Below are 111,357 nucleotides of genomic sequence, written 5' to 3'. Positions count from 1 at the left end.
CGACCATCAGGCGACGTGGCTGGAGAACAACCAGCTTTCTGACTTCCTGACCGCGCCGGTGCAGGCGTCTCAGGCGGCGTTCGACGATAGCTTTAACGCCTGGCAGCAGGATATTAACCAGTTTGTGGCGCGTGCCGGTGCGGACAGCCGTACCAGCTACCGCATGTCAGGGGCGATTTTCCTGACCATGGTGATCCTGGCCGCCCTGCTGACCGGCGGCTCGCTGTGGTGGTCGCGCAAAATGATCGTCCAGCCGCTGGCCATCGTCAGAAGCCACTTCGACAGTATGGCGAAGGGCGATCTGGCGCGTCCGGTGGCCGTGTATGGCAGGAATGAAATATCAGCGATTTTCGCCAGCCTGAAGGCGATGCAGGGGTCGCTGCGGGAAACGGTAAGCAACGTTCGCCAGGGCAGTTACGCCATGCATACCGGGATCTCCGAGATTGCGGCAGGCAATAACGATCTCTCATCCCGCACCGAACAGCAGGCGGCATCGCTGGCGCAGACGGCGGCCAGCATGGAGCAGCTGACCGCGACGGTAAGCCAGAACGCCGATAACGCGCGTCAGGCGTCCGACTTGTCAAAACAGGCGGCGATGACGGCGAAACGTGGGGGCGATCAGGCCTCTCACGTCGCCAGCACGATGCAGGAGATTGCCGCCAGCTCGCAGAAAATTGGCGACATTATCAGCGTCATCGACGGTATCGCGTTCCAGACCAATATTCTGGCGCTGAACGCGGCCGTTGAAGCGGCGCGTGCCGGGGAGCAGGGGCGCGGGTTCGCGGTGGTTGCCGGTGAAGTCCGAAACCTCGCCAGCCGCAGCGCCAATGCGGCGAAAGAGATCAAAGGGCTGATAGAAGAGTCGGTCTCCCGCGTTCAGCAGGGCTCCGCGCTGGTGGATACCGCCGCGCAGACCATGCACGAGATTGTCACCTCCGTGACGCGGGTTAACGACATTATGGGCGAGATTGCCTCGGCGTCTGATGAACAACGCCGTGGTATTGAGCAGGTGGCGCAGGCCGTTACACAGATGGATCAGGTTACGCAGCAGAACGCCTCACTGGTGGAAGAGGCGGCGGCGGCTACCGATCAGCTGGCAAACCAGGCGGATCACCTTACCGGGTTGGTCGCCGTATTTAATGTGAAAGAGCACGTTGAAGCAGTAACAGAAGTCGGACGGTCACAGGCCGTGCCCGTTGTATCCTGAATGTGATTAAGAAGGCGCTATGACATCACCCATGCCCTCAGGGCAAACGTCATTATTGTTGCAGATGACACAGCGCCTCGCGCTGTCCGACGCGCATTTTCGTCGGATATGTCAGTTAATCTACCAGCGTGCGGGGATCGTGCTTGCGGACCATAAGCGAGACATGGTCTACAACCGGCTGGTGCGGCGCTTGCGTACGCTGGGGCTGGATGATTTTGGCCGCTATCTGAGCATGCTCGAAGCGAACCAGAACAGCGCCGAATGGCAGGCATTTATCAACTCATTAACCACCAACCTGACCGCGTTTTTCCGCGAGGCGCATCACTTCCCGGTGCTGGCGGAACACGCCCGTCGCCGTAGCGGAGAGTATCGCGTCTGGAGCGCGGCGGCCTCTACCGGGGAAGAACCGTACTCGCTGGCCATCACCCTGGCGGACACCCTGGGCATGGCGCCGGGCCGCTGGAAAGTGTACGCCAGCGACATCGATACCGAAGTGCTGGAAAAAGCCCGTAACGGCGTTTATCGCCAGGATGAGCTTAAAACGCTGTCTCCTCAGCAGCTACAGCGTTACTTCATGCGCGGTACCGGCCCGCATGAAGGACTGGTGCGCGTACGCCAGGAGCTGGCGAACTGCGTGGAATTTGCTCCCGTTAATTTACTGGATAAGCAGTACAACGTGCCGGGGCCATTCGACGCCATTTTTTGCCGTAACGTGATGATCTATTTTGATAAAACGACGCAACAGGACATCCTGCGTCGCTTTGTTCCGTTGCTCAAGCCTGACGGTTTACTGTTTGCCGGGCACTCGGAAAACTTCAGCAACCTCGTGCGTGAGTTTAGCCTGCGTGGGCAAACGGTATATGCGCTGAGTAAGGAAAAAGCATGAGTAAAATCAGGGTATTGTCTGTCGATGATTCGGCGCTGATGCGTCAGATCATGACCGAAATCATCAATAGCCACAGCGATATGGAGATGGTGGCGACAGCACCCGATCCGCTGGTCGCGCGGGATTTAATCAAAAAATATAACCCCGACGTGCTGACGCTGGATGTTGAAATGCCGCGCATGGATGGCATCGATTTCCTTGAAAAATTAATGCGCCTGCGCCCGATGCCGGTGGTGATGGTGTCATCTCTGACCGGTAAAGGTTCAGAAATCACCCTGCGCGCGCTGGAGCTGGGGGCGGTGGATTTTGTCACCAAGCCGCAGCTCGGCATTCGCGAGGGGATGCTGGCGTACAGCGAGATGATCGCCGAGAAAATCCGTACCGCGTCGCGCGCAAAACTCGCGGCCCACAAGCCGATGGCAGCTCCGGCAACCCTGAAGGCAGGGCCGTTACTCAGCTCGGAAAAGTTGCTGGTCATTGGGGCGTCAACCGGAGGAACAGAGGCAATTCGCCATGTACTCCAGCCATTGCCGCTCTCAAGCCCGGGTATTCTGATCACGCAACATATGCCGCCAGGGTTTACCCGTTCGTTCGCGGAGCGCCTGAATAAGCTGTGCCAGATCAGCGTGAAAGAGGCGGAAGACGGCGAGCGCGTGCTGCCGGGTCACGCCTATATCGCCCCGGGTGACAAGCACATGGAGCTGGCGCGCAGCGGGGCGAACTATCAAATCAAAATTCATGACGGGCCGCCGGTTAACCGGCACCGTCCGTCGGTGGATGTGCTGTTTCATTCGGTGGCGAAACATGCGGGGCGCAACGCCGTTGGGGTGATCCTGACGGGGATGGGCAACGACGGCGCCGCCGGAATGCTTGCGATGCACCAGGCTGGTGCCTGGACGATTGCGCAGAATGAAGCAAGTTGTGTGGTGTTCGGCATGCCGCGCGAGGCCATCAATATGGGTGGCGTAAGCGAAGTGGTCGATCTTAGCCAGGTAAGCCAGCAGATGCTGGCGAAAATCAGTGCCGGACAGGCAATACGTATTTGACTCAGGAGTATTATTTTATGGCGGATAAAGAGCTTAAGTTTTTGGTTGTGGATGACTTTTCCACCATGCGTCGCATTGTGCGCAACCTGCTGAAAGAGCTGGGCTTCAACAATGTTGAAGAAGCAGAAGACGGGGTGGATGCGCTGAACAAACTCCAGGCTGGCGGGTTTGGTTTTGTGATTTCCGACTGGAACATGCCGAACATGGACGGTCTCGAACTGCTGAAAACCATCCGCGCGGATGCAGGCATGGCCTCTCTGCCGGTGCTGATGGTGACCGCAGAAGCGAAGAAAGAGAACATTATTGCCGCTGCACAGGCGGGCGCAAGCGGCTACGTGGTGAAGCCATTCACCGCGGCGACTCTGGAAGAGAAGCTCGGGAAGATCTTCGAGAAACTCGGCATGTGAGGTGATGGATATGTTGCAACCTGCTATGAAACCCGTTGAAGAACATTCGCCGAGCGACATTATTGCCCGCATTGGTAGCCTGACCCGCATGCTGCGCGACAGCCTGCGTGAGCTGGGGCTGGACCAGGCTATCGCCGAAGCGGCGGAAGCCATCCCTGACGCGCGCGACCGTCTGGACTACGTCGTACAGATGACCGCGCAGGCGGCCGAGCGTGCGCTGAACAGCGTTGAAGCCTCGCAGCCGCACCAGGATGCGATGGAGAAGGGGGCGAAAGCGCTGAGCAAACGCTGGGATGAGTGGTTTGAGAACCCTATTGAGCTGGCGGATGCCCGCGAACTGGTAACGGATACCCGTCAGTACCTGGGTGACGTGCCGGGGCACACCAGCTTCACCAATGCCCAACTGCTGGACATCATGATGGCACAGGATTTCCAGGACCTCACCGGCCAGGTGATCAAGCGCATGATGGATGTGATTCAGGAGATTGAACGTCAGCTGCTGATGGTGCTGCTGGAGAACATACCGGAACCGGCTGCCCGTCCGAAACGCGAGAACGAAAGCCTGCTCAATGGTCCACAGCTTGACACCAGCAAAGCGGGCGTGGTGGCAAGCCAGGATCAGGTGGACGATCTGCTGGACAGTCTTGGTTTCTGATTGCCCGTTTTGCCTCAGGTCGTTAACGCGGCCTGAGGCAGCTCAGAATAAAAACAGCGAAAAGAGCCCGAATAAACGGGCTTTTCCCGCCATTGGATTTTCTCTGCGCTGGCATGATACCCGTGAATTAATGGGCTGCGAGCAGGCACAGTGGCAGAAGAGAACGACGACAAAACAGAAGCCCCCACACCCCACCGACTTGAAAAAGCCCGTGAGGATGGGCAGATCCCCCGATCCCGAGAGCTGACATCCCTGCTGATCCTGGTGGTGGGCGTCTGCATAATCTGGTGGGGCGGGGAGATGCTCGCCCGCAGACTGGCGGGAATGCTCTCGGCTGGCTTACGTTTTGATCACAGCATGGTCAATGACCCCAATCTGATCCTCATTCAGATCATCAACCTTGTGAAAAGCGCGATGCTCGCCTTGCTGCCGCTGATCGCGGGCGTGGTCATCGTGGCCCTGGTTTCGCCGGTCATGCTCGGTGGCCTGGTGTTTAGCGGTAAATCGCTGCAACCGAAATTTTCCAAGCTCAATCCGTTCCCCGGCATTGCGAAAATGTTTTCCGCGCAAACCGGGGCAGAGCTTCTTAAAGCGATCCTGAAATCGCTTCTTATGGGCAGTACCGCCGGGTTTTTTCTGTGGCACCACTGGCCGGAGATGATGCGCCTCATCAGCGAGTCCCCGATGACGGCGATGAAGAATGCCCTGAACCTGGTCGGGTTATGCTCGCTGCTGGTGGTACTCAGCATTATTCCGATGGTGGCGTTCGACGTTATCTTCCAGATCTATTCCCATATCAAAAAGCTGCGAATGTCGCGTCAGGACATCCGCGATGAATATAAACAGATGGAAGGCGACCCGCACGTTAAGGGCCGTATCCGCCAGATGCAGCGCGCCGCCGCGCGTCGGCGCATGATGGAAGATGTGCCGAAAGCCGACGTCATCGTCACCAACCCGACTCACTACTCCGTGGCGCTTCAGTACGACGAAAACAAAATGAGCGCGCCGAAAGTGGTGGCGAAAGGGGCCGGGCTGATTGCGCTGCGCATTCGTGAAATTGCCACGGAAAACCGTGTGCCGATCCTGGAAGCACCGCCGCTGGCTCGCGCGCTGTATCGCCACGCGGAAATTGGACAACAGATCCCGGGCCAGCTCTACGCCGCTGTCGCAGAGGTGCTGGCCTGGGTGTGGCAACTGAAACGCTGGCGTTTAGCGGGCGGTCAACGACCTGTAAAACCTGAGAACCTGCCGGTGCCTGAAGCACTGGATTTTTTGAACGAGAAGGACACTGATGGCTAATCTGGTGGCAATGTTGCGCCTGCCCGGCAACCTGAAATCGACGCAATGGCAGATCCTTGCCGGACCGATTCTGATCCTGTTAATTCTGTCGATGATGGTGCTGCCGTTACCGGCATTTATCCTCGACCTGCTTTTCACCTTCAACATTGCGTTGTCCATCATGGTGTTGCTGGTGGCGATGTTCACCCAGCGCACGCTGGAGTTCGCCGCGTTTCCAACGATCCTGCTGTTCACCACGCTGCTGCGCCTGGCGCTGAACGTTGCCTCCACGCGTATCATCCTGATGGAAGGGCATACCGGCGCGGCGGCGGCGGGCAAGGTGGTCGAAGCCTTCGGTCACTTCCTGGTGGGCGGCAACTTCGCCATCGGTATCGTGGTGTTCGTCATTCTGGTGATTATCAACTTCATGGTTATCACTAAAGGGGCGGGGCGTATCGCTGAAGTGGGCGCGCGCTTCGTGCTCGACGGGATGCCGGGCAAGCAGATGGCCATCGACGCCGACCTGAATGCCGGGCTGATCGCGGAAGATGAAGCGAAAAAACGCCGTGCCGAAGTGACCCAGGAGGCAGATTTCTACGGCTCCATGGACGGTGCGAGTAAGTTTGTGCGCGGTGACGCCATCGCGGGCATTCTGATCATGGTGATTAACGTCGTCGGCGGCCTGCTCGTCGGCGTGCTGCAACACGGCATGGACATGGGCCACGCGGCGGAAAGCTATACGCTGCTGACCATTGGTGACGGTCTGGTGGCGCAGATTCCGGCGCTGGTGATCTCCACCGCGGCGGGCGTGATTGTGACTCGCGTCAGTACCGATCAGGACGTGGGCGAGCAGATGGTGGGGCAGATCTTCAGCAACCCGCGCGTTATGCTGCTCTCTGCGGCGGTGCTGGGCCTGCTCGGTATGGTGCCGGGCATGCCAAACCTGGTATTCCTGCTGTTCACCGCTGCGCTGCTGGGGCTTGCCTGGTGGATGCGTGGCCGGGAAACGCAGCCTAAGGCAGAGCCTGCGCCGGTCAAAATGCCTGAGAACACCCAGGCGGTGGAAGCCACCTGGAACGACGTACAGCTCGAAGATTCGCTGGGGATGGAAGTGGGGTACCGCCTGATCCCGATGGTGGATTTCCAGCAGGATGGTGAGCTGCTTGGCCGTATCCGCAGCATTCGTAAAAAATTCGCCCAGGATATGGGCTTCCTGCCGCCGGTGGTCCACATCCGGGACAATATGGATCTCCCGCCCGCGCGCTACCGCATCCTGATGAAAGGGGTGGAAATCGGCAGCGGTGATGCGTACCCCGGCCGCTGGCTGGCGATTAACCCGGGCACCGCCGCAGGCACGTTGCCGGGTGAGCAGACGACCGACCCGGCCTTTGGTCTGGCGGCAATCTGGATTGAGAGCGCCCTGAAAGAGCAGGCGCAGATTCAGGGTTACACGGTCGTTGAGGCCAGTACCGTGGTGGCAACGCACCTCAACCACCTGATTGGCCAGTTCTCCGCGGAACTGTTTGGACGTCAGGAGGCGCAGCAGCTGCTCGACCGCGTAACGCAGGAGATGCCGAAGCTGACCGAAGATTTGGTGCCGGGCGTACTGACCTTAACCACCCTGCACAAAGTGCTGCAAAATCTGCTCGATGAGAAGGTGCCCATTCGCGATATGCGTACCATCCTTGAGACGCTGGCCGAACATGCGCCGCTGCAAAGCGATCCGCACGAACTGACGGCGGTGGTGCGCGTGGCGCTCGGACGCGCCATTACCCAGCAATGGTTCCCGGGAACTGGCGAAGTGCAGGTCATTGGCCTGGACACGCCGCTGGAACGTCTGCTGCTTCAGGCGTTGCAGGGCGGTGGCGGGCTGGAGCCGGGTCTGGCGGACAGATTACTGGCGCAAACCCAGGAGGCGCTGGCGCGTCAGGAGATGCTGGGCGCGCCGCCGGTGCTGCTGGTGAATCACGCGCTGCGTCCGTTGCTGTCGCGCTTCCTGCGCCGGAGCCTGAACCAGCTGGTGGTGCTGTCGAATATGGAGTTGTCCGATAACCGCAATATTCGCATGACGGCGACCATAGGAGGGAAATAATGCGTAAGTGGCTGTGGATCTTACTTTTCCCGCTGGCGGCGCAGGCCGCAGGCGAGGGGGCATGGCAGGCCAGCAGTATCGGCTTGACGCTCAACCATCGGGGGGAGTCGATCTCCTCCCGTCCGCTGTCCGCCTCTGAGCCCGTGTCCGGGCAGATGACGCTGGTGGCCTGGAATTACACCCTGACGGGACCCACACCGGCCGGGTTGCGGGTGCGGCTGTGCTCGCTGAACCGCTGCGCGGAAATCGAGGGTCAACGTGGCACTACCCAGGCCTTCAACGGGGTGTCTGCTCAGGAGCCTTTACGCTTTATCTGGGAAGTGCCAGGCGGTGGACGTCTCATCCCGGCGCTGAAGGTTCAGCGCAACGAGGTGCTCGTCAACTACCGCTAACTGCCCGCCTTTTCGCCAGTCTCCAGGCATTTCTGAAGGCTGGCTCGCAAAAATGACCTTCCCTTTTGATACAAAAGAAACGCTGTTTTATAAATCAGTGACACGCGTATTGACACTCTTTGCGTTTTTGCCATTCACCACTTTGTGATGGCAGAAACAGAAAGGTATCAACAGGTCGATACTTTTACTGTAGCCGTGTAAAAACTCCCGGACGAGGTTGCTTACAGGGAGTCTCCCAAAACTGATTAGGGTTGACGGCAATGAAAACACGTAAAATTGGACTCGCAAATTATTTTGCTTACGGGTCAGGGGACTTCCTCGGGGCGGGGACTACCGCCCTGACGGCCGCCTGGCTTTTGTATTTTTATACCACCTTCTGTGGACTCACACCGATTGAAGCAACCTTTATCTTCGCTGCCGCAAGGGTGCTGGATGCGGTTGTCAGCCCGTTAATGGGCTTTTTAACCGATAACTTTGGCACCACCTGGCTGGGCAAGCGTTTTGGCCGTCGTAAGTTCTTCATCCTGCTCGGTATTCCCTGCGTTTTCAGCTACTCGCTGATGTGGGTAGGGGACATGAGTTTCTGGTACTACCTGCTGACCTATCTGATCTTTGATATCGTCTACACCATGATCCTGGTGCCGTACGAAACGCTGGTGCCGGAGATGACGGACGATTTCAAACAGAAAACCAAATTCTCCGGGGCGCGAATCTCTATGGCGCAGATGTCCGCCATTCTGGCCTCCTTCCTGCCGGGGATCCTGCTCACGCATTTCGGCAAAGACAACGCGATCTCCTTCTTCTATGCAAGCCTGGTCTTCTCCGTACTCTGCGCGCTGATGCTTACTTTCGTCTGGTTCTTCACCTGGGAGCGTCCGCGGGAAGAGTGGTCTGAAGCGGCTCTGCGTGCCGAGGAAGAGAAGAAAAAGCTGACCCTGGGCCAGAGCCTGAACCGTCTTTTTGTCGAATTAAGTTCGACGCTGCGCATCAAGATTTTCCGCCAGCATCTGGGGATGTACCTTGGCGGCTACATCGCACAGGATGTCTTTAATGCGGTGTTCACCTATTACGTGGTATTTGTGCTGATGCAGGAGGCGTCAATGGCGTCCAACCTGCTGGGCACGATGGCCATCTTCCAGTTCCTCGCCGTGATCGGCATGATCCCGCTGTGCATTCGCTTCGGACCTGCGCCGTCTTACCGCATGGTGGTCGTGCTGTTTGGTCTGGCCTCGCTCTCTTACGCGGTGCTTTATTACGCGGGCCTGAGCGACGTTTACGCTCTGCTGCTGCTGATCTCTGCGGTTGCCGGTCTTGGCCGCGGGGGGATCAACTACGTACCGTGGAATACCTACACCTACATTGCTGACGTGGACGAAGTGATCACCGGTCAGCGTCGCGAAGGGATCTTCGCGGGCATCATGACGCTGACCCGTAAAGCGTCTCAGGCCGGTGCGGTGATGCTGGTGGGGATCGTGATGCAGATGTCGGGCTTTGTCAGCGGGCAAAAAGTGCAGCCTGCGGAAGTGAGCCACACCATTCTGATGATCCTGAGCGTTGGCACTATTCTGGTGCTGTTCTGCGGCTTCCTTGTCTCCCTGCGCTTCAAACTCAATTTGCAGACCCACAGCACCCTGCGTGAAGATACCGTGAAAATGCGCGAGTCCGGCCATGCGATGCCAGAGGCGGTGACCCCGCAGGCCCGCGCTACCGTGGAGATGCTGGCCGGAATGCCGTATGAATCCCTGTGGGGCAACAACAACATCGGTTATCTGAATCGCAATAAGCCGGCGGCCCCTTCGCTGAAGGATCGCGCGGTACTGAATTCGACATACAACAGAGGTTAAGATGATGAAAGTTTGGCCTGTCAAACATAGCCCGTTACTGCGTCAGCCTGAGCGCTTTATCGCCAGGGATGAGCTGAAATCGCTGATTCAAAAGGTGACGCATAACCTGGTCAATATCCACGACAAAACGGGTGAGTTTTTGCTGCGGCTGGACGACGGGCGCGTGATCGACACCAAAGGCTGGGCCGGATGGGAATGGACCCACGGCGTCGGTTTATACGGTATCTGGCAGTATTACTGCCAGACCGGTGACGAAGGCATGCGCGAGATTATCGACAGCTGGTTTGCTGACCGTTTCGCTGAAGGCGCAACCACCAAAAACGTGAATACCATGTCGCCGTTCCTGACGCTGGCGTATCGCTACGAAGAGACCAAAAACCCGGCCTGGCTGCCGTGGCTGGAAAGCTGGGCGGAATGGGCGATGAATGAGATGCCGCGCACCGAACATGGCGGCATGCAGCACATCACCCTGGCGGAAGAGAACCATCAGCAGATGTGGGATGACACGCTGATGATGACGGTGCTGCCGCTGGCGAAAATCGGCAAGCTGCTGAACAAGCCGGAGTACGTCGAGGAGGCGAACTATCAGTTCCTGCTCCACGTACAGAATCTGATGGATCGGGAGACCGGGCTGTGGTTCCACGGCTGGAATTACGACGGCAATCACAACTTTGCCCGGGCCCGCTGGGCGCGCGGCAACAGCTGGCTGACCATCGTGATCCCGGATTTCCTCGAGCTGGTGGATCTGCCGGAAAACAACGCCGTTCGTCGCTATCTGGTGCAGGTACTGAACGCGCAGATCGCCGCACTGGCAAAATGTCAGGACGAGAGTGGATTGTGGCATACGCTACTGGACGATCCTGATTCTTATCTGGAGGCGTCGGCCACGGCAGGGTTTGCTTACGGCATTCTGAAAGCCGTGCGCAAGCGTTATGTCGGCGCAGAGTACGCAGAGGTGGCGGAGAAAGCGATTCGCGGCATCGTGCAAAACATCTCGCCGGAAGGGGAGCTGCTGCAAACGTCCTTCGGGACGGGGATGGGAAGCGATCTGGTGTTTTACCGCCAGATACCGCTGACCTCGATGCCGTATGGCCAGGCAATGGCGATTCTGTGTCTGACGGAATATTTGCGGAAATATTTCTGATAATAAAAAACCCGGCGCTCGCCGGGTTTCTTTTTTACATACGTTCTACGGTTTCGATACCCAGGGTATCCAGACCGAGCTTCAGTGTCTTCGCCGTCAGCTGCGCCAGCTTCAGGCGGCTGTGACGCACCGCTTCGCTCTCAGCAGAGAGGATAGGGCAGTGTTCGTAGAAGCCAGAGAACAGACCGGCCAGATCGTACAGGTATGCACACATAACGTGCGGCGTACCGTCACGCGCGACCACGGAGAGCGTCTCTTCGAACTGAAGCAGGCGGGCAGCCAGCTGTGCTTCACGATCTTCGGTAAGGGTCACCGTGGCATTCGCCAGCACGCTTTCGTCGATATTGGCTTTACGGAAGACGGAGAGTACGCGGGTATAAGCGTACTGCATATATGGCGCCGTGTTGCCTTCAAACGCCAGCATGTTGTCCCAGTCGAAGATATAGTCGGTGGTACGGTTCTTGGAGAGATCCGCGTATTTCACCGCGCCGATCCCAACCGCGTTAGCCAGTTTCTCCAGCTCGTCAGCAGGCATATCCGGGTTCTTCTCGGCCACCAGGCGACGCGCGCGTTCCAGCGCTTCATCCAGCAGATCGGAAAGCTTCACGGTGCCGCCCGCACGGGTTTTGAACGGCTTACCGTCTTTACCCAGCATCATGCCGAACATGTGATGTTCCAGCGGCACGGAATCCGGCACATAACCCGCTTTACGCACGATAGTCCACGCCTGCATCAGGTGCTGGTGCTGACGGGAGTCGATGTAATACAGCACGCGGTCCGCATGCAGGGTTTCGTAACGGTATTTCGCACAGGCGATGTCGGTGGTGGTGTAGAGATAGCCGCCATCCTTTTTCTGGACGATCACACCCATCGGTTCGCCTTCCTTGTTTTTATACTCATCAAGGAACACCACCGTTGCGCCTTCGCTTTCCACCGCCAGATTTTTAGCTTTCAGGTCCGCCACAATGCCTGGCAGCATCGGGTTATACAGGCTTTCACCCATCACGTCGTCACGGGTCAGGGTCACGTTCAGACGGTTATAGGTGAGCTGATTCTGGGACATGGTAATGTCCACCAGCTTGCGCCACATCTCGAGGAAGTACGGGTCGCCGCCTTGAAGTTTTACCACGTAGCTGCGCGCGCGCTCGGCGAAGGCTTCATCTTCGTCATAGTGCTTTTTGGCTTCACGGTAGAAACCTTCCAGGTCTGCCAGCGCCATTTCGCCTGCGTTTTCCTGCTGCTGCTTTTCCAGATACGCGATCAGCATGCCGAACTGCGTGCCCCAGTCGCCTACGTGGTTAGCGCGGATCACCTTGTGACCAAGGAACTCCAGGGTACGCACCGCCGCGTCACCGATGATGGTGGAGCGCAGGTGACCGACGTGCATCTCTTTCGCCACGTTTGGCGCGGAGTAGTCAACCACCACGGTCTGCGCTTCTGGCTGAGCCACGCCCAGACGGTCAGACTTCAGCGCCGCGTCAACGTGGCTTGCGAGGAATGCAGGCTCAAGGAAAATGTTGATAAAGCCTGGACCGGCGATTTCGGTTTTGCTGGCGATGCCGGTGAGATCCAGATGCGTCAGTACCTGCTCAGCGAGCTGTCGCGGCGGCATGCCCAGTTTTTTAGCCACTGCCATCACGCCATTAGCCTGATAGTCGCCAAACTGTACTTTCGCTGACTGACGAACCTGTGGTTCGCAATCCGCAGGCGCACCTGCGGCAATCAGTGCCTGACTGACTTTTTCTGAGAGAAGAGCCTGAATATTCACCTGGATACCTTACGTTTTTGATGCGGGTAAAAAACACCCACGCCAGTTTAAGAATTTAGGGCGGGAGTATACTGCAAATGCCTTCGGGCGTCAGCCCTGCGGGGGGCGAAGATCGCTCAGAATCCAGGCGAAGACGGTATGCATAATCATGCAGTCGAAAAAACCGTGATTCTGCGGTTGGTCGACAGAGGGCAACAGAGTAAATTAGCGGCTTTGCGACACGAAACGAGACTGACCTATGGCGAACTGGCATACCATTGACGAACTGCATGATATTTCCGCAGATTTACCGCGCTTCACTCAGGCGTTCACAGAACTTGCCACCCGTCTCGGGCTGGATATCGCGCCGCTTGAGGCCGATCACATCTCTTTGCGCTGCCACCAGAATGCCACCGCCGAACGCTGGCGGCGTGGCTTTGAGCAGTGCGGAGAACTGCTGTCGGAGAATATCATTAACGGTCGCCCGATCTGCCTGTTCAAACTTCACGCGCCGGTAACGGTGGCGCACTGGCAATTCACCGTTGTGGAACTGCCCTGGCCAGGAGAGAAGCGTTATCCGCACGAAGGCTGGGAGCATATCGAAATTGTTCTGCCTGGGGAGCCCGAGACGCTGAACGCCCGTGCGCTGGCGCTGCTTTCCGACGAGGGGTTAAGCCAGCCGGGTATTTTCGTCAAAACCAGCTCGCCAAAAGGGGAGCGCGAACGCTTACCGAACCCTACGCTTGCCGTAACGGACGGCAACGTGACGGTGAAATTCCATCCCTGGACTATCGAGCAGATCGTCGCCAGCGAAGCGTAAGCATTGTGAGCGTCGATCCAGACATCAATCGGGCAACGTGCCACGATGGTACGTTGAGTGAAATTTAAGGAGGATGACATGGCGCTGCTGGAAATTTGTTGTTACAGCGTGGAGTGTGGCGTCACTGCGCAACGGCACGGGGCCGATCGCATCGAGCTTTGCGCGGCACCGAAAGAAGGGGGATTAACCTCGTCCTTTGGCGTGCTGAAATCAGCCCGCCAGGCCATCACCATTCCGGTGCACCCGATTATTCGCCCGCGCGGCGGTGATTTTTGTTATACGGCGGGTGAGTTCAGTGCCATGCTTGAGGATATCGCCCTCGTCCGTGATTCCGGTTTTCCGGGGCTTGTGATCGGTGTGCTGGACGAAGACGGCAACATCGATCTTCCGCGTATGCGTCAGGTCATGCGCGCCGCCCGGGGGATGGCGGTCACTTTTCATCGTGCGTTCGATATGTGTAAGGATCCGATACAAGCCTTTGATACGCTGGCAGAACTGGGCGTGGCGCGCGTTCTGACGTCGGGCCAGCAGTCCTCGGCTGAAAAAGGACTGAAATTAATTACGGAACTAAAAGCACATTCCGGTGTTCCAATAATCATGGCGGGCGCAGGAGTACGCGCCAGCAATCTGGAACTGTTTTTAAACGCAGGGGTGGAAGAGCTGCACAGCTCGGCGGGTAAATGGATACCTTCACCCATGCGTTATCGCAATACAGGGTTGTCAATGTCGACGGATGCTGAAGCGGATGAGTACTCGCGCTACGGTGTGGATGGAGAGTCGGTTGCGGTAATGAAATCGTTGATTGAACGTCATCACGTGTAGCAACGTACCGATTTTTACCGCGCATCATGTCGCCCAATATGATGCTTGCTTGTACCAGGCCCCTGCAACTTCAACAGGGGCCTTTTTTTCTCCTTCATATTTCAAGCCGCAGCCGCGTTGGCCGCCTCGCTCACCCCGGTCACTTACTGATGTAAGCTCCCGGGGATTCGCTGCGTTGCCGCCTTGCTGCAACTTGAACTATTTTGGAGAAAACGTGCGACGCGTAGGCCGGGTAAGGCGCAGCCGCCACCCGGCTAAAGGCTACGGCTTGGTCGCAATCAATACCGCACGCATCGGGGCCGGATAGCCTTCGACGGTTTTACTGTGATCGTCCGGGTCGAGGAATTGCTCCAGCGATTCGGTGATCATCCAGTCGGTGCGGCGCTGTTCCTCAACCGACGTCACGCACACATCGGCGATGCGTACATCGACAAACCCACATTTCTCCAGCCAGTTCTTCAGCGCCAGCGCGGAAGGGATGAAGTAAACGTTGCGCATCTGCGCATAGCGATCGCCCGGCACCAGAACGGCATGTTCATCGCCTTCGATGACCAGCGTTTCCAGCACCAGTTCGCCGCCGCTGACCAGCTGATCTTTCAACTGCCAGAGATGCTCCAGCGGGGAACGACGGTGGTACAGCACGCCCATCGAGAAAACGGTATCAAACGCTTTCAGGGCAGGGAGTTGCTCGATACCCAGCGGCAGCAGGTGCGCACGCTGGTCGTTACCCAGCAGCTTACGCACCGCTTCAAACTGGCACAGGAACAGCTGCATCGGATCGATACCGACGGCCAGATGCGCGCCTGCGCCGATCATGCGCCACATGTGATAGCCGCTACCGCAGCCCACGTCCAGAATGGTGCGCCCGGTCAGGTCGGATAAATGCGGCAGAACGCGATCCCACTTCCAGTCAGAGCGCCACTCGGTGTTGATATTTACACCGTACAGCGAGAACGGCCCTTTGCGCCACGGCATCAGGTTACGCATCAGCGTTTCGATGCGGTTGATCTGCCCGGCCGGGAGCGGCTCTTCGCTCTCCGCCGTCACGCTGTGCAGCAAATCCAGACGATGAGGCGTCAGTTCAGGCAGAAACTCCACGGCGTTGGACCACTGCTTCAACAGACCATGCTGCTGATCGCGCTGCCAGGCGGCAATTTGCGCAGGCAGGGTTTCCAGCCAGTGGGAAAGGTGGTTTTTGGCAATCAGCTGATAGAAATTACCGAACTCGATCATGCTGCGTCTCCGGCTTTAAGCGCCACCAGAGAACCAAAGTTAAAGCACTGGAACCACAGTTCGCTGTGTTCAAATCCGGCTTTGCGCAGGCGCGCTTTGTGGGTTTCTACAGAATCCGTCAGCATGACGTTTTCAAGCATGCTGCGCTTCTGGCTGATCTCCAGCTCGCTGTAGCCATTTGCACGCTTGAAATCATGGTGCATGTTGAACAGCAGTTCGCCCACGCTGGCGTCTTCAAAGCTGAATTTCTCAGACAACACCAGCGCGCCGCCCGGGTTCAGGCCCTGATAAATCTTATCCAGCAACCGCTGACGATCGTCCGGTACCAGGAACTGAAGGGTAAAGTTCAGTACCACCATCGAGGCGTTCTGGATGTCGATATCGCGGATATCGCCTTCTACCACCTCCACAGGCGTAGGGGCTTTATACGCATCAATGTGGCGACGGCAGCGTTCAACCATAGCCGGTGAGTTATCGACAGCCACAATCTTGCAGCCTTCGTGATGAACGTTACGACGAATAGACAGCGTTGCCGCTCCCAGCGAACAACCCAGGTCATAGACCTGCGTGCCGGGTTGAACAAAACGCTCCGCCAGCATGCCGATCATGGAGATAATATTGGAATAACCGGGAACAGAGCGCTGGATCATATCCGGGAAGACTTCGGCTACCCGTTCATCAAAGGTCCAGTCGCCCAGGCTGGCGATAGGCGCGGAAAAAAGCGTGTCGCGATCTGACATAACGTAAAAATCCGGGAAAAATAAAGGGGCATATTGTGCGCTAATGGAAGGAGAAAACCAACTCCCACGGCATATACCAAAGGTTAGCCAGCACCATCAGCAAAAGCGAGCACCAGGTCGCGCTCATGCCGGAACGACGCCAGCGGATCAGGCGGTGGTGAAAACCATAATAATGCATCAAACGCCCTGCAATCAGCAGCAGCCCACAGACGTGCACCATCCAGGTTTCAGCGCCATCCATCTCCATTAACAGCAGTAAAATTAACGCGACGGGAATGTACTCGACCGCGTTGCCGTGGATGCGGATTGCGCTTTGTAGCTCAGAAAAGCCCCCGTCACCGTACGAGACGCGGTACTGCATTCTCAGGCGCACAACATCAAATGAAAACTTAATCAGCAGTAATGCACCTAACACCGCATACAGCGCGCTGACCATACTAACTCCCTGTTTTTGGCAGATGGCACGTCTCTATGATAGGGGGTGATTTCAGAAAAGAGAAGATTGTTGTGGGATGGACGGCGCGGGGCCAACCGACGGAACCGCCTGCTGCAAGGCCTGCCAGAGAGCATCGACCAGTTCAGGCGCCTGTGCGATATCCGGCGTATGTAAAAAAAGGTACGGCGTGGTGGTGTGCTCCCATTTCGCCAGCGTTTGCAGCCAGACGGCGAACATCTCCTCATTTTGCTGCATGTTATCGCTGCCGATAAACCGGACCATCGGGTTCTGTGCCGTTACGATCGCGTGGACGGGCACTTTCGGTTTTTTGCGCTGGGCATCAACAACGGCTTCGCTGTGCGGGATTGCGCTATGTACGGGGCGGCTGTCGAGGATCACGCGGTTGACCGATCGTTCATGCAGGCCGCGATTGAGCGCTTTCTCCGCGTCGCCCTTGGCAAAGAATTCCGGATGCCTTACTTCTACGCCGTAGGTGAAGCCATGCGGCAGGGCGTCGAGAAACTGCCAGAGGGCAGGCAGGTCGCGCGGGCCAAACGTGGCGGGAAGCTGGAGCCAGTACTGGCCAATACGGTTGGCCAGAGGCGACATCCGGGTGAAAAACTCGTGGGTTAAATCATCGCAGTTGCGCAGCGCGGCGTTGTGGGAGATGGTCGCCGGGAATTTAAAGCAAAAGCGGAAGTCGTCGCTGGTTTGCTCGCGCCAGCGTTCGACGATCTCCGCGCGGGGCAGAGCGTACAGCGTGGTATTGCCCTCCACGCAGTTAACATGTCGGGCGTTATTAACTAACTTACTGATTTCAATAATGCTCTGGTGCCGCTAGGTATGCTTTGGGGCATCTGTGGGGCAAAATCCGCGAGCCTCTGATTCAGCATTGCGATCTGCTCACTACTGCTGTCTGCCATCCACGCACCGTATACGTTGAAGACCATCTGGGCGCTCGCATGGCCCATCTGACTGGCAATGAAGCTGGGGTTAGCGCCAGCTGACAGTGACCAGCATGCATACGTGTGACGCGACTGATATGCTTTCCTGTGCCTTATCCCTGCTCGCTTCATCGCTGCGTCCCATAAATCACCTATCGAGTCGACTTTGTAGATGATCCCCACCTGCTGACATCTTCTGACCAGTTGAGGGTTGAAAACAAATGTACACTCGTGGCTCTCAGTTCTGCCGTATTCGCGCAGCTGAACATCGATTTGATGCTTTTTTCCAAACCTGGTCATTTCCGCCTGATTCCTCAGGACGCTGATCGCAGGCTGAATGAGGTGTATCACTCTGTTGGTACTGGCCTCAGTTTTCGGTAGAGTGAATTCACCCAGTTTTGTATAATTGCGCCTGATTGTTATTGTTCCAGCTTCAAGATCGATATCCTCCCAGGCCAGGGAGGTCAGCTCCCCATGACGGACCCCTGTGTATACTGCTAGTGACCACAGGTTTTTCGTCTGCTGATGCCGGCATGCATCAATCAGGCGAATAAATTCGTCACGAGTTAGCGGATCGGGCTCTGCCCTGGCTTTTTTGAGAGGCTTGATCCCGTCGAATGGGTTCGCCTCTAAGTAACCGTGATCTGCGGCAAACTGAAACATTCCGGCAATAGTTGTCATGTAATAATTTACGGTGACAACACTTCTTCCCTTTGCCGGGACCTTCCCCTTCATTGGCATCTGGTGACCGGTCAGTAAATCTTTCCTGATATACAGTAATTCCTCTTTCGTCACCGCCGACACCAGCCGATTACCCCCGATCCTTGGCACCATATTCCTTGTGACCGACTCATAACGGTTGAGTGCGTTCGCGCAGATTTCCATTCTCTTCAGATCCAGCCACTTTTCGGCAAGCTCTGACACTGTAATTTCTTTCTTCCCCACCCCAAAAGTCTTGAGGTTAGGGGAGTCCGGAAACTGTGCCGCGTACTCAAATGTGCCTGTTCTGATGGCAAAACATACCGATGTCCGCAGTTCCCCGGCGATCTTCCTGTTCTTAGCGGTGTCAGGGACACCGAGGCTCTCCCTGACACGCTTACCTTTGAAATTAAACCAGATGCGCAATGTGCCACCGTGGTTTTCGACGCCTGTTGGATATGTAACTCTATCCATTGATTCCTCCAGACGCCCAAGAGCGATATGAGATTACCTTTTTCATGGCCTCAGATCACCCAGGCTGTTTGTTTTTCATTGAGGCCACCCACGCATCGACCGCTTTACGGTTGTACATGCACTCGCTGGAAGGTTTCGGATTTCCGTCCGGTGAAACGTGCACATATTCCCGCCCAACCATCCAGCATTCTTTTCTGGCCCGGAGGATGGTTCCGGGCTTGAGCCCGGTAACCGCAATCAGAACCTTTTCGCTAACCCAGTCATTCGGTACCAGAAGAACAACGTCGCTCATAATCACCTCACACTACATCCAGGCCACAGCAGTGGCACCACACTTCAAACATCCGCTTAACCACTTCCCGGCAATAAAGCCCCTGAATATCCCGTGTCAGGTCGTAGCGGTTTCCGTATCGCTTACGAACCCATATTTCAAAAGCTGTATTCATCGTGCCGCCTCCCTGATTGCAGTTCTGTAAGCGCGTAATGCATCACGGCTTTTACCAGAAATAACCGTTTTCAGGATGAAAGTTCCGTGCCGTGAACTCACTACGGCTGGCACCAGAAACAGAGTGTTTTCAACTACCCTGTTATGCTTCCGGTACTCGAATACGGTGCTGGAGATAACGATATTTGCTACAGCGCCATAGTCTTGGTATTGGATTTTCATTCAGCGTACCCCGGCAGGCTTTGTTGCTTTGAGTTCGTCACGTTCTTTGACGTAGCGCTCGTGCATCGCGTCCCATTTTGCACACCATTTCTCCATTTCTCGCTTGCGCGCCAGGATACGACGCAGACGGCGAACACAACGCTGGTGGGCGGCCAGATACTCCGCTTTTGTTTCCCCATCTCGCCATACCTCCATATCATCGCGATCAATACGCACCCTCGGGTGACGCTGCGGAAAACCAGAACGCTCAAAAGCCTCGGTGGTCATGAAGAAAGCCAGATAGCGGATCGCCGTATCTCGCGTGAAGCATTTTTTGATACGTCTGTGGCGTACCGCCACGTACAGTGGGCCAACTGGCGTACCATGTTTCTGTAATGCCAGGTCAATCATGCTTACGGTGCGTTTATCGTTCATTTCCGGTCCTTAACTTCGTTGTATCGTTCGTGACTCATAACTTCCCAGTTCTGTCCTCCATCACGTGAAAGCAGCCTCCACCGAAGGTTCACTTTAAGGCTGAGGTAACCAGTCCGACGCATTCGCCGCGGTGAAATCCGCTGCTGCCGGAATTGCAGGAGAATCTTCACTGCCTGAAAGTGAACCCACTCAGGAATTCGTATCGCTGTCAGTGCCACCAGCTACCTCCTCAAATCTCAGCTCCATTTCGCGCGCCATTTCGATAAACGTGGCCAGTGAGCAAATGTGCTCGTCGTCGAGCAGCCGGCGGTCGCATATCACCCTCCCGTTCTCGATGTGCAGAACTACCCGCCCGGTAAAATCAGGGAGGACATTCAGATCCACGTTCAACACGGGGCGGGGAATCTGCATGCCCTGAAAGAGCATTGTTTGCTGGTTATTCATGGCTGGCCTCCGGGGTAACTGGTTTCTGCTTTTTGACGAACTCAACCAGCTCAGAAATGAGCTCGTCGATTAATTCCTTTCCGCTATCTGTGAGGAATTCACCGCTGCCATTAACATCAACAGAGCTGCTGTAAATTCCCTTAATAGCTTTTACGCCTTCGACATTCCCATACTCACTAATCGCAAGCCTTTCGAATTTTCGCAATAATCCATCGAGAAGAATCTCTGTTAACTCGACCGTATTAATACCGCCTTTATTGAGCTTAATAACAAGGCAGTTACTGCCTGTTTTACGTTGGTGGCGTAATAACGCTGCCTTTAAAATTCGGCGTCGGTAGGTTTCAATTACGTTGTTTTTCACGACGTTCAAACTCCGAATCCATCCACATTGAAACCTGAGCCGACAAGTCAAGGCAGAGGCCAGACAGAGAAATTATTTGCTCGATATCCATATCAATAATATTGGAGTTAATTAATTCCATTAATTGATACAGGTTATCTGCTGTGTTTTTTGCGGTTTCTAGAGAGCTGTCTTTACTGAGCATATTCAGACCCCGTAAGCTTTGCGCATGAAAAGGTTAGAGATATGGCGGTATTCCTCACCATAGGTCGCGAAGAAAAGCCGTGCTGTTAAATACGCAGATTTATCTTTGATGAATGTCATTTTTAACCTAATCCTGTTTTCAGGTTGCAGGAAGCCACACCAGTGAAGGTGTTATTTGTTTTATTGTTTAGCGTTACTTATTGAATTCGATCTTGTCCGCTTTAGAGCTAATAATGCTCTGCATTTCATCCAGTTTTTGGGAGACGAGACTTAAAACCCCAATTGAGTTTGATTCTGTTGGTATATCATCCATTGAATTATAAACGGCAAGCTTACAATCGCCGATATCACAAGCCCAAGAGTTAAGTTGATTAGCTAGCGCTGTTAGCGACTCTAATTTTTGTCCCCGTTGACATTCAGCTCCAGCATGGATGCTAAGTTGCTCCACATACTCGTAAGCAGTTTGGCTGGTCTTTAGCATAGAACGAATCAGGCAGGCAATTGTGTTATCGGCTTCCGGTGAAAATTCATTTATGCGGTAAATAACCTCCAGTAACGAAGCATTCTCAGTGATTTCCGCAGCAATATCATTTAGCATTTCGATTGGATTTTTCATTATCGTTTATCCCATTCATTTTTATGGGCCTCGTTTGCATAGTTGCAGACAAACGCGAGAAGAATGTCGCTAATTTCTCTATACTCGTCATCATCAACCGCCGATAACAAACTAGCTGCTTCAACAATCAAGGACATATTCTTGAAGGCATCACAAGGATGGATGGACAACCCCTTAAATGTTTTTATCTTCTGAGACATTTTCTATCACCTCTGAGTTGATTTGATAGAATGATGATAGAGCCTGCTATTGGCCTTTGCAATAGGTATTGCTATTTAAATTGCTATTGATTTTTATGTCATTGATATCAAAAATAAAAAAAATATATTGCTGATGTGTTTGTAACAGCACGGTAGAAATAATTGTCCTTTAGACAGTGATCTACCAATACATGAGATATCGGGAGTTGGAGCATCGAAGCTTGAGAATAAAATGGACTGTGAAAGGGCGAGATACTCGCAGAGAGAAAGAGGGTAGGAGTTCCGATCAGGTAGTCGCCCGCCTGGTTGACTGGTGGTTACTATTGTGGGGGCACATAGAAAACCCGGCGCACTGGCCGGGTTAAGAATCTACTCAGCTTGTTATGCGTAAGTTTTTATTTTCATTTGCATTATTCACCCATGCTTCCTGTAGGTCTGCGGCATGCTGCCGATCACCTTTCCGAAGATGAAAATTTTGTTCATCTCTTCCTTCTCGATTGGGTCCCATGGTAGATAGGTATGGTTGTCAGAGATAACTAAGAGTTTGTCTTTCATCTTTTGTAAGCGCTTAACATGCGATGTGTCATCGTAGATGAACGCGTATATACCGTCGCCGTCGAAATGCTGAACGCTGATATCGACGAAGAGTAAGTCCCCTGGCTCTATGGTGCCAGACATGCTATCACCTCGAACGTTGATGATGCGTATCTGCTCCTGTTTCCGGCCATTAAACATTTGACGGGCATCTTCAACTGAGTATTCCACGGAGCGCAGCACCTCCACGAATTCGCTGTTAATTATGCCCGGGCCAGCACTTACGGTAAGGTCGAGTACGTCAACTCTGAAGATGGCTGGATCTTTTTTGTTATTCATCGGTGGGGGTGGTTGTTGGTCGTCACCCCTCATTGGTCCAGTACCGTTTGATAGCCACTCCGAACGAACACCCAGGGCATTAGCTATTTCAACGATTTTAGTTGTGCCTCTAGCATTTCCAGATGTTATTCGCCATATGGTTGGTTGTGCCATATTCGCCGCTTTGGCTAACTGACCCTGGCTCATGCCCATCTCATGCATTGCGTAGTTAAGTCTGTCAGCTAGCGTCTTAAGTGTTCTCTCTTGCATATTTATAGCCTCCGCTATCACATTCTAGTCAAGCATGATAAACAAGTCTATTGCTCATTCCAATAGCAAATGCTATCATAATTTCGATAGCAACTGAACGGGATTAGCAAAAAAATGAAATCAGCAATTGAAAGAGCTATTGATGCTGCTGGAGGAGTAAATGCTCTAGCTCGCGCTATAGGTGTAAAACAACCCTCTGTCTCTCGCTGGAGAAAGGTTGGTGTTGTTGGGGTGGAACATGTGCCTGATGTTGCGGCCTTTACTGGGATTCCCGCCCATGAACTGAGACCTGACAAACCAAAATTATTCCCGCACCCGGGCAATGAGGTGTGATATGTCGCACTCGATCACTACCGAAAACCAAGTTAAGCCATTGGATATCGATTATCGCGATCCGCGCGGTGTGATTGTGCATGTCACCGGCTGGAATCGGGATAAACAGCAGGTGTACTTCACCAGGCAGAATTATCCGCATGAATGCATGCAGCCTGTCTGGAAGTTTCAAAATTATTTCAGGAGGGTTGTGGAGTGAGCAATTTCTTACAGCTCGTTGATCGTCCAATAGCCTTTCAACGGTCCTTCGTTCGCCTTGGCGTGGGTATTACAGGTGCATTGCTATTGTCACAGATTGTCTATTGGCAGAACCGCATGGAAGGGAATTGGTTCTACAAAACCCAGACAGATCTCGAAGAAGAGACTGGATTAACGCGTTACGAACAAGAGGGAGCGCGTAAAAAGCTGGTTTCCTGTGGCGTACTGGAAGAAGCAAAACGTGGCATCCCAGCAAAATTATATTTCAGAGTAAACCAGGAGCGCTTGGAAGAACTTCTACTTGGCGAAAACCAGCATGCAGGTATGGGGAAAACCAACAAACAAGGATGCGGAATTTCCGCAAACAGTGATGCGGAAAACCAGCATGCAGGTATGGGGAAAACCAACGAGCAGTCATGTGGAAATTCCGCATCCATTCATACAGTAGATTACCAGGAGACTACACAGAAGATTAATACAGAGAATAAATATCTTGGTGCATCGGCTGAAGCCGACACACCGAAAGTGAAATCTTCAACTGATTATTCTCCTGCATTTGAAGAAGCCTGGCAGGCATACCCAAAACGTAGCGGTGGAAATAACAAGCTAAGCGCATTCAAAGCCTGGAACGCACGTATTAAACAGGGCGTAAAACCAGAGACGATGCTGGAAGGGGTTAAGCGCTACGCAGCTTTCATGGCCTCTGAGGGAAAGATCGGTACTTCGTTCGTCAAGCAGGCGGCGACGTTCTTCGGGCCGGATAAACATTTCGATGAACCGTGGCTGGTAGAGACCCAGGAAAACAAAGTCCCTACCCGACAAGACCAGTCTCGCTACGAGTGGTACGCAAAGTCTGATGACGGCTCTGCCGAGGTGTTTATCAATCAGTCAGCGATCGATCGCATGAACCGTGGCGGGTATCGCCCATGAAAATACTCCTCAAGCGTGTGCTGGTGGCCGGATATAACCACGGCGTTCTGTGCGAGGGATTTGTGAGATGGTTTTTTGTTAAATTCGATTTACGGAGTTTGTGAGTTATGAGCCCAGCTGAACTATCAGAAAAACTATGGGATAACGCTGAACGCGTCGCTAAGTTTCTCCTTCCGAAAGGACATCTGGAGGGGAAGGAGTGGTGTGCTGGCAATACGAACGGTGACTCAGGCAAAAGCCTCAAGGTCAATATCGGCGGTAAAAAATCATGGGCTGACTTTGCCAGCGGTGACAGCGGTGACCTGCTGGATCTCTGGGTGTTGGTTCGTAACTGCCAGCTGCATGATGCAATGCGAGAGGCGAAAGAGTTTCTTGGCCTGAAAGATGACGACCACCACTTCGAAGCGAAGAAAAAACTGTTCTCTCGTCCGACGAAAAAGGGCGTTAAATCGGCCAGCAAATGCTATGACTACCTTGCTTCACGTGGAATTACCCGTGAAACAGCCGATCGCTTTAAGGTAACAGACGCGGTGGTCTGGTATCACGACGAAAGCCGCGAGGTACCAGCAGTGGCATTCCCGTACATCCGGAATGGTGAACTGCTACAGGTAAAACGTATTGGAACCGAAAGGCCAAACGGCAAAAAACTGATTATGGCTGAAGCTGATTGCGAACCATGTCTGTTTGGCTGGCAGGCTCTGGATAAAAACACCCGCCTGGTAGTTCTGTGCGAAGGTGAGATTGATTGCATGACCTTTACGCAGCTTGGCTATGATGCCCTGTCTGTTCCCTTTGGCGGTGGCAAAGGGGCCAAACAGCAGTGGATTGAATATGAATACCATAACCTCGATCGCTTCCAGGAAATTTGGCTGTGCCTGGACAACGACAATGTAGGCCGTGAAGCTGCAAAAGAAATCGCCAGACGTCTTGGGGAACATCGTTGCCGCATGGTTGAACTTCCCCACAAAGATATCAACGATTGCCTGATGAACGGCATGGACAGCGACTCCATTCTGGAATACATGGAGCGCGCCAAATTCTTCGATCCCGATGAGCTTTGCTCAGCAGGGGACTTGCTTCAGGAAACTATCGAGGCATTCGAACATCGGGATACCGGTCTGTTTACAAGCCCATGGGCTTCGCTGAACAACAACTTTAAGTTCCGTGCCGGTGAACTGACCCTCGTTAATGGCGTTAATGGGCATGGAAAAACAGAGCTCGTTGGACATATCGCGATTGATGCGATGAGTCAGGGCGTCAGGACGTGTATTGCTTCTCTGGAGCTTAAACCAGGCAAAATGCTTGCCCGACTCACGCGGCAAACCATCTGCACTTCCTCACCGAAACGTGAAGAAATCATTATGACCAACGAATGGTTTTCTGACCGCCTTTGGGTATTCAAACTTACCGGAACTGCCAAAGCAGACCGGCTTCTTGAGATTTTTGCCTATGCCCGGCGTCGCTATGGCATTGAGCTGTTCATCATAGATAACCTGGCTAAATGTGGCTTAGACGAAGAAGACTACACAGGTCAGAAGGACTTCATCGATACGCTGTGCGACTTCAAGAACGAGCATAACTGTCACGTCCTGCTGGTTACCCACGCCAGAAAAACAAACGACTCCGCTCCAACAGGAAAGATGGACGTAAAAGGCACTGGCGCCTTAACCGACATGCCCGACAACGTTATGGCCGTCTGGCGCAACATTCCCCGTGAGCTGGCGCAGAGAAAAGCGGATCGTATGGGTTATGAGAGCCTCGACAAAGACGAACAGGCCGCGATCAATCTCCCCGCTTCAATGATTCGTTTGTTGAAGCAACGAGAAGGGGAAGGGTGGATCGGTGACATCGGAGCTAATTTCGACTCTCGCTCTCACCAGTTCCTGGAAGGCGAGAAAAAACCATTTAACTACCTGGTCGGTAAGCCGCAAAGCGAGCTTGATCTCGAGTGGGAAGCCAGCAACGTAACGAGGGTTTGAGATATGGAACTTGAAGCATCACTAAAACACTTTAGCCCTCAGGGAATGCAGATCAGCGACGACGTGAAGGGAACTTCTCCGGACCGCCTTACAGGAACAGACGTAATGGCGGCGATTGGTACCACCAGCAGCCGTGCGCGCTTCGGCCTGGCGGCGTTCTTCGGTAAAGCGGGAATCAGCAAAACGGATGAACAGCTCGCAGTTCAGGCGCTGGCGCAGGTTGCTATCAAAAACGCTCCTAAAAATGTCCGCAAAGCCGCTGGCGACAAGCTCGGAGCATGCATGTTGACGCTGGCGCAGTTTGCCTTTGCTGATTACTCCCGTTCGGCGGCTACCAGCGTGACATGTCACAGTTGCAGCGGTACCGGTTTTATCTCCGGGAATGAGGATGTGGTTAAACATCCTGGTATCTTCGACGATGACGGTGCCGAAGTGGTGGCCCCGAAGATTAAAAATGAGCTGGTGAAAAGGGTTTGCGAAACCTGCGGAGGGAAAAAGGTAATCCTTGCGCGGTGCAGATGCGGCGGTAAAGGTGAAGTGCTGGATCGCAAAGCGACCAAAGAACGTGGCGCACCGGTTTTCAAAACGTGTGAACGTTGCTCTGGTAATGGCTTCTCTGCTATCTCCTCGGCGACGGTACACCGTGCCATTCTGAAGCGTCTCCCGGACCTCCATCAGTCCTCATGGTCACGCAACTGGAAACCCTTTTATGAAATGCTGGTGGACACCCTGCGCCAGTGGGAGCGTCACGCGGCAGTAGAATTTGAGAAGGCAACAACTTATTAATAGGATCGGAGCAAATGGCGACACTTTTTTGCACGTTAGTGTTGACTTTGCATAAAAATGTCCTGTATGCTTCTGATTATGGAGTATAGCGCCTGTAGATAATTAACCTCTAAAAGCCCGCCACGTTGCGGGTTTTTTTGTACCCGTATTTCCTGCGCACCGCCCGCGCATTCATCACGTCGAACCAATCCATTTGAAATGAGCCTTTGAGGAAGTCGGTTAGCGCTGGCGAGCCTCGACGGGCTGGTTTCCTGTGCGGCAAAGGTTCATTTCAAAGTAAGGCATACGCATATCATGAGCATCACCCAAGAACGGCTGAAAGAGGTTCTGAAGTACGACCCTTTGACTGGTTTATTTGTTTGGATCAAGCGAACAAACTCACGGTCTACGCCTGGCAAAATAGCCGGGAACGCAGATACGTACGGCTATATCCAGATAATGATCGATAAGAAATTAATTTTCGCTCATCGGTTGGCTTTTTTGTATATGGACGGTGCGCTGCCGCCGGCTGATAAGTGTGTCGATCATATCAATGGCAATCCCAAAGATAACCGATGGGACAACTTACGTATCGTTACCCAGTTTGTTAATCAACAGAACAGACACAAAGTTCGAAAAGGGGCGAAGTCCAAGCTGATTGGAGCAAACTGGTGCAAAGCTCGCGGCGTATGGCGTTCCGCTATTCGCATCAACGGGCAACGTAAAGAGCTCGGTAGTTTCCAAACTGCGGAGTTGGCTCACGAGGCTTACATGAAAGCTAAAGCTGAAATGTGTCGTTAACGCCTACACGACACCAAACCCGCCTCAGTGCGGGTTTTTTTATGTCCGAAATTCTTCGCGCCACGCTCGGCGCAATTCAACCACAGAGCCTTTCAGGGGTGAGCCATAGGGAACGGTCGGTGTGACTGTCTCTGTGGGCTGATCATTCCTGAGCGCTGGCTCACCCGCTAAAAGGAAAGTCACTATGTTCGGTATCTTTAAAAAGAAAGCACGTAAAGCTGTTGTCGAAGTTAAGAAAATGGAAAACCGCGACGCGGTTGAAGCTACGGTGTGGGGTGCTTACTCCATTGCGTATGCCGACGGCACATGCGACGCGAAAGAAATCGCCACTCTGGAAAAAACTATTTCAGCATTGCCTGCTTTCGCACCGTTCGCTGGTGAGATCGCACAGATGAGTAGCAATATCCGTGCTCGCTATGAAGCTTCGCCGCGCTCTGCTAATGCACAGGCGCTGCGCGAACTGGCTGACGTTGCCGGCACAAACGATGCTGTTGATGTTCTTTGCCTGTGCCTTGATGTCGCTGACAACGACGGCATCGGGGAAGAAGAAGAGAAGCAGCTCAAGAAAATTGCTCAGGCGCTGCAACTTCCACTGGATCAGTACCTGTGATCGGAAAACTGCGCTGGGTAGCCGCCGGGGTATTGATGTTCCTGGTGGTTGCCATCGACTTCACCAGCAAAATGATGTCCATTCTTGCTGATGGCGTGCTGGTAGCCGGGGTAATTGCTTTACTCTGGCCCCTGTTTAAATCCAGTAAATAACACTTTGCAAAAGGTCATTTCTGATGGCCTTTGACAGAGTGAATTTTTTCTTCGGTGCTATAGTAAACTGGCATTCGATAATGCTCTCGATACTGATAACACTTGGTGGGGATGGGGATACACCAACTTCGCAGAGACAACTGCATGACCCATGACCAGCAACCCAATGCTGGTCTTTTTTCCGCCATTAGCTCAACTGGAAAGAGCACGGAGCTTCTACCTCTGTGGTTCGGGGTTCGAATCCTCGATGGCGGACCAGTGTCCAATTCGTTAAGCGAGGAAGTTTCTCAACTCTGATTTATGCGCTATTTTTTTATTGTGGTGAATCCCCCTATGCGGAGGGGCGTTCCAGCAGTTACCTGAAAAGGAAACCTCTCAGACGCGGGAATGTTTGCTGGAGTAATTCTCACCGGGAGGCACCCGGCACCACGATAACAATAAAATCGAATTGATAATTCCTTGAGAGCCTGCTTTAAACAGCAGGTTTTTTTTGCTCGTTTCCCGAAGTTACGGCTACGCTAAAGAAGAAGGGGATATATCCGCTGGCAGATGGTTCTCCTGAACCATCAGTGAATCGGCCTCGATACCCGGACGTCACTACCTGTCTTTCGGATGATCTCCTTTCTACCTTCTTGTGATAATCATCACTTTAGCCTGCTCTCGCGAGCGGGCTTTTTTTATTCCCCTCAAATTTCCTGAGAGGGATCACAGCAATAAGAGGGGGCTTAATGTCCGATCCATTAACCGGCACCGGCGCTGTTCTCGGCGGCGGCCTGCTGGGTTCAGTCCTGTACGGCGTCTTTACTCATACAGATTTTGGTGTGGTGTTCGGGGCGTTTGGTGGTGCGGTGTTCTACGTCGCGACAGCCACAAACCTGTCCCGCGCCCGACTGGCAGCATATTTCCTGACGTCGTTTATCGTTGGGGTGCTTGGGGCGGGACTTATTGGCTCACTGCTAAATGCAGCTTCGCACTATGAAAAACCGCTGGATGCACTGGGTGCAGTGATTCTGTCTGCCCTGTGTATAAAAATCCTCACTTATCTTAACAACCAGGACCTGAACAACGTGTTCAAGTTTTTCTCGCGGCTACGTGGGGGAGGGGGAAATGGTAATTGACCCGTCAGCAGTCTTTAATGCGTTTATTTGTGCGGCCATCGTCATCGTGCTGATGTTTTACCAGCGACATGGCGCCCGGCATCGCCCCTTTATTTCTGTCCTGGCGTATATAACCGTGCTGGTTTACGCCGCGATCCCCTTGCAGTTCATCTTCGGCCTTTATCGTGATTCCAGCTGGCTGGTGGTGGTCGCAAACATTCTTATCTTCGCCGCCATCCTGAAGGTTCGTGGAAATATGGCGCGGCTGGTTGATCGTCTGAGGCACTAATGAACCAAACACAATTTCAGAGGGCGGCTGGTATCAGCGCCGGGTTAGCTGCGCGCTGGTTTCCACATATCGACGCCGCTATGAAGGAATACGGCATCACCGCACCGCTCGATCAGGCCATGTTTATTGCCCAGATGGGGCATGAAAGCACCAGATTTGCCCGACTAGTGGAGAACCTGAATTACGCGGTTGAAAACCTGGTACCGACGTTCGGTAGCCACCGCATCACGCAACAGCAGGCAGCAGCTCTTGGCAGAACAGCAACGCAACCGGCAAACCAGAAAGCGATCGCCAATCTGGTATACGGCGGTGAGTGGGGAAAAGAACACCTGGGCAATCAGGTTGCCGGTGATGGCTGGAAATATCGCGGTCGTGGGCTGAAACAGATTACCGGCCTGAGCAACTATCGCAGTTGTGGCCAGGCGTTGAAACTGGACCTTGTTACCCACCCGGAGCTGCTTGAACAGGATGAATACGCCGCGCGCTCAGCTGCATGGTTCTTTGCCTCCCGCGGTTGCCTGCTTCATTCCGGCGACGTGGAGCGCGTGACACTATTAATCAATGGCGGCCGTAACGGGCTGGATAAACGCCGCGCGCTGTTTAACCTGGCGAAATCAGTTCTGTTGTGAGGTGAATGTGGGGATCGAAACGATAATCGGGCTGGCCGCACTGGTTATTTCCGCTATTGCCGGCGCTTTTGGCCTGGGCCATATTCGCGGCACCAGCAAAGCGGAAGCGAAAGCCGACCAGCAGCGCACTGAAGATAACGCAGCGGCGAGCGTTGCGGTGGCAGAACGTAAAGCTGAAGTGACTAAAGAGGCCAGTAATGTCCAGCAGACTGTTAATCACATGCCTGATGACGATGTTGATCGCGAGCTGCGCGAAAACTTCACCCGCCCCGGTGGTGGTTGATACGGGCTGTCTTTGGACTCGGATTATCTATCTGACAAACCACGACATCGATGTTCTGGACCGCCAGACTAAGAAAGATATCCTGGCGCATAACAAAGCGTGGCAAAAGAACTGTCCGAAAACACAACAAGCGAGTTCTAAATTATATCATCCTCATTAATGGATATGACGAACATTCTCTGAGTAAAAGGATAGTAATCACAGCAGATGCATAGTTATGATCCACTGTGACGCTGCAAATTAAATTGATATGTTATCTAGTTCATCATAGGCTTCAATAATAAGAGACCTGATTTTGCTAAGGCACAATTCAATGAAAGGAATTACTTCATAATCATTTCCATGAAATCTTATTTTTTTCTCTTCGGTAATTACTATGTTTAATGGGATTCCATTGCCACTTCTTTGCAAATTTCCATTTTTAAAAGTGAAATCTTCTAGTTTCTTCCCATTAACGTAATTGTTTTGTAGAAGGATGTTTGCAGTACTTCCTGCTTTAATTAAACCAAAACCATCCACGCTGATACTGATATCTTTAACGGAATTATCTTCTCTTAAAGGAATTGGTTGTCTGTGTTTAACTTCATTTGTAAGGTTACACATCATTTCCAGCCATTTCTCACCAGTGTGGTAGTCCTGTATGGAAGTAAATACTTTGTATAGCGGAGATGAATTTGGCGGGTTTACTTTTAAAATTTTGATAAAAAAATTATCAACAAAGGTTTTTTTTACGTAAGGGAAGTATATATTTGGGCGTTTGTCCGCAGGACTAGTTTCATTATATTTATCGTAGGTGTCATTCGCGAGATACTCTAAGGAACTTCGCAAGTTTTCCAGGATGGCTTTGACTTTTACAGACTTGATGTTCTGTGTTTGTTTCATGATATCAAGATTTTCTTCAACTTCTTGCAATAGGTCCAACGAACCTTCTCTAGACATACTGGCTTTTCCTCTTATCGTTTTTCAACATGTTATATCTAACAATGTTTTTGTTACATACCCCATTGTTCAAAATGTGAGACTAGTAATGCAAGTTACTATTGATGGTGTCCCGTATGCACCCGCCTGCGCAATTGTATCGCGGATCGGCATTGCGATTACAACCCACAACCGGGCGGACGTTTTAAAGCGTGCTATTGAGCAGCACCAGAAGCATCTGCCAGCTGGTGCGCTGGTGGTGGTGGTCGATGATGGTTCAAAACCTGCGGCGGTAGTTCCCCACGGCGTGCAGCTGCTTCGCCATGAAACATCACTCGGCATTGTTGCTTCGAAGAACGCCAGTTTAACCGCGCTGATGGACGCCGGGTGTGAGCATATCTTTTTATGGGATGATGATGCTTATCCGATCGCCGATAACTGGCACCTGCCATACATCGAATCACCCGAACCGCACCTTGCTTACCAGTTTCTCGATCTGGCAGGGACGAATAAGCTGAAGGATATGGCGGTCCTGTACCGGGATGATAAGCACATCGCTTACACCGGGCAGCGTGGCGTGATGCTGTATTACCACCGCAGCGCTATCGAGAAGGTTGGTGGTTTCGATCCGGTATACGGTCGCGGCATGTACGAACACAGTGACCTCGCGCTACGTATCCATAACGCTGGCCTGACGACGTGGGCTTACGGTGATGTGGTCGGTTCAGAAAAGCTAATCCATTCTCTCGATGAGCATGAAGCCGTAGAGCGTTCGGTACCGCGCCCCGACCGACAGGCGCTGGTGGAACGTAACGTGAAGATCCACAACGAACGGCGTGATTCCGGGTTTACTGGTTACGTTGAATACCGTCAGCAGCGCGATGTAGTTATCACAACGCTGCTTACCAGTCAGCCTGACCCGCAGCGCGGCACAAAAATGGCGGCCTCGCCTGACATGCTGGCTAACTGGGCCTCATCACTTCGGAATTGTGGCCGCATAGCGCTGGTAGATGAATTACTGACGGCCCCGGCAGGTGTTGAGCTTTATCGCGTTCCTGACGTGAAGATGAATGTCTACTTTCGTCGCTGGTTGCACATCTGGCAGCACTTGCGAGATCACCCTGAATACCGGTTCGTCTGGTGTACCGATGGTACCGATGTCGAAATGCTTCGCGCGCCGTGGGAAGAAATGGAGGCAGGGAAGGTGTACGTCGGTTCTGAACCAAAGACCTACGTCGATTCCTGGGCAAAGCAGAATCATCCGGAGCGCGTCTATCATGAGTTCATTGAAGAGCACCGCAACGATGTGATGCTTAACGCTGGGCTGCTGGGTGGTACCCGCGCCGATGTAATGGCGTTTGCTCACGGCATCATCCGTCTTTACTACCGGATCGAGAGCTATCGTTTCTGGAAGAAAGAACAGGCTGGCGCCGCGGTGGGGGACATGCTGGCGTTCGGTATTGTCGCTCATTCATTCGCAGGAAAGGTGATTACCGGACCTCAGGTGCACACCGTTTTTAAAACTGATGGGATCGGAAAAGATAATGCCTGGTGGAAACATAAATAGAGAGGGTTGACTGTGAAAGTTGAAATAAAAAATGGCGGTGAGGTTATTTGGGCTAGAGATTCAAATTCGTTAGAGGGAATTGCTTCTCTGGGGCACTTAAAGGACGGCACACAGCAAAAAATAATTACCGCCCTTGAGGAGGCTCTTAGTCAGGCTAAGGGCGAATTGCTATGCTCTGATGACGCTGATTCCGTGGCGAACATTAGCACTTCCGCCGCCTAAATCCAGTACAACATTCCATTCCCCGCTATGCGGCGCAGTAATCCTAGCAGGGAGCATTTTATAAAAACCGCCATGGTACTCAAAGCGATTGCCACTTCTGTAATTATTGAAATTACTATCAGTGAGAATCATGATGTTGCATTGATGTGAGCAATCTACAACAACGGTATCACCTTGATTCAGATGCATTCTTTTGTGCAAAAAAGACATTTCATTTCCTTATCAGAGGTAATCAGCCATTCCTCCGTGCCAGAGTGCGTCAGTGTCCCACCACTGACGGGCTGAATGCTTACATTAACCCGGGTTAAAGCGAAGTTATACCCTGATATACAGACAGTAGCCGCCATTGTGCGGCTTTTTTATTGGAGATTCGCTGGTGGCTGAAGAAGTTAAGTTTGTTGTGGTTGGTCACCACACCCGGACGGGACAAGCACAACGTCTTGCTGCGCTGCTGGATGCTCATCTGCTGATTGATGACGGTAACCACGGCGCGAACTGGAATCATCGCCGCGTGCTTGAGTGGGCAGCAGAACAAACCTGCCGGGTAGTTGTTGTTGAAGATGACGCGCTGCCGGTACATGGATTCACCGAAAAGGTAACTGACTGGCTGGCTCGTTTTCCTGACGACATGCTGAGCTTTTATCTCGGTACCGGGCGGCCTCCACAGTATCAAATGCAGATTGCTGAGCGGCTAACCGTGGCTGATAAGACACGCGCTGATTACATCACGCTGTCGAGACTCATTCATGGCGTTTGCTATAGCGTCCCGCCTGAGCATGTGCATCGCGTGCTATCCCGTTGGGATAACAGCAAACCCGCCGATTACGCTGTGGGTGATGCATGGGGTGGCTCAGTGATCTATCCGTGTTATTCGCTGGTGGATCATGCGGATGGTGTGCCTGTTGAGCGTCACCCTGATTCAGCGCAACGAACAGAACGCCGTCGAGCGTGGCGAATCGCCTGAAAAACCGGCCAATTGGCCGGTTTAATTAGTTTTATCTTTTGCTGTCTGGAGTCCGTTTAACTGGTATCCATGTTGCACCAGGTTTAGAAGTTGGTGGTGCAGTATGGTTATCAGGAATGGTTGTGTAGTTATCGGTTTGGCCGCCACGCGGACCGCGTTCACGATATACGCCGCCATCACGTCCACTAGACTGGCCAGGTTTCAAACCCATAAATACCTCCACGATATAAGCCACAAAAGTGTGGCAAATACACTTTGCAGCAAGATTCACCGTTTTCAACGTGGCGATGACTCAATTTTTTAGGAGTGTTAATGCCATCACAAATACCAAGGGCATGCCGCAAGCGTGGCTGCCCCGGCACAACCACAGATCGCTCAGGCTATTGTCCCAGGCACCTTAACGAAGGCTGGCAGCAGCATCAGCGGGGACAGAGCCGACATCAGCGCGGCTATGGCAGTAAGTGGGACAGGCTGCGCCCAATCGTTCTCGACAGAGATAAACACCTCTGTCAGGAATGCCTGCGAAATGGAAGGTATACACCTGCTGAGGCGGTGGACCACATTACCGCCAAAGCAAATGGGGGGACCGATGACCTGTCCAACCTCGAAAGCCTCTGCAAGCCTTGCCACAGGGCGAAGACAGCGGTCGAAAGATTCAAATGACATCAATTCTCATTTGAATCGACCGAGGGGGAGGGCGGGTTGAAAGTTCAGGAACGACGCGCCAAAGGACCGCCGCCTAACCTCTTTTCACATCGCCGCAGGTTAGAAAACTTTTTTTAGGGGTCCCCCATTCGATGATTAATAGGAGTTTTCGATTATGTCTGGACCACCGAAAACCCCGACCCATCTACGTTTGGTGAGGGGTAACCCATCTAAACGCCCGATCAATGAGAACGAACCAAAACCCCCTTCAGGGGTACCCCCAACGCCGAAGCATTTCGACAAGCAGGGGAAATACTGGTTTAAACGGATGGCCGACGAGCTTGATGCTATCGGTGTGATGTCTCAGCTGGACGCCAGAGCCCTTGAGCTGCTGGTTGAGGCCTATACCGAATACCGGCATCACTGCGACACGCTTGAAGTTGAGGGCTACACCTACCGGACCGAAACGCAGAGCGGGGATGTGCTGATCAAGGCTCACCCCGCCGCCATGATGAAAGCTGATGCCTGGAAACGTCTGCGTGCCATGCTTGGTGAGTTCGGCATGACGCCAGCCAGCCGATCGAAAGTGAATGCAAAAGGTCCTGAAGCGGTTGATCCGCTGGCCGAGTTTATGAAAGCGAGGGATTAATGGCTAAGGTTGCAGAAGGCATCCGCTACGCCGAGAGGGTAGTGGCGGGGGAAATTATTGCCTGTGAGTATGTGCGCCTTGCCTGTCAGCGTTTTCTTGACGATCTGGCACACGGCGAAGAGCGCGGTATTTTCTTCAGTGAACCGCGCGCGCAGCACATTCTGAATTTCTATAATTTTGTACCTCACGTAAAAGGCGCACTGGCAGGGCAGCCTATTGAGCTGATGGACTGGCACGTTTTCATCCTGATTAATATTTTTGGTTTCGTGATCCCGCTGGTTAACGAGGAAACGGGAGAAACCGTTTTGCGTAACGACGGCAGCGGTCGTCCAGTAATGGTTCGGCGCTTCCGTACAGCAGATGTTGAGGTGGCCCGTAAAAATGCCAAATCAACGCTTTGCTCCGGCGTGGGGCTTTATATGGCTGGTGCCGACGGCGAGGGCGGTGCGGAGGTTTATTCCGCTGCAACCACCCGTGACCAGGCACGAATTGTTTTTGAAGATGCGAAGAATATGGTCAAGAAGGCGAAAGCCACTCTTGGGCGGATCTTCGAATTCAACAAGCTCGCTATCTACCAGGAGCAAACGGCCTCCAAATTCGAGCCTTTATCATCAGATGCGAACAACCTCGACGGCCTGAACATCCACTGTGCCATCGTCGACGAGCTGCATGCTCACAAAACCCGTGACGTCTGGGACGTTCTGGAGACGGCAACCGGCGCACGTCTACAATCGCTGCTTTTCGGTATCACCACCGCCGGTTTCAACAAAGAAGGCATCTGCTACGAATTGCGTGATTACGCCATCAAGGTGCTGCGTGGGCTGGTAAAAGACGATACGTTTTTTGCCATCATCTACACCTTAGATGAAGGTGACGATCCCTTTGATGAAAAAGTCTGGCAGAAGGCGAATCCGGGGCTGGGTATCTGTAAGCGCTGGGATGACCTGCGCCGCCTGGCTAAAAAGGCGAAAGAGCAGGTTTCGGCCAGAATTAACTTTTTTACCAAGCACATGAATATCTGGGTTACCGCTGAGTCAGCCTGGATGGACATGATGAAATGGGAGAAATGCGAGTTTATCGCCCCGCAGCACGAACTTAAAACCTATCCCTCCTGGGTGGGCGTTGACCTGTCAAACAAAATTGATATCTGTGCGGCCGCTAAAGTCTGGCGCGCGCCAGATGGCCACGTTCATGCGGATTTCAAATTCTGGCTACCGGAAGGACGCCTTGAGAAATGTTCACGCCAGATGGCAGAGCTCTATCGTAAGTGGGCCGGGATGGACAAGCTGATCCTTACCGACGGGGATGTAATCGACCATGCTCAGATTAAGGAAGAGCTACAGCTGTGGGTAGCTGGCGAGAGCCTGAAAGAAATTGGCTTCGACCCGTGGAGTGCGACGCAGTTCAGCCTTGCGCTGGCAGAAGAAGGGTTGCCGCTGGTGGAAGTGCCGCAGACGGTTCGCAATTTCTCAGAGGCGATGAAAGAGGTCGAAGCGCTGGTATACGGTGGCCGCTTCCATCACAGCGATCACCCGGTGATGAACTGGATGATGTCCAACGTAACCGTCAAACCGGACCGGAACGAGAACATATTCCCGAATAAGTCCACACCAGAGGCCAAAATTGACGGCCCTGCGGCCTTGTTCACAGCAATGAGCCGCGTTCTGGTTAACGGTGGAAACGACCAGCAGGATCTCTCCGGATTCTTCAATAATCCCATCATGGTAGGTTTCTGATGAAAAAAAACAAACGGCCAGGCAGGGTTAAAAGTGCTCTGCTTAACTGGCTTGGTGTGCCTATCAGCCTGACTACCGGCACATTCTGGGAGGAATGGTTTGGTACCAGCAGCAGCGGAAAGGTGGTAACGGCCGATAAAGCCATCCAGCTATCGGCTGTGTGGGCATGTGTAAGACTGTTAAGCGAGTCTATTTCAACCCTTCCGCTGAAAATATACGTTCGACAGCCTGACGGTTCGCGTAAAGCGGCAACCGATCATACGGCCTATTCGATACTGTGCCGCCGACCCAATTCAGAAATGACACCATCACGCTTTATGTTGATGGTGGTCGCCAGTATTTGCCTGCGCGGGAACGCCTTCATTGAGAAGAAATTCATCGCAAACCGCCTGGTTTCGCTGGTGCCTTTGCTGCCGCAGAACATGGTGGTTAAACGTCTCACGACCGGGGCGCTGGAATACAAATACACTGAAAACGGTAACGAGCGCGTCATTCCCGTCAAAAACATCATGCACATTCGCGGGTTCGGTCTTGACGGTGTTTGCGGCATGATGCCGATGAAAACAGGCCGGGATGTGATCGGTTCTGCAATGGCGGTTGAAGAGTCCGCGGCGAAGATATTCGAACAGGGCCTGCAAAGTTCAGGGTTTCTCTCTTCTGATAAAGCTCTGGATGATACTCAACGTGAAAAACTTCGCGGTTACATGGCGGCGTTTACAGGCTCAAAAAACGCCGGGAAAATCATGGTGCTTGAGGGAGGCTTGACGTACCAGGGCGTAACCATGAACCCGGAAGATGCTCAGATGCTCGAAAGCCGCGCCTTTAGCATTGAGGAGATCTGCCGCTGGTTTCGCGTTCCGCCTTTCATGGTCGGTCACACCACGAAGCAAAGTAGCTGGGCATCCAGTCTGGAGGGCATGAACCTCCAGTTCCTGACGCACACCCTGCGCCCCCTGCTGGTGAACATAGAGCAGGAAATAGGAAGGTGCCTGCTGGACAGCGATGATGAGGTGTTCGCGGAGTTCTCTGTAGAAGGACTGCTGCGGGCCGACAGCGCGGGCCGTGCTGCGTACTATACCAGCGCGCTCCAGAATGGGTGGATGTCCCGCAATGACGTGCGCCGTCTTGAGAATATGCCACCGATTGAAGGGGGTGACATTTACACCGTTCAGCTCAACCTGACGCAACTGAAAAATCTCGAAAGCAGCAATCCTGCTGTGCAGGCTCTGGCCCTGAGAGAACTGCATAACCACATATTCCCTGACATTTCCTTTGAACAATCTCCGCTGAAACAGGCCGCTTAGGAGCACTTTCCTGATGAGCAAAAAACAACTTCCGGCAGCACCGGCGGGTCGCCCCTGCGCGCGGGTCACCTGTGAAACTTTACCCTCCGCCCTGGATCGCTGGGATGGCGGGATCAAAGCTGCGGCCACCGACGACAACAGTATTTCTGTTTTTGATGTGATCGGACAGGACTACTGGGGTGAAGGCGTAACAGCCAAACGTATCGCCGGTGCGCTACGGGCGATGAATGGCGCCGACGTCACGGTCAATATCAACTCCCCTGGTGGTGACATGTTCGAAGGCCTGGCAATCTACAACCTTCTGCGTGAATACGAAGGCCGTGTGACGGTGAAGGTGCTCGGAATTGCCGCCAGTGCCGCCTCAGTCATTGCGATGGCCGGGGATGATATTCAGATCGGTCGTGGTGCATTTCTGATGATCCACAACTGCTGGGTCTATGCGATGGGTAACCGCCATGACTTTGCGGAACTGGCACAGTCTCTGGAGCCATTCGATAACGCTATGGCAGACATCTACGCGGCGCGTTCCGGCCTTGATATGGCAGCTGTTCAGAAACTGATGGATGCCGAGAGTTATATCGGTGGCAGTGACGCTGTGGCGAAGGGACTGGCAGACAGCCTGCTTTCTGCTGATGCGGTCAGTGATGGCGATGAATCACCCGCGGCCGCGCTTCGCAAACTTGATGCGCTGCTGGCTAAAACCAACACCCCGCGCTCTGAGCGCAGAAAACTCATTAAAGCCTTATCCGGTGGCATGCCTGGCGCTGTCACCACCAACGACGGTACGCCGGGCGCTGCCGAAGATATCAAACCTGAAACCCTCAATTCACTTGAAAGCGCTCTTGCGGCGTTAGTCAAATAAGGACCCTTTATGTCTGAAGTAAACGAAATTCTGAAAAAAGTCACTGCCAGCATTGAAGAGGCAACCGGCAAATTCAACGCGAAAGCAGAAGACGCACTCAAAGAGGCGCAGAAGTCAGGCAGGCTGTCAGAAGAAACAAAAGCTGCCGTTGATAAAATGGCTTCTGAGTTCAACGCGCTGCGTGAAGCTGAAAAAACCCTGAAGGCCGCAATGGGCGAACTGGAGCAACATGTTGCCCAGATGCCGCTGGCAAACGCAAAACAGGTTATCGAGTCCGTTGGCCACCAGGTGATCTCCGCTGAAGCCCTGAAAACCTTTGCTTCCAGCGTGGAAGGCGGTAAGCGCATCAGCATCCCGGTCAAGGCCGCCCTGACTTCGGTGGATGTGCCTGATGGTGTCGTGGAGCCACAGCGCCTGCCGGGTATTGATACGGCACCGAAGCAGCGCCTGTTCATCCGCGATCTGATTGCTCCAGGCCGTACGTCCTCCTCAGCTATTTTCTGGGTGCAGCAGACAGGCTTTACCAATAACGCGAAAGTGGTTCCTGAAAATACGCAGAAACCATACAGCGAAATTGAGTTCACGCCGAAAATCACTGGCGTCAGCACCATCGCCCACCTGTTCAAAGCCTCAAAGCAGATCCTGGATGACTTCGCACAGTTGCAGTCCACCGTTGATGCCGAAATGCGCTACGGACTGAAGTATGCAGAAGAGCAGGAAATTCTCTTCGGTGATGGTACCGGCGTTCATTTGCACGGCATCGTTCCTCAGGCGTCAGCTTTCAATCCGGCGTTCACTGTCGAACAGCAGAGCGGGATTGACGATCTGCGTCTGGCAATGTTGCAGGCACAGCTGGCACGCTTCCCGGCGTCTGGTCATGTTCTTCACTTCATTGACTGGGCGCGGATCGAGCTGACCAAAGACAGCCTGGGTCGTTACATTCTGGCGAACCCTGCGGCGCTGACTGGTCCGACTCTGTGGGGCCTGCCGGTTGTTGCAACGGAAGCGGCAGCCTTCCAGGGTAAATTCCTGACCGGTGCATTTAACGCTGGCGCGCAAATCTTCGATCGCGAAGATGCGAACGTAGTTATCTCCACGGAGAACGCCGACGACTTCGAGAAGAACATGATCACCATCCGTTGCGAAGAACGTCTTGCGCTGGCTGTGAAACGCCCTGAGGCGTTCGTGTACGGTTCATTCAGCACCGGCGCGGGTAGCTGATAACTATTGCGGCCTTCGGGCCGCTCTTTTTTCGGGGCAAACAAATGCTTGATCAGAATGTGGTGAAACAGCATTGCCGCATTGATACCGACTTTACGGGTGATGATGCTCTGCTGGAGATTTACACAGGTGCGGCGGCCCGGTACGTCCAGACATGGACACGCCGAACGCTCTATGAAAAGGAAAGCAGCCCTGGCTACGCTGACGACCCGGACCCGATACTGCTCAATGATGATGTTAAGGCAGCCATGCTACTGCTTATCGGTCACTGGTATGCAAACAGGGAATCGGTAGTTATAGGTGAAACCGTGTCTCAGGTTCCATTAGCTGTGGAGGCTCTTCTTCAGCCTTACAGGATATATGGCCTATGAGTTCATTGCGTGCTGGCGAGCTTGATAAACGCATCGTATTACAAAAACTCGAAATTCAGCGAGGTCCACTGGGAGAGCCGCTTCCAAGTGGCCCCGTCGTGGTCGCTACTGTTTGGGCCAGGGCTGAGAATGTTTCTAACAGAAAAATTCGCACACTGGATCAACAACAGGTTGTTGAAACCTGGTTATTCACTATCAGGGTGCGTTCAGACGTCCAGACTGACTGGAAAATAGCGTGGAATGATGATGTCTATACAGTTCGCGCCGTTGATCGTAGCAAGTCTGATCGATGTGTAATAACGGCTGAACGGGATATACGACATGATAGAACAGGCAATTAAAATCTCGCTTGAGCGTCTTTCCGGGATGACTGTTTATCCTCTTCTTCTACCAGACAGCGAGCAAAACGGTATTACATTCCAGCGGATATCAGACCCGGAAGTTGAAACGGGAATGGTACGAACAGGGCTTATTGCTGGTCGTTTTCAAATCTCAATATACAAAGTGGATGATTATACCGGGCTGGTGAAACTGGATAAGGCTATCTGGTCTCAATGGAAAAGTATTGTCCACGGAGAGCTTGAAGGTTATCCCGTTCAGTACATCCAGCGTGGGAATATACTTCAGGACAAAACAACCCTTACCAGCAATCAGGTTCAGTACAGGCTTACCCGAGATTTCGTGCTTTATTTTTATGAGGAATCATCATGATTCGCATGGAAGTTAAAGGGCTTCAGGAATTCGAACGCCAATTACTTTCCCTTGGTGAAAAGGTTGGTACGCAGGTTTTACGGGAGGCCGGGAAAGCTGCACTTGAGCCCGTTCTGGAGGATATGAAAGCGCATGCTGGTTACGACGAATCAGCGAAAGATGAGCACATGCGCGATTCAATTAAAATCCGCTCATCCTCTTCGAAAGCAAAGGGCAATGCAGTTGTTTATCTTCGCGTTGGCCCGAGTAAAAAACACTTCATCAAAGCGTTGGCTCAGGAGATGGGAACCGTAAAGCAAGTCGCAAGTCCCTTCATTCGTCCGGCGCTCGATTATCAGAAAGCGAAAGTTCTGCGCATCCTTGCGATAGAAATACGCGACCGAATTGAAAACCACCGGTAGCGCTCGCTGCCACCTTCAAAGAGAGAGAAATTATGGCTGATAAAACTTCGCCAGAGTACGCGATGCTGCCTGCTGGCACCGTCGTTATGTGGGGTGCTGCGGGCAGCGACGTAGCAACAATGAAACCACTCATTAACTGTAAAGCGCTGGGCGCTACAGGACAGACGGGCAGCTTTGTAGACTGCACTACGCTGATCGATACCAGTAAACAGTTTATCTCTGACCTGCCTGAAGGCCCTGAAAAATCGCTGGGCTTTATTGACGATCCAGCCAACCAGGACTTTGCTGATTTCCTCAACGCAGCAGAGAACCGGGAAACCGTACAGTTTTACGTTGAGCTGCCAAATGGTCGAACGGCGAACATGATTCTGGCCCTTTCTGGCTGGCAGATGAATGAAATTACCGCCCCGGCAAGTGAAGTCATTCAAATCACTGTTCAGGGAAAACAGAACAATATTACTTGGGGTACGGCTGCCGGCAGCTGATCAGGGCATTACTAACTGGCCACCTCCTGGTGGCCTTTTATTATCTAATTCTCAGGAAAAACTATGTCTACCATCGATGTTTCTGCACTTAAATCCGCACTTCTGAAGCCTAAAAGCGCCGTTGTTACCGCCGAAATTTTTGGAACCACCGTTTATCTACGCCGTATGACGGCGGGAGAACTCATCGATCATGAAGAAGCGCTGCGAGACAGTCAGATTGCAGAAGATGCACGTAAAGCTTCAGAGATCAGTGTGCAGTTGATCGTCGATTGTCTTGTCCATCCCGATGGCAGCCTAATCGCAGCTAAAGACAAGCCTACCGCAGCCGAGCTACTCCAGACTCATGACAACGTGGCGCTCCTTGATGCAATCGCCACTGTAAAAAAACATGCGCTGGGTAAGCTTGAAGACGCGGAAAAAAACTAACGAGCTCGCCCTGGCTTGAGCTGATTTTCTGGCTGGCTGACCGCTGGGGCGAGCCTGACCCTTCAAAGATAGCTTCACTTCCGGCAGAAACTCTTTTTCACTGGCGCGCGTACTTTCTGCGTACTGGTGCCATAAGCCGACCCGGTGAAGAGATTTCTCCGACTCCTGAAACCCCGCCTCCTGCTGTAGTCAGTAATGTTGACGATCAGTGTGCGGCAGTAATGAGAGCGTTAATGTAATGGCTGACGTTGCTTCCCTCGCCGTCGGGCTGCATCTCAACGCAGCCAATTTTAAATCTCAGCTGATGGGTGCATACGGTGATGCTGAGAACTCATCAAAGCGTTTCAACCGTAACGCACAGGAAGATGCTAAAAGGACAGATGAAGCCTATTCCCGGATGGGGAAAACCATCGCGGGTGTTGCTGGTCGCCTGGCGGGATTTGCCGGTGCCGGTTTATCACTTGGCGCCATCATTACTACCACGCGTGAATACGGACAGGCTTTATCCGACCTTTCGGCTATCACCGGCGCTACAGGCGCCCAGTTAAAATCGCTTGATGAAGCCGCCCAGGAGATGGGGCGTAGCACTGAATACAGTGCGAGCCAGGCGGTGGAAGCCCTGAAGTTGATGGCGTCCGCTAAACCTGAACTTCTTCAGACCGCAGACGGACTTACTGAGGCGACAAAGAGCGCACTAACGCTTGCTCAGGCCGCAGGCTCAACTTTGCCAGATGCAACCCGCACTCTGGCTCTTTCCCTTAACCAGTTCGGGGCCGGGGCTCAGGAAGCGGATCGTTATATTAACGTGCTGGCTGCCGGTGCCAAGTTCGGGGCATCGGAAATCGCAGATACAGCTGCGGCTATTAAAAATGGTGGGGTGGCCGCTGCACAGGCAGGAGTTGGATTTGAAACGCTTAACGCAGCGATTCAGGTTCTGGCTGAGCGTGAAATCAAAGGCGGTGAAGCAGGAACCGCGCTGAGAAACGTTATTCTTGCCCTTGAGAAAGGTACAGACAAAACGCTCAAACCATCGGTTGTGGGGCTCAGTGGTGCTCTGGATAATCTCTCAAAGAAAAACCTTTCTACGGCTCAGGCTGTAAAACTGTTCGGTGTTGAGAATATCAACGCGGCATCAGTGCTGGTGGACAACCGCAGCAAACTTAACGCATTAACCCTTGCCCTAACTGGAACACAGACTGCGCATGAGCAGGCCGCTATTCGTGTTAATAACCTGAATGGCGACATCATGGGGCTGACCAGTGCTTTTGAAGGCATGATCATTAAAATTGGTCAAAGTAGTACCGGACCGCTTCGTTCAGGCATTCAGTCAGTAACTGACGGTATCAACCTGCTTACCGATAATTTCAACGCGGTTGCAAGTGTGGCCTTATACACACTGATCCCGGTTCTTTCGACCAAACTGACAGCTGGTCTTCGCGAAAACATAAGCGCATGGCAGCAGAATCAGGCAGCCGTTAAAGCAGCAGCAGCGGCTCAGGCTGATGGTGCACGTAAAACGCTGGAAGCTACTTCTGCCACGCTAAAGCGAAATGATGCGGAATTTGGTTATTACCGTCAGCTGGAAAAAACGGCCAGGCAGCATGGTTTGAACGTAAATTACCAGGGAGAGTTTAACCGACTTATCCGTGAAGAAACCGAGCAAACTAATCTGGCCACTCGTGCAAAAATGCAGTTGGCAGCAGCTAATCGTCAGGTATCTCTGACCGCTCGTGCTGCCTCGGTAGCTGTGGGGCTCGCTCGCGGGGCCCTGGCGCTTGTCGGTGGACCTTTTGGGGCTGCGATGCTGGCAGGCTCCGCACTTCTGTATTTTCATCAGCAGGCGAAGGATGCCCGACAGTCAGCAATTAACCTCAAGGATGCTGTCATTGAAACCACTGCTGCGCTGATGCAGATGTCTGATAAACAGCTCGCCGTTAAGCAGATTGACCTGCAAGACCAGTATGAAAATCAGGTAACTCAGCGTAACCAGCTCATCAAGGAAATTCAGGACGCAGACAGCAGACTAGATAGCCTCGGTGGATTTGACCCATTCCGACAGAAAAAAGGGGTAGAGGACAGTAAGAAACGGGCAGAAGCTGACCTTGAAGCCGTTAATAAAGGGTTAGAGACAACACAGTCTAACCTTGAGAATGTCAGCAAGGCGCGATTTTTGGTCCAGACAGGGATCGCCGATCAAGCAAAATCGCTCGCGAATGACATCAAAAATATCACAGCTCAGACAGCTAAAGCCGGAGAGGGTGTTACCACACCATGGACCGGTGAAGATACTCAAAAGGCTAGGAAGGAAACGGTCAATCAGTATCTTCAGTTGCGCAGGGAGATCGAAGAAGCTCATGCAACCAGTCTTGGAAAAATTGATCTTCAGGAGAAAGCCAGTCAGGAAAAGCTGATCGCTGCGGCGCGTAAAAATGGAGCAAGCCAGCAGGATCTACAGCGTGCGCTGTTAATGAATGCTGAAAATTATCAGAAGCAACGTAACGAACTTGCTGAGCAGTATTCCCCGGCACGATCGGCCATCAATAAAGAGAAGGAAGCGAGCCAGGAGCTCAAGTCTCTCCTTGATGCACGTTTGCTTACTGAAAAAGAGTACATGGCTGCGCGTGTCACACTGTCACAGGAGACATCCCGACAAATCCTACAGGCCCAGGCTAATGCTCTATCAGCACCACGGCTTGAGCTTGCCGGGGACGTTGATCCGCTTGCCCAGCAAAGGAACCAACTTGCACAGCAGCAAAGTCTGGTAGAGACCTATTATCGCAATGGTGCGCTGAGTAAGCAGCAATACGAAATGCTGATGCAGAAGAGCAGTAAAGATTCTGCTGATGCACAGTATCAGACCGCGCTGGAATTATATCGCTCACAGAGTGAATTCAATAATCTGGCGATCGGACTGGTTGAGGCTACCCGGGAGCGAACCACTAATGTCCTGACGGGGCTGCTGACTAAAACGCAGACCTTTAAAGAGGGCGTGATCAACCTCTTCTCCACGCTTACTCAGTCGATAATTCAAAACCTCGTCGATATGGCAGCACAGGCGCTCGTAACAAATACAATCCTGAGTTCAATTATGGGGGTTGGTTCGAGTGTACTTGGCGGTGTTGGGGGAAGTACGGCAGGCAGCTCAGGGACAGCGATTGCCGATTATGGGAGCAATTTCCAGTTCAATGCCAAAGGCGGCGTTTATTCCTCCTCAGACTTAAGTGCCTATAGCGGCCAGGTAGTCGATAATCCTACTTTTTTCGCATTCGCGAAAGGTGCCGGAGTAATGGGTGAGGCAGGACCAGAAGCGATCATGCCATTGACTCGGGCAGCTGATGGTTCACTTGGGGTTCGCGCAGTGTCAGGCGGTGCCTCTGAAGGTGCTGCTCCTCAGGTATTCATCACTATCAATGGCGATGGCAGTACTGCATCACAATCATCTGGCGGTCTGGAAAAATTCGGTAAAAGCGTAGGCAATTTTGTCAGAGATGAATACCGAAAGCTGATACAGGCTGATCTTCGTCCCGGAGGGGCAATCTGGAACAGTACAAACGGGAGGCGGTAATGGCGCTGGAAACTTTTAACTGGAGCCCTAGGGTGAATCCTTCTCAGGACGTCACCATGCGTACGCGTGAGGCGCAGTTCGGAGATGGTTACACCCAGACATCCGGTGACGGACTTAACCCTCGCTCACAAAGCTGGGATCTGACCTTTGTAGGCCTGGAACCCTATATCAAGTCGATCAAAGACTTTCTTGATCGTCATGAGGGAACAAAAGCATTTGCATGGAAGCCGCCGCTAGAGGACTTGGGTCTCTATCGATGCAAACAGTACAAGCCCTCCCCAATGGGGGGAGGCAACTGGTCTTTGACTGCAACATTCATCCAGGCATTTAAACCATGAGCTTAAACGCAGATTATCAGAAGCTGGAATCAGGGAACGACGTTCGCCTGATTGAGTTGGACGGTTCTTCTTTTGGACTGACGGAAGTTCTCCGCTTTCACAATTACAACATTCCCCACACCGAAGAGGAAATAGTCGCCGCCGGCGGGGAAGAGGCCAAGCTCCCGGCGAAACCAATCTGGTGGCAGGGTAATGAATATTCCGCCTGGCCGTATCAGCTGGAAGGGCTGGAGAAATCGACCAGTGGCAGCAATGCGACGCCATCACTGACGGTCGCGAACATCGAAAGCTCTATTTCTGCCCTGTGTCTTGCGTATGACGATTTGCTACAGGCTAAGGTCACCATTCACGACACAAAGGCAAAATATCTCGATGCGAAAAACTTCGCAGGCGGTAACCCTACAGCAGATCCGACTCAGGAGAAACTTCAGGTCTGGTATATCGACGGGAAAACGACCGAGCTTGCTGGCGAAACCATTGAGTTTGTACTGTCCAGTCCCATGGATCTTCAGGGACAAATGATCCCCACGCGGCAGCTTCATTCCCTGTGCACATGGTGCATTCGTAATAAGTACCGCACCGGCGACGGTTGCGACTATGCCGGTACGCGCTATTTCGACAAAAACAACAACCCGGTAAGCGATCCGTCACTGGATGAATGCAACGGCACGCTGACGGCCTGCAAACTTCGATTCGGTGAAAGCAACGAACTCTCGTTTGGTGGGTTCCCCGGTACGTCGCTGATCAGGAGCTGATATGCGTCAGAAAACAATTGATGCGATTATGGCGCATGCCGCCGCTGAATATCCTCGTGAGTGCTGTGGTGTGGTGGCGCAGAAAAGCCGCGTTGAACGTTATTTTCCTTGCCGGAATCTTGCCGCGACGCCGGAGGACAATTTTGTCCTTTGCCCGGAAGATTACGCAGCTGCTGAGGACTGGGGTACGGTGATCGCCATCGTTCACAGTCACCCTGACGCCACTACGCAACCGAGCGAACTGGATAAAGCGCAATGCGACGCAACGCTTTTACCCTGGCATATCGTGAGCTGGCCGGAGGGGGATTTACGCACCATCCAGCCGCGCGGAGAGCTGCCGTTGCTGGAGCGTCCTTTTGTGCTTGGTCACTTCGACTGCTGGGGGCTGGTAATGAGCTATTTCCGGCAAACGCATGGTATCGAACTCCACGATTACCGGGTTGATTATCCCTGGTGGGAAAAAGACTATCCGGACAACTTCTATCAGGATTGCTGGTACGAGTGCGGATTCCGTGAATTCGACGGGCCGCCGAAACCTGGCGATATGGTGATCATGCAGGTCCAGGCTGATAAGTGGAACCACGCGGGAATTCTGCTGGAGGGCAATATGCTGCTGCACCACCTGTACGGTCATCTGAGTCAGCGCGTGCCGTATGGTGGATACTGGCAGGAACGAACGATGAAGATTCTACGGTACAAATCTCTGTGCTAACCTTTGCTCAAAACAAAGGAGCAAAACCATGAAATTTGTATTGAGTGTATTGTTATTGACAGCATTTAATTCATACGCAGGAACTGTAGACGATTATCTGGAGCGTCATTCTGAAATAAAATCAAATTCTGTTGCTGAAACTTATGTAAGCCATTACGCCTTTATGATTGCGATGATGGAAGCACAACAAAAGCATAATAGATCTGATAATGAATTTATTACTGGGTTGCTTTCAAATAATGGTGATGTATATGCAAGATTAGCGGTTAAAAAGCTTGCAAATGATTGTTTAACGCAAAGGAGCATTGGTCAATCCGGAGAGTTAAATAATAAAGAGTGTAATATTGTGATTAGAGCAGATAAATCAGAACAATAGCTAATAGAAAGTCGAGGGTACGATGCAAGAGGTAATGACGCGAATTGAACTAGGTGGGGAGCCGGGTAAGATCTTTGGAAAGATACACCATCGCCTTATCAATAAAGTATCAGAAGCTGGAACGGCCCTCGCTAAAACTATTCCCGGATTTGAAAGCTATATGATTAGCAGCAAAAGTCGCGGGCTAACATTTGCCATCTTCAAAGGTAAAAAGAATATTGGAGTAGACGACCTTGGTTTTCCAGTTACAGGAGAGGTCATCAGAATTGTTCCAGTAATAATTGGAAGTAAAAAGGATGGTTTGCTACAGACTATTCTTGGTGCAGTAATTATTGCGGCATCTGCAATTGGCAGTTATTTTGCACCGGGAAACCCGATTTCTGCGTTTGGATACAAATTTGGTGCAGCCATGATGTTGGGTGGAGTTGTTCAGATGCTTTCGCCTCAGCCTACAGGGTTAGCCAGCAAACAAAGCGCAGATAACCGTGCATCGTATGCGTTTGGCGGGGTGACAAATACCGCCGCACAGGGTTACCCGGTTCCGCTCCTTTACGGCCGCCGGCGAATCGGCGGGGCAATTATTTCCGCCGGGATTTATGTCGAAGATCAGCAGTAGATAACAAACCTTTTTACAAGCCACCTTCGGGTGGCTTTTTTTATGGGCGCGATATGGCGAATAAAATTACCGGACGAAAAGGGGGGAGCTCCAGTTCCCGAACTCCTACCGAACAGCCTGATGATCTGCAATCTGTAGCGAAGGCAAAGATTCTCGTTGCGCTTGGGGAAGGGGAGTTTGCTGGACAGCTCACCGGGAAGGATATCTACCTGGACGGAACGGCGCTGGAGAACTCCGACGGCTCCCAAAACTTCAGCGGCGTTACGTGGGAATTTCGCGCGGGTACACAGGCCCAGAAGTACATTCAGGGCATTCCCGGTACCGAAAACGAAATCAGCGTGGGAACCGAGGTAACGAGCGCTACAGCGTGGACACGAACCTTCACCAATACACAGCTTTCAGCGGTTCGTTTACGCCTGAAATGGCCATCGCTTTTCAAGCAGGAGGACGATGGCGATCTGGTTGGTTACTCGGTTAATTATGCGATTGACTTGCAGACGGACGGCGGGACATGGCAGACAGTCCTCAATACCAGTGTGACCGGGAAAACGACCTCAGGTTATGAGCGTAGCCACCGTATTGATTTACCTCAGGTGGGCAGCACCTGGACAATCAGACTACGCAAAATTACCGCTGACGCCAACAGCGCGAAAATCGGCGACACGATGACGCTACAGAGCTTCACTGAGGTGATTGATGCGAAATTGCGATATCCGAACACCGCGCTGCTGTACATTGAATTCGACTCCAGCCAGTTTAATGGTTCTATACCTCAGATCTCCTGTGAGCCTCGTGGCCGCGTTATTCGGGTTCCTGATACTTACGACCCGGAAACCCGCTCTTACAGCGGGACATGGACCGGGGCGTTTAAGTGGGCATGGACGGATAACCCTGCGTGGATAATTTACGATCTGGTTGTTTCTGACCGGTTCGGCCTCGGTCACCGTTTGACTGCTGCTAACATCGATAAATGGACGCTTTATCAGGTCGCCCAGTATTGCGATCAGATGGTTCCGGACGGTAAGGGTGGCGATGGAACAGAACCACGCTATACCTGCAACGTGTACATCCAGGACCGAAACGACGCTTACACAGTCCTGCGTGATTTTGCGGCCATATTCCGTGGCATGACGTACTGGGGTGGCGATCAGATCGTTGCTCTGGCCGATATGCCCCGTGATGTGGATTACAGCTACACGCGCGCTAACGTTGTTGGCGGTCGCTTCACCTATTCAAGCAGCACCACGAAAACCCGCTACACTACAGCGCTGGTTTCATGGTCCGATCCGGGTAACGCCTATGCTGACGCGATGGAACCCGTATTCGAGCAGGCGCTGGTGGCTCGGTACGGCTTCAATCAGCTGGAAATGACAGCCATCGGCTGCACCAGACAGTCAGAAGCGAACCGAAAGGGGCGCTGGGGTATTCTCACCAACAACAAGGATCGCGTTGTTTCGTTCGATGTCGGGCTGGACGGAAACATACCGCAGCCAGGCTATATCATCGCTGTGGCAGACGAGCTGCTTTCCGGAAAGGTTATGGGCGGTCGCATCAGCGCCGTTAACGGTCGCGTTATCAAACTTGACCGTGTAGCTGATGCAGCAGCAGGTGATCGTCTTATCCTCAACCTTCCCTCCGGAGCGTCACAGAGCAGGACCATTCAGGCGGTTAACGGGGAATCGGTCACAGTAACCACCGCGTACAGTGAGACGCCTCAGGCCGAAGCTGTCTGGGTGGTTGAGTCAAACGAACTCTACGCGCAGCAGTATCGTGTTGTGAGCGTCGCTGATAACGATGATGGCACTTTCACCATTACCGGTGCATGGCACGATCCGGATAAATATGCCCGAATCGATACCGGAGCCATCATTGACCAGCGGCCGGTGAGCGTGATCCCGCCGGGCAACCAGTCGCCGCCTGCGAACATCGTGATCAGCTCGTTTTCTGTGGTGCAGCAAAATATCAGCGTCGAAACGATGCGCGTGAGCTGGGACCAGGCGCAGAACGCTATCGCCTATGAAGCGCAATGGCGCCGCAACGACGGGAACTGGGTTAACGTGCCGCGCAGCTCTACAACGTCATTCGACGTACCGGGGATATATGCCGGGCGCTACCTGGTGCGCGTGCGCGCAATCAATGCCGCAGAAATCTCGTCCGGATGGGGCTATTCAGAAGAGAAAACGCTGACCGGTAAAGTGGGCAATCCGCCGAAACCGGTCGGCTTCATCGCTTCCGATAATGTGGTATTTGGTATCGAACTGAGCTGGGGATTTCCGGCGAATACCGACGACACGCTGAAGACGGAAATTCAGTACAGCCTGACCGGTACCGAAGACGATGCGATGCTGCTGGCAGATGTACCCTATCCGCAGCGCAAGTATCAGCAGATGGGCCTTAAGGCAGGGCAAATTTTCTGGTACCGCGCGCAGCTGGTGGACCGCAGCGGAAACGAATCAGGGTATACAGACTTTGTGCGCGGACAGGCCAGCATTGATGTATCCGATATCACCGATGCCATTCTGGAGGACATGAAAGGCTCCGATACGTTCAAAGACCTGATCGAGAACGCGGTGGACAGCAATGAAAAAATTGCTGGCATGGCAAACGACATCAAACAGGCCAACGACGAACTGGAGCAACAGGCGCAGAAAATTGCCCAAAATGCCCAGGATATCGGGAAGGTTCAGACCAGCGTTACAAACCTGTCGAGCACGGTCGGAGATGTGTCTTCTTCTCTGAACGAACTTGAGCAGACAGTGGCGACTGCTGATACCGCGCTGGGTCAGCGAATCGATAACATCAGCGTGTCTGTGGACGGTATGACGGGAGGAGTGAAGAACTCTGCCATCGCGATTATTCAGGGCAATCTGGCGCAGGTAGCGGCGCGCAAAACGCTGTCGGCATCGGTCGCCGGTAACAGCGCGCAGCTGGACCGCATTGATGAGGTGATCGTCAGCGAGAAGGAGGCAACGGCGCGTTCGCTGCTGAGTTTGCAGACTGACGTGAACGGCAACAAGGCATCCATCAACAGCCTGAACCAGACGTTCTCCGATTATCAGCAGGCCACCGCCACGCAGATAAACGGCATCACGGCGACCATCAACGGGCACACTTCAGCGATCACCACCAACGCGCAGGCCATTGCGAACGTCAACGGCGACCTGAAGGCGATGTACAGCATTAAGGTCGGGTTATCCAGCAATGGTCAGCTTTACGCGGCAGGGATGGGGATCGGCGTTGAGAATACGCCGTCCGGCATGCAGTCGCAGGTTATCTTCCTGGCTGACCGCTTCGCCGTAACGCACCAGGCCGGAGCGACCGTTACGCTTCCTTTCGTTATCCAGAATGGGCAGACCATAATTCGGGACACGGTTATTGGAGACGGGACGATTGGAAACGCCAAGATCGGCAGCTATATCCAATCTTCAACCTGGGACGGCACAGGGAACGTTGGCTGGCACATCAACAAATCTGGCTACGCGACGTTTAACAACGTGACCGTTCGCGGCTCGATTTACGCCACAAACGGTAATTTTTCTTTCAATGGCTCCGGCAATACAACGGTGATTAATGGTAATGGCGTAACCATTAATATTCCGGGTGGCGGCCGCATCGTACTGGGGACGTGGACATAAAATGCCGACAGGACTACTGATTGACCTGAATGACGGCGGAAAGCGCATGGAGATAACTGCGGGCCTGCGATGCCCGTCGTTTGGGGCCAACTTTGACAGTGGCTACCAGAAAGCCAAGTACGCTGATGTTGCCGGTTATGTTTCCGGGGCGCAGGTGCTGTTTATCCCTCACGCGACGGCTTACCTTGATTCAGGGCTGCTTCATAAAATGAACTCGGTCACCATATCCGGTGGCCGCGTAACGCAGAACTCCACGATGAAGGATGTAAGTATCAGTGAGCGTGAGAGTACGTACACGTTCCCCGGAAGCCTCTGGCAGATATTTCCGTCAGGCCAGCGTAGTGGGGTGGGACTGCTCATAAGCAACAGCACTGACTTCACCTCAATAACCAATGCCACGCAGTCAGGGCAGTGTATCTGGAAGGGGACCGTCAATGTCCCCACAGGCGGCTGGGCAGTTCCCACGATAGCGGGGTACGACAAGTCCAAATATATCGTCTTTGGGCGCTGTAATAGCGGTAACACCGTCGATTTCGATGGCAACACGGTCAGGTTCTTCAGCCCTCCATCCACCAACGATGATGCTCCAACGACCGGCACGATAGATATTGTCATCTTTGCCAGTGGCGTGGCGCCGCAGCCGGGCACCGGGCTCAACATCTTCAATGCAGCCGGGGCCTGCACGTTTTCAACGACAAAGCGGCCTTTCGTCTACCTCAACCAGCTCTGGACGCCTTCAAAAAATGCCGTGAGCATCGGCAGCGGGTATGTTCCGCTGGGTAGGTTCGGGCTGATGGCTCACGAAGTTAATGGCATGTACGTGTATCGAATGTTCGGAATAAAAATACAGAACGGCAGTGCTTCAGTTCAGGGTGGGAAATATCTGGGGCGCGAGCGGTATGCAATTTTTGGTAATGACACGGTAACGCCACTGAACCTTCCCGTTCTTCCCGATATGTACGTCTGAATAAACAGTCTTTTTAATCAACCTCGCTTCGGCGGGGTTTTTTATTGCCTGGAGAAAATATGCTTTATAACACTGGCACCATCGCCATTAACGGAAACACCGCAACCGGCACCGGCACGAACTGGACGGCGCCAGCCAGTCAGATTCGGGTTGGCCAGACGTTGTTTGTTCTTTCTAACCCGGTACAGATGTTTCAGATCACCGCCATCAACAGTGCGACGTCACTGACGGTTACGCCTGCCGCGTCTCCGGCGTTGAGCGGACAGAAATACGGCATTCTTGTTACTGATAGTCTCTCGGTCGACGGCCTGGCGCAGAGCATGTCTCAGCTCATCAACGAGTATGACGAAAACATCGGCGCGTGGGAGACGTTCGCCACCACCTCAGCAAACCAGAACATCACCGTTACCATCAACGGCGCTCGTGTAACCATTCCGGCGATCGGCAAAATGGTCCAGAAAGGGAGCAATGGGGCGGTAGGAGTTTCGGACGGCGGGACCGGGGCAACGAATGCCGCTGACGCTCGCACAAACCTCAGTTTGGGAAACAGCGCTACACGAGACGTTGATAGTCAGTTTGCCCCGGTGTCGTCGTACATCAATGGAGCCGCTGTTATGGCTCAGGTTCATCGCGATTACAGGAACCTTGCCTCTTATGATGGTATTTCACAATATCCGCTCGGCATGTCTTTTGGCATACAGCTTGGAGGAAATGGATGGGGTGGAGGCAGCGGAGTTGATACTTACACGGGCATGTTAACACTCCGTGGCTGGCATGATTCGTCGGGTGGTGGCTATGTATCGTGGCAGCTTGCCTCAACCTCTCAGGGACTGAAGTATCGTCAGGGCAATGGAACAATCCAGGGTAATGCTAACGTCGGGTTCTCCACGACGCACACCCTTTATTCGACGCAGAACACCACGAAAGCCAGCGACGGAACGCTCAAAGCTGCATCTCCGGTGATCAAAGTATTTTCTGATGGCGCATACCAGACTAACGATGAATCAGAGGGCTGTACCGTAACTCGCATGAAAACCGGAGAGTATCTGATCGAGGGCTGCATGGGTATGAACTCTGACGCAGAATGGGGTGGGATTGATGGCGGGTTTGATATCCCTAAAGATCGCAATGGACAAGCCCTGATCTGGCTGGACTATGAGGTTAATGCCGACGGGTCAGTGCTGGTAAAAACATTCCACCGGGAATACCCGACAGCGCCGGCATTTGCGAGGAACTCACGGGAAGGTTACGCGGATGGAGACCCGGCCGACATTCCGGCCGATCAGTTTGTCAGTGTCCGTGTAGAGATGCCGCAAAACAGTATCTGGAATCAACGTGCGGCTATGGCTCAAGTCCCTGACTCATCCTCTGATTAAAGGCAGAATCATCAGGCATATCGAGGCGAACGTCGATCCAGCTGTTGGCAGGAACATCTATAGGAGCCCCTTTCGTTTTAACAATTTCGCCTTCTTCGTTGAGTATGTATTTCCGCTTAAAAAGCCGAATCGTCAGCCCACCGCCTTCTGTCTGCTCAGCTTCAACTACACCCAGTTCCCCCATGCCGCCAGGGTCCATTGGTGGCAATAACTGCCAGCCCTCAGAGGCCAGTCCCGCTGAACCAGTCAGGACATAAACACCAACATCCAGTCTTGAAATCTTGATCCCTTCAGCTTCTTCATTGGCAGTTCCACCTCCACACCAGCTGAAACCGTCAGAATCAATGTCCTCACGCTGGCAGTCCTCACGGGATTTTACAATACGGGCGACAGGGGACGCCGCCTTCAAAGTACCATCGCTTGATTTTGTCGTATTACCAGTCGTGTAAGCTTCGTGATAGGCCCATGCGATCCCGCTGTAATATGAAAACCAGGTACGACGTAGAGAGTATGCCTGATGTATTCTGGTTGGCCTGTTGCCCCGATTGAGAATGATGGAAGTTAGTCCTGTATTCGATGTCAGGCCCAACTGAGTCAGACCATCATTTTGATGTGAGGTAAATCCGGTAGGCGTGAACCCGTCCATATTATCGAGGGTTGGACCGTCCCCCTGGATAGCGCCAAGGTTGAATGCGCCTACCTGCATGACGTTTCCTGCGGCTGTTCCAACGTCCTTCGTGGCGCTACTTCCCAAACCGACGTTTTATAGATTGCCCTGCGGCAGCCATGCCGATAACTTCACCTGATTTTTTTGCAGAAATAACTGGGTGGAAAATATGCAAATTGGCTATGTAAGGGTGTCAACAAATGACCAAAATACGGATCTTCAGCAGCAAGCACTCGAACGCGCAGGATGTGAACAGATTTTCGAAGAAAAAATGAGCGGTACTGTGGCAAACCGACCAGCGCTTAAAAAGCTTCTGAGAACGCTGAATGAGGGCGATACGCTTGTGGTCTGGAAGCTGGATCGTCTTGGTCGTAGCATGCGTAATTTGGTGCTGCTGGTGGATGAACTACGTCAGCGTGGCATCCACTTCAAGAGCCTCACGGACAGCATTGATACATCAAGCCCGATGGGCCGCTTCATCTTTCATATCATGTCAGCTCTGGCTGAAATGGAGAGGGAGTTGATAGTGGAGCGCACTCGGGCTGGGTTGGCCGCAGCCCGTGAGAAAGGGCGAATCGGTGGGAGGCGGCCAAAATTGACACCTGAGCAATGGGCTCAGGCTGGCAGGTTGATCGCAAACGGAGTGGATCGGAAGCAGGTGGCGATCATTTACGATGTGGCCGTTTGTACTCTATATAAAAAATTCCCAGTAAATAAAGACGTTACACGAACTTCAACACATTAAAATTCATCCGGGTTATTCGATGTGCTTATGCCAATTTTGATCAGGCTCAATACTATCAAGCCAAGAGCAACAACTACGGTACTTGCGATTATAAACGTTGCCATGTTGAACCTTTTTTATGAACTTTTCATTTAGACAATACGGAACTGCAAACGTTCAGAACAAAAAATTCTTAGTATGAGAGCAGGATGTTTGATGTTTCGGACAGCCATATGTAAAAATGAGCTACGGTTGCTGGGCACTGTTCGGTAATTCGAATATTGAATGTTACAACCATGAAGATTCTGTTTGTACATAAGCTTCATGTAACAAGAGGATCTACTGAAAGGAATGATGAGAGATGTGTGGGGGCTTACCGTAGTTGAATTTATTGCTATCAAGCGGAATCTTGAGAATATTTCTGATACATGGTCAGATCTCTGGGCAATGTTGTATCTGAGTCAGGCTAAGCCCGGACAGCTTCTTGGGGCAAAGTTTGATGATGTGAGCCATGATATTCTTGTTCTTTCAGCCACAAAAGGACTGAGGGAAAGATGCATTGCTCTTAAGCCAGGAGTTAAAAGAATTCTCCACTCCCGCAGGGAGAAGTATCCTGAAGATGTGTTTTTGTTTCAGAGCCATTCACATCGTACCAAGACAACTCCAAGACCGGTAACGTTAGTTGCATTTAATGCGGCACTGAAAAGGGCATCTATTGGAGTGACCGCAAAAACAGTGAGTAGTAAAAGTGCTTATTATTTAACGCCACTAAGATGAAGTGCCGTTCAATATCGGAAAAGTACGATGGGTAGTGGTGCATGTCTGCGTAGTTGAAGGTATGCACGAAGCGAACACGGGCTTTGCTAATCATTCACCAGCCACATATTTGCGTCTTCAAACATTTCCTCCAGCATGCGGTTCAGCTTTTCCCGATCGCTTTTGCTGGCATCGCTATTCAAGCCGTTCGCCTGCATCGGCTTCACCCTCACTTCGGCATCAGGGAAGATCTGGTGCACTCGCTTCGTCAGCTCTGCCAGAATAATCTCTCTGGCGCCAACCAAACCATCAACATTACGCTTGTCATAGACCAGCTCAACGAACATAAAGACCTCCGGAAACGACTGTATTTTTAAAGAGAATTTATACTGGTTATTTGTACAGTGTCAACGGTTAGGTATATAGCATTTCAGAAGAGAGCTATGGGGCATGGATGGGGCAAAAAAATTGTTTTTGAGACGGTTTGGGGCATGAGTGGGACATTTTTACTCATATGAACTTTGGTGATTTTCATATGAAGTTAATTTTATGTCATTGATAATCATAAAGAATACACATGCTCTTGGGCGTTCTTTAGTGATTTTTAAAATTGCCGCGTCACGCAGTTAAAGTGTCGGGCATACTCTTCAAGGCTGGTAATACCCAGGCGCACCCATTTCGGGTGCGACCACTGGGGCAGGCCCACGTACATCATAGCGCGCTGAGGATCTCATCCGTACTGCGCACGCGACCGATACGCGGGAAGATATGGGTCATGCTGCCCTGGTGCTGATCCGCAGAGGCTGCGCTGCACGCATCTTCCGCGATCACCAGGTTAAAGCCCAGCTCCCAGGCGTTACGGGCGGTGGATTCCACACCGATGTTGGTGGAGATCCCGCACAGAATAATTGTGTCGATCCCGCGACGGCGCAGCTGGAGCTCCAGGTCGGTGCCGTAGAATGCGCCCCACTGGCGTTTGGTAACTTCTATATCGCTGTCGCGTTTACCGAGCGAGACAGGATATGTCCACCAGTTGTCCGGCAGCGCCTGCGCCGGGGCCTTGGCATCAACCGGCTGTTTTAACGCTTCGGCGAAATCAGCGGACCAGCCGACGCGCACCATAACAACAGGCGAGCCGCTGGCGCGGCATTTTTCTGCCAGGCGCGCAGCGCGGCTGACCACATCGTCAGCGGTGTGCGGACCACCGGCAAAAGGCAGAATGCCTTCCTGTAAATCAATGACCACAAGGGCTGTTTTGGTGGCATCAAGTGTAAACATCGTCACTCCCGTCAAATGATTGCTTTTCTACACCTTACGACGTGATGGCCTGTTATCGGTCGGATAATTTTGTTAATTTTTGTGAGAATAGGCAATAAGAGTTCAGCAAACGCGCGTCAGGCCGTGCTTCGCTCTTATCGTGCGGCAGAATTTCCAGTATAATAGCCGCCTTTTTTCATCCAGTTGTGACATACAGAAAGCTGCGACATCGTAGCCTGCGAGACAGGCGACAATCAGCCTGCGGCTAATTAAGGGATATCTCATGCGTACAGAATATTGCGGGCAGCTGCGTCAGTCCCACGTCGGGCAGCAGGTCACCCTGTGTGGTTGGGTCAATCGTCGTCGCGATCTTGGTAGCCTTATCTTTATTGATATGCGTGACCGCGAAGGTATCGTTCAGGTGTTCTTCGATCCGGATCGCGCTGATGCGTTGAAGCTGGCTTCTGAGCTGCGCAATGAGTTCTGCATTCAGGTGACGGGCACCGTGCGTGCGCGTGACGAGAAAAACGTCAACGCCGACATGGCGACCGGCGCTATCGAAGTGCTGGCGTCCGATCTGACGATCATCAACCGCGCGGAAGCGTTGCCGCTGGACTCCAACCACGTCAACACCGAAGAAGCGCGTCTGAAATACCGCTACCTGGATCTGCGTCGTCCGGAAATGGCTCAGCGCCTGAAAACCCGTGCGAAAATCACCAGCCTGGTGCGCCGTTTTATGGATGACCACGGTTTCCTTGATATCGAAACCCCGATGCTGACCAAAGCCACGCCGGAAGGCGCGCGCGACTACCTGGTGCCATCCCGCGTCCATAAAGGCAAATTCTACGCGCTGCCGCAGTCACCACAGCTTTTCAAACAGCTGCTGATGATGTCCGGCTTCGATCGCTACTATCAGATCGTGAAATGCTTCCGCGACGAAGACCTGCGCGCTGACCGTCAGCCAGAATTTACCCAGATCGATGTGGAAACCTCCTTCATGACCGCTGAGCAGGTGCGTGAGGTGATGGAAGCCCTGGTGCGTAGCCTGTGGAACGACGTGAAAGGCGTTGAGCTGGGCGATTTCCCTGTCATGACCTTCGCGGAAGCCGAGCGTCGCTACGGTTCTGACAAACCAGACCTGCGTAACCCGATGGAGCTGGTGGACGTGGCAGACCTGGTGAAAGCCGTTGAGTTCGCGGTCTTTGCTGGCCCGGCTAACGATCCGAAAGGCCGCGTGGCTGCCCTGCGCGTTCCGGGCGGTGCTGCCCTGAGCCGTAAGCAGATTGACGACTACGGCAACTTCATCAAGATCTACGGCGCGAAAGGTCTGGCCTATATTAAAGTAACCGAGCGTGCAAAAGGTCTGGAAGGCATCACCAGCCCGGTGGCGAAATTCCTGAATGCGGACATCGTGGAAGCGATCCTTGAGCGCACCGGCGCGCAGGACGGCGACATGATCTTCTTCGGTGCAGACAACAAGAAAGTGGTTGCGGATGCGATGGGCGCGCTGCGTCTGAAGCTCGGCAAAGACCTGAACCTGACCGACGAAAGCAAATGGGCGCCGCTGTGGGTAATCGACTTCCCGATGTTCGAAGACGACGGTGAAGGCGGCCTGACCGCGATGCACCACCCGTTCACCTCGCCAAAAGAGATGACGGCGGCAGAGCTGAAAGCAGCGCCGGAAGACGCGGTGGCAAACGCCTACGATATGGTCATCAACGGCTACGAAGTGGGCGGCGGTTCCGTGCGTATTCACAGCGGTGAAATGCAGCAGACCGTGTTCGGCATTCTGGGCATTAACGAGCAGGAGCAGCGCGAGAAGTTTGGCTTCCTGCTGGACGCCCTGAAGTACGGTACCCCTCCGCACGCGGGTCTGGCCTTCGGTCTTGACCGTCTGACCATGCTGCTGACCGGCACCGACAACATCCGTGATGTGATCGCCTTCCCGAAAACCACCGCAGCGGCGTGTCTGATGACTGAAGCGCCAAGCTTTGCCAACCCGGCCGCGCTGGCTGAGCTGGGCATTGAGGTGGTGAAGAAGGAAGAGAAAAACTGATATGGCATATAAGCGTCCCGTTTCGGTTCTGGTGGTCATTTATGCAGAAGACACGAAGCGGGTGCTGATGTTGCAGCGGCGCGACGATCCGGATTTCTGGCAGTCGGTTACCGGCAGCCTGGAAGAGGGGGAGACCGCGCCGCAGGCCGCCGCGCGTGAAGTAAAGGAAGAGGTCGCCATTGATGTTGCTTACGAGCAACTGACCCTGAAGGACTGTCAGCGCACGGTGGAGTTTGAAATTTTTAGCCATTTACGTCATCGCTATGCACCGGGCATTGAGCGCAATACGGAATCGTGGTTCTGCCTTGCGCTTCCCCATGAGCGGGAGATCGTGTTCACGGAACACCTGACCTACCGCTGGGTGAATGCGGCGGATGCCGCCGCACTGACCAAGTCGTGGAGCAACCGGCAGGCGATTGAAGAATTTGTAATTAACGCTGCCTGAGAAGGCGCGATTTTTGGAGAACTTTTTATGGCAGGTCATAGTAAGTGGGCCAACACCAAACACCGCAAAGCGGCACAGGATGCCAAACGCGGTAAAATCTTTACCAAAATCATTCGTGAGCTGGTGACAGCGGCGCGTCTGGGCGGCGGCGATCCGGCCTCTAACCCACGTCTGCGCGCAGCGGTGGATAAAGCCCTGTCTAACAACATGACGCGTGACACCCTGAACCGTGCAATCGCACGTGGCGTGGGCGGTGATGAAGACGCGAACATGGAAACCATCATTTATGAAGGTTACGGTCCTGGCGGTACGGCGGTGATGGTTGAGTGTCTGTCCGACAACCGTAACCGTACCGTTGCGGAAGTGCGCCACGCGTTCACCAAAACCGGCGGCAACCTGGGCACTGACGGTTCCGTAGCGTACCTGTTCAGCAAAAAAGGCGTCATCTCCTTCGAGAAAGGCGACGAAGATGCGATCATGGAAGCGGCGCTGGAAGCCGGTGCGGAAGACGTGGTGACCTACGACGACGGTGCTATTGATGTTTACACCGCATGGGAAGAGATGGGTGCCGTGCGCGATGCGCTGGAAGCGGCTGGCCTGAAGGCGGATAACGCTGAAGTCTCCATGATCCCGTCTACCAAAGCGGACATGGATGCGGAAACCGCACCGAAACTGCTGCGTCTGATCGACATGCTCGAAGACTGCGACGACGTGCAGGAAGTGTATCACAACGGTGAAATCTCTGATGAGGTTGCAGCGACTCTCTGATGAGATCCTGTAAACCGTTTACGGGAGACGCGTGATGTCGATTATTCTCGGGATTGACCCCGGCTCACGCGTCACCGGCTATGGCGTTATCCGTCAGGTGGGACGCCAGCTAACCTACCTCGGCAGCGGCTGTATTCGCACCAAAGTGGACGATCTGCCGTCGCGCCTGAAGCTCATCTATGCGGGCGTGTCGGAGATCATCACCCAGTTCCAGCCGGACTATTTCGCCATCGAGCAGGTCTTTATGGCGAAAAACGCTGACTCGGCGTTAAAGCTCGGTCAGGCGCGCGGCGTGGCGATTGTTGCCGCCGTGAACCAGGATCTGCCGGTGTTTGAGTACGCGGCCCGTCAGGTTAAGCAGACGGTGGTGGGCATTGGTAGCGCGGAGAAAAGCCAGGTGCAGCACATGGTGCGTACCCTGCTGAAGCTCCCTGCGAACCCGCAGGCTGACGCCGCGGATGCGCTGGCCATTGCGATTACCCACTGTCACGTCAGCCAGAATGCGATGCAAATGAGCGAGTCGCGGCTCAATCTGGCGCGAGGCAGGTTACGATAATGACAAATCAGGCTGGATGTTTATCCAGCCTTTTTTTATTATGTCGGCAGATAATTTCTTCCAGAACGCAGGAGCGTCACGTGATAGGCAGACTCAGAGGCATCATCATTGAAAAACAACCCCCGTTAGTGCTGCTGGAGGTGGGTGGCGTGGGCTATGAAGTCCATATGCCGATGACCTGCTTCTATGAGCTGCCGGAGGCGGGCAAAGAGGCGGTTGTCTTTACCCAGTTTGTGGTGCGTGAAGACGCTCAGCTGCTGTACGGCTTCAATAACAAACAGGAACGCACCCTGTTCCGCGAATTGATTAAAACCAACGGCGTCGGGCCGAAGCTGGCCCTGGCGATTCTGTCCGGTATGTCAGCGCCACAGTTTGTGAACGCCGTTGAGCGTGAAGATCCGGCTGCGTTAATTAAACTTCCGGGCATCGGGAAGAAAACCGCCGAGCGCCTGATTGTCGAGATGAAGGACCGCTTCAAAGGTCTGCATGGCGATCTGTTCACGCCGGCAGCCGATCTGGTGCTGACTTCCCCGGGCGCGCCTGCATCGGATGATGATGCCGAGCAGGAAGCGGTTGCCGCGCTGGTGGCGCTGGGCTATAAACCTCAGGAGGCCAGCCGGATGGTGAGCAAAATTGCTAAACCGGATGCCAGCAGTGAAACTCTGATTCGTGAAGCGCTGCGCGCTGCATTGTGAGGTAAAGGATGATTGAAGCAGACCGCCTGGTATCGGCAGGCACTATTCAGCCAGATGACGTGGTGGATCGCGCGATCCGTCCCAAACTGCTGGATGAGTACATCGGCCAGCCGCAGGTTCGTTCTCAGATGGAGATTTTCATCCAGGCGGCAAAGCTGCGCGGCGATGCGCTCGATCACCTGCTGATTTTTGGTCCGCCGGGGTTAGGTAAAACCACCCTGGCGAATATCGTCGCCAATGAAATGGGCGTTAACCTGCGTACCACCTCCGGCCCGGTACTGGAGAAAGCAGGGGACCTGGCGGCGATGCTGACCAACCTCGAACCGCATGATGTGCTGTTTATCGATGAGATCCACCGTCTTTCACCGGTGGTGGAGGAAGTGCTCTATCCGGCAATGGAGGATTACCAGCTGGATATCATGATCGGTGAAGGTCCGGCCGCGCGCTCGATCAAAATCGATCTGCCACCGTTTACCCTGATTGGCGCCACGACCCGCGCCGGCTCGCTGACCTCACCGCTACGCGACCGTTTTGGTATCGTGCAGCGTCTGGAGTTTTATCAGGTGCCCGACCTTCAGCATATTGTGGGGCGCAGCGCGCGCTACATGGGGCTGGATATGAGCGAAGAGGGGGCGTTTGAAGTGGCGAAGCGCTCCCGCGGTACGCCGCGTATCGCCAACCGCCTGCTGCGCCGGGTGCGTGACTTTGCCGAGGTGAAGCACGACGGTACTATATCGGCCGAGATCGCCGCCCAGGCGCTGGATATGCTGAATGTCGATGCCGAAGGCTTTGACTATATGGACCGTAAGCTGCTGCTGGCGGTGCTGGATAAGTTCTTTGGCGGGCCGGTAGGGCTGGATAACCTGGCGGCGGCAATTGGCGAAGAGCGTGAGACTATCGAAGATGTGCTGGAGCCGTATCTGATCCAGCAGGGCTTCTTACAGCGTACCCCACGTGGTCGTATGGCGACGGTGCGGGCGTGGAATCATTTCGGCATTACGCCGCCCGCAATGCCGTAATGCATTGTTCCCTCTCCCTGTGGGAGAGGGCCAGGGTGAGGGCATCAGCGCCCTCGATGTTAATTTGCGGTCTTCTTCATCATACTGAAAATAAACAACACCGCCGCGCACAATACCACCGACGGCCCTGCTGGCGTGTCATAAAACGCCGAGAAGGTTAACCCGCCCGTCACCGCGATCATTCCGATAATCACCGCGATACCGGCCATTTGCTCCGGCGTACGCGCAAAACGGCGCGCCGTGGCGGCAGGGATTATCAGCAGCGACGTGATGATCAGCGCGCCAACAAACTTCATCGCCACGCCGATGGTTAACGCCGTCACCAGCATCAACAGCAGCTTCACGCGCTGAAGCTTCACGCCGTCGACAAAGGCCAGATCCGGGCTGACGGTCATAGCCAGTAAATTTCGCCACTGCCACAGCAGGATCCCGAGCACCACTGCCACGCCAATGGCAATAGAAATCAGATCTTCGGGCGTGACGGCCAGCAGATCGCCGAACAGATAGGCCATCAGGTCCACGCGTATGTTTGACATCAGGCTCACTACCACCAGGCCCAGCGACAGGGCGCTGTGCGCCATAATGCCGAGCAGGGTATCAATTGCCAGATGAGGGCGTTTTTCCAGCCAGACCAGACCGGCAGCCAGCAGCAGCGTGACGACAATCACCGCATAAAACGGGTTCACGTCCAGTAACAAACCAAACGCCACACCCAGCAATGAAGCATGGGCCAGCGTATCGCCGAAATAGGACATTCTGCGCCAGACGACAAACGAGCCGAGTGGACCCGCGGCGCAGGCAAGCATAATCCCGGCCAGCCAGCCGGGCAGTAACAGTTCAATCATGAGTGTCCATTTCCCCGACGCAGGACAATTCGTCCCTGTAAATCATGGCGGTGATTGTGATTATGACGATAGATGCCCAGCTGTTCGGCGCCGCGATGGCCAAACATAGAGATAAATTCCGGATGCATTGACACCACTTCCGGCGTGCCGGAACAACAAATGTGATGGTTCAGGCACAGCACTTCGTCGGTTTTGGCCATCACCAGGTGCAGATCATGGGACACCATCAGCACCGCGCAGTTTAGCTCCCGACGGAGCTGGTCAATCAGATCGTACAGCGCAACCTGACCGTTGACGTCAACACCCTGCGTCGGCTCGTCCAGGACCAGCAGCTGAGGGCTGCTGAGCAGGGCGCGGGCAAGTAATACGCGCTGGGTTTCACCGCCCGACAGCTTTTGCAAGGGCGCCTCAACAAGATGTCCCGCCTGAACGCGTTTCAGCGCCGGGAGGATATCCGCTTTACGCGTACCGGGACGGAGGCGCAGGAAGCGGCTCACCGTCAGGGGCAGGGTGGCATCGAGGTGTAATTTTTGCGGCACATAGCCGATACGCAACTTGTCTTGGCGGACGATAACACCTGCGTCAGGGGCTACCAGGCCTAATACGACGCGTACCAGCGTCGACTTGCCTGCACCGTTAGGGCCGAGCAGCGTGAGTATTTTGCCGGGCTTCAGATTCAGCGACACGTCAGAAAGGACGCGGCGCTGGCCGAATGAGACCGAAACATTTTCAAGAGAAACTAAAGTCGTCATGTCAATTTAAGCTTGCAGAAGTCATCGAATGTTATAATATCACATTCCACGCATTCATTACGATGATTAGTCGCATTATGTTACAGAAAAATACGCTTCTTTTCGCAGCTTTATCCGCTGCTCTTTGGGGTACAACAGCACAAGATGTTAACGCCGCCGTTGTCGCTTCGCTTAAACCGCTTGGATTTATCGCCTCTGCCATCGCGGATGGGGTCACTGAGACCCAGGTTCTGCTGCCTGATGGTGCTTCCGAGCATGATTATTCCCTGCGTCCATCTGATGTAAAACGCTTACAGAACGCGGACTTAGTGGTCTGGATTGGTCCTGAGATGGAAGCGTTCATGCAGAAGTCAGCCAGTCAGCTTCCCGCTGAGAAACAGGAGACGATTGCCGGGCTGTCCGGCGTGAAACCGTTACTCATGAAAGGAGCTGAGGACGAGGGTGACGAACACGACCACGACCATGCTCACGGTGAAAAAGGTGACGACCATCACCATCACGGCGAATACAACATGCATCTCTGGCTCTCCCCAGAGATAGCGCGGCTTACAGCGGTTGCAATCCACGACAAATTAGTGGAACTTATGCCGCAAAGTCGAATCAAACTCGACGCCAACCTGAAGGATTTTGAGGCTCAATTAGCCGCAACCGACAAACAGGTGGGTAACGAGCTCGCACCGCTTAAAGGAAAAGGGTACTTCGTTTTTCATGATGCCTACGGGTATTACGAGAAACATTACGGTCTGACCCCGCTGGGGCATTTTACCGTCAACCCTGAAATTCAGCCTGGTGCGCAGCGTTTACATGAAATCAGAACACAGTTGGTTGAGCAAAAAGCGACATGCGTTTTTGCTGAGCCACAGTTCAGGCCAGCGGTCGTAGAAGCCGTGGCCAGGGGAACATCCGTGCGCATGGGAACCCTTGACCCGCTAGGTACGAACATCCAGTTGAGCAAAGCGAGCTATTCGCAGTTCCTCAGCCAACTGGCGAATCAGTATGCGAGCTGCCTGAAAGGAGATTAACGAGGAAGTGAATACGTGCAACAGATAGCCCGCTCTGTCGCCCTGGCATTTAACAATCTGCCTCGACCCCACCGCGTTATGCTGGGGTCGCTTACAGTTCTCACATTAGCGGTCGCCGTCTGGCGGCCCTATGTTTACCACCCGAGTTCCGCCCCAATCATTAAAACCATCGAACTGGAGAAGAGCGAGATCCGCTCTCTGCTGCCTGAGGCCAGCGAGCCTATCGATCAGGCCGCTCAGGAAGATGAAGCGATTCCCCAGGATGAGCTGGATGACAAGATCCAGAATGAAGCCGGCATTCATGAATATGTTGTTTCTACTGGCGATACGCTGAGCAGCGTCCTGAACCAGTACGGTATCGACATGGGCAACATCAGCCAGCTCGCCGCATCCGATAAAGAGCTGCGTAACCTGAAAATTGGTCAGCAGCTTTCCTGGACCCTAACGCCCGACGGCGATCTGCAACGTCTGACCTGGGAGATGTCCCGTCGCGAAACCCGCACCTACGATCGCACTGCAAACGGTTTCAAAATGACCAGCGAATTGCAGCAGGGCGACTGGGTTAACAGCGTCATGAAAGGGACCGTCGGCGGCAGCTTTGTTTCCAGCGCACGCGATGCCGGCCTGACCAGCGCTGAAATCAGCTCGGTGATCAAAGCCATGCAGTGGCAGATGGATTTCCGCAAACTGAAAAAAGGCGATCAGTTCTCTGTCCTGATGTCCCGCGAAATGCTGGACGGTAAGCGCGAGCAGAGCCAGCTGGTGGGCGTTCGTCTGCGTTCAGACGGCAAAGACTACTACGCTATTCGCGCGGAAGACGGTAAGTTCTATGACCGCAGCGGTACGGGTCTGGCAAAAGGCTTCCTGCGTTTCCCAACGGCGAAACAGTTCCGCGTCTCCTCCAACTTCAACCCGCGTCGTCTGAACCCGGTAACTGGCCGCGTAGCGCCGCACCGTGGCGTTGACTTCGCCATGCCGCAGGGCACGCCAGTGCTGGCGGTAGGGGATGGTGAAGTGGTCATGGCGAAACGCAGCGGTGCTGCTGGCTACTACGTTGCTATTCGTCACGGTCGTACGTACACCACCCGCTACATGCACCTGCGTAAACTGCTGGTCAAACCGGGCCAGAAAGTGAAACGTGGCGATCGCATCGCGTTGTCCGGTAACACCGGCCGGTCGACGGGGCCGCACCTGCACTACGAAGTGTGGATCAACCAGCAGGCAGTTAACCCGCTGACGGCAAAACTGCCGCGCACCGAAGGGCTGACCGGCAAAGATCGCAAAGATTACCTGGCGCAGGTGAAAGAGGTGATGCCGCAGCTGCGCTTCGACTAAGCTCTCCTGATTTAAAAAGCCGGCGTCAGTATGCGCCGGCTTTTTCTTTTGTGCGCGGGCGGCAGCCTCGCTACACTATCCGAATATATTTTTGCGTCACCAGACCCTGGAACCCGCATGGAAACCAAAAAAAACAATATTGAGTACATTCCCGAGTTTGAAAAATCTTTTCGCCACCCGCGTAACTGGGGCGCCTGGCTTGGCGTATACGCGTTTGCTGGCATGGCGTTGCTACCTGCTTCCCTCCGCGATCCGGTGCTCGGCAAAGTGGGGCGCCTGGCAGGGCGCTTAGGTAAAAGCGCACGCCGCCGCGCGCAAATAAATCTGTTGTACTGTTTTCCGGATAAAAGCGACGCCGAACGCGAAGCAATCATTGATGACATGTATACCACCGCGCCACAGGCCATGGCGATGATGGCGGAACTGGCGCTGAAAGGGCCGGAGAAGATCGTCGAACGCGTTGACTGGAAAGGGCTGGAGATCATCGACGAGATGCGTCGCAATGATGAAAAGGTGATTTTCCTGGTGCCGCACGGCTGGGGGGTAGACATTCCGGCGATGTTAATGGCGTCGCAGGGCCAGAAAATGGCGGCGATGTTCCATAATCAGGGAAACAAAATCTACGACTTCGTCTGGAATACCGTGCGCCGTCGCTTTGGCGGGCGTTTGCACGCCCGAAACGATGGCATTAAGCCTTTCATTCAGTCGGTACGTCAGGGTTACTGGGGCTACTATCTGCCCGATCAGGACCACGGCCCGGAACACAGCGAGTTTGTCGATTTCTTCGCAACCTATAAAGCCACGCTACCCGCGATTGGTCGCCTGATGAAAGTCTGCCGCGCCCGCGTGATCCCACTGTTCCCGGTTTATGACGGTAAAACGCATCGCCTGAGCATTGAGGTACGTCCGCCGATGGACGATCTGCTGACCGCAGACGATCACACCATCGCACGTCGCATGAATGAAGAGGTGGAGGTGCTGGTGGGGCCGCATAAGGAGCAATATACGTGGATCCTGAAGCTGCTCAAAACGCGCAAACCTGGCGAAACAGAGCCGTACAAGCGTAAAGAGCTTTTCCCGAAGAAATAGGAAACCTTCACCCCTCTCCCCTTAGGGGAGAGGGGATTGGAGCTTACTCTACGGTCAGTACGCGGGTGGTATTGGTTGAGCCGATGGTGCTCATCACGTCACCCTGCGTCACGATAACGATATCACCGGATACCAGATAACCTTTGTCGCGCAGCAGGTTCACGGCATCGTGCGCGGCGGCCACGCCGTCGTTGGTGCTGTCGAAGTATACTGGCGTCACGCCGCGATACAGCGCCGTCAGGTTCAGCGTACGCTCGTGACGGGACATGGCGAAGATCGGCAGACCGGAGCTGATACGGGACGTCATTAGCGCGGTACGGCCAGATTCGGTCATGGTGATGATCGCCGTGACCCCTTTCAGGTGGTTGGCTGCGTACATCGCAGACATCGCAATCGCTTCTTCCACGTTGTCGAACTGAATGTCCAGACGGTGTTTAGAGACGTTAATGCTTGGGATCTTCTCTGCACCCAGGCACACGCGCGCCATGGCGGCCACGGTTTCTGCCGGATACTGACCTGCCGCGGTTTCCGCTGACAGCATCACCGCATCGGTACCATCCAGCACGGCGTTCGCCACGTCCATGACTTCCGCACGGGTTGGCATTGGGTTGGTGATCATGGATTCCATCATCTGGGTGGCGGTGATCACCGCGCGGTTCAGCTGACGCGCGCGACGGATCAGCGCTTTCTGGATACCGACCAGTTCAGGGTCGCCAATTTCCACGCCCAGGTCACCACGGGCAACCATCACCACGTCAGACGCCAGGATCACGTCGTCCATCGCGTCCTGATCGCAGACCGCTTCAGCGCGTTCCACTTTCGCAACGATTTTCGCATCGCAGCCTGCATCGCGCGCCAGGCGGCGAGCATAGTTCAGATCTTCGCCGCAGCGCGGGAAGGAGACGGCCAGATAATCCACGCCGATCTGCGCTGCGGTCACGATATCCGCTTTGTCTTTATCGGTCAGCGCTTCGGCAGACAGGCCACCGCCGAGTTTGTTGATGCCTTTGTTGTTGGAGAGCGGGCCGCCGACGGTCACTTCGGTGAATACCTTCATACCCTGAACTTCCAGCACTTTCAGCTGTACGCGTCCGTCGTCCAGCAGCAGGATGTCGCCAGGCACAACGTCAGCAGGCAGACCTTTGTAGTCGATACCCACTTTTTCCTTATCGCCTTCGCCTTTACTCAGGTTGGCATCCAGCAGGAATTTATCGCCGATGTTGAGGAAGACTTTGCCTTCTTTAAAGGTCGATACGCGGATTTTTGGACCTTGCAGGTCACCGAGGATAGCAACATGGCGGCCCAGTTTAGCTGCGATTTCACGCACTTTGTCGGCACGTAATTTATGGTCTTCTGGCGTACCGTGAGAGAAGTTCATGCGCACCACGTTGGCACCCGCGGCGATAATCTTTTCGAGGTTATTATCGCGGTCGGTGGCCGGGCCTAAGGTGGTGACGATCTTGGTTCTGCGAAGCCTTCTGGACATGTAATACTCCGTTGACTGAAACAACTTTGGTGTTGCGTGAACATAGAATCGGCCTTCATCTATCGCAAGGCAGTAGCGAGGGGACCGAATGCCGTAAATCGTACATCGTAGTTATTAGGGAACATCGCTCTTTATAAGCAATTCTTTATCAAAACGCGATTCTTTCAGGGCTTCCTTGACCCGCTTCAAGTTATCCCGGAATTTTGCGCCCCGGCGTAAGGTAAAACCGGTCGCCAGCACGTCGATGACCGTCAACTGCGCCAGGCGGGAGACCATCGGCATGTACATGTCGGTGTCCTCCGGTACGTCCAGGGTAATGGCGAGCGTCGCTTCCCGGGCCAGCGGCGTACCTGCCGTCGTCAGGGCGATGACCATCGCATCGTTGTCACGCGCGAGCTGCGCCAGCTCCACCTGGCTCTTGGTGCGGCCCGTATGGGAGATGAGTACCACGACATCATCTTCACTACAATTCATACAGCTCATGCGTTGCAGCACAATGTCATCGGAGTAAATCACCGGCACGTTAAAGCGAAAGAACTTATTCATGGCGTCATGCGCCACGGCGGCGGACGAGCCAAGGCCAAAGAAGGCAATCCGTTTGGCCTGCGTGAGAAGATCGACCGCGCGATTCACTGAACTCATGTCCAGAGACTGGCGAACGTGGTCGAGCGTGGCCATAGCCGATTCAAATATTTTTGCGGTGTAAGCATCAACGCTGTCGTCTTCATCTACATTGCGATTAACATACGGGGTGCCGTTTGCCAGACTTTGGGCCAGATGCAGTTTAAAATCAGGAAAGCCGCGCGTGTCCAGACTACGACAGAATCGATTGACCGTCGGTTCGCTGACGCCCGATTCCTGTGCCAGAGCGGCGATGCTTGAATGAATCGCCTGAGCGGGCGCGGCGAGAATAACTTCAGCCACTTTGCGCTCGGATTTGCTAAGGTGTTCCAGTTGAAACTGGATTTTTTCCAGCATGTTCATTGTTAACAAGACGCTCATGAGGGCATAAACGATTTCATAAAGAGATGAAATCTTGATTCGATTTAGCCGATATTACCCCCGGGACTCCCGAAAGGGTAATCGTCGACAAGAAATGTTGTTGTTTTTTTTCATTACTTGATCGACGTCGGGTTTTGCTCTGACCCTGTTGCGCAAAGAATCGACGTTTGTTGCGTCATCAGACGGGCGTAATGGCCCGGGCGACGAAAAATCACCGTATCGCACGCGACGTTAAGCGCTAATGGTTTCAGGAAACGCGTAAAAGCAGTACAGTGCATTGTAATAAAATTACAACGATACCTGGCAGAGTACCAGGCGATCTAACTGAGGAGAATGACATGGCGGTAACGCAAACAGCCCAGGCATGTGACCTGGTCATTTTCGGCGCGAAAGGCGATCTTGCACGCCGAAAATTGCTGCCTTCCCTGTATCAGCTCGAAAAAGCGGGCCAGATCCATCCCGATACCCGGATCCTTGGGGTAGGGCGCGCAGACTGGGATAAGGAGGCTTATACCAAAGTCGTGCGCGAGGCGCTCGAAACGTTCATGAAAGAGAAAATCGATGAAAGCCTTTGGGATAAGCTGAGCGGGCGTCTCGATTTCTGCAACCTGGACGTCAACGATGTAGGCGCCTTTACCCGTCTGGGTGAAATGCTTGACCAGGAAAATCGTGTCACTATTAACTATTTCGCCATGCCCCCAAGCACCTTCGGCGCCATCTGCAAAGGTCTGGGCGAAGCGAAGCTGAACGCCAAACCGGCGCGCGTGGTGATGGAGAAACCGCTGGGTACGTCGCTGGCGACCTCGCGTGAAATCAACGACCAGGTGGGCGAGTTCTTTGAGGAGTGTCAGGTTTACCGTATTGACCACTATCTGGGCAAAGAGACGGTATTGAACCTGCTGGCGCTGCGTTTTGCCAACTCCCTGTTTGTGAACAACTGGGACAACCGCACTATCGACCACGTGGAAATTACCGTGGCGGAAGAGGTGGGCATCGAAGGCCGTTGGGGCTACTTCGACCAGGCCGGCCAGATGCGGGACATGATCCAGAACCATCTGCTGCAAATTCTGTGCATGATTGCCATGTCTCCACCGTCAGATCTGACGGCCGACAGCATTCGTGACGCCAAAGTGAAAGTACTGAAATCACTGCGCCGTATTGACCGCTCCAACGTACGTGAGAAAACCGTGCGCGGCCAGTACACCGCAGGTTTTGCCCAGGGGAAAAAAGTTCCTGGCTATCTGGAAGAAGAGGGCGCGAACAAGTCCAGCAACACCGAGACGTTTGTGGCGATCCGCGTGGATATCGACGACTGGCGCTGGGCCGGTGTGCCGTTCTACCTGCGTACCGGTAAACGTCTGCCGGCAAAATGCTCCGAAGTGGTGGTCTACTTCAAAAATCCGGAACTGAACCTGTTCAAAGAATCCTGGCAGGAACTGCCGCAGAACAAACTGACCATCCGTCTGCAACCGGACGAGGGTGTGGATATTCAGATCCTCAACAAAGTGCCAGGCCTTGATCACAAACACAACCTGCAAACTACCAAGCTGGACCTGAGCTACTCTGAAACCTTCAACCAGACGCATCTCGCCGATGCTTACGAGCGTCTGCTGCTGGAAACCATGCGTGGTATCCAGGCGCTGTTCGTCCGCCGCGATGAAGTGGAAGAGGCGTGGAAGTGGGTCGACTCCATCACTGAAGCGTGGGCAGCCGATCAGGACGCGCCAAAACCGTATCAGGCGGGAACATGGGGACCTGTCGCCTCCGTTGCGATGATCACCCGGGATGGCCGCTCCTGGAACGAGTTTGAATAACCCCCCTCTCTAGCCCAAAGGTGTTATTTTACCGGTAACATGATCTAACACAGCAAGTGGCATAATTTTTATCTTTTAAGCTCCGCGTGGATTCACCCGCGGAGCTTTTTTTATTACACTCCCTTCAGACATTTTGCCCCTGCGCTCCGGATAACAGGCGTTTCAGCGTTGTTAACAACCGTCAGAAACTGTGTAAACTCCCGAGCCTGGACAGATAAATTAGAGGAGCTTTTATGAATCCGACATTGTTACGCGTAACAAAGCGCATCGTTGAACGCTCGAAAGAGACCCGTGCTGCCTACCTTGCCCGCATCGAACAGGCGAAGAGTGAAACTGTCCATCGCTCTCAGCTGGCCTGCGGGAATCTGGCCCACGGCTTTGCGGCCTGCCAGCCTGGTGATAAAGACGCGCTGAAAAGCATGTTGCGTAACAATATCGCCATCATTACCTCCTATAACGACATGCTTTCAGCCCACCAGCCGTATGAGGTCTACCCGTCTATCATCCGCAATGCGCTGCACAGCGTGAACGCGGTGGGCCAGGTTGCAGGCGGCGTGCCGGCCATGTGTGATGGCGTAACCCAGGGCCAGGACGGTATGGAGCTGTCCCTGCTGAGCCGCGAAGTGATCGCCATGTCAGCGGCAGTGGGCCTCTCTCACAATATGTTTGATGGCGCGCTCTATCTGGGCGTGTGCGACAAAATCGTCCCGGGGCTGGTGATGGCCGCGCTGTCGTTTGGCCATCTGCCAGCGATTTTTGTGCCGTCAGGCCCGATGGCTAGCGGTCTGCCAAACAAGGAAAAAGTCCGTATCCGCCAGCTGTACGCCGAAGGAAAAGCGGACCGTCAGGCGCTGCTGGAAGCGGAAGCCGCGTCCTATCATGCGCCGGGCACCTGTACGTTCTACGGTACGGCCAACACCAACCAGATGGTGGTGGAGTTTATGGGGATGCAGCTGCCGGGCTCGTCGTTCATTCAGCCAGATGCGCCACTGCGTAAAGCGCTGACCGAAGCCGCAGCCCGTCAGGTGACGCGCCTGACCGGTAACGGCAACGAGTGGATGCCAATGGGCAAAATGGTGGATGAAAAAGTCATCGTAAACGGGATTGTCGCCCTGTTGGCGACCGGCGGTTCAACCAACCATACCATGCACCTTGTCGCGATGGCGCGCGCGGCGGGCATTCTGATCAACTGGGATGACTTCTCCGATATCTCCTCCGTGGTACCGCTGATGGCGCGTCTGTACCCGAACGGTCCGGCGGACATCAACCACTTCCAGGCCGCGGGCGGCGTGCCGGTGCTGATGCGCGAGCTGCTGAAAGGCGGCCTGCTGCATGAGGATGTCAACACGGTGGCGGGCTTTGGCCTGCATCGCTATACCCTTGAACCCTGGCTGAACAACGGTGAGCTGGACTGGCGCGAAGGGGCGAGCGACTCGCTCGATCCTCAGGTTATCGCAACCTTCGAACAGCCGTTCTCTCCTCACGGCGGCACCAAAGTGCTGAGCGGTAACCTTGGACGTGCCGTGATGAAAACCTCTGCCGTGCCGGAAGAGAATCAGGTTATCGAAGCCCCGGCGGTGGTGTTTGAAAGCCAGCACGACGTTTTACCTGCCTTTGACGCGGGTCTGCTTGATAAAGACTGTGTGGTCGTGGTGCGTCATCAGGGACCAAAAGCGAACGGGATGCCAGAATTACATAAACTTATGCCGCCGCTTGGTGTATTATTGGACCGCCGTTTCAAAATTGCACTGGTAACCGATGGACGCCTTTCAGGGGCATCCGGTAAAGTGCCTTCAGCGATTCATGTCACCCCGGAAGCCTACGACGGCGGCCTGCTGGCGAAAGTGCGTGATGGTGACATGATCCGCGTTAACGGTCAGACAGGCGAGTTAACCCTGCTGGTGGATGAAGCAGAGCTGGCGGCGCGTCAGCCACATATTCCTGACCTGAGCGCGTCACGCGTGGGTACCGGACGCGAAATGTTTGGTGCGTTGCGTGAGAAACTCTCCGGTGCGGAGCAGGGCGCAACCTGTATTACGTTTTAAGACGACTTGATTTTAACGATCTGGCGAGAGAAAACTCTGATGAAAAACTGGAAAACAAGTGCAGAAGCAATCCTGACCACTGGCCCTGTCGTGCCGGTTATTGTGGTAAACAAACTGGAGCACGCTGTCCCAATGGCGAAGGCACTGGTTGCGGGTGGCGTTCGCGTTCTGGAAGTGACCCTGCGTACCGCCTGTGCGATGGATGCGATCCGTGCTATCGCCAAAGAAGTGCCGGAAGCGATCATTGGTGCCGGTACGGTTCTGAATGCGCAGCAGCTGGCGGAAGTGACCGAAGCGGGCGCACAGTTTGCCATCAGCCCGGGGCTGACTGAGCCCCTGCTGAAAGCCGCAACCGAAGGTTCTATTCCGCTGATCCCGGGTATCAGCACCGTTTCTGAACTGATGCTGGGCATGGACTACGGCCTGAAAGAGTTCAAATTCTTCCCGGCTGAAGCGAACGGCGGCACCAAAGCGTTGCAGGCCATTGCGGGCCCATTCTCCCAGGTGCGTTTCTGCCCAACGGGCGGCATCTCTCCGGCCAACTACCGTGACTATCTGGCGCTGAAAAGCGTGCTGTGCATCGGCGGCTCCTGGCTGGTTCCGGCGGATGCGCTGGAAGCAGGCGACTGGGATCGCATCACTAAACTGGCTCGCGAAGCGGTAGAAGGCGCGAAACAGTAAGTTTGTTTGCCGGGTGGCGGCTGCGCCTAACCCGGCCAGCCAGACAGTTAAAACGGGCCTTTCGGCCCGTTTTTTTATCCTGCTACGCTGACGTTCGCAGCCGCTCTTTTTGCTCTCGCGACGGCTTCGTCCACATTTTCCCCGGTCGCTAATGCCACGCCCAGACGACGGCTTCCGTCGATCTCCGGTTTGCCGAACAGCCGGACCTGCAAGCCTGCGCCAACCGCACCTTCGACGTTATCAAAGGTGACATTCTGGCTGGTCAGCTGCGGCAGGATCACCGCCGAGGCTGCCGGGCCGTACTGACGGATGCCGCCAACCGGCAGGCCGAGGAAAGCGCGTACATGCAGCGCGAACTCGGAGAGATCCTGTGAAATCAGCGTAACCATCCCGGTATCGTGCGGACGAGGGGAGACTTCGCTGAAGATCACCTCGTCGCCGCAAACAAACAACTCCACGCCGAACAGGCCGTAGCCGCCCAGCGCCAGCACCGTCTTGCGGGCGATCTCCTGTGCGCGTGCCAGCGCCAGCGCGCTCATCTGCTGCGGCTGCCAGGATTCGCGATAATCGCCGTCTTCCTGCCGATGACCAATCGGGTCGCAGAAATAAACGCCATCCACGGCGCTGACGGTGAGCAGGGTAATTTCAAAATCAAACTTCACCACGCCTTCCACGATGACGCGCCCGGCCCCGGCACGGCCGCCCTGCTGGGCATAGTCCCAGGCGTTGTCCAGCGTGCTGCTGTCGCGGATAAAGCTCTGCCCTTTGCCGGAGGAGCTCATTACCGGCTTAATGATGCACGGGTAGCCAATCTCCTCTACGGCCTGGAGAAACGCAGCTTTATCCCCGGCAAAACGGTAGCTGGAGGTCGGGAGCTGTAATTCTTCTGCCGCCAGGCGACGAATGCCTTCCCGGTTCATGGTCAGTTTTGCCGCAGTGGCGCAGGGCACCACGCGCTGGCCTTCCTGTTCAAGGGCAATCAACATCTCAGTGGCAATGGCCTCAATTTCAGGTACCACGAAATCCGGTTTTTCGTCGGCAATTAACCCCCGCAGCGCATTACCGTCAAGCATATCGATGACGTGCGAGCGATGCGCGACGTGCATGGCGGGCGCATTCGCGTAACGGTCCACCGCAATCACTTCCACACCTAAACGCTGGCATTCAATGGCCACTTCTTTACCCAGTTCACCCGATCCCAACAGCATGACGCGCGTCGCGGCGGGACGCAGCGCGGTTCCTAAACGAGTCATAAAAATCCCCCTGAAAAAGATGCGGGCAGTATAAACGAAAACGTTTGCGTCTGTCTTGTATGGGGATAACCGGACAGCAGGGAAATTTGCGCTTCTTTAGTACTGACAGACATTTCCTGACACCCGCTCGCTTAGGCTGTGAAGGTTACGCACTGTTACGTGAGGAAAAATATGTCAGGCTGGATGAATCAACTGCAATCCCTGTTGGGACAAAAAGGCTCGTCGTCCGGCGAGCAGGGTCTGAGCAAGCTGCTGGTGCCGGGTGCGCTCGGCGGGCTGGCCGGTTTGCTGGTTGCCAATAAATCATCGCGGAAACTGCTTACCAAATACGGTACCGGCGCGCTGCTGGCGGGCGGAGGGGCTATTGCAGGCTCCGTCTTATGGAACAAATACAAAGACAAGGTGCGCAGCGCGCATCAGGATGAACCGCAGTACGGGAAGCAGGTATCGCCGTTAGATTTACGCACCGAGCGGTTGATCCTCGCCCTGGTCTTTGCGGCCAAGAGCGACGGGCATATTGATGCCAGTGAACGTGCCGCAATTGAACAGCAGATGCGGGAAGCGGGCGTTGAGGAGCAGGGCAGGGCGCTGGTGGCGCAGGCCATCGAACAGCCGCTTGATCCGCAGCGTCTGGCGCAAAGCGTGAAAAACGAAGAAGAGGCGCTGGAACTCTATTTTCTGAGCTGTGCCGCCATCGATATCGATCACTTTATGGAGCGCAGCTACCTGAACGCCCTGGGCGATGCGCTGAAGATCCCACAGGACGTTCGTGAGGGAATTGAGCAGGATATTCAGCAGCAGAAGCAGACCCTCGTGGGCTAGAAGGCCATGTTTCGCTTGCATCATACGCGTGTTTTGCCAACCTTATAGGATGTAAAACGAAAAAGTAAGAATGCCATGCTTCCAAAAGCCCGACGTACTCCTTATGCGATCACCACGCATGGCGATACGCGTATAGATAACTACTACTGGCTGCGGGACGATTCTCGTTCCCGGCCAGAAGTGCTGGACTATCTGCACGAGGAAAACGACTATGGCCGCCAGGTCATGGCCAGCCAGCAGGCGCTTCAGGATCAACTTCTGAAGGAAATGGTGCAGCGTATCCCCCAGCGTGATGTCTCTGCCCCGTGGTGCAAAAACGGTTATCGCTATCGCCATATTTATGAGCCGGGAAACGAATATCCCATCTACCAGCGCCAGTCTGTGCTGAGCGCCGAGTGGGATGAATGGGAGATCCTGCTGGATGCCAACAAACGTGCGGCCCACAGTGAGTTTTATACGCTGGGCGGCATGTCCATTTCCCCCGATAACGCCATTATGGCGCTGGCTGAGGATTACCTCTCCCGCCGCCAGTACGGTTTGCGTTTCCGCAATCTTGAAACGGGAAACTGGTATCCCGAAATGCTGGATAATGTCTCCCCCGATTTCGTCTGGGGTAACGATTCAGAAACGGTCTACTACGTTAAAAAGCATGTCTCAACGCTGCTGCCTTATCAGGTCTGGCGTCATACGGTGGGGACCGATTCCGCCGACGATGAACTGGTGTATGAGGAAAAAGACGAGACGTTCTATGTCAGCCTGCACAAAACGTCGTCTCGCCACTACGTGATCATTTTCCTCTCCAGCGCCACCACCTCAGAAGTGCTGCTGCTGGATGCAGAGCTGCCGGATGCGCAGCCTCTGTGCTTCCTGCCGCGCCGTAAAGATCATGAGTACAGCCTGGATCACTTCCAGCACAGCTTTTACCTGCGTTCGAACCGCGAGGGCAAAAACTTTGGCCTTTATAAAACCAAAGTGCGCGATGAACGCAAATGGGAAGTGTTAATTCCCGCGCGCGATCAGGTGATGCTGGAGGGGTTCACCCTGTTTACCGACTGGCTGGTGGTGGAAGAGCGTCAGCGCGGACTGACCAGTATCCGCCAAATCAACCGCAAAACCCGCGAAGTGGTGGGCATTGCGTTCGATGACCCGGCTTACGTAACGTGGATCGGCTTTAACCCGGAACCGGAATCGTCCCGCCTGCGGTACGGCTATTCGTCGATGACCACCCCGGATACGTTGTTTGAACTGGATATGGACACCGGGCAGCGTCAGGTGATTAAACAGGCTGAGGTCCGGGGTTTTGAGTCGGAAAATTATCGCAGTGAGCACCTGTGGGTGACCGCACGCGACGGCGTTGAAGTCCCAGTGTCGCTCGTCTATCACAAGGCGCACTTCAACAAAGGTAAAAACCCCATCCTCGTCTATGGCTATGGCTCCTATGGCTCCAGCATGGACGCCGATTTCAGCAGCAGCAGGCTGAGCCTGCTCGACCGCGGTTTTGTTTATGCGATTGCCCATATTCGCGGCGGCGGCGAGCTGGGTCAGCACTGGTATGAAGACGGAAAATTTCTCAAAAAGAAAAATACCTTTAATGACTACCTTGATGTTTGCGATGCGCTGATCGCGCAGGGTTATGGCGATCCGCAGCTCTGCTTTGGCATGGGGGGCAGCGCCGGGGGCATGCTAATGGGCGCCGTGATCAACCAGCGGCCTGAACTGTTTAAAGGGGTTATCGCCCAGGTGCCGTTTGTGGACGTGGTGACGACCATGCTGGATGAGTCCATTCCACTGACCACCGGGGAGTTTGAGGAGTGGGGGAACCCGCAGGATGAAACCTATTATCGCTACATGAAAGAGTACAGCCCGTACGATAACGTCGAGGCGAAAGCCTATCCGCATATGCTGGTGACCACCGGCCTGCACGATTCCCAGGTACAGTACTGGGAGCCCGCGAAATGGGTGGCGAAGTTGCGTGAGCTGAAAACTGACGATAATTTGCTGCTGCTGTGTACCGATATGGACTCGGGGCACGGAGGGAAATCAGGGCGATTTAAATCCTATGAGGGGGTGGCGCTGGAGTACGCCTTTTTGATTGGCCTGGCGCAGGATACGCTGCCAGGCCGGGCGGGGACTCAGGCTTCGCCTAAATAATGCTTCAGCGTCAGGCGCAGTTCCGGGCTCATTCTGTCGAGGTTGTTGTACAGCCAGCGCAGATAGCCCGGATCTTTGTCCGCCACTTCCGATACTGGCTTCCCGCGATATTTTCCGAACGTAAAGGTGGTCAGTAGCGCGGGGCGCCCGGTAATGGTCGCCATATCGTCTGGCGTCCAGCCGGAAGTATTCATGATATCAATCAGGAGCGCTGCGGTGATGTAGCAGTCGTAAAGAGCGCGGTGATGATGCAGCCCTTCCGGCGTCCGCACGCTGAGTTTACGCGACTTATACAGCGCCATATTGCTGTATTTGATCCCCGGCCACAGACGGCGCGCCAGCTTCATAGTGCAAATCCATTCGCCGGGCATCTCCGGCAGCACGCGGCGGTCAAAGCTGGCGTTATGGGCCACATACCACTGGCTACCGTGGTAAAGAGGGATGATCTCTTCAATCCACGGCTTATCCGCCACCATCGATTCCGTAATACGATGTATCGCCATCGCCTGCGCACTGATGGGACGATCCGGGCGCACCAGATGGCTCATGGGGTTGACTATCTTTCCGTCAATCACGTCGACAGAAGCGACTTCCACAATTCCACCCTGCAAATCACAGGTTTCGGTATCGATAACGCGCAGCATTGATCGCTCCTGATCCAAAATGCCTAGCCTAATGGAATGATATCGCCTTGCCAACCCTGTTGGCCTAAAGAACCGGTTAGCAGCAGTTCTCCCTTATCCGCACGTACGATCAGCTGACCTTTTTCATCCCATAACGCGCTACCGCCGCGCGCGTTCGCCATTAATACCGCGATGGCGTACTTGTGCGCGAAGCGTTGTAACGAACCGATGGATTGCCGCCAGCGATGCTCGCCCACGGCCAGGCTGCTGGTGAACAGCGTTGCCTCCGGGTCCAGTTCCGGGGCGTCAGCCTGGTTATCCACGATGGTTAACCGTTTATCGCCAGGAATAACACCCGCACCGTTGCCCTGCGGATAACGCCGGATGGTCGACAGGTTAGGGGTGAAAAGCGCGAGTCCTTTCTGGCGCTGGCCGTGTTGCTGGAGTGTAATACCAGCAATCACCGTGATGAAACGTGACTGGGCGGCGTGAAGGAGGGGGGCAAGCTGCAAATCGTCAGGGGGTGGGGGTAAGGATGTTCCGCCTGGGCCGGTAAGCGAAAGCTCCGGAAAGACGATCAAATCGCACCCATGCCATGCAGCCTCGGCAATAAAGTGCAGGTGATGTTTTACGTGCTCATCAACACAGTTGTGCCGCGGGGCATACTGAGCCGCGGCAATATTCCATCGTGACATCGTGACTTCCTTATACACTAAGTCGCTGGGATTTTAAGATTACACCTAAATTTATCAGGGTTTTCTTATCCTGCCACATAACGCGTAAGGAAGTGTAACGAGACGTTAAGCTTATTTAACTTTAGGTTCGTACGGCAGGCGCGAGAGATTGACGGAGGCGAGGCGATGCGCAATGAGACGTTCGCGAAACCAGTCGCGCAGATGCGCGGGTTGTTCACGCTCTACCACTTCAGCCACGACGGGCATGTTGTAACGCTCTTTGAATGCGACCCCCGCGGCGGCGAGATCGACATTCACTTTGTCCATCTCGTCCTGAGGAAGGGCGGCCAGATTAACGTTCATTTCCTTCTCCTTTTTCTGCGGCGGCAACGTTACCGCGATTGTTCAACGATGACAAGGGAGCAAAGGATGTTCCTCGACTCGTTAATTATACAGAGTTATTCTTTAGCATTCAGGCATAACGAAAAGGAATGATTGTGATGCATTTTACCCCTTCCCGTGTCGCGTGCGCGCTGGTCTTTCTGCTCTCTTCAGCCATCACGCCCTCAGTTCTGGCCCATGCGCATCTTAAGCAGCAATCCCCGCAGGAAAATACCGTTGCGGTGGCGCCAGAGGTCATTACCCTGAACTTCTCGGAAGGCATTGAGCCTGCCTTCAGCGGCGTGGTGGTGACGGACGCACAGCAGCACAAGATCCAGACCGGCGCGGTGAAGCGTGACGAGAAGGATAACGCAAAGCTGATTGTTCCTCTTGAGAAACCGTTGACGTCCGGCACCTACACGGTGGACTGGCATGTGGTCTCCGTGGATGGCCACAAAACCAAAGGCAGCTATCACTTTAGCGTGAAATAGCATGCTGACCCTGAGCTACGTCGCGTTACGCTTTATCCATTTTGCTGCGCTGATGCTGCTTTTCGGCAACGCGCTTTACAGCGTCTGGTTTGCGCCGTCTTCGTTGCAGCGCCTCATGACCCGGCGTTTCCAGCGGCAGCAGAAACTCGCGGCCTTAATCAGCCTGATAGCGGCTCTGCTGATGTTTGGCCTGCAAAGTGGGTTGATGGGCAACGGCTGGGGCGATGTCATTCGTCCGGCGGTCTGGCGCAGCGTGCTGGGAACGCAATTTGGCGGCGTCTGGTTGTGGCAAATGGTGCTGGCCGCTGTGACGGCGGGCGCTGCATGGCTTACCCCGCAAAAAGGCTCACGGCTGTTACTGCTCGCGATGGGGCAGCTGGTGCTGCTGGCGGGCGTGGGACATGCCGCGATGAACGGTGGCGCACCGGGAGCGTTGCATCGTCTCAACCATGCGCTTCACCTGCTCTGCGCCGCGACCTGGGTGGGTGGTTTACTGCCGCTGCTGTTTTGTATGCGTCTGGCGAAAGGCCGCTGGCAGCCAGCCGCTATCTTTACCATGATGCGCTTCTCCCGCGTGGGGCATTACGCCGTGGCAGGCGTGCTGCTGACCGGGATAATCAATACGCTCTTTATTGTTGGCATAAACGTGCCGTGGCAGGCGCCTTATGTCCAGCTGTTGTTGTTCAAATGTGCGCTGGTCATGATGATGGTGGCAATTGCGCTGGCGAATCGGTATTTTCTTGTGCCACGCTTTCGCCCGGAGGCCGGGCGGGAACAACAGATTTTTATCAGGATGACACAGGCAGAGGTGGTGCTGGGCGCGCTGGTACTGGCGGCCGTCAGCCTGTTCGCGACCTGGGAACCCTTCTGACAAGGTTAAATAACATATGAAAAAGACACTGCTTTCTCTTTTACTTCTCACCTGTGCCAGCAGTGCGTTAGCCGCGCCGCAGGTCATCACTGTCAGCCGGTTTGAAGTGGGTAAGGACAACTGGGCATTTAATCGTGAAGAAGTCATGCTTACCTGCCGTCCCGGTAACGCGCTGTATGTCATCAATCCCAGTACGCTCGTGCAGTATCCGTTAAATGACGTGGCGGAGCAGCAGGTTGCCAGCGGGAAAAGTAACGGACAGCCTGTCAGCGTGATCCAGGTAGATGACCCGGCAAACCCCGGGCAGAAGAAGAGTCTGGCACCGTTTATTGAGCGCGCTGAAAAGCTCTGCTAGCCGTCAGGTTTCCAGTAAAAAAAAAACCGCAGGTGCTTGTAAAAGCTCTGCGGTTTTTCACATTTAGTGATGTTCTGACGCTTTTTTTCAGACCACTTTTACTGTGGACTGGAAAACCTGACGTCGTCATCTATTCTTAAAGGGCAAGGCGATTGAGCCTGCATTAATGCCAACTTTTAGCGCACGGCTCTCTCCCAAGAGCCATTTCCCTGGACCGAATACAGGAATCGTATTCGGTCTCTTTTTATCTGCTTGAAAATAAACGATAAAATCCGGTTTTCGTCTCAGCAGAAGGTTCACTTCCTGTGCGCCTGCCTCAAACATACCACAACCCGGCAGGCGTAAGTCCAGTCCTTTTTGGCTGTTTTGTTAAATTTTTGTTTGTATTTTGCCTGAGACGACTGCGGGACCAATGCGCGCATGTACGGAAGCCGCAATATCATCAAGTAACGCAAAGCGGCGACGGTATTCGGCGCGTTTTTTGCTGGCAATCTCATCCAGTGCTTTACGCTCCATCTGAAGCGGCAACTGCCAGCAGAAGGGGGAGAGTTTCTTTCCGTTCAGGCCTTCCCAGAACTCGTCGTAGCTGGCGTGAAAATGACGGCCTTTGCTCAGACGGTAGCGCAGCGCGCGGAAAACATGGCCTTCATCGCTGACGGCAAAAATCGCGCTAATGTTCGAGCGTGAGGCAAGCTGGAAGATCACCTCCATCAGCACGCGTTTCGGGAAAAGCCCATGGCAGGCACGGGTAGCCTGCTTAATCACCTCCCGTGAAACATGACGACGTGGACCCTGAAGGCCGCCGATCACCAGCACCGTACGGCCGTTACTGCGTGCGACACAGAACGTCAGGCTGGCAAGCAGCGTATTGTCATTGTCGTGCAGCCAAAGCGTGCTTTCGCCTTCGCGTTCGGCCTTACCTGCGGACGAGGCGTGGACGGTATAGATTTCGCCGTTTTTTGCCTCGAACCGGACAACCGGCACCTCTTGCGGGCTGGTCAGCGCGTGGGCGAGGGCGATGTTTTTCAGACTATCAATCCACTGATAGTGGCTGACGATAGCATCGGCCCGATCGTTTGAGTTCAGGCCGCGCATCAGATACTGGCGGTGAGTTTTGCTCGGCAAGGTAATTTGAGAGGTGAGCAGCCTGTCGAAATCATCGCGCCCGGACAGGGCCTCCAGCATGCGATGGGTGGAGGACCAGAATAAAAGCGAGCGCAGTAGGAACTTTAACCGGTAATCACGTTTGTGCCAGATTGGGCCGGGAACGCGTTTTCCTCTCACCAGTTCAGAAATAATATTTGTGCGATGCGGATAAAAAACATCGTTTTGCAGGTGTATGTTTGACACGTGAAAATCCCTCTTTTTATTCCGCTCTATTTTAAAGGCCAGGGAATAAGGGATTAATAGCGCAGCGATCTTTATTTCCGGCTGGTTTATGGTTTGTTTGGATTCGCAAAATCCAACGCCAGCTCATGACATTTTCTGTGGCAGCTATACTTCTTACAGGAGGCGTTATGTATCAGAAAATAGAGGGAGAACACTGGCGTCATGTCTGGGTTGTCAGCGATATTCATGGTTGCTATCAGTGGCTTATGGATGAGCTGAAACGACGGCATTTTAATCCTGATACGGATCTGCTGATCTCGGTGGGGGATATTATCGATCGCGGGCCTGACAGCGTAAAATGTTTACAGCTGATGCAGGAAAACTGGTTTTATGCGGTACGCGGTAATCACGAGCAAATGGCGTTAGATGCGCTTGAAAATAATGATTTTAGTCTCTGGTCGATAAATGGCGGTAACTGGTTTACCGGGCTTAAGGACGCTCAACAAAAACAGGCGAAGGGTTTACTCGATGCGTGTCGGGACCTACCGCACATTATTGAAATAACCTGCAAAAACGGTCTGAACGTGATTGCTCATGCGGATTATCCCTCCGCCGAATATGGCTGGCATAAGCCGGTGGATGCCCAGCGCGTGCTGTGGGATCGCGACCGGCTAATGGGCTTTATGGTGGGCAAAGGGCAGGGCATTAGCGGTGCGGATCACTTCTGGTTTGGACATACGCCTGTGGACAAACGCTACGATTTTAACAATCTGCACTACATTGATACGGGGGCAGTATTCGGGGGCTTTCTGACGCTGGCGCAGCTTCAGTAATAAATAACCCGCCTTCGGGCGGGTTCTCTTTGGGTCAGGCAAGACGCAAGACCCAGGCATCGGTTTTACTGTCGTAATGCTCACGGTACAGAACGGAATGTTCCCCATCAAGGATCGCCGGGACGCTGGTATCTGCATCCCAGGCGTCCAGCTGCATGCACAAATCCGGATCGGATTTGCAGGGAATACTTAACGTTCGTTCGCCTTGTGATTCGCCGCGCAATTCAGCGTCGTCGATTTCAAAAGCGCCAATGCGTACGCTGGTTTTCGTCATAATGCTCTCCGGTTTGTTGCCCAAAATCTGGTATGACCAGTGCAGTCACCCATTTTTGATCCTAGACAAGGAGAGCGAAATCGCCAGTAAAAAAATGCGCTTTTTTTCAGGCGCTGCGGTTGTTACCGGTAAACAGGCGGCCATCGCGTACCAGTTCGCGCGGATAGCTGTTTTTCAGCCGCGAGCCGACTTTTTTCGCCAGCCCCAGCGGATAGCCCTGATACGTCACGATGACTTCATCCTGTGAAGGGCCGTCTTCCGGGTAAACGTCACGACCGCGATACCACTCTTCCGCTTCCTGATGCGTCAGGGCAAAGGTGTTCTCACTGCCGGCCAGCGCAATGACCGCTTCGTGCTGCCAGCGATAGCCTTTGTTGTGGATCTCCGCCAGGCGAATACCGAGGCGGGAGAAACGCACCTTACCAATCAGCGGTTCGATGTTGACCGGGAACAGCCACAGCTCTTTGTCACGCATCCAGAGGCGCAGGCTCTCATCCCAGTGCAGGCCGACTTTGCTCGCAGCCGCTTGCGCCTGTGCCGCCTCACGGCCTTTGACCGGCGTGAACGGGAAGTTGCCGACCTTAAACTTAGGGGCAGGCAAGGGAGCGACGGCGCGGGTTTTACGCAGACGGGCAACAAAGAAGCCTTCGCAATCGTAAATCTGCGGGAAGACATGCAGGAAGCCTTCAGGCGTGGCCGCATGACTGGCCGAGTCGAAGAGGGTGTCCAGCGGCAGAAACTCGACGGCATCCGCATAGCGTTGCTTGAGCCACAGGCAGACGTCCTCATTTTCATCGCGATTCAGCGTGCAGGTAGAGTAAACCAGCGTCCCGCCTGGGCGCAGGGCATGAAACGCGCTGTCGATCAGTTCGCGCTGCGTGGCGGCGATCTCCAGGTTGCTTTCAACGGACCAGTTTTTTAACGCATCAGGATCTTTACGCACCACGCCTTCGCCGGAGCATGGCGCGTCGAGCAGGATGGCATCAAAGGCTTCCGGCAGGGCAGCGCCAAACACGCGACCATCGAAGTGCGTTAACACGACGTTGTGGATCCCGCAGCGGCTGATATTGGCATGCAGGACTTTAACGCGGCTGGCGGAAAATTCGTTGGCGAGGATCGCGCCGCGGTTGTTCATCCGGGCGGCAATCTGCGTGGTTTTAGAGCCCGGCGCCGCCGCGACATCCATAACCCGCTCAGGCTGGTTCCCGTCGGCAAACAGCGCAGCAACCGGCAGCATGGAGCTGGCTTCCTGAATATAAAACAGCCCGCTCAGATGCTCGGCGGTGCTGCCGAGCGGCAGGCTCTCCTCGTCATCCCGTTCGATCCAGAAACCCTCTTCACACCACGGCACTGGCGTTAATTGCCAGCCGTAGGGGGAGACGAGATCCAGAAACGCCCCGACGCTGATTTTCAGCGTATTGACGCGAATACTCCGGCGCAAAGGGCGCTGGCAGGCGGCAACGAAATCGTCGAAAGAGAGATGAGCTGGAAGCGCCTCGCGCATCTGTGCGAGGAATTGTTCGGGAAGAAATACGGAGTTTTGAGCCACGGGCACACCACAGGGAAACATTCAGGTGCGCAGTGTAACATAAAGGCTCCGGCGCGTTGACACCGGAGCCTGCGAGATTAACGCGGCAGCGCCGTTCCCCATTCGCGCCACTCTTTCGGTTCACTTTCCAGCAGCAGGAAGTGTTTACCTGCCTGCGCCTTAGGCGCCAGAGGCGTGCCAGGCGGCGTCGCGAAGGCAATGCCGCCGCGAATGAACTGATTAAAGGTCCCCGTTTTGACCACGCCACCGGTCAGGCCGAAGTCCAGCGAGTAGCCTGAAGCGAGCCAGAACACCGAGTTGTTGCGCACCAGATGCTGATAACGCTGGCTGATGCGCAGGCCGACCATCACGCGATCGGACAGATTACCCAGCGTCAGGCTTGTTACTGTCCCTACTTCAATGCCGCGGAACAGGACCGGCGTACCGATGCCCAGCGAACCGGCTTCCGGCACTTCAACCACAATGCTCAAACCGTCCAGATAACGGGAGTCGGTGATGGTGGCCTCCTGCAACTCAAATTCACGACGCGCGTTGCCGCGACCCGGTTCAACGTTAATGTACGGCTGAAGTATGGTGTCGAGATGCTCAACCCCTGCGGCAGAAATTTGCGGCGTAACCACCGAGAAGCGCGAGCCTGCCCGGGCAAACGTCTGCACATATTCCGGATAAAGCACGGCGGTCGCCTGCACTTCGTTGCGTGCGGTGATCAGCGTCAGCTTCTGGACCTGCCCGATATCAATGCCGAGATAGCGGATGGGCATGCCTTCTGCCAGTTTACCGGCATCAAAGGTGTGCAGGGTAATCTGCCCCCCGACGGCGCGCGCCGCGGTTTCGGACGGGAAGAGGATCCGCTTGTCACCTTTACGCATGTTGCCGCCCGCGCCGCTCAGGTTATCGAAGCTGATCGCACCGCGCAGGGCACGGGAGAGAGGCGAGGCCTGTACTGTCAGCCCGCTGCCGTTGAGCTGCACTTTCGCGCCGCCTTCAGCCCAGAACACGCTGTTTGGCGTGAGCAGCTTGCGGTACTCCGGCTTGATATGCAGTTCGATATCAAACGCGTCCGCACGAGGACGAACGGTGATCACTTCCCCGACCTCAAACTTACGATAAAGCACGACGGAGCCTGCCTGGACATCCGGCAGCGTTTCCGCGCTTAAGGTCAGCGTGGTGGTCGGCAGGTCGCCGAGGCTGTTTTCAATGGCTTTGTCGAGATTGGCGAACAGCGGATAACTCTCGCGCAGCGCACCTTTGCTGCCCGGCAGAATGCGGATCCCGCCGTTAACCCACTCGCTGGCGCTGGCGCCGAGGAACTCAACCCCGTCCAGACCCACCTTCACGTCGACCCGGCTGTTAACCACAAATTTACTGTCGCCGTGGACCAGGTTGCCGTACTGCGGATCGATGGCGGCGGAGAAGGAGACCCCTTTTTCCGACAGCTTACGTTCGAGGACCTGGCCCACCTGCACACCGTGCAGGATCAGCGGTTGCCCGGCCTCGATACCGTAGCTTTCCGGCGCATTCAGCGTAACCGTCAACACGCCCGGTTTTTGCAGCAGGGCTTTATCCGCCGGCGCGATAACAAAGTTTTTGTTCGGCGCACCTTCGCCGGGGATCAGCTCAAAGGTGCTTCCCGTCAGCAGAGAACTGATGCTGGCGTCGCTGAGGGAGAGCTTCGGATTACGCAGTTCAATGCGCGTTTTTTCCCGCAGGAGATCCACCACGCTCGGATCCACCGTCATTTCGCCGGTAACGGAACCGCCCGCATTGAGGGTTAATTTTGTCAGTTGCCCGACCTCTAAACCCTGGTACATCAGCGGGGTCGAACCGGCTTTCAGGCCTTTGGCATCCGGCAGGGTCAGCTTGACGATGACACCGCGCTGGCTGTGCGCCAGGTCGGCGTACAGGCCAAAGGTATCTTCTGCGGCGGCAGGGCTGGAGTTAGCTGGTGAGTCAAAGGCGATAGCGCCATTCACCAGCGCCGCCAGGCTCTCAAGCTTCACTTTCGCACCGCTTAAGCTCAGGTCGGCATCGACGCCTGAGACGTTCCAGAAGCGGCTGCCTTTTTTCACCAGGTTGGTAAAACGGCGCTCGATGAGTACATCAATAGTCACGCCATCTTTGTTCGGGTTAATGGCGTAGTCGTAAACGCGGCCTACCGGAATTTTACGGAAATAGACCAGAGAACCACTGTTCAGCGAGCCCAAATCCGGCGCGCGGAGATGGATCATCAAATCGCCGTTATTCAGCCGATATTTCGGCTGGGTATCCAGCGCAACAAAGTGATCCTGTGGCTCACCTTTGCCGGGCATCATGCCGATATAGTTACCGCCCACAAGCGCATCCAGTCCGGAAACGCCGGCCAGGGAGGCTTTAGGCGTGACCAGCCAGAACTGCGTTTCGGCACGCAGGGCATCCTGCATATCAGACTTAATGCTCGCCCGGACCTGGATTTTGTTCAGCCCTTTGCCAAGGGAAATATCCTGCACGGTACCCACTTCCACCCCCTGGAAGCGAACGGGGGTACGTCCGGCGACAATGCCGTCCGCAGACTGGAAATCAATCGTGATGGTACTTCCGCGATCTTCATAGCTCGTCCAGATAAGCCAGCCTGCGATCATCAGCGCGATGACAGGCAGCAACCAGAATGGCGAAATGCGGCGTTTTGTTTTAATTCTCGCTTCAGTCGGCGAAGCGGGCGTTTCCTGACTCATGTGCGTCCCAAAGTAAGCGGCTGTCCAGCCATTCCACTGCAAGAATAGTCAATATCACCGCAGAGCCGAAATAAAAAGCTGCGGGTCCCATGGTAAAAGCAAGTAACTGATCGCGATTGATGAGCGACATCATCAGCGAAATCACGAACAGATCCAACATCGACCAGCGACCAATCCAGGTCACAAATCGCAGAAGCAGGATGCGGGTGCGTAGTCCTTGTTCGCATTTAAAGTGAATGCTGATAAGCAGCGTAAACATCACCACCACTTTGGTAAAGGGCACCAGAATACTGGCGATGAAAACAATGGCGGCGACCCCCACGTTACTGTGCGCCAGAGAGATAATCCCCGAAAGGATAGTATCTTCCTGACGGGCGCCGTTCACATAAATTACGGAGATCGGCAGCATGTTGGCCGGGAACAAAAATACCAGGGAGGCGATTAGCGCCGCCCAGCACTTTTGCAGGCTGTTGTTGCGTCGCAATCTTAACGGAATGTGGCAGCGTGGGCACCTCCCGCGTTTATCCGGAAAACCGGTGTAATGGCAGCCCAGGCAGACGCGCAGGTTTTCATCAGGCCGGGTCGCGGGGCGCTGCGGGTAAAACCGCTCCCAAAGCTGTTCAACATTCAGATGAATCAGGGTCAAAATACTCAGCAGGACCAGTGAAATAAACGCGAAAAGGCCAATGCCGGGTTGTAAAAACGCATAATCCTGCACCTTGATGGAGGCCACGCCAATGCCTACCAGATAGATGTCCAGCATCACCCACTCCTTGAGCTTTTCCAGCATGAGCAGGACAGGGCGCAGGTTCATCCCCAGAATGTTGCCAAACCACAGGTAGGCAATTGCCGCGACCAGCACCAACGGCGCGCCGACGACGCAGAACAGCACCATGGCGGCCGTAAGCGGATCGCCCTGGCGCGTCATCTGCCAGATCCCCTGCAACACGTTAGCGTCAATACGCACGCCAAGCAGGTAGAGCTTTAACAGCGGCTCGGTCCAGGCAAAGGGCATCAGCAGTAGCATGGTGACCGCCATTGCCGCCAGACGCGTCAATGACCAGTCCCGGCCATCGCGGATTTTGGCATCGCAGCATGGACAAAAAGCACTTTGGTGCGATTTCATCTTCGGCAACATAAAAAGCGTATCGCACTGGGGACAACGCTGATAATGTGCACGGGGCAGAGCCTGGCTTACCGTACGGACAACGATCTTTCGTGTCGGCGTAATTTGGGGTGTTTTTAGGGCCATCAGTCGCACACAGATTAGTATTGTTGAAAGTTATAATAACTCATGAACGGATTCATCTTGAGCATGAGCGCATTTAATGCTTATTTTAATAGGCTATGCGGTAACTATGTAAGATAACTAAGTGGTTGAATAATGAACAAAACAGAATTCTACGCGGATCTGAATCGCGATTTTAAGGCATTAATGGCAGGGGAAACCAGTTTCTTAGCCACTCTGGCAAATACCAGTGCGTTACTGTTCGAACGCCTTTCTGACGTGAACTGGGCGGGCTTTTATCTGCTGGAAGGTGACACGCTGGTGCTGGGGCCTTTCCAGGGTAAACTCGCCTGCGTACGCATCCCGGTAGGTCGTGGCGTGTGCGGTACCGCAGTGGCGACCCGTCAGGTTCAGCGTGTCGAAGATGTTCATGCGTTTGACGGCCACATTGCCTGCGATGCCAGCAGCAATTCTGAAATCGTACTGCCGCTGGTGGTTAAAAATCAGATTATTGGCGTTCTGGATATCGACAGCACGGTCTTCAGCCGCTTTACTGCCGAGGATGAGCAGGGGCTGCGCGCGCTGGCCGCAAACCTGGAAAATGTTCTGGCAGAGACCGATTATCATAAATTCTTTGCGAGCGTCGCAGGATAATCAACGGATAACGTAGCATTTACTGATAGCGTCATTATAATGTCGCCTGTTCATGCCTGCGCTTGTTGGCAACGTCCGTTGTAATCAGGAAATTTCATGGAAAATCAACCTAAGTTGAATAGCAGTAAAGAAGTTATCGCATTTCTGGCCGAGCGTTTCCCGCAGTGCTTCAGCGCTGAAGGTGAAGCGCGTCCTCTGAAAGTCGGTATCTTTCAGGATCTGGTCGCGCGCGTTGAGGGGGAGATGAACCTCAGCAAAACGCAGCTTCGTTCTGCCTTGCGCCTTTATACCTCGAGCTGGCGTTACCTGTACGGTATCAAGCCGGGTGCGACCCGTGTCGACCTTGACGGCAACCCGTGCGGTGAGCTGGACGAGCAGCACGTAGAACATGCGCGTAAGCAGCTTGAAGAAGCCAAAGCTCGCGTGCAGGCACAGCGTGCGGAACAGCAGGCGAAAAAACGCGAAGCCGCAGCGGCAAATGGTCAGGAAGACGCCCCTCGTCGCGAGCGTAAACCGCGCCCGGCACCGCGTCGTACTGAAAATAACGATCGCAAACCGCGTGCTGACAAACCCGCAGCTAAAGCCCCACGTGCGCCGCGCGAAGAGCCGCGCCACACCCCAGTTTCTGACATCAATGCGCTGAGCGTAGGTCAGTCTCTGAAGGTGAAAGCGGGTAACAACGCGATGGACGCCACCGTACTGGAAATCACCAAAGATGGCGTTCGTGTACAGCTGACTTCTGGTATGTCAATGATTGTACGCGCAGAACACTTGTTGTTCTGAAACGGAGGCCGAGCCTGGCATGAACACTTTTTTTAAGCTCACCGCGCTGGCTGGCCTGTTTGCTATAACAGGCCACGCTTTCGCTGTGGACGATATTACGCGTGTTGATCAAATTCCGGTGCTCAAGGAAGAGACTCAGCACGCGACGGTGAGTGAGCGCGTGACGTCGCGCTTTACTCGTTCGCACTATCGTCAGTTCGATCTCGATCAGGCCTTTTCGGCCAAAATCTTTGACCGTTATCTGAACTTGCTGGATTACAGCCATAACGTACTGCTGGCCAGCGATGTCGAACAGTTCGCTAAACGCAAATCCGAAGTGGGTGATGAGCTGCGCTCCGGAAAGCTCGATCTGTTCTACGATCTGTACAACTTATCGCAAAAGCGCCGTTTTGAGCGTTATCAATACGCGCTGAAAGTGCTGGAACGTCCGATGGACTTCACCGGCAACGACACCTTTAATCTGGACCGCAGCAAAGCGCCATGGCCGAAAGACGAGGCTGAACTGAATGCGCTGTGGGACGGAAAAGTCAAATATGACGAACTGAGCCTCAAGCTTACAGGCAAAGACGAGAAAGAGATCCGTGAGACGTTAAATCGTCGATACAAATTCGCTATTCGTCGTCTGGCGCAGACCAACAGTGAAGATGTTTTCTCGCTGGCGATGACCGCGTTTGCGCATGAAATTGATCCGCACACTAATTATCTCTCTCCACGTAACACCGAACAGTTCAATACCGAAATGAGCCTGTCTCTGGAAGGTATCGGTGCTGTGCTTCAGATGGACGATGACTACACCGTAATCAACTCCATGGTGGCCGGTGGCCCTGCGTCGAAAAGCAAAGCGATCAGCGTAGGCGACCGTATTGTCGGTGTGGGTCAAACCGGAAAGAGCATGGTGGACGTGATTGGCTGGCGTCTTGATGATGTTGTTGCGCTGATCAAAGGGCCGAAGGGCAGCAAAGTTCGCCTGGAGATCCTGCCAGCCGGTAAGGGGACCAAAACTCGTATCGTTACTCTGACCCGTGAGCGTATCCGTCTGGAAGATCGCGCGGTGAAAATGTCGGTGAAAACCGTGGGTAAAGAGAAGGTTGGCGTTCTGGATATCCCTGGTTTCTACGTCGGCCTGACCGATGATGTGAAAGTGCAGCTCCAGAAGCTTGAAAAGCAGAATGTCAGCAGCGTGATCATTGACCTGCGCAGCAACGGCGGCGGGGCATTGACCGAGGCCGTCTCGCTTTCCGGGCTGTTTATCCCGTCTGGCCCGGTGGTACAGGTGCGCGATAACAACGGTAAAGTGCGTGAAGATGCCGATACCGATGGTGTGGTCTACTATAAGGGGCCGCTGGTGGTGCTTGTCGATCGCTTCAGCGCCTCTGCATCGGAAATCTTCGCTGCTGCCATGCAGGATTACGGCCGGGCGTTAATCGTCGGCGAACCGACGTTTGGCAAGGGCACCGTTCAGCAGTACCGCTCTCTGAACCGTATTTACGACCAGATGCTGCGCCCTGAATGGCCAGCGCTGGGCTCAGTACAGTACACCATTCAGAAGTTTTACCGCGTCAACGGCGGCAGTACGCAGCGCAAAGGCGTGACGCCGGATATCATGATGCCGACAGGTACCGAAGAGACGGAAACGGGCGAGAAGTTTGAAGATAACGCGCTGCCGTGGGATAGCATTGATGCCGCGACATTCGTGAAATCGGGTGATATGAAACAGTTCGGACCAGAACTGCTGAAAAATCACAACGATCGCATCGGGAAGGATCCGGAATTCCAGTACATCATGAAGGACATCGCGCGTTTCAACGCTTTGAAAGCGAAACGGAACATTGTGTCTCTGAACTACGCCCAGCGTGAGAAAGAGAACAATGAAGATGACGCGACACGTCTGGCGCGTATCAACGATCGCTTCAAACGTGAAGGCAAGCCTCTGCTCAAAAAACTGGACGATCTGCCTAAGGATTACCAGGAGCCCGATCCGTATCTGGACGAGACGGTGCATATCGCGCTTGATCTCGCGAAGCTGGAAAAAGAGAAACCTGCCCTGCAACCTGCTCCGACAAAATAATCCCCCAACAGGCACAAGAAATTGTGCCTGTTTCTTTATGTACCTCCTCCTTCCGTCAGGCAGATTTCCAATTGTGTAAAGTTGTGTCTTTCTGGTGACTTACGCCGTCTGGATGCTTGAAAATAGCCGTAATACCCATACGATGTGGGTAATCGCATAGTGCGTTTTGTTAAACTGAGGTTAAAAGAATATTATGATGCGAATCGCGCTCTTCCTGCTCACCAACCTGGCGGTGATGGTGGTATTCGGGCTGGTGCTAAGCCTGACGGGAATTCAGTCGAGCAGCGTTCAGGGTCTGTTGATTATGGCGCTGCTGTTTGGTTTCGGTGGCTCTTTCATTTCACTGCTGATGTCGAAGTGGATGGCATTGAAATCTGTGGGCGGTGAAGTTATTGAGCAACCGCGTAACGATATGGAGCAGTGGCTGATGAGCACGGTTGCTCAGCAGTCAAAGCAGGCGGGCATTGCCATGCCGCAGGTAGCCATCTACCACGCGCCGGATATTAACGCGTTTGCTACCGGTGCGCGTCGTGACGCGTCCCTGGTGGCCGTCAGTACCGGCCTGCTGCAAAACATGAGCCGTGACGAAGCGGAAGCGGTTATTGCTCACGAGATCAGCCACATCGCCAATGGCGATATGGTCACCATGACCCTGATCCAGGGTGTGGTGAACACCTTCGTTATCTTTATTTCTCGTATTCTGGCACAGATTGCTGCCGGGTTTATGGGTGGCAACCGTGATGAGGGTGAAGAGAGCAACGGCAACCCGCTGATCTATTTTGCTGTTTCAATGGTGCTGGAGCTGGTGTTCGGTATCCTGGCAAGCATCATTACCATGTGGTTCTCCCGTCATCGTGAGTTCCACGCGGATGCCGGTTCCGCGAAACTGGTGGGTCGTGAAAAGATGATTGCTGCGCTGCAACGTCTTAAAACCAGCTACGAGCCGCAGGAAGCAAACAGCATGATGGCCTTCTGCATCAACGGCAAATCAAAGTCGCTGAGCGAGCTGTTTATGTCTCACCCGCCGCTGGATAAACGTATTGAAGCGCTGCGTAGCGGCGAATACCTGAAGTAACGTAATCGGGGTGAAAAGAACCGGGCTGGAGCCATTCTCCGCCCGGTTTTTTTATGCCTGCGCCTTTGGCTGGGTGACGCGAAGGCCGCTAATGACAGCCGCGAGGGTCGCCAGGGTCCCTGCGGTAATCAGCGCAACCTGTGTCGCATTCTGCCCGGCAAGGTTAAACATCAACGCCACCAGTGCGGCCCCGGTGCTTTGCCCTAACAGTCTTGCCGTGCCCAGCATCCCGCTGGCGCCACCGCTGCGATGACGTGGGGCAGAGGTGATAATCGTGTGGTTATTAGGGGACTGGAACAGACCAAAACCGGCCCCGCACAGGATCATGCGCCAGATAATATCCAGATCCCCCGGCGAGGCGGGCAGGAGCGCCAGCGAAAACAGTCCCACCGCCATGACAACCAGCCCAATCGCCCCCAGAAGCCCGGCATGGACGCGCTCAATAAGGTAACCGGCCAGCGGGGCCATTACCATGGTTGCCAGCGGCCAGGGCGTGAGCAGCAAGCCTGTCTCCACTTCTGAACGGCCAATCACGCTCTGCAAAAAGAACGGCAGCGCAACCAGCGCCAGCATCTGGGCGCAGAACGAGCAAATGGAGGTACAAATGGATAGCGAAAACAGCGGAATACGTAGCAAATCCACCGGAAGTAGCGGCACGGGCAGCGCCAGCTGACGTCGTACAAAGAAAAAGCCGATGATAAGCATGGCAACGATTTCTGCGGCAATGAGCGACAGAGACTGTCCCTGCGCAAATCCGCTCAGCGCGGTAATCAGCAGGCCAAAAGTCAGCGCGTTCATCACGGCGCTGGGCAGATCGAAACGTGGCATGGTACTTTTCGGACCATTTTCCGGAAGATAGCGCAGGGCGAAGAAGAACGCCACAATGCCCAGCGGCACGTTAATGGCAAACAGCCACTGCCACGAGGCAACGGACAGGATGGCGGCGGCAATCGTTGGGCCGGCGGCGGACGACACGGCCACAATAAAGGAGTTAATGCCCATGCCGCGCCCCAGGTGGCGTTGAGGATAAATAAGCCGTATCAGGGCCGTGTTCACGCTCATTAGCGCCGCGCCGCCAAAGCCCTGCGCGATACGCGCCAGCGTAAGGGTGTGCAGTGAATCTGAAAGGGCACAGAAGAGCGAGGTGAGGGTAAACACCACCAGCCCGCACTGGTAAACCCGGCGATAACCAAACATATCGCCCAGGAAAGAGAGTGACAGAAGGGAAATCACAATCGCTATCTGGTACGCGTTTACAATCCAGATGGAGCTTGCCGGCGAAGCATTAAGGTCTTTGGCAATCGTAGGAAGAGCCACGTTGGCAATCGCACCGTCAAGGACAGCCATCGAAATACCGATGACAATAGTGGCAATTGCCCCGTACCGCTGCGGTAAGGGCAGGCCATCAGAAACGTTTTTTTGCATGGGAAAAGAATGGCTCAACGTGAAATTATTTTCAGAGTAACTATTTTAGCATCGTTATTTCGGTTTTATGTCGCAGATTTGTAACGAAGTAAACCCAGATAGATTGCAGCACGCATAACACGAATTTATAATAAAAACCGGTTCTGATTTTTATAAAACACTCTCCATGAGGTGATAAATGGCAATCGCAGATTTGGATAAGCAGCCAGATTCTGTTTCTTCCGTGCTGAAGGTGTTTGGCATCTTGCAGGCGCTCGGAGAAGAGCGTGAAATTGGTATTACAGAGTTGTCGCAGCGTGTGATGATGTCGAAAAGCACCGTTTATCGCTTTTTGCAGACGATGAAATCATTGGGTTATGTCGCGCAGGAAGGAGAATCAGAAAAATATTCTCTGACCCTGAAACTGTTTGAACTGGGCGCCCGCGCCTTGCAGAACGTGGATCTGATCCGCAGCGCTGACATTCAGATGCGTGAACTTTCACGACTGACGAAAGAGACAATTCACCTCGGTGCGCTGGATGAAGACAGTATTGTTTACATCCACAAAATTGACTCCATGTACAACCTGCGCATGTATTCACGCATCGGTCGTCGTAACCCGCTGTACAGCACCGCAATTGGTAAAGTACTGCTGGCCTGGCGCGATCGCGAAGAGGTGAAGCAAATCCTTGACGGGGTGGAGTACAAACGCAGCACCGACCGCACGATTACCAGTACGGAAGAACTGCTGAGCGTGCTGGATAAAGTGCGTGAGCAGGGTTACGGGGAAGATAACGAAGAGCAGGAAGAGGGGCTGCGTTGCATCGGTGTGCCGGTGTTTGACCGCTTCGGCGTTGTCATTGCGGGCCTGAGCATTTCGTTCCCAACGCTGCGTTTCTCTGAAGAGCGTCTTCATGAATATGTGGCGATTCTGCATACCGCAGCGCGCAAAATTTCAGAGCAGATGGGCTATAACGATTATCCGTTCTGATCGACGCCACCAATAGAAACGCCGCACTTTTGCGGCGTTTCTGTAAGCGAAATTCAACGCGGATTAACCGTTATCAACCACAACAGATGATTTACGCAGCACAGGACAGTTGGTTAACCCGATGATCCCGCTGTCGGAATGGATGTACTGAGCCGTGCTTATCCCCTGGGCGGTAAGATATTTACACTGGATACCCAGACCCGCGGCATTTTCTTTGCTCCCCATTAATACGCCGTACCCACTTAATAACAGGCCGATCCAGACAATGGCCAGTACAATTACTGTACGAATAAGTAAACGCATCGTTGCCTCTTTTTTCTTTGTTGTCATAGAGTAAGCGTAACGGCTTTACGCAGTGAAACAAGTGCACGATTCCGAAAAGCGTCTGTTGAAGGTACAGTTAGCCCCTGTTTAAGATAACCGTGATAACCTGGCTGTATCAGGTCATAAGACGGAGTGTGGAGTGAAAAAAATACGCTGGGTAATTCTGATTATAGTGTTGATAGCATGCGTGGTGCTGTGGACGCAGACTATCAATGTGATGTGCGATCAGGATGTACAGTTCTTTAGCGGCATTTGTTCAATCAATAAGTTTATCCCCTGGTAGAGACCATTTTTACGCTGAGTGATGTCCTTACGCGGCGGCAGTGGTAAAATGGCGGTTTTTACTGAGGTGGTGAAATGGGTGAGTTACTGAATTCGGGGCTGCTGAGCATTGCATCCCTGGTAATGTCTTTGGTGGTGCTGGTCGTTGGGCTGGTGCTGTGGTTTTTCGTTAACCGCGCCAGCTCCCGCACAAACGAGCAGATTGAGCTGCTGGAAGCATTGCTCGATCAGCAGAAACGGCAGACTGCGCTGCTGCGTCGTTTGTGCGAAGCCAACGAGCCGGAGGAGAAAGCGGTACCGAAGGACGCTGTTGCTCAACAACAAGACGAGGAAGACTTCATTCGCCTGGTAGCTGAACGATAGTCTGCCCGGAGCGGGGAGGTGGCCTGACGTACGGCGTAAATCCCCTCCCTTATCAAATGCATCCCACAACATCCCGGCATTTAATTAAGCAGCAGTTAACTCATGTTTTAGCACACTGAAAACTGGCGAATATTTATCCTTATTTAACAAATTCAGTTTCGTTGAAAAAATAGTGTGCTTTATCTTTACTGAAGTGTTTTATTTTTATCGAAACGTTTTGCTTGCCTTGTTTTGAGGCAGAGTCATAAAAATTTCATTATTTTGGTGCAGAATAACACTTATTAAATGGTGGTTTTTAATACAGTTAGCAAAATGTAATTAACATCGTATATTCCCTGACACATGTTGGTGCGTTGCAATGTTTTCAGCATAACTTTTCACAAAATGTTCTAACTCAGTCATTCCTTTAAAGAAATTCTGGGATTGGGATGGACGCTTTGAAATGATTGAGCTATGTTTAAAAAGTCTTTGATTACAGGGCGCGTCAACGCACCCTGCGGGCAGTGAGGTCAGGTGGCGCTTCATTTGACAATTCGCATAACTGTGCAGATTGTTATGGAGTAACGTCTGAATTTGTGCGGCGGATCGAGACACGTTTAAAAATGGCTTGCCATATTAAACGTTGTGTGTGATAACACGTTTTGGGTCAAACGAGGTACAGTTCTGTTTATGTGTGGCATTTTCAGTAAAGAAGTCCTGAGTAAACACGTTGTCGTTGAATACCGCTTCTCTGCCGAACCTTATATTAGTGCCTCAAGCAGTAATGTCTCAGTTTTATCTATGTCAAAGCCCGCGGGCTAAGAAAACACTCTAAGGAATTTTGCAAATGGCAAAGATTAAAGGTCAAGTTAAGTGGTTCAACGAGTCTAAAGGTTTTGGTTTCATTACTCCTGCTGACGGCAGCAAAGACGTGTTCGTACACTTCTCTGCAATCCAGGGTAACGGCTTCAAAACTCTGGCTGAAGGCCAGAACGTTGAGTTCGAAATTCAGGATGGCCAGAAAGGCCCAGCTGCGGTTAACGTAACTGCTATCTGATCGAATCACTGCTGACTGAAGCGCTCAGCGCTTCGATCTCAGACATAAGCCTCGCCGATGCGGGGCTTTTTTATTCGCTTATTTTTCAAAATATTACGTAATCCTCCTCTGTTATTATCTTGTTGCAAACCCGCGAGATTATTAGCATTGTTTTCCCGCCTTATTATCCGCTTTTCCCGTTAAATCAGGGCGTTGATTAACAGCCCTGGGGTTAAGGTGAAAAAAAAGACAATAACCACCACCGGAAATTTTACTCCGGCACGTTTTGCACTTCTGTGTCTCGCCATCTTTTGTAGCCTTGCGTTTCTGCTGGGCCGCGTAGCGTGGCTACAAATTATCAAACCGGATAATCTGGTGAAGCAGGAGGATATGCGCTCCCTGCGCGAAGTGGCGATAGACGCCCCGCGTGGGATGATTGTTGACCGTGAAGGGCGACCCCTTGCGGTGAGCGTACCCGTCCAGGCCGTCTGGGCCGATCCCAAAACAGTGCTGGAAAAAGGGGGGATCGGTTTTGACTCGCGCTGGCAGGCCCTGGCAAATGCCTTACACCTTTCTCTGAGCACGCTCGCATCGCGAATTAACAGTAACCCGCACGGGCGATTTATTTACCTGGCCCGTCAGGTTGATCCCGCCCAGGCAAAGTGGATCGATAAGCTACGTCTCCCCGGTATCAACCTTCGCGATGAGTCCCGCCGCTTTTATCCTGCCGGGCACGTGGCGGCGAACCTGATTGGCTTCACCAATATTGATGGTCAGGGCATTGAGGGCGTCGAGAAAAGCTTTAACACGCAGCTTACCGGGAAGGCAGGTGTGCGGCTGGTCAGGAAAGATCGCTACGGACATGTGGTGGAGAACCTTACGGAGGTGGCTCCCGTACCTGCACATAATATCCAGCTTAGTATCGATGAACGCCTGCAAACTATCACCGAAGACGCGCTGGATAATGCCGTAGCGTGGAACAAAGCCGAATCAGGCGCGTCGGTGCTGATTAATATCCAGACGGGCGAAATTCTGGCAATGGCGAGCTTCCCCGACTTCAACCCCAATAACCGGGAAGGGGCAACGCTGGATGATTTTCGCAATCGCGCGATCAGCGACACCTTTGAACCTGGCTCGACCGTTAAGCCTCTGGTGCTGATGACGGCGCTACAGCAGGGGCTGGTACAGCCTGACAGCGTCATAGACACGCATCCCTACACTATTGATGGCCATCGTATCCGCGATGTGGGCTACTACCCCGAGCTGACGATGACCGGGATCCTGCAAAAATCCAGTGATACGGGCGTGTCCCGTCTTTCGCTGGCGATGCCCGTGCAACGGTTACTGGATACCTATAAACACTTTGGTTTTGGCGAGAGTACCGGGCTTGGCTTAACGGGAGAAAGCGCAGGTTTACTGCCGCAGCGAAAATTCTGGAGCCAGTTAGACCGGGCGACCTTTGCCTTTGGGTATGGCCTGATGGTCACCCCCCTCCAGCTGGCGCATGTGTATGCCACCATCGGCAGCTATGGCATTGAACGGCCTCTGTCCATCACCCGAATCGACCCGCCGGTGATTGGCAAGCGGGTGATGCCCGAGGAAATTGTTCACGAGGTGGAGCACATGATGGAGAGCGTTGCGTTACCCGGCGGTGGCGGGGTCAAAGCGGCGGTGCGTAACTATCGCGTGGCGATAAAAACCGGGACGGCCAAAAAAATCGATGAACATGGTAAGTATGTGGATAAATACGTCGCCTATACCGCAGGCGTTGCGCCTGCCAGCGATCCCCGTTTCGCGCTGGTGGTGGTGATCAACGATCCGCAAAACGGTGCCTACTATGGCGGGGCCGTTTCTGCGCCCGTGTTCAGCGAAATTATGGGTAACGTCCTGCGCCTGGAAAATGTGAAGCCAGACGGGCTGCCGGCAGATTCTGACCATCTGATCGTGATGCGTCACCCAGCCGTTTATAACCCTGGCGAATAGCGGTACACTTCGCCTTTTGGTTTCCGCCCTGGAGCTGTCATGTCTTTCAGTTGTCCCCTTTGCCACGCGCCGCTGACGCGCGCGGAGAAAACGTTTATCTGTCCACAGGGACATCAGTTTGACCGGGCGAAAGAGGGCTATGTAAATCTTCTGCCGGTACAACACAAGCGCTCCCGGGACCCGGGTGACAGCGCGGAGATGATGCAGGCGCGCCGGGCGTTTCTCGATGCCGGGCACTATCAACCGCTCAGGGATGCCGTTGTCGCCTTACTCCGTCAATATCTGACAGAAGGCGCATCCGCCATGCTGGATATCGGCTGCGGCGAAGGTTACTACACCGCCACGTTTGCTGACGTGGCGGCTGAGAAGGGTGCCGAAACTTACGGGCTGGACGTGTCGAAAGTGGCTATCCGTGCGGCAGCAAAACGCTACTCAGCGGTAACGTTCTGCGTGGCCTCCAGCCACCGCCTGCCGTTTGAGGAAGCGAGTATGGACGCCGTGGTGCGTATCTATGCGCCGTGCAAGGCAGAGGAGCTGGCGCGCGTCGTTAAGCCTGGCGGCTGGGTTATCACCGTCACGCCAGGGCCGCGTCATCTGCTGGAGTTAAAAGGGCTGATCTATGATGAAGTTCACCTGCATGCGCCGCACTCTGAACAGCTGGCGGGCTTTGCGTTAAAGCAGGCGCAGTCGGTAGCGTATGAAATGACGTTGCAGGGAAGTGAAGCCGTGGCGTTACTGCAAATGACGCCGTTTGCATGGCGGGCAAAACCAGAGGTGTGGGAAACGCTGGCAGCGCAGACAGAATTTCGCTGCCAGACGGATTTCAGCATCCATTGCTGGCAGCGCGAAGGTTAACCCGCGAAGTGTGCCCAAAGGATTTGGGCACCAATCCCGATCAACACGATACCGCCCAGAATTTCGGCTCGTTTGCCTAACAGCGGGCCAATGAACCGACCCACCATCATCCCCAGCGTTGACATGATCAGCGTGGCGCAGCCAATCGCCAGCGCGGTGGCGATAATATTGACCTGCAAAAACGCCAGACCGACACCCACGGCCATTGCATCCAGGCTGGTTGCGATGGCGGTTGTCACCAGAAGCCAGAAGCCGTGGCGTTGCAGCGGCGCATCATCTTCATCGCCGTTACCACGAAAGCCTTCAATCACCATGCGTCCGCCGAGGAACACCAGCAGCACGAAAGCAATCCAGTGATTCCACTCCAGCACGAACTGGCTGGCGAGCATCCCCAGACCCCAGCCGATAAGCGGCGTCAGCGTTTCGATAGCACCAAAGATGAGACCGGTACGCAGGGCGTCGGAAAATTTAGGTTTATGGAGGGTGGCACCTTTACCAATAGAGGCGGCAAATGCGTCCATGGACATGCCAAAAGCCAGAAGGATCGTAGCGGAGATATTCATAAGAGCGTCCAGACCGGGGATATCCATATGACACATCACTGCCCCCAGTAAACAGCAGTTGATGTATCTATGGTCTCGCCTGATCGCTTTTGGCACAGTCAGTGTGCTGAAAACGATCCGTACGCGCCACGTTTTTCAACGAGTATGTTGACACGTACATTTCCCGCAGGCAGGAAATCGGCTACTCCCCAACGACGGGCGCAACCTTAACATATTTTGAGAATATAAAACAACAACGAAGATGGCTTTATATAGCCACTATATTGATAACGATTTTCATTTAGATTTATGCGTGAAAATATCGTTAACAAATATAAGGCAATTAACAGAGGAGATATAGCACCGGCTATATTGCTGGTTTAAGAATAATGCAATATATAGCCGATGCTATAATATTAACTCATTGAGTTTTAACGAGTAATTTGTAGATCTTTTCCAGGTCATCAATATTTTTGACCCGGATGAGCAGGCGGCGTTGTTCTAATTGCATCACCAGAACCCCGTCTTCGGATAAATTCATCTCTTTAATACGGTTATATTCTATCCAGACATTAGCGAAGAAGAATCCGTGTTTTTTAAAAATGAGTTTTGGCGAGCGGATCCAGAACAGGTAAATCGCCATTAATGCCAGCGCACATAATAACCATGTGGTTAATATTGCGCCGTGGCTGGTCACATTATTGTAAATCAGGATGACTACCAGACCGGCGAAGATAAACGCATCAATGCGCCCACGGCGTAATAGGGGAAGGGTCAGCAGCGTCTCGCCGTGGCGGCGAGGCATAATGAACTCGTCATAGATCGCGTAAGCCAGAAGGGCAACAATAAATAAAACCAGTACGGTGTCCGTGACAGTCATTCATCCTCCAGATAAAAAGACCGGGGGCAAGCCCCCGGTCGGTAACGCATTTTATTACAGACCCAGCAGGCCGACGGCGTAGCCCGCGATACCGATGACGAAGAAGCCAACGATGATCCACAGCGGGTTCACTTTCTTACGCAGCAGCCACATACAGGCGAAGGTTAGCAGCAGCGGTACCAGGCCCGGCATCAGCTGGTCCAGAATCGTCTGCACGGTGGTAACGCGCGTCTGACCATCCTGACCAGTGATCGTCGATACCACCAGCGGGATGTTCACGTGCGTCCACTTGTTAACCAGCGCCCCCATTACAAACAGGCCGAGGATTGACGCCCCCTCAGTCAGTTTTTGCAGGAAGCCGCCGCCCATATCCTTAACGATATCCACCCCTTTACGATAACCGTACGCCACGCCGTAGTAACGGGTCAGCAGACGCACCGCGTTGAACAGGATGAAGAACAGCAGAGGACCGAGCAGGCTGCCGCTCATGGCGATCCCGGCGCCCAGCGCCGCAAAGACCGGACGCACGGTACCCCAGAAGATCGGGTCGCCCACGCCTGCCAGCGGCCCCATCAGACCAACTTTGATACCGTTGATGGCACCATCGTCGATTTCAGCCCCGTTCGCACGCTGCTCTTCCATTGCCAGCGTCACGCCCAGAACAGGCGCCGCAACATAAGGATGGGTGTTGAAGAATTCCAGGTGACGCTTAATTGCCTGACGGCGTGCTTCGTTGTTTTCCGGATACAGGCGTTTGATGGCCGGCACCATGGAGAAGCAGAAGCCGAGCGCCTGCATACGTTCGAAGTTCCATGAACCCTGAAACAGGTTAGAACGGATGAACACGCCACGAATATCACCCGGAGTGAGTTTTTTCTCAGTGGTAGTTTTTGTCATATCAACCATTTCGCTCACCTGTTAGTCCAGTTCGTTATCGAGATCGTTGTTACCAGCAGCCTGCGCAGGGGCACCCGCGACACGGTTGTATTTCGGGCTGAGCTGGATATAAAGAATCGCCATCACCGCACCAATCACACCCAGCGCAACCAGGTTGAAGTTGGTGAACGCAGCGGTAACGAAGCCGAGGTAGAAGAATGGCATCAGGTAGCCCGCGCGCATCATGTTGATGACCATCGCATAACCGACCACCACGATCATACCCCCGGCGATATTCAGACCGCTGGTAACCACTTCAGGGATCGCATTCAGCATGCCCTGAACTTCGCTGGTACCGACAGAAATCGCCACGATAACCGCAGGGATTGCGATACGCATCGCTTGCAGGAACAGGGAAGAAACGTGGATCCAGGAGAGCGCGGTGAGGTTGCCGTTTTCGGCCGCCTTATCCGCCGCATGCTGGAAGGCAACGGTAATAGTACGGACGATAATGGTCAGCACCTGACCCGCTGCGGCCAGCGGGATGGCCAGCGCGATACCGGCACCAATACTCTGATGACCAGCGATAACCAGAACGGTTGAAATAATGGACGCCAGCGCGGCATCTGGCGCAACTGCCGCACCGATGTTCATCCAGCCGAGGGCGATCATTTCCAGGGTACCACCGATGATGATACCGGTTTTCATGTCACCGAGAACGGCGCCAATCAACGTACAGGCCACCAGAGGGCGGTGGAACTGAAATTCATCAAGTACGGACTCCATACCCGCAATACATGCGACGATGAACACCAGCACAATCTGAAGAGTAGTAATCTCCATTGCACTTCTCCTATTACATAAGCTCTATATGAAAAACCGGCCCGGGCTTATTTCCCCACTTTGCCGATCAAATCCATCATTTTCAGTTTCTGGTCCGTGGAAACCTTACGGGCTTCCAGTTCGATACCGCGTGCATTCAGTTTGTTGAAGGCCTCGATATCTTTCGCATCCACTGAAATCGCGTTGTTGACCTGCGTTTTGCCCTGACGGAATGCCATACCGCCAATGTTAACGGAGGTGATTTTCACGCCGCCTTCAACAATGCGTTCGACGTCTGTCGGGTTGGTGAAGAGAAGCATCACGCGCTCACCCGCATATTTCGGGTTGTTGTAAACGCGGATCATTTTGGCGACATCCACGACGTGCGCGGTGACGCCCGGCGGTGCAACCTGGGTAAGAAGGGTTTTACGGACAGTGTCGGCGGCCACTTCGTCACTGACCACGATGATGCGTTGTACGTTGGTCTCTTTGGTCCAGCGTGTTGCCACCTGGCCGTGGATCAGACGGTCATCAATACGCGCAAGGCCGATAACCATGTAATCGTTCGGACCCATTGGCTTCGCCGGTGCTGCCGCCCTTGGTGCAGCAGGGGCAGGGGCCGGTTTTTCAACCGGCTGCGCTTTCAGCGCCTTCACGCCTTCGCGACCGGTTTCCACCGCCAGTGCCACCAGTTCATCAAAACCTGGGTTGTCGTCACGCGCCATGAAGGTTTCCACCAACATCGGGATATTCACCCCGGCGACGACTTCATAATGCTCTTTATCGACGACAATGCGGCTGGCAGCGTTGAACGGGCTGCCGCCCCATGTATCCACGAGAAACAGCACGCCTTTGCTGGTATCCAGCTTCTCAAGCTGAGCAGTGTATTTTTCAATCAGCGTCTCGGCATTTTCACCGGGAACGAAATCGATCCAGCCGACGTTTTCCTGCTCGCCCAACAGCATTTCTGCCGTTTTGAGTAACTGCTCCGCAGCCCAACCATGTGTGCCTATGACAATAGCAATGGTCACTTGCTACCTCCTTTTATTATCATGTATACGTCTGCCAGGCAGGCGTACTGAGAATCGTATTGGCGAACCGAATCGATTCAGATAAGGGTTAGAGTTCAAAAAACTAAGACTTCCGCGAATTATTTTAGATAGTGAAAAAATAATTTATGTGATGAAGATCCGTAATTTAGCTACGCCTTACAGATTTTTCTTTAAGTTAATCCGCGTGTGTTACAGAAGTTTGCAAAGGAACGTAAATCTTTGCTAAAAACCAATTGTCTCTGATATGTTTAGCGTCCGTTTAATTATTCAGGAGTATAGGGCTACAGCCCACTATATGGACCGTCACCGACGTCAGTCATCTTCCAGGCCATTCCGCGCCTTATTCATCGGCGATCTTCGCCACGCATCGACTCTCATTCCCTTTGAAATGCCCGAAATTAGCGGGGCACCGTTTTGTCATTCCTTTAGCAGGAGCGTGTCATGGAATTCTTAATGGACCCGTCAATCTGGGTAGGCTTGCTTACGCTGGTCGTGCTGGAGATCGTTCTCGGTATTGATAACCTGGTGTTTATCGCCATCCTCGCGGATAAGCTGCCGCCGAAACAGCGTGATAAAGCCCGTCTGATCGGCCTCTCGCTGGCGCTGATCATGCGTCTGGGCTTGCTGTCTGTGATCTCGTGGATGGTTACCCTGACGAAGCCGCTGTTCACCGTCATGGATTTCACCTTCTCCGGCCGCGATTTAATCATGCTGGTGGGGGGCCTGTTCCTGCTGTTCAAAGCCACAACAGAGCTGCATGAACGGCTGGAGAACCGGCAGCACGATGATGGCCACGGTAAGGGTTACGCCAGCTTCTGGGTGGTTGTTCTCCAGATTGTGGTGCTTGATGCGGTCTTCTCTCTGGATGCGGTGATTACGGCAGTCGGCATGGTGAACCATCTGCCGGTGATGATGGCGGCGGTGGTGATTGCGATGGCGGTAATGCTGCTGGCGTCAAAACCGCTAACGCGTTTCGTCAACCAGCATCCGACGGTCGTTGTGCTGTGTCTAAGCTTCCTGCTGATGATTGGTCTGAGCCTGGTGGCAGAAGGGTTTGGCTTCCATATTCCGAAAGGCTACCTGTACGCCGCGATTGGCTTCTCGATTCTGATCGAGCTGTTTAACCAGATTGCGCGCCGTAACTTTATTAAGCAGCAGTCGAATCAGCCGCTGCGAGCCCGTACCGCAGATGCGATTCTGCGACTGATGGGCGGACGTCGTCAGGTCAACGTGCAGGCTGATAACGAGAACCGTAACCCGGTTCCGGTGCCTGAAGGCGCGTTTGTGGAAGAAGAACGCTACATGATCAACGGCGTGCTTTCGCTGGCTTCCCGCTCCCTGCGCGGCATTATGACGCCGCGCGGTGAGATCAGCTGGGTGGACGCCAACCTGAGCGTCGACGAAATTCGTCAGCAGCTGCTCTCCTCGCCACACAGCCTGTTCCCGGTCTGCCGGGGTGAGCTGGATGAGATTATCGGTGTGGTACGCGCGAAAGAGATGCTGGTGGCGCTGGAAGAGGGCGTTAACGTCGAGGCCGTAGCGGCCGCGTCGCCCGCTATCGTGGTGCCTGAAACGCTGGATCCGATCAACCTGCTGGGCGTATTGCGTCGTGCCCGCGGGAGCTTTGTTATCGTCACCAATGAATTTGGTGTGGTACAGGGCCTGGTGACGCCGCTGGACGTGCTGGAAGCCATTGCCGGTGAATTCCCTGATGCGGATGAAACCCCGGAAATCGTTGCCGACGGTGACGGCTGGCTGGTGAAAGGCACCACCGACCTGCACGCGCTCTCGCACACGCTGGGCGTCGAAAACGTGGTCAATGATGATGAAGACATTGCCACCGTCGCGGGGCTGGTGATTGCCGTTAACGGGCAGATCCCGCGTATCGGTGATGTGCTGGAGCTGCCGCCGCTGCAAATTACCATCGTCGAAGCCAACGACTATCGCGTTGATATGGTGCGTATTGTTAAAGAGCACTCTGCACACGACGAAGAAGAGTAACGCTATCTAGCGTAACGGCAGTAAGGGCACGATGTGTCCGTTGTGGCGGGCTGGCGGAGAGTGACTTTCCGCCAGCCATTTCGGAAACTCGCGCAGCGGCATTGGCCGCGCATACAAGTACCCCTGCAAAATATGTACGCTGTGACGGCGCAGGTAGCGTGACTGCTCCTCGGTTTCCACCCCTTCCGCAACCAGTTCAATATTCAGCCGCTGACCCAGCGCAATAATAATATCCGTTACCGTTGAGTTAACGGCGTCGGTGCCGATCGCGGTGGTGAAGGATTTATCAATTTTCAACACATCCGGATGCAGTTTTTCTAGCCATGAAAGTGAGCTGTTGCCGGTCCCAAAATCATCAATCGCAAGTTTCACCCCTTTGCGGTGCAGCTCCCGCACGATGCGGTAATCCACATCCAGCAACGCATCGCGTTCGGTTAACTCCACGATCAACTGTTGAACAGGGCTGGCGTTAAACCAGATGCGGTTGAGATCCTGGATCAGCGCAGCGCGGCGAAAATGGCTGGCGGCCACGTTAATGCCGATATGGAAATCGCGCGAGGCCGGGAAATAGCCTATCTGCCGCACCGTTTCGCTGATGACGTAGCGGGTAAGCGGAACAATCAGGTTATGTTCTTCGGCCAGAGGGATAAAGACATCGGGCGAAATCCATCCCTGACGCGGGTTGTTCCAGCGCAGGAGGATCTCGACGCCGACGCATTCCCGGGTGCGGGCATTCACCAGCGGCTGGCAGAAGAGCTCAAACTCCCTGGCCGCAATTCCCATATTGATTTCCCAGGTGAAACTGATGCGCCGCGCGGTGGCGAGCCAGGCGATATAGCCCATCAGTAAGCTGAGCATTAACGCCAGCGGCAGCTGGGTGGGCAGATTTTTTAACGCCATTTCGCCAGGCCCGGGGCCGCTCACCGTGACGCTGAAAGGGTAATGTTGTGACGATTGTTCCAGCAGGGAGGCGTTTTCATCGAAGGTCGGCGTAGTCGTCACCTGTTGCCCGTCGCGGAGGAAGTTATCTCCTACTCTCAGGACAACGTCGGTGATCTGCGGCCGCT

125 protein-coding genes, 1 tRNA gene, 2 pseudogenes and 1 riboswitch (2 of these 129 running past the window's edge) are annotated in these 111,357 nt (G+C 53.9%); of the genes and pseudogenes, 81 read left to right on the top strand and 47 right to left on the bottom strand.

Annotation, left to right across the window (positions count from 1 at the left end):
- The 10 genes from tap to L463_RS05445 form a co-directional block, all read left to right on the top strand.
- A protein-coding gene (gene tap / locus L463_RS05400; RefSeq protein WP_017384410.1) for a methyl-accepting chemotaxis protein IV crosses the window boundary here: on the top strand, positions 1–1,207 show its 3' portion. The gene continues 395 nt to the left of window position 1, outside the view; 1,207 of the gene's 1,602 nt are visible here — the last part of the coding sequence; its start codon lies off the left edge, out of view; its stop codon occupies positions 1,205–1,207.
- Positions 1,208–1,226: 19 nt separating this feature from the next.
- Positions 1,227–2,093, top strand: a complete 867-nt coding sequence (gene cheR / locus L463_RS05405; protein WP_017384409.1) for a protein-glutamate O-methyltransferase CheR — start codon at positions 1,227–1,229, stop codon at positions 2,091–2,093.
- Positions 2,090–3,139, top strand: a complete 1,050-nt coding sequence (locus tag L463_RS05410; protein WP_014884341.1) for a protein-glutamate methylesterase/protein-glutamine glutaminase — start codon at positions 2,090–2,092, stop codon at positions 3,137–3,139. Before cheR ends, L463_RS05410 begins: the two co-directional genes overlap by 4 nt.
- A gap of 17 nt (positions 3,140–3,156) precedes the next feature.
- Positions 3,157–3,546, top strand: a complete 390-nt coding sequence (cheY, locus tag L463_RS05415; RefSeq protein ID WP_000763862.1) for a chemotaxis response regulator CheY — start codon at positions 3,157–3,159, stop codon at positions 3,544–3,546.
- 10 nt (positions 3,547–3,556) lie between these two features.
- Positions 3,557–4,201, top strand: a complete 645-nt coding sequence (gene cheZ / locus L463_RS05420; RefSeq protein ID WP_003859718.1) for a protein phosphatase CheZ — start codon at positions 3,557–3,559, stop codon at positions 4,199–4,201.
- 150 nt (positions 4,202–4,351) lie between these two features.
- Entirely contained in the window at positions 4,352–5,500 is a 1,149-nt protein-coding gene (gene flhB / locus L463_RS05425; protein ID WP_017693236.1) for a flagellar biosynthesis protein FlhB, read from the top strand.
- On the top strand, positions 5,493–7,571 hold the full coding sequence (flhA, locus tag L463_RS05430; RefSeq protein WP_032673251.1) for a flagellar biosynthesis protein FlhA: 2,079 nt from the start codon (positions 5,493–5,495) through the stop codon (positions 7,569–7,571). Before flhB ends, flhA begins: the two co-directional genes overlap by 8 nt.
- Complete coding sequence (locus L463_RS05435; protein WP_017693237.1) at positions 7,571–7,963, top strand: flagellar protein FlhE; 393 nt, start codon at positions 7,571–7,573, stop codon at positions 7,961–7,963. The genes flhA and L463_RS05435 overlap by 1 nt, the downstream gene beginning before the upstream one ends.
- A 260-nt stretch (positions 7,964–8,223) precedes the next feature.
- Positions 8,224–9,807 carry an MFS transporter gene (locus L463_RS05440; protein WP_032673250.1) on the top strand — a complete coding sequence of 528 codons (1,584 nt, stop codon included), beginning with the start codon at positions 8,224–8,226 and terminating at the stop codon, positions 9,805–9,807.
- A 4-nt stretch (positions 9,808–9,811) separates the two neighbouring features.
- The gene (locus L463_RS05445; RefSeq protein ID WP_032103975.1) at positions 9,812–10,951 is read left to right on the top strand and encodes a beta-galactosidase BglB; all 1,140 of its coding nucleotides are present in this window, start codon (positions 9,812–9,814) and stop codon (positions 10,949–10,951) included.
- A gap of 34 nt (positions 10,952–10,985) precedes the next feature.
- Here the strand turns inward: L463_RS05445 and argS are convergent, their stop codons facing one another.
- Positions 10,986–12,719 carry an arginine--tRNA ligase gene (argS, locus tag L463_RS05450; RefSeq protein WP_023294934.1) on the bottom strand — a complete coding sequence of 578 codons (1,734 nt, stop codon included), beginning with the start codon at positions 12,717–12,719 and terminating at the stop codon, positions 10,986–10,988.
- A gap of 238 nt (positions 12,720–12,957) precedes the next feature.
- Here argS and L463_RS05455 point away from each other — a divergent pair, with 238 nt between their 5' ends.
- Positions 12,958–13,518, top strand: a complete 561-nt coding sequence (locus L463_RS05455; protein WP_015570274.1) for a VOC family protein — start codon at positions 12,958–12,960, stop codon at positions 13,516–13,518.
- Positions 13,519–13,596: 78 nt separating this feature from the next.
- Entirely contained in the window at positions 13,597–14,340 is a 744-nt protein-coding gene (cutC, locus tag L463_RS05460; protein WP_032103968.1) for a copper homeostasis protein CutC, read from the top strand.
- Positions 14,341–14,601: 261 nt separating this feature from the next.
- Here the strand turns inward: cutC and cmoB are convergent, their stop codons facing one another.
- The 16 genes from cmoB to L463_RS05520 all read right to left on the bottom strand — a co-directional run bounded on the left by cmoB (position 14,602) and on the right by L463_RS05520 (position 22,873).
- Positions 14,602–15,573: a tRNA 5-methoxyuridine(34)/uridine 5-oxyacetic acid(34) synthase CmoB gene (gene cmoB, locus L463_RS05465; RefSeq protein ID WP_032103969.1), complete on the bottom strand. Its 972-nt coding sequence runs from the start codon at positions 15,571–15,573 to the stop codon at positions 14,602–14,604.
- Positions 15,570–16,313, bottom strand: a complete 744-nt coding sequence (cmoA, locus tag L463_RS05470) for a carboxy-S-adenosyl-L-methionine synthase CmoA (RefSeq protein ID WP_003859735.1) — start codon at positions 16,311–16,313, stop codon at positions 15,570–15,572. The genes cmoB and cmoA overlap by 4 nt, the downstream gene beginning before the upstream one ends.
- Positions 16,314–16,353: 40 nt before the next feature.
- Positions 16,354–16,749, bottom strand: a complete 396-nt coding sequence (locus tag L463_RS05475; RefSeq protein WP_003859737.1) for an MAPEG family protein — start codon at positions 16,747–16,749, stop codon at positions 16,354–16,356.
- 51 nt (positions 16,750–16,800) lie between these two features.
- Positions 16,801–17,574, bottom strand: coding sequence for a DUF72 domain-containing protein (locus L463_RS05480; RefSeq protein ID WP_048248605.1), 774 nt, complete (start codon positions 17,572–17,574; stop codon positions 16,801–16,803).
- Positions 17,553–18,866, bottom strand: a complete 1,314-nt coding sequence (locus tag L463_RS05485) for a tyrosine-type recombinase/integrase (RefSeq protein ID WP_023294931.1) — start codon at positions 18,864–18,866, stop codon at positions 17,553–17,555. The genes L463_RS05480 and L463_RS05485 overlap by 22 nt, the downstream gene beginning before the upstream one ends.
- 55 nt (positions 18,867–18,921) lie before the next feature.
- Positions 18,922–19,158 carry an excisionase family protein gene (locus L463_RS05490; RefSeq protein WP_023294930.1) on the bottom strand — a complete coding sequence of 79 codons (237 nt, stop codon included), beginning with the start codon at positions 19,156–19,158 and terminating at the stop codon, positions 18,922–18,924.
- Between the two features lie 7 nt (positions 19,159–19,165).
- Positions 19,166–19,312: a hypothetical protein gene (locus L463_RS24345; RefSeq protein ID WP_108454207.1), complete on the bottom strand. Its 147-nt coding sequence runs from the start codon at positions 19,310–19,312 to the stop codon at positions 19,166–19,168.
- Complete coding sequence (locus L463_RS24640; RefSeq protein ID WP_032103970.1) at positions 19,309–19,533, bottom strand: hypothetical protein; 225 nt, start codon at positions 19,531–19,533, stop codon at positions 19,309–19,311. Before L463_RS24640 ends, L463_RS24345 begins: the two co-directional genes overlap by 4 nt.
- On the bottom strand, positions 19,534–19,947 hold the full coding sequence (locus L463_RS05495; protein ID WP_023294928.1) for a hypothetical protein: 414 nt from the start codon (positions 19,945–19,947) through the stop codon (positions 19,534–19,536).
- Positions 19,944–20,165, bottom strand: a complete 222-nt coding sequence (locus L463_RS24635) for a ParE family toxin-like protein (RefSeq protein WP_032103971.1) — start codon at positions 20,163–20,165, stop codon at positions 19,944–19,946. The genes L463_RS05495 and L463_RS24635 overlap by 4 nt, the downstream gene beginning before the upstream one ends.
- Complete coding sequence (locus tag L463_RS05500; RefSeq protein ID WP_032103972.1) at positions 20,137–20,391, bottom strand: hypothetical protein; 255 nt, start codon at positions 20,389–20,391, stop codon at positions 20,137–20,139. Before L463_RS05500 ends, L463_RS24635 begins: the two co-directional genes overlap by 29 nt.
- On the bottom strand, positions 20,384–20,752 hold the full coding sequence (locus L463_RS05505) for a hypothetical protein (protein ID WP_032673344.1): 369 nt from the start codon (positions 20,750–20,752) through the stop codon (positions 20,384–20,386). The genes L463_RS05500 and L463_RS05505 overlap by 8 nt, the downstream gene beginning before the upstream one ends.
- Complete coding sequence (locus tag L463_RS05510; protein ID WP_016240231.1) at positions 20,733–20,936, bottom strand: hypothetical protein; 204 nt, start codon at positions 20,934–20,936, stop codon at positions 20,733–20,735. The genes L463_RS05505 and L463_RS05510 overlap by 20 nt, the downstream gene beginning before the upstream one ends.
- 192 nt (positions 20,937–21,128) lie before the next feature.
- Positions 21,129–21,551: a hypothetical protein gene (locus L463_RS24435; RefSeq protein WP_017384396.1), complete on the bottom strand. Its 423-nt coding sequence runs from the start codon at positions 21,549–21,551 to the stop codon at positions 21,129–21,131.
- Positions 21,551–21,751, bottom strand: a complete 201-nt coding sequence (locus L463_RS05515) for a hypothetical protein (RefSeq protein WP_017384395.1) — start codon at positions 21,749–21,751, stop codon at positions 21,551–21,553. The genes L463_RS24435 and L463_RS05515 overlap by 1 nt, the downstream gene beginning before the upstream one ends.
- Positions 21,752–22,165: 414 nt before the next feature.
- Positions 22,166–22,873 (bottom strand): XRE family transcriptional regulator, encoded by a 708-nt coding sequence (locus tag L463_RS05520; RefSeq protein ID WP_017384394.1) that lies wholly within the window; start codon positions 22,871–22,873, stop codon positions 22,166–22,168.
- Between the two features lie 114 nt (positions 22,874–22,987).
- Between L463_RS05520 and L463_RS23740 the strand changes: the two genes are divergently transcribed.
- From L463_RS23740 to L463_RS24630, 14 genes are all read left to right on the top strand, one after another.
- Positions 22,988–23,206, top strand: coding sequence for a transcriptional regulator (locus tag L463_RS23740; RefSeq protein ID WP_032645228.1), 219 nt, complete (start codon positions 22,988–22,990; stop codon positions 23,204–23,206).
- A gap of 1 nt (position 23,207) precedes the next feature.
- Positions 23,208–23,405, top strand: coding sequence for a DUF4222 domain-containing protein (locus L463_RS05525; protein ID WP_000019788.1), 198 nt, complete (start codon positions 23,208–23,210; stop codon positions 23,403–23,405).
- Complete coding sequence (locus L463_RS05530) at positions 23,402–24,334, top strand: hypothetical protein (protein WP_000064516.1); 933 nt, start codon at positions 23,402–23,404, stop codon at positions 24,332–24,334. The genes L463_RS05525 and L463_RS05530 overlap by 4 nt, the downstream gene beginning before the upstream one ends.
- Positions 24,335–24,441: 107 nt before the next feature.
- Positions 24,442–26,313, top strand: a complete 1,872-nt coding sequence (locus L463_RS05535; protein ID WP_032673249.1) for a toprim domain-containing protein — start codon at positions 24,442–24,444, stop codon at positions 26,311–26,313.
- A gap of 3 nt (positions 26,314–26,316) precedes the next feature.
- Positions 26,317–27,099: an antitermination protein Q gene (locus L463_RS05540; protein WP_032673248.1), complete on the top strand. Its 783-nt coding sequence runs from the start codon at positions 26,317–26,319 to the stop codon at positions 27,097–27,099.
- A gap of 294 nt (positions 27,100–27,393) precedes the next feature.
- Complete coding sequence (locus L463_RS05545) at positions 27,394–27,879, top strand: HNH endonuclease (protein WP_015570940.1); 486 nt, start codon at positions 27,394–27,396, stop codon at positions 27,877–27,879.
- 184 nt (positions 27,880–28,063) lie between these two features.
- On the top strand, positions 28,064–28,489 hold the full coding sequence (locus L463_RS05550) for a tellurite resistance TerB family protein (RefSeq protein ID WP_015570939.1): 426 nt from the start codon (positions 28,064–28,066) through the stop codon (positions 28,487–28,489).
- Positions 28,486–28,641, top strand: a complete 156-nt coding sequence (locus L463_RS24340) for a DUF3927 family protein (protein WP_017384388.1) — start codon at positions 28,486–28,488, stop codon at positions 28,639–28,641. The genes L463_RS05550 and L463_RS24340 overlap by 4 nt, the downstream gene beginning before the upstream one ends.
- A 181-nt stretch (positions 28,642–28,822) precedes the next feature.
- A tRNA-Arg gene (locus tag L463_RS05560) sits at positions 28,823–28,899 on the top strand.
- A gap of 470 nt (positions 28,900–29,369) precedes the next feature.
- Positions 29,370–29,759: a phage holin family protein gene (locus L463_RS05565; RefSeq protein ID WP_017384387.1), complete on the top strand. Its 390-nt coding sequence runs from the start codon at positions 29,370–29,372 to the stop codon at positions 29,757–29,759.
- Positions 29,749–30,027, top strand: coding sequence for a phage holin family protein (locus L463_RS05570; RefSeq protein WP_017384386.1), 279 nt, complete (start codon positions 29,749–29,751; stop codon positions 30,025–30,027). Before L463_RS05565 ends, L463_RS05570 begins: the two co-directional genes overlap by 11 nt.
- Positions 30,027–30,656, top strand: a complete 630-nt coding sequence (locus tag L463_RS05575) for a glycoside hydrolase family 19 protein (protein ID WP_032673247.1) — start codon at positions 30,027–30,029, stop codon at positions 30,654–30,656. Before L463_RS05570 ends, L463_RS05575 begins: the two co-directional genes overlap by 1 nt.
- A 7-nt stretch (positions 30,657–30,663) precedes the next feature.
- On the top strand, positions 30,664–30,939 hold the full coding sequence (locus tag L463_RS05580) for a hypothetical protein (RefSeq protein ID WP_017384384.1): 276 nt from the start codon (positions 30,664–30,666) through the stop codon (positions 30,937–30,939).
- Complete coding sequence (locus L463_RS24630) at positions 30,890–31,099, top strand: hypothetical protein (RefSeq protein ID WP_032666994.1); 210 nt, start codon at positions 30,890–30,892, stop codon at positions 31,097–31,099. Before L463_RS05580 ends, L463_RS24630 begins: the two co-directional genes overlap by 50 nt.
- Before the next feature lie 80 nt (positions 31,100–31,179).
- On the opposite strand, the gene L463_RS05585 is transcribed toward L463_RS24630, so the two are convergent.
- A complete protein-coding gene (locus L463_RS05585) occupies positions 31,180–31,878 on the bottom strand; it encodes a hypothetical protein (RefSeq protein WP_032104384.1) in 699 nt (232 codons plus the stop codon).
- A gap of 88 nt (positions 31,879–31,966) precedes the next feature.
- On the opposite strand from L463_RS05585, the gene L463_RS05590 reads away from it, so the two are divergent.
- Positions 31,967–33,424, top strand: a complete 1,458-nt coding sequence (locus L463_RS05590) for a glycosyltransferase family 2 protein (protein WP_032104386.1) — start codon at positions 31,967–31,969, stop codon at positions 33,422–33,424.
- Between the two features lie 168 nt (positions 33,425–33,592).
- Here L463_RS05590 and L463_RS23730 read toward each other — a convergent pair whose 3' ends face one another.
- Positions 33,593–33,856, bottom strand: coding sequence for a DUF1883 domain-containing protein (locus tag L463_RS23730; protein WP_071524150.1), 264 nt, complete (start codon positions 33,854–33,856; stop codon positions 33,593–33,595).
- Between the two features lie 163 nt (positions 33,857–34,019).
- Between L463_RS23730 and L463_RS05600 the strand changes: the two genes are divergently transcribed.
- The gene (locus tag L463_RS05600; protein ID WP_032104415.1) at positions 34,020–34,610 is read left to right on the top strand and encodes a hypothetical protein; all 591 of its coding nucleotides are present in this window, start codon (positions 34,020–34,022) and stop codon (positions 34,608–34,610) included.
- A gap of 31 nt (positions 34,611–34,641) precedes the next feature.
- Here L463_RS05600 and L463_RS24625 read toward each other — a convergent pair whose 3' ends face one another.
- Positions 34,642–34,821, bottom strand: a complete 180-nt coding sequence (locus L463_RS24625; RefSeq protein ID WP_017384378.1) for a hypothetical protein — start codon at positions 34,819–34,821, stop codon at positions 34,642–34,644.
- A 101-nt stretch (positions 34,822–34,922) separates the two neighbouring features.
- Between L463_RS24625 and L463_RS23720 the strand changes: the two genes are divergently transcribed.
- The 21 genes from L463_RS23720 (at position 34,923) to L463_RS05695 (ending at position 55,761) form a co-directional block, all read left to right on the top strand.
- On the top strand, positions 34,923–35,273 hold the full coding sequence (locus tag L463_RS23720; protein WP_032104388.1) for an HNH endonuclease: 351 nt from the start codon (positions 34,923–34,925) through the stop codon (positions 35,271–35,273).
- A 157-nt stretch (positions 35,274–35,430) separates the two neighbouring features.
- Positions 35,431–35,904, top strand: a complete 474-nt coding sequence (locus tag L463_RS05605) for a phage terminase small subunit P27 family (RefSeq protein WP_032673246.1) — start codon at positions 35,431–35,433, stop codon at positions 35,902–35,904.
- Positions 35,904–37,640, top strand: a complete 1,737-nt coding sequence (locus tag L463_RS05610; RefSeq protein WP_016063095.1) for a terminase large subunit — start codon at positions 35,904–35,906, stop codon at positions 37,638–37,640. The genes L463_RS05605 and L463_RS05610 overlap by 1 nt, the downstream gene beginning before the upstream one ends.
- Entirely contained in the window at positions 37,640–38,944 is a 1,305-nt protein-coding gene (locus L463_RS05615) for a phage portal protein (protein ID WP_032673245.1), read from the top strand. Before L463_RS05610 ends, L463_RS05615 begins: the two co-directional genes overlap by 1 nt.
- A 13-nt stretch (positions 38,945–38,957) precedes the next feature.
- On the top strand, positions 38,958–39,806 hold the full coding sequence (locus L463_RS05620) for a head maturation protease, ClpP-related (protein WP_032104391.1): 849 nt from the start codon (positions 38,958–38,960) through the stop codon (positions 39,804–39,806).
- Positions 39,807–39,815: 9 nt separating this feature from the next.
- The gene (locus tag L463_RS05625) at positions 39,816–41,027 is read left to right on the top strand and encodes a phage major capsid protein (protein WP_032104393.1); all 1,212 of its coding nucleotides are present in this window, start codon (positions 39,816–39,818) and stop codon (positions 41,025–41,027) included.
- Positions 41,028–41,071: 44 nt separating this feature from the next.
- Positions 41,072–41,398: a head-tail connector protein gene (locus L463_RS05630; RefSeq protein WP_032104394.1), complete on the top strand. Its 327-nt coding sequence runs from the start codon at positions 41,072–41,074 to the stop codon at positions 41,396–41,398.
- On the top strand, positions 41,395–41,739 hold the full coding sequence (locus tag L463_RS0122915) for a phage head closure protein (protein WP_032104396.1): 345 nt from the start codon (positions 41,395–41,397) through the stop codon (positions 41,737–41,739). The genes L463_RS05630 and L463_RS0122915 overlap by 4 nt, the downstream gene beginning before the upstream one ends.
- Positions 41,720–42,109, top strand: a complete 390-nt coding sequence (locus L463_RS05635; RefSeq protein WP_032104397.1) for a hypothetical protein — start codon at positions 41,720–41,722, stop codon at positions 42,107–42,109. Before L463_RS0122915 ends, L463_RS05635 begins: the two co-directional genes overlap by 20 nt.
- Positions 42,106–42,510, top strand: coding sequence for an HK97-gp10 family putative phage morphogenesis protein (locus tag L463_RS05640; protein ID WP_032104398.1), 405 nt, complete (start codon positions 42,106–42,108; stop codon positions 42,508–42,510). The genes L463_RS05635 and L463_RS05640 overlap by 4 nt, the downstream gene beginning before the upstream one ends.
- Before the next feature lie 32 nt (positions 42,511–42,542).
- A complete protein-coding gene (locus tag L463_RS05645; RefSeq protein ID WP_032104401.1) occupies positions 42,543–42,995 on the top strand; it encodes a major tail shaft subunit in 453 nt (150 codons plus the stop codon).
- Between the two features lie 63 nt (positions 42,996–43,058).
- Entirely contained in the window at positions 43,059–43,421 is a 363-nt protein-coding gene (locus L463_RS05650; protein WP_032104403.1) for a phage tail protein, read from the top strand.
- Positions 43,422–43,659: 238 nt separating this feature from the next.
- Positions 43,660–46,986: a phage tail tape measure protein gene (locus tag L463_RS05655; protein WP_032104404.1), complete on the top strand. Its 3,327-nt coding sequence runs from the start codon at positions 43,660–43,662 to the stop codon at positions 46,984–46,986.
- Positions 46,986–47,324 (top strand): phage tail protein, encoded by a 339-nt coding sequence (locus L463_RS05660; protein WP_032104406.1) that lies wholly within the window; start codon positions 46,986–46,988, stop codon positions 47,322–47,324. Before L463_RS05655 ends, L463_RS05660 begins: the two co-directional genes overlap by 1 nt.
- Complete coding sequence (locus L463_RS05665) at positions 47,321–48,079, top strand: phage minor tail protein L (RefSeq protein ID WP_032104408.1); 759 nt, start codon at positions 47,321–47,323, stop codon at positions 48,077–48,079. The genes L463_RS05660 and L463_RS05665 overlap by 4 nt, the downstream gene beginning before the upstream one ends.
- A gap of 1 nt (position 48,080) precedes the next feature.
- Positions 48,081–48,791 (top strand): C40 family peptidase, encoded by a 711-nt coding sequence (locus L463_RS05670; protein ID WP_032104409.1) that lies wholly within the window; start codon positions 48,081–48,083, stop codon positions 48,789–48,791.
- Positions 48,792–48,819: 28 nt separating this feature from the next.
- Entirely contained in the window at positions 48,820–49,167 is a 348-nt protein-coding gene (locus L463_RS05675; protein ID WP_032104410.1) for a hypothetical protein, read from the top strand.
- 22 nt (positions 49,168–49,189) lie between these two features.
- Positions 49,190–49,783, top strand: a complete 594-nt coding sequence (locus tag L463_RS05680) for a tail assembly protein (protein WP_032104411.1) — start codon at positions 49,190–49,192, stop codon at positions 49,781–49,783.
- Between the two features lie 53 nt (positions 49,784–49,836).
- Positions 49,837–53,418, top strand: a complete 3,582-nt coding sequence (locus tag L463_RS05685) for a TipJ family phage tail tip protein (RefSeq protein ID WP_032104412.1) — start codon at positions 49,837–49,839, stop codon at positions 53,416–53,418.
- 1 nt (position 53,419) lies between these two features.
- Positions 53,420–54,385, top strand: a complete 966-nt coding sequence (locus L463_RS05690; RefSeq protein ID WP_032104413.1) for a DUF6453 family protein — start codon at positions 53,420–53,422, stop codon at positions 54,383–54,385.
- Positions 54,386–54,444: 59 nt separating this feature from the next.
- A complete protein-coding gene (locus L463_RS05695) occupies positions 54,445–55,761 on the top strand; it encodes a phage tail fiber protein (protein WP_032673244.1) in 1,317 nt (438 codons plus the stop codon).
- Here L463_RS05695 and L463_RS05700 read toward each other — a convergent pair.
- The gene (locus tag L463_RS05700; protein WP_017384357.1) at positions 55,727–56,467 is read right to left on the bottom strand and encodes a phage tail fiber protein; all 741 of its coding nucleotides are present in this window, start codon (positions 56,465–56,467) and stop codon (positions 55,727–55,729) included. The two genes, L463_RS05695 and L463_RS05700, sit on opposite strands and share 35 nt — an antisense overlap.
- A 130-nt stretch (positions 56,468–56,597) precedes the next feature.
- On the opposite strand from L463_RS05700, the gene L463_RS05705 reads away from it, so the two are divergent.
- Complete coding sequence (locus L463_RS05705; RefSeq protein ID WP_026080690.1) at positions 56,598–57,173, top strand: recombinase family protein; 576 nt, start codon at positions 56,598–56,600, stop codon at positions 57,171–57,173.
- Here L463_RS05705 and L463_RS24750 read toward each other — a convergent pair.
- A complete protein-coding gene (locus L463_RS24750; protein ID WP_350223618.1) occupies positions 57,170–57,277 on the bottom strand; it encodes a YnaM/YnfT family protein in 108 nt (35 codons plus the stop codon). The genes L463_RS05705 and L463_RS24750 overlap by 4 nt on opposite strands.
- A 226-nt stretch (positions 57,278–57,503) precedes the next feature.
- Between L463_RS24750 and L463_RS0122910 the strand changes: the two genes are divergently transcribed.
- Positions 57,504–57,929 (top strand): site-specific integrase, encoded by a 426-nt coding sequence (locus L463_RS0122910; protein WP_123906383.1) that lies wholly within the window; start codon positions 57,504–57,506, stop codon positions 57,927–57,929.
- Positions 57,930–58,015: 86 nt separating this feature from the next.
- On the opposite strand, the gene L463_RS05710 is transcribed toward L463_RS0122910, so the two are convergent.
- The 3 genes and pseudogenes from L463_RS05710 to L463_RS05715 all read right to left on the bottom strand — a co-directional run bounded on the left by L463_RS05710 (position 58,016) and on the right by L463_RS05715 (position 59,186).
- Positions 58,016–58,255, bottom strand: a complete 240-nt coding sequence (locus L463_RS05710) for a DinI family protein (protein WP_017384354.1) — start codon at positions 58,253–58,255, stop codon at positions 58,016–58,018.
- Between the two features lie 272 nt (positions 58,256–58,527).
- A pseudogene (locus L463_RS24620) lies at positions 58,528–58,623 on the bottom strand (hypothetical protein); the annotation flags it as partial.
- On the bottom strand, positions 58,620–59,186 hold the full coding sequence (locus L463_RS05715) for a hydrolase (protein ID WP_015570278.1): 567 nt from the start codon (positions 59,184–59,186) through the stop codon (positions 58,620–58,622). The gene L463_RS05715 and the pseudogene L463_RS24620, both read right to left, overlap by 4 nt.
- A 262-nt stretch (positions 59,187–59,448) precedes the next feature.
- On the opposite strand from L463_RS05715, the gene aspS reads away from it, so the two are divergent.
- From aspS to ruvB, 6 genes are all read left to right on the top strand, one after another.
- Positions 59,449–61,221, top strand: coding sequence for an aspartate--tRNA ligase (gene aspS / locus L463_RS05720; RefSeq protein WP_017384352.1), 1,773 nt, complete (start codon positions 59,449–59,451; stop codon positions 61,219–61,221).
- A gap of 1 nt (position 61,222) precedes the next feature.
- Positions 61,223–61,666 carry a dihydroneopterin triphosphate diphosphatase gene (gene nudB, locus L463_RS05725; RefSeq protein WP_023296808.1) on the top strand — a complete coding sequence of 148 codons (444 nt, stop codon included), beginning with the start codon at positions 61,223–61,225 and terminating at the stop codon, positions 61,664–61,666.
- A 27-nt stretch (positions 61,667–61,693) separates the two neighbouring features.
- Positions 61,694–62,434, top strand: a complete 741-nt coding sequence (locus tag L463_RS05730) for a YebC/PmpR family DNA-binding transcriptional regulator (protein ID WP_003859747.1) — start codon at positions 61,694–61,696, stop codon at positions 62,432–62,434.
- A 34-nt stretch (positions 62,435–62,468) separates the two neighbouring features.
- Positions 62,469–62,990, top strand: a complete 522-nt coding sequence (ruvC, locus tag L463_RS05735) for a crossover junction endodeoxyribonuclease RuvC (RefSeq protein WP_003859749.1) — start codon at positions 62,469–62,471, stop codon at positions 62,988–62,990.
- An 80-nt stretch (positions 62,991–63,070) separates the two neighbouring features.
- On the top strand, positions 63,071–63,685 hold the full coding sequence (gene ruvA, locus L463_RS05740; protein ID WP_003859751.1) for a Holliday junction branch migration protein RuvA: 615 nt from the start codon (positions 63,071–63,073) through the stop codon (positions 63,683–63,685).
- A gap of 8 nt (positions 63,686–63,693) precedes the next feature.
- Entirely contained in the window at positions 63,694–64,704 is a 1,011-nt protein-coding gene (gene ruvB, locus L463_RS05745; RefSeq protein ID WP_003859753.1) for a Holliday junction branch migration DNA helicase RuvB, read from the top strand.
- 59 nt (positions 64,705–64,763) lie between these two features.
- Here the strand turns inward: ruvB and znuB are convergent, their stop codons facing one another.
- A complete protein-coding gene (znuB, locus tag L463_RS05750) occupies positions 64,764–65,549 on the bottom strand; it encodes a zinc ABC transporter permease subunit ZnuB (RefSeq protein ID WP_006811034.1) in 786 nt (261 codons plus the stop codon).
- On the bottom strand, positions 65,546–66,301 hold the full coding sequence (gene znuC, locus L463_RS05755; RefSeq protein WP_017384350.1) for a zinc ABC transporter ATP-binding protein ZnuC: 756 nt from the start codon (positions 66,299–66,301) through the stop codon (positions 65,546–65,548). Before znuC ends, znuB begins: the two co-directional genes overlap by 4 nt.
- A 77-nt stretch (positions 66,302–66,378) precedes the next feature.
- Here znuC and znuA point away from each other — a divergent pair, with 77 nt between their 5' ends.
- The 3 genes from znuA (at position 66,379) to lpxM (ending at position 69,747) form a co-directional block, all read left to right on the top strand.
- Positions 66,379–67,323: a zinc ABC transporter substrate-binding protein ZnuA gene (gene znuA / locus L463_RS05760; protein WP_032673343.1), complete on the top strand. Its 945-nt coding sequence runs from the start codon at positions 66,379–66,381 to the stop codon at positions 67,321–67,323.
- A 15-nt stretch (positions 67,324–67,338) separates the two neighbouring features.
- Entirely contained in the window at positions 67,339–68,658 is a 1,320-nt protein-coding gene (mepM, locus tag L463_RS05765) for a murein DD-endopeptidase MepM (protein WP_003859762.1), read from the top strand.
- A gap of 117 nt (positions 68,659–68,775) precedes the next feature.
- Complete coding sequence (gene lpxM / locus L463_RS05770; protein ID WP_015570283.1) at positions 68,776–69,747, top strand: lauroyl-Kdo(2)-lipid IV(A) myristoyltransferase; 972 nt, start codon at positions 68,776–68,778, stop codon at positions 69,745–69,747.
- A 43-nt stretch (positions 69,748–69,790) separates the two neighbouring features.
- Here the strand turns inward: lpxM and pyk are convergent, their stop codons facing one another.
- Both pyk and L463_RS05780 read right to left on the bottom strand, forming a co-directional pair.
- A complete protein-coding gene (gene pyk / locus L463_RS05775) occupies positions 69,791–71,233 on the bottom strand; it encodes a pyruvate kinase (protein WP_003859767.1) in 1,443 nt (480 codons plus the stop codon).
- Between the two features lie 114 nt (positions 71,234–71,347).
- The gene (locus L463_RS05780) at positions 71,348–72,217 is read right to left on the bottom strand and encodes a MurR/RpiR family transcriptional regulator (RefSeq protein ID WP_003859769.1); all 870 of its coding nucleotides are present in this window, start codon (positions 72,215–72,217) and stop codon (positions 71,348–71,350) included.
- Between the two features lie 356 nt (positions 72,218–72,573).
- Here L463_RS05780 and zwf point away from each other — a divergent pair, with 356 nt between their 5' ends.
- The 3 genes from zwf to kdgA all read left to right on the top strand — a co-directional run bounded on the left by zwf (position 72,574) and on the right by kdgA (position 76,775).
- Positions 72,574–74,049, top strand: a complete 1,476-nt coding sequence (zwf, locus tag L463_RS05785; protein WP_003859771.1) for a glucose-6-phosphate dehydrogenase — start codon at positions 72,574–72,576, stop codon at positions 74,047–74,049.
- Between the two features lie 233 nt (positions 74,050–74,282).
- The gene (gene edd / locus L463_RS05790; protein WP_032103659.1) at positions 74,283–76,094 is read left to right on the top strand and encodes a phosphogluconate dehydratase; all 1,812 of its coding nucleotides are present in this window, start codon (positions 74,283–74,285) and stop codon (positions 76,092–76,094) included.
- Between the two features lie 39 nt (positions 76,095–76,133).
- The gene (kdgA, locus tag L463_RS05795) at positions 76,134–76,775 is read left to right on the top strand and encodes a bifunctional 4-hydroxy-2-oxoglutarate aldolase/2-dehydro-3-deoxy-phosphogluconate aldolase (protein ID WP_003859774.1); all 642 of its coding nucleotides are present in this window, start codon (positions 76,134–76,136) and stop codon (positions 76,773–76,775) included.
- 74 nt (positions 76,776–76,849) lie between these two features.
- Here kdgA and purT read toward each other — a convergent pair whose 3' ends face one another.
- Positions 76,850–78,028, bottom strand: a complete 1,179-nt coding sequence (purT, locus tag L463_RS05800) for a formate-dependent phosphoribosylglycinamide formyltransferase (protein WP_015570285.1) — start codon at positions 78,026–78,028, stop codon at positions 76,850–76,852.
- 171 nt (positions 78,029–78,199) lie between these two features.
- On the opposite strand from purT, the gene L463_RS05805 reads away from it, so the two are divergent.
- Positions 78,200–78,850: a tellurite resistance TerB family protein gene (locus tag L463_RS05805; RefSeq protein WP_015570286.1), complete on the top strand. Its 651-nt coding sequence runs from the start codon at positions 78,200–78,202 to the stop codon at positions 78,848–78,850.
- A gap of 75 nt (positions 78,851–78,925) precedes the next feature.
- Positions 78,926–81,001 carry an oligopeptidase B gene (gene ptrB, locus L463_RS05810; protein ID WP_023296804.1) on the top strand — a complete coding sequence of 692 codons (2,076 nt, stop codon included), beginning with the start codon at positions 78,926–78,928 and terminating at the stop codon, positions 80,999–81,001.
- On the opposite strand, the gene exoX is transcribed toward ptrB, so the two are convergent.
- From exoX to L463_RS05825, 3 genes are all read right to left on the bottom strand, one after another.
- Entirely contained in the window at positions 80,983–81,645 is a 663-nt protein-coding gene (gene exoX, locus L463_RS05815) for an exodeoxyribonuclease X (RefSeq protein WP_015570288.1), read from the bottom strand. The two genes, ptrB and exoX, sit on opposite strands and share 19 nt — an antisense overlap.
- A 23-nt stretch (positions 81,646–81,668) precedes the next feature.
- Positions 81,669–82,319 (bottom strand): carbon-nitrogen hydrolase family protein, encoded by a 651-nt coding sequence (locus L463_RS05820; RefSeq protein ID WP_003859783.1) that lies wholly within the window; start codon positions 82,317–82,319, stop codon positions 81,669–81,671.
- A gap of 111 nt (positions 82,320–82,430) precedes the next feature.
- Positions 82,431–82,661, bottom strand: a complete 231-nt coding sequence (locus tag L463_RS05825; RefSeq protein WP_003859784.1) for a DNA polymerase III subunit theta — start codon at positions 82,659–82,661, stop codon at positions 82,431–82,433.
- Positions 82,662–82,798: 137 nt separating this feature from the next.
- Between L463_RS05825 and yobA the strand changes: the two genes are divergently transcribed.
- From yobA to L463_RS05840, 3 genes are read left to right on the top strand one after another with little or no spacing between them, the layout of a single operon-like run.
- Positions 82,799–83,170, top strand: a complete 372-nt coding sequence (gene yobA, locus L463_RS05830) for a CopC domain-containing protein YobA (RefSeq protein ID WP_023296802.1) — start codon at positions 82,799–82,801, stop codon at positions 83,168–83,170.
- A gap of 1 nt (position 83,171) precedes the next feature.
- Positions 83,172–84,041 carry a copper homeostasis membrane protein CopD gene (gene copD, locus L463_RS05835; RefSeq protein WP_017693249.1) on the top strand — a complete coding sequence of 290 codons (870 nt, stop codon included), beginning with the start codon at positions 83,172–83,174 and terminating at the stop codon, positions 84,039–84,041.
- Positions 84,042–84,057: 16 nt separating this feature from the next.
- On the top strand, positions 84,058–84,396 hold the full coding sequence (locus L463_RS05840; protein WP_003859787.1) for a YebY family protein: 339 nt from the start codon (positions 84,058–84,060) through the stop codon (positions 84,394–84,396).
- 126 nt (positions 84,397–84,522) lie between these two features.
- On the opposite strand, the gene L463_RS0122905 is transcribed toward L463_RS05840, so the two are convergent.
- Both L463_RS0122905 and L463_RS05845 read right to left on the bottom strand, forming a co-directional pair.
- Complete coding sequence (locus L463_RS0122905) at positions 84,523–84,720, bottom strand: hypothetical protein (RefSeq protein ID WP_017693250.1); 198 nt, start codon at positions 84,718–84,720, stop codon at positions 84,523–84,525.
- A gap of 45 nt (positions 84,721–84,765) precedes the next feature.
- Positions 84,766–85,746 (bottom strand): VirK/YbjX family protein, encoded by a 981-nt coding sequence (locus tag L463_RS05845; RefSeq protein ID WP_023296801.1) that lies wholly within the window; start codon positions 85,744–85,746, stop codon positions 84,766–84,768.
- A gap of 167 nt (positions 85,747–85,913) precedes the next feature.
- Between L463_RS05845 and pphA the strand changes: the two genes are divergently transcribed.
- Positions 85,914–86,558, top strand: coding sequence for a protein-serine/threonine phosphatase (gene pphA / locus L463_RS05850; protein ID WP_015570293.1), 645 nt, complete (start codon positions 85,914–85,916; stop codon positions 86,556–86,558).
- Between the two features lie 34 nt (positions 86,559–86,592).
- Here the strand turns inward: pphA and L463_RS05855 are convergent, their stop codons facing one another.
- From L463_RS05855 to yebS, 4 genes are all read right to left on the bottom strand, one after another.
- Positions 86,593–86,832 (bottom strand): YebV family protein, encoded by a 240-nt coding sequence (locus tag L463_RS05855; RefSeq protein WP_003859885.1) that lies wholly within the window; start codon positions 86,830–86,832, stop codon positions 86,593–86,595.
- A 106-nt stretch (positions 86,833–86,938) separates the two neighbouring features.
- Positions 86,939–88,402 (bottom strand): 16S rRNA (cytosine(1407)-C(5))-methyltransferase RsmF, encoded by a 1,464-nt coding sequence (gene rsmF, locus L463_RS05860; protein ID WP_023296800.1) that lies wholly within the window; start codon positions 88,400–88,402, stop codon positions 86,939–86,941.
- A 56-nt stretch (positions 88,403–88,458) separates the two neighbouring features.
- Entirely contained in the window at positions 88,459–91,092 is a 2,634-nt protein-coding gene (locus L463_RS05865; protein WP_017693254.1) for a PqiB family protein, read from the bottom strand.
- Positions 91,061–92,344 carry a membrane integrity lipid transport subunit YebS gene (gene yebS / locus L463_RS05870; RefSeq protein WP_020480541.1) on the bottom strand — a complete coding sequence of 428 codons (1,284 nt, stop codon included), beginning with the start codon at positions 92,342–92,344 and terminating at the stop codon, positions 91,061–91,063. The genes L463_RS05865 and yebS overlap by 32 nt, the downstream gene beginning before the upstream one ends.
- A gap of 132 nt (positions 92,345–92,476) precedes the next feature.
- Here yebS and L463_RS05875 point away from each other — a divergent pair, with 132 nt between their 5' ends.
- The 4 genes from L463_RS05875 (at position 92,477) to htpX (ending at position 96,900) form a co-directional block, all read left to right on the top strand.
- Positions 92,477–92,974, top strand: coding sequence for a GAF domain-containing protein (locus tag L463_RS05875; protein ID WP_006811006.1), 498 nt, complete (start codon positions 92,477–92,479; stop codon positions 92,972–92,974).
- 96 nt (positions 92,975–93,070) lie between these two features.
- Positions 93,071–93,757: an RNA chaperone ProQ gene (proQ, locus tag L463_RS05880; RefSeq protein ID WP_003859895.1), complete on the top strand. Its 687-nt coding sequence runs from the start codon at positions 93,071–93,073 to the stop codon at positions 93,755–93,757.
- Positions 93,758–93,776: 19 nt separating this feature from the next.
- Entirely contained in the window at positions 93,777–95,825 is a 2,049-nt protein-coding gene (gene prc / locus L463_RS05885; RefSeq protein ID WP_015570296.1) for a carboxy terminal-processing peptidase, read from the top strand.
- A gap of 193 nt (positions 95,826–96,018) precedes the next feature.
- Complete coding sequence (htpX, locus tag L463_RS05890; protein ID WP_003859899.1) at positions 96,019–96,900, top strand: protease HtpX; 882 nt, start codon at positions 96,019–96,021, stop codon at positions 96,898–96,900.
- Between the two features lie 51 nt (positions 96,901–96,951).
- On the opposite strand, the gene L463_RS05895 is transcribed toward htpX, so the two are convergent.
- Positions 96,952–98,325, bottom strand: coding sequence for an MFS transporter (locus L463_RS05895; protein WP_032103657.1), 1,374 nt, complete (start codon positions 98,323–98,325; stop codon positions 96,952–96,954).
- Positions 98,326–98,503: 178 nt separating this feature from the next.
- On the opposite strand from L463_RS05895, the gene kdgR reads away from it, so the two are divergent.
- The gene (gene kdgR / locus L463_RS05900) at positions 98,504–99,295 is read left to right on the top strand and encodes a DNA-binding transcriptional regulator KdgR (RefSeq protein WP_015570299.1); all 792 of its coding nucleotides are present in this window, start codon (positions 98,504–98,506) and stop codon (positions 99,293–99,295) included.
- Between the two features lie 63 nt (positions 99,296–99,358).
- On the opposite strand, the gene L463_RS05905 is transcribed toward kdgR, so the two are convergent.
- A complete protein-coding gene (locus L463_RS05905) occupies positions 99,359–99,598 on the bottom strand; it encodes a YobH family protein (RefSeq protein WP_017384332.1) in 240 nt (79 codons plus the stop codon).
- 160 nt (positions 99,599–99,758) lie between these two features.
- Between L463_RS05905 and mgrB the strand changes: the two genes are divergently transcribed.
- The 6 genes and pseudogenes from mgrB to rlmA all read left to right on the top strand — a co-directional run bounded on the left by mgrB (position 99,759) and on the right by rlmA (position 104,117).
- Positions 99,759–99,902, top strand: coding sequence for a PhoP/PhoQ regulatory lipoprotein MgrB (mgrB, locus tag L463_RS0122900; RefSeq protein ID WP_003859906.1), 144 nt, complete (start codon positions 99,759–99,761; stop codon positions 99,900–99,902).
- 74 nt (positions 99,903–99,976) lie between these two features.
- A complete protein-coding gene (locus L463_RS05910) occupies positions 99,977–100,264 on the top strand; it encodes a YebO family protein (protein WP_017693259.1) in 288 nt (95 codons plus the stop codon).
- A 669-nt stretch (positions 100,265–100,933) separates the two neighbouring features.
- A pseudogene (locus L463_RS0122895) lies at positions 100,934–101,078 on the top strand (DUF2627 domain-containing protein).
- A gap of 12 nt (positions 101,079–101,090) precedes the next feature.
- Positions 101,091–101,300 (top strand): transcription antiterminator/RNA stability regulator CspE, encoded by a 210-nt coding sequence (gene cspE / locus L463_RS05915; protein ID WP_001062678.1) that lies wholly within the window; start codon positions 101,091–101,093, stop codon positions 101,298–101,300.
- Positions 101,301–101,516: 216 nt separating this feature from the next.
- Positions 101,517–103,262 (top strand): peptidoglycan glycosyltransferase FtsI, encoded by a 1,746-nt coding sequence (gene ftsI / locus L463_RS05920; protein ID WP_017693260.1) that lies wholly within the window; start codon positions 101,517–101,519, stop codon positions 103,260–103,262.
- 39 nt (positions 103,263–103,301) lie between these two features.
- Positions 103,302–104,117: a 23S rRNA (guanine(745)-N(1))-methyltransferase gene (gene rlmA / locus L463_RS05925; protein WP_017384329.1), complete on the top strand. Its 816-nt coding sequence runs from the start codon at positions 103,302–103,304 to the stop codon at positions 104,115–104,117.
- Here rlmA and mntP read toward each other — a convergent pair.
- The 5 genes from mntP to manX form a co-directional block, all read right to left on the bottom strand.
- Positions 104,114–104,680, bottom strand: coding sequence for a manganese efflux pump MntP (gene mntP / locus L463_RS05930; protein ID WP_023296797.1), 567 nt, complete (start codon positions 104,678–104,680; stop codon positions 104,114–104,116). The two genes, rlmA and mntP, sit on opposite strands and share 4 nt — an antisense overlap.
- 1 nt (position 104,681) lies before the next feature.
- Positions 104,682–104,882, bottom strand: a riboswitch (yybP-ykoY riboswitch).
- Between the two features lie 198 nt (positions 104,883–105,080).
- On the bottom strand, positions 105,081–105,539 hold the full coding sequence (locus L463_RS05935) for a DUF986 family protein (RefSeq protein ID WP_015570303.1): 459 nt from the start codon (positions 105,537–105,539) through the stop codon (positions 105,081–105,083).
- A 54-nt stretch (positions 105,540–105,593) separates the two neighbouring features.
- Positions 105,594–106,445: a PTS mannose transporter subunit IID gene (locus L463_RS05940; RefSeq protein ID WP_006810994.1), complete on the bottom strand. Its 852-nt coding sequence runs from the start codon at positions 106,443–106,445 to the stop codon at positions 105,594–105,596.
- Between the two features lie 12 nt (positions 106,446–106,457).
- On the bottom strand, positions 106,458–107,258 hold the full coding sequence (gene manY, locus L463_RS05945; protein WP_003859914.1) for a PTS mannose transporter subunit IIC: 801 nt from the start codon (positions 107,256–107,258) through the stop codon (positions 106,458–106,460).
- Positions 107,259–107,305: 47 nt separating this feature from the next.
- On the bottom strand, positions 107,306–108,268 hold the full coding sequence (gene manX, locus L463_RS05950) for a PTS mannose transporter subunit IIAB (RefSeq protein WP_017384327.1): 963 nt from the start codon (positions 108,266–108,268) through the stop codon (positions 107,306–107,308).
- A gap of 462 nt (positions 108,269–108,730) precedes the next feature.
- Between manX and yoaE the strand changes: the two genes are divergently transcribed.
- Positions 108,731–110,290: a CNNM family cation transport protein YoaE gene (gene yoaE, locus L463_RS05955; protein WP_006810992.1), complete on the top strand. Its 1,560-nt coding sequence runs from the start codon at positions 108,731–108,733 to the stop codon at positions 110,288–110,290.
- A 6-nt stretch (positions 110,291–110,296) separates the two neighbouring features.
- On the opposite strand, the gene L463_RS05960 is transcribed toward yoaE, so the two are convergent.
- Positions 110,297–111,357: the 3' portion of an EAL domain-containing protein gene (locus tag L463_RS05960; protein WP_032103655.1), read on the bottom strand. It continues 538 nt past the right edge of the window; the window shows 1,061 of its 1,599 coding nt (coding positions 539–1,599); its start codon lies beyond the right edge, outside the window; its stop codon occupies positions 110,297–110,299.

Source organism: Enterobacter sp. BIDMC 27 (assembly GCF_000534415.1).
GTDB lineage: Bacteria > Pseudomonadota > Gammaproteobacteria > Enterobacterales > Enterobacteriaceae > Enterobacter > Enterobacter hormaechei_C.
The sequence above is the reverse complement of the archived record's forward strand: the minus strand, read 5'-3'. Positions and strand labels throughout refer to the sequence as shown.

Excerpts from the sequence above, each read along its gene's own strand:
- cheR (WP_017384409.1), top strand. The coding sequence starts at position 1,227 with ATGACATCACCCATGCCCTCAGGGCAAACGTCATTATTGTTGCAGATG.
- L463_RS05410 (WP_014884341.1), top strand. The coding sequence starts at position 2,090 with ATGAGTAAAATCAGGGTATTGTCTGTCGATGATTCGGCGCTGATGCGT.
- cheY (WP_000763862.1), top strand. The coding sequence starts at position 3,157 with ATGGCGGATAAAGAGCTTAAGTTTTTGGTTGTGGATGACTTTTCCACC.
- cheZ (WP_003859718.1), top strand. The coding sequence starts at position 3,557 with ATGTTGCAACCTGCTATGAAACCCGTTGAAGAACATTCGCCGAGCGAC.
- flhA (WP_032673251.1), top strand. The coding sequence starts at position 5,493 with ATGGCTAATCTGGTGGCAATGTTGCGCCTGCCCGGCAACCTGAAATCG.
- L463_RS05435 (WP_017693237.1), top strand. The coding sequence starts at position 7,571 with ATGCGTAAGTGGCTGTGGATCTTACTTTTCCCGCTGGCGGCGCAGGCC.
- L463_RS05440 (WP_032673250.1), top strand. The coding sequence starts at position 8,224 with ATGAAAACACGTAAAATTGGACTCGCAAATTATTTTGCTTACGGGTCA.
- L463_RS05445 (WP_032103975.1), top strand. The coding sequence starts at position 9,812 with ATGAAAGTTTGGCCTGTCAAACATAGCCCGTTACTGCGTCAGCCTGAG.
- L463_RS05455 (WP_015570274.1), top strand. The coding sequence starts at position 12,958 with ATGGCGAACTGGCATACCATTGACGAACTGCATGATATTTCCGCAGAT.
- cutC (WP_032103968.1), top strand. The coding sequence starts at position 13,597 with ATGGCGCTGCTGGAAATTTGTTGTTACAGCGTGGAGTGTGGCGTCACT.
- cmoB (WP_032103969.1), bottom strand. The coding sequence starts at position 15,573 with ATGATCGAGTTCGGTAATTTCTATCAGCTGATTGCCAAAAACCACCTT.
- cmoA (WP_003859735.1), bottom strand. The coding sequence starts at position 16,313 with ATGTCAGATCGCGACACGCTTTTTTCCGCGCCTATCGCCAGCCTGGGC.
- L463_RS05475 (WP_003859737.1), bottom strand. The coding sequence starts at position 16,749 with ATGGTCAGCGCGCTGTATGCGGTGTTAGGTGCATTACTGCTGATTAAG.
- L463_RS05485 (WP_023294931.1), bottom strand. The coding sequence starts at position 18,866 with ATGGATAGAGTTACATATCCAACAGGCGTCGAAAACCACGGTGGCACA.
- L463_RS05490 (WP_023294930.1), bottom strand. The coding sequence starts at position 19,158 with ATGAGCGACGTTGTTCTTCTGGTACCGAATGACTGGGTTAGCGAAAAG.
- L463_RS24345 (WP_108454207.1), bottom strand. The coding sequence starts at position 19,312 with ATGAATACAGCTTTTGAAATATGGGTTCGTAAGCGATACGGAAACCGC.
- L463_RS24640 (WP_032103970.1), bottom strand. The coding sequence starts at position 19,533 with ATGAAAATCCAATACCAAGACTATGGCGCTGTAGCAAATATCGTTATC.
- L463_RS05495 (WP_023294928.1), bottom strand. The coding sequence starts at position 19,947 with ATGAACGATAAACGCACCGTAAGCATGATTGACCTGGCATTACAGAAA.
- L463_RS05500 (WP_032103972.1), bottom strand. The coding sequence starts at position 20,391 with ATGAATAACCAGCAAACAATGCTCTTTCAGGGCATGCAGATTCCCCGC.
- L463_RS05510 (WP_016240231.1), bottom strand. The coding sequence starts at position 20,936 with ATGCTCAGTAAAGACAGCTCTCTAGAAACCGCAAAAAACACAGCAGAT.
- L463_RS24435 (WP_017384396.1), bottom strand. The coding sequence starts at position 21,551 with ATGAAAAATCCAATCGAAATGCTAAATGATATTGCTGCGGAAATCACT.
- L463_RS05515 (WP_017384395.1), bottom strand. The coding sequence starts at position 21,751 with ATGTCTCAGAAGATAAAAACATTTAAGGGGTTGTCCATCCATCCTTGT.
- L463_RS05520 (WP_017384394.1), bottom strand. The coding sequence starts at position 22,873 with ATGCAAGAGAGAACACTTAAGACGCTAGCTGACAGACTTAACTACGCA.
- L463_RS23740 (WP_032645228.1), top strand. The coding sequence starts at position 22,988 with ATGAAATCAGCAATTGAAAGAGCTATTGATGCTGCTGGAGGAGTAAAT.
- L463_RS05525 (WP_000019788.1), top strand. The coding sequence starts at position 23,208 with ATGTCGCACTCGATCACTACCGAAAACCAAGTTAAGCCATTGGATATC.
- L463_RS05535 (WP_032673249.1), top strand. The coding sequence starts at position 24,442 with ATGAGCCCAGCTGAACTATCAGAAAAACTATGGGATAACGCTGAACGC.
- L463_RS05540 (WP_032673248.1), top strand. The coding sequence starts at position 26,317 with ATGGAACTTGAAGCATCACTAAAACACTTTAGCCCTCAGGGAATGCAG.
- L463_RS05545 (WP_015570940.1), top strand. The coding sequence starts at position 27,394 with ATGAGCATCACCCAAGAACGGCTGAAAGAGGTTCTGAAGTACGACCCT.
- L463_RS05550 (WP_015570939.1), top strand. The coding sequence starts at position 28,064 with ATGTTCGGTATCTTTAAAAAGAAAGCACGTAAAGCTGTTGTCGAAGTT.
- L463_RS05565 (WP_017384387.1), top strand. The coding sequence starts at position 29,370 with ATGTCCGATCCATTAACCGGCACCGGCGCTGTTCTCGGCGGCGGCCTG.
- L463_RS05570 (WP_017384386.1), top strand. The coding sequence starts at position 29,749 with ATGGTAATTGACCCGTCAGCAGTCTTTAATGCGTTTATTTGTGCGGCC.
- L463_RS05575 (WP_032673247.1), top strand. The coding sequence starts at position 30,027 with ATGAACCAAACACAATTTCAGAGGGCGGCTGGTATCAGCGCCGGGTTA.
- L463_RS24630 (WP_032666994.1), top strand. The coding sequence starts at position 30,890 with ATGTTGATCGCGAGCTGCGCGAAAACTTCACCCGCCCCGGTGGTGGTT.
- L463_RS05585 (WP_032104384.1), bottom strand. The coding sequence starts at position 31,878 with ATGTCTAGAGAAGGTTCGTTGGACCTATTGCAAGAAGTTGAAGAAAAT.
- L463_RS05590 (WP_032104386.1), top strand. The coding sequence starts at position 31,967 with ATGCAAGTTACTATTGATGGTGTCCCGTATGCACCCGCCTGCGCAATT.
- L463_RS23730 (WP_071524150.1), bottom strand. The coding sequence starts at position 33,856 with ATGTCTTTTTTGCACAAAAGAATGCATCTGAATCAAGGTGATACCGTT.
- L463_RS24625 (WP_017384378.1), bottom strand. The coding sequence starts at position 34,821 with ATGGGTTTGAAACCTGGCCAGTCTAGTGGACGTGATGGCGGCGTATAT.
- L463_RS23720 (WP_032104388.1), top strand. The coding sequence starts at position 34,923 with ATGCCATCACAAATACCAAGGGCATGCCGCAAGCGTGGCTGCCCCGGC.
- L463_RS05605 (WP_032673246.1), top strand. The coding sequence starts at position 35,431 with ATGTCTGGACCACCGAAAACCCCGACCCATCTACGTTTGGTGAGGGGT.
- L463_RS05610 (WP_016063095.1), top strand. The coding sequence starts at position 35,904 with ATGGCTAAGGTTGCAGAAGGCATCCGCTACGCCGAGAGGGTAGTGGCG.
- L463_RS05615 (WP_032673245.1), top strand. The coding sequence starts at position 37,640 with ATGAAAAAAAACAAACGGCCAGGCAGGGTTAAAAGTGCTCTGCTTAAC.
- L463_RS05620 (WP_032104391.1), top strand. The coding sequence starts at position 38,958 with ATGAGCAAAAAACAACTTCCGGCAGCACCGGCGGGTCGCCCCTGCGCG.
- L463_RS05625 (WP_032104393.1), top strand. The coding sequence starts at position 39,816 with ATGTCTGAAGTAAACGAAATTCTGAAAAAAGTCACTGCCAGCATTGAA.
- L463_RS05630 (WP_032104394.1), top strand. The coding sequence starts at position 41,072 with ATGCTTGATCAGAATGTGGTGAAACAGCATTGCCGCATTGATACCGAC.
- L463_RS0122915 (WP_032104396.1), top strand. The coding sequence starts at position 41,395 with ATGAGTTCATTGCGTGCTGGCGAGCTTGATAAACGCATCGTATTACAA.
- L463_RS05635 (WP_032104397.1), top strand. The coding sequence starts at position 41,720 with ATGATAGAACAGGCAATTAAAATCTCGCTTGAGCGTCTTTCCGGGATG.
- L463_RS05640 (WP_032104398.1), top strand. The coding sequence starts at position 42,106 with ATGATTCGCATGGAAGTTAAAGGGCTTCAGGAATTCGAACGCCAATTA.
- L463_RS05645 (WP_032104401.1), top strand. The coding sequence starts at position 42,543 with ATGGCTGATAAAACTTCGCCAGAGTACGCGATGCTGCCTGCTGGCACC.
- L463_RS05650 (WP_032104403.1), top strand. The coding sequence starts at position 43,059 with ATGTCTACCATCGATGTTTCTGCACTTAAATCCGCACTTCTGAAGCCT.
- L463_RS05655 (WP_032104404.1), top strand. The coding sequence starts at position 43,660 with ATGGCTGACGTTGCTTCCCTCGCCGTCGGGCTGCATCTCAACGCAGCC.
- L463_RS05660 (WP_032104406.1), top strand. The coding sequence starts at position 46,986 with ATGGCGCTGGAAACTTTTAACTGGAGCCCTAGGGTGAATCCTTCTCAG.
- L463_RS05665 (WP_032104408.1), top strand. The coding sequence starts at position 47,321 with ATGAGCTTAAACGCAGATTATCAGAAGCTGGAATCAGGGAACGACGTT.
- L463_RS05670 (WP_032104409.1), top strand. The coding sequence starts at position 48,081 with ATGCGTCAGAAAACAATTGATGCGATTATGGCGCATGCCGCCGCTGAA.
- L463_RS05675 (WP_032104410.1), top strand. The coding sequence starts at position 48,820 with ATGAAATTTGTATTGAGTGTATTGTTATTGACAGCATTTAATTCATAC.
- L463_RS05680 (WP_032104411.1), top strand. The coding sequence starts at position 49,190 with ATGCAAGAGGTAATGACGCGAATTGAACTAGGTGGGGAGCCGGGTAAG.
- L463_RS05685 (WP_032104412.1), top strand. The coding sequence starts at position 49,837 with ATGGCGAATAAAATTACCGGACGAAAAGGGGGGAGCTCCAGTTCCCGA.
- L463_RS05690 (WP_032104413.1), top strand. The coding sequence starts at position 53,420 with ATGCCGACAGGACTACTGATTGACCTGAATGACGGCGGAAAGCGCATG.
- L463_RS05695 (WP_032673244.1), top strand. The coding sequence starts at position 54,445 with ATGCTTTATAACACTGGCACCATCGCCATTAACGGAAACACCGCAACC.
- L463_RS05700 (WP_017384357.1), bottom strand. The coding sequence starts at position 56,467 with ATGCAGGTAGGCGCATTCAACCTTGGCGCTATCCAGGGGGACGGTCCA.
- L463_RS05705 (WP_026080690.1), top strand. The coding sequence starts at position 56,598 with ATGCAAATTGGCTATGTAAGGGTGTCAACAAATGACCAAAATACGGAT.
- L463_RS24750 (WP_350223618.1), bottom strand. The coding sequence starts at position 57,277 with ATGGCAACGTTTATAATCGCAAGTACCGTAGTTGTTGCTCTTGGCTTG.
- L463_RS0122910 (WP_123906383.1), top strand. The coding sequence starts at position 57,504 with ATGATGAGAGATGTGTGGGGGCTTACCGTAGTTGAATTTATTGCTATC.
- L463_RS05710 (WP_017384354.1), bottom strand. The coding sequence starts at position 58,255 with ATGTTCGTTGAGCTGGTCTATGACAAGCGTAATGTTGATGGTTTGGTT.
- L463_RS05715 (WP_015570278.1), bottom strand. The coding sequence starts at position 59,186 with ATGTTTACACTTGATGCCACCAAAACAGCCCTTGTGGTCATTGATTTA.
- aspS (WP_017384352.1), top strand. The coding sequence starts at position 59,449 with ATGCGTACAGAATATTGCGGGCAGCTGCGTCAGTCCCACGTCGGGCAG.
- nudB (WP_023296808.1), top strand. The coding sequence starts at position 61,223 with ATGGCATATAAGCGTCCCGTTTCGGTTCTGGTGGTCATTTATGCAGAA.
- L463_RS05730 (WP_003859747.1), top strand. The coding sequence starts at position 61,694 with ATGGCAGGTCATAGTAAGTGGGCCAACACCAAACACCGCAAAGCGGCA.
- ruvC (WP_003859749.1), top strand. The coding sequence starts at position 62,469 with ATGTCGATTATTCTCGGGATTGACCCCGGCTCACGCGTCACCGGCTAT.
- ruvB (WP_003859753.1), top strand. The coding sequence starts at position 63,694 with ATGATTGAAGCAGACCGCCTGGTATCGGCAGGCACTATTCAGCCAGAT.
- znuB (WP_006811034.1), bottom strand. The coding sequence starts at position 65,549 with ATGATTGAACTGTTACTGCCCGGCTGGCTGGCCGGGATTATGCTTGCC.
- znuC (WP_017384350.1), bottom strand. The coding sequence starts at position 66,301 with ATGACGACTTTAGTTTCTCTTGAAAATGTTTCGGTCTCATTCGGCCAG.
- znuA (WP_032673343.1), top strand. The coding sequence starts at position 66,379 with ATGTTACAGAAAAATACGCTTCTTTTCGCAGCTTTATCCGCTGCTCTT.
- lpxM (WP_015570283.1), top strand. The coding sequence starts at position 68,776 with ATGGAAACCAAAAAAAACAATATTGAGTACATTCCCGAGTTTGAAAAA.
- pyk (WP_003859767.1), bottom strand. The coding sequence starts at position 71,233 with ATGTCCAGAAGGCTTCGCAGAACCAAGATCGTCACCACCTTAGGCCCG.
- L463_RS05780 (WP_003859769.1), bottom strand. The coding sequence starts at position 72,217 with ATGAACATGCTGGAAAAAATCCAGTTTCAACTGGAACACCTTAGCAAA.
- zwf (WP_003859771.1), top strand. The coding sequence starts at position 72,574 with ATGGCGGTAACGCAAACAGCCCAGGCATGTGACCTGGTCATTTTCGGC.
- edd (WP_032103659.1), top strand. The coding sequence starts at position 74,283 with ATGAATCCGACATTGTTACGCGTAACAAAGCGCATCGTTGAACGCTCG.
- kdgA (WP_003859774.1), top strand. The coding sequence starts at position 76,134 with ATGAAAAACTGGAAAACAAGTGCAGAAGCAATCCTGACCACTGGCCCT.
- purT (WP_015570285.1), bottom strand. The coding sequence starts at position 78,028 with ATGACTCGTTTAGGAACCGCGCTGCGTCCCGCCGCGACGCGCGTCATG.
- L463_RS05805 (WP_015570286.1), top strand. The coding sequence starts at position 78,200 with ATGTCAGGCTGGATGAATCAACTGCAATCCCTGTTGGGACAAAAAGGC.
- ptrB (WP_023296804.1), top strand. The coding sequence starts at position 78,926 with ATGCTTCCAAAAGCCCGACGTACTCCTTATGCGATCACCACGCATGGC.
- exoX (WP_015570288.1), bottom strand. The coding sequence starts at position 81,645 with ATGCTGCGCGTTATCGATACCGAAACCTGTGATTTGCAGGGTGGAATT.
- L463_RS05820 (WP_003859783.1), bottom strand. The coding sequence starts at position 82,319 with ATGTCACGATGGAATATTGCCGCGGCTCAGTATGCCCCGCGGCACAAC.
- L463_RS05825 (WP_003859784.1), bottom strand. The coding sequence starts at position 82,661 with ATGAACGTTAATCTGGCCGCCCTTCCTCAGGACGAGATGGACAAAGTG.
- yobA (WP_023296802.1), top strand. The coding sequence starts at position 82,799 with ATGCATTTTACCCCTTCCCGTGTCGCGTGCGCGCTGGTCTTTCTGCTC.
- copD (WP_017693249.1), top strand. The coding sequence starts at position 83,172 with ATGCTGACCCTGAGCTACGTCGCGTTACGCTTTATCCATTTTGCTGCG.
- L463_RS05840 (WP_003859787.1), top strand. The coding sequence starts at position 84,058 with ATGAAAAAGACACTGCTTTCTCTTTTACTTCTCACCTGTGCCAGCAGT.
- L463_RS0122905 (WP_017693250.1), bottom strand. The coding sequence starts at position 84,720 with ATGTTTGAGGCAGGCGCACAGGAAGTGAACCTTCTGCTGAGACGAAAA.
- pphA (WP_015570293.1), top strand. The coding sequence starts at position 85,914 with ATGTATCAGAAAATAGAGGGAGAACACTGGCGTCATGTCTGGGTTGTC.
- L463_RS05855 (WP_003859885.1), bottom strand. The coding sequence starts at position 86,832 with ATGACGAAAACCAGCGTACGCATTGGCGCTTTTGAAATCGACGACGCT.
- rsmF (WP_023296800.1), bottom strand. The coding sequence starts at position 88,402 with ATGTTTCCCTGTGGTGTGCCCGTGGCTCAAAACTCCGTATTTCTTCCC.
- L463_RS05865 (WP_017693254.1), bottom strand. The coding sequence starts at position 91,092 with ATGAGTCAGGAAACGCCCGCTTCGCCGACTGAAGCGAGAATTAAAACA.
- yebS (WP_020480541.1), bottom strand. The coding sequence starts at position 92,344 with ATGGCCCTAAAAACACCCCAAATTACGCCGACACGAAAGATCGTTGTC.
- L463_RS05875 (WP_006811006.1), top strand. The coding sequence starts at position 92,477 with ATGAACAAAACAGAATTCTACGCGGATCTGAATCGCGATTTTAAGGCA.
- proQ (WP_003859895.1), top strand. The coding sequence starts at position 93,071 with ATGGAAAATCAACCTAAGTTGAATAGCAGTAAAGAAGTTATCGCATTT.
- prc (WP_015570296.1), top strand. The coding sequence starts at position 93,777 with ATGAACACTTTTTTTAAGCTCACCGCGCTGGCTGGCCTGTTTGCTATA.
- htpX (WP_003859899.1), top strand. The coding sequence starts at position 96,019 with ATGATGCGAATCGCGCTCTTCCTGCTCACCAACCTGGCGGTGATGGTG.
- L463_RS05895 (WP_032103657.1), bottom strand. The coding sequence starts at position 98,325 with ATGCAAAAAAACGTTTCTGATGGCCTGCCCTTACCGCAGCGGTACGGG.
- kdgR (WP_015570299.1), top strand. The coding sequence starts at position 98,504 with ATGGCAATCGCAGATTTGGATAAGCAGCCAGATTCTGTTTCTTCCGTG.
- L463_RS05905 (WP_017384332.1), bottom strand. The coding sequence starts at position 99,598 with ATGCGTTTACTTATTCGTACAGTAATTGTACTGGCCATTGTCTGGATC.
- L463_RS05910 (WP_017693259.1), top strand. The coding sequence starts at position 99,977 with ATGGGTGAGTTACTGAATTCGGGGCTGCTGAGCATTGCATCCCTGGTA.
- cspE (WP_001062678.1), top strand. The coding sequence starts at position 101,091 with ATGGCAAAGATTAAAGGTCAAGTTAAGTGGTTCAACGAGTCTAAAGGT.
- rlmA (WP_017384329.1), top strand. The coding sequence starts at position 103,302 with ATGTCTTTCAGTTGTCCCCTTTGCCACGCGCCGCTGACGCGCGCGGAG.
- mntP (WP_023296797.1), bottom strand. The coding sequence starts at position 104,680 with ATGAATATCTCCGCTACGATCCTTCTGGCTTTTGGCATGTCCATGGAC.
- L463_RS05935 (WP_015570303.1), bottom strand. The coding sequence starts at position 105,539 with ATGACTGTCACGGACACCGTACTGGTTTTATTTATTGTTGCCCTTCTG.
- L463_RS05940 (WP_006810994.1), bottom strand. The coding sequence starts at position 106,445 with ATGGTTGATATGACAAAAACTACCACTGAGAAAAAACTCACTCCGGGT.
- manY (WP_003859914.1), bottom strand. The coding sequence starts at position 107,258 with ATGGAGATTACTACTCTTCAGATTGTGCTGGTGTTCATCGTCGCATGT.
- yoaE (WP_006810992.1), top strand. The coding sequence starts at position 108,731 with ATGGAATTCTTAATGGACCCGTCAATCTGGGTAGGCTTGCTTACGCTG.